Source organism: Stutzerimonas sp. LR2 (assembly GCF_055755175.1).
Map to the genome: position 1 here is coordinate 662,310 of NZ_JBVTRR010000002.1, position 111,841 is coordinate 774,150.

The 111,841-nt window shown below is 61.1% G+C and carries 105 protein-coding genes, 3 tRNA genes and 2 pseudogenes (2 of these 110 only partly in view); 48 read left to right on the plus strand and 62 right to left on the minus strand.

The genetic code is table 11. The features are described 5' to 3' along the window. The 5 genes in view from ACVRRC_RS09645 to ACVRRC_RS09665 are tightly spaced (each overlapping or abutting the next) and all read right to left on the minus strand, a layout consistent with a single transcriptional unit that may run on beyond the window. Nucleotides 1-1,059 carry the 5' portion of a VWA domain-containing protein gene (locus tag ACVRRC_RS09645; RefSeq protein WP_472996914.1) on the minus strand. The gene continues 651 nt to the left of window position 1, outside the view, so 1,059 of the gene's 1,710 nt are visible here — the first part of the coding sequence; its start codon is at nt 1,057-1,059; the stop codon falls past the left edge of the window. Continuing rightward, entirely contained in the window at nt 1,056-2,075 is a 1,020-nt protein-coding gene (locus ACVRRC_RS09650) for a vWA domain-containing protein (protein WP_011913512.1), read from the minus strand. Before ACVRRC_RS09650 ends, ACVRRC_RS09645 begins: the two co-directional genes overlap by 4 nt. Beyond that, nucleotides 2,068-2,562, minus strand: coding sequence for a DUF4381 domain-containing protein (locus ACVRRC_RS09655; RefSeq protein WP_017245194.1), 495 nt, complete (start codon nt 2,560-2,562; stop codon nt 2,068-2,070). The genes ACVRRC_RS09650 and ACVRRC_RS09655 overlap by 8 nt, the downstream gene beginning before the upstream one ends. Further along, nucleotides 2,559-3,521 carry a DUF58 domain-containing protein gene (locus ACVRRC_RS09660; protein ID WP_013983017.1) on the minus strand — a complete coding sequence of 321 codons (963 nt, stop codon included), beginning with the start codon at nt 3,519-3,521 and terminating at the stop codon, nt 2,559-2,561. The genes ACVRRC_RS09655 and ACVRRC_RS09660 overlap by 4 nt, the downstream gene beginning before the upstream one ends. Beyond that, nucleotides 3,521-4,480, minus strand: coding sequence for an AAA family ATPase (locus ACVRRC_RS09665; RefSeq protein ID WP_013983016.1), 960 nt, complete (start codon nt 4,478-4,480; stop codon nt 3,521-3,523). Before ACVRRC_RS09665 ends, ACVRRC_RS09660 begins: the two co-directional genes overlap by 1 nt. 211 nt (nt 4,481-4,691) lie before the next feature. Here ACVRRC_RS09665 and ACVRRC_RS09670 point away from each other — a divergent pair, with 211 nt between their 5' ends. Further along, the gene (locus tag ACVRRC_RS09670) at nt 4,692-9,542 is read left to right on the plus strand and encodes an NAD-glutamate dehydrogenase (protein ID WP_472996915.1); all 4,851 of its coding nucleotides are present in this window, start codon (nt 4,692-4,694) and stop codon (nt 9,540-9,542) included. Between the two features lie 123 nt (nt 9,543-9,665). On the opposite strand, the gene ACVRRC_RS09675 is transcribed toward ACVRRC_RS09670, so the two are convergent. After that, entirely contained in the window at nt 9,666-10,580 is a 915-nt protein-coding gene (locus ACVRRC_RS09675) for a DUF6685 family protein (RefSeq protein ID WP_017245192.1), read from the minus strand. 158 nt (nt 10,581-10,738) lie between these two features. On the opposite strand from ACVRRC_RS09675, the gene ACVRRC_RS09680 reads away from it, so the two are divergent. Together ACVRRC_RS09680 and ACVRRC_RS09685 are read left to right on the plus strand one after the other, a co-directional pair. Further along, nucleotides 10,739-10,960, plus strand: a complete 222-nt coding sequence (locus tag ACVRRC_RS09680; protein ID WP_011913506.1) for a DUF2835 domain-containing protein — start codon at nt 10,739-10,741, stop codon at nt 10,958-10,960. A gap of 111 nt (nt 10,961-11,071) precedes the next feature. Continuing rightward, nucleotides 11,072-12,103, plus strand: coding sequence for a quinone-dependent dihydroorotate dehydrogenase (locus tag ACVRRC_RS09685; protein ID WP_011913505.1), 1,032 nt, complete (start codon nt 11,072-11,074; stop codon nt 12,101-12,103). 91 nt (nt 12,104-12,194) lie between these two features. On the opposite strand, the gene rmf is transcribed toward ACVRRC_RS09685, so the two are convergent. Continuing rightward, nucleotides 12,195-12,410, minus strand: a complete 216-nt coding sequence (rmf, locus tag ACVRRC_RS09690; protein WP_011913504.1) for a ribosome modulation factor — start codon at nt 12,408-12,410, stop codon at nt 12,195-12,197. A gap of 359 nt (nt 12,411-12,769) precedes the next feature. Here rmf and rlmKL point away from each other — a divergent pair, with 359 nt between their 5' ends. After that, a complete protein-coding gene (gene rlmKL, locus ACVRRC_RS09695) occupies nt 12,770-14,947 on the plus strand; it encodes a bifunctional 23S rRNA (guanine(2069)-N(7))-methyltransferase RlmK/23S rRNA (guanine(2445)-N(2))-methyltransferase RlmL (protein ID WP_472996916.1) in 2,178 nt (725 codons plus the stop codon). Nucleotides 14,948-14,994: 47 nt separating this feature from the next. Here rlmKL and dacB read toward each other — a convergent pair whose 3' ends face one another. After that, nucleotides 14,995-16,452, minus strand: coding sequence for a D-alanyl-D-alanine carboxypeptidase/D-alanyl-D-alanine endopeptidase (dacB, locus tag ACVRRC_RS09700; RefSeq protein ID WP_472996917.1), 1,458 nt, complete (start codon nt 16,450-16,452; stop codon nt 14,995-14,997). 264 nt (nt 16,453-16,716) lie between these two features. On the opposite strand from dacB, the gene ACVRRC_RS09705 reads away from it, so the two are divergent. Then, a complete protein-coding gene (locus tag ACVRRC_RS09705; protein WP_407042868.1) occupies nt 16,717-17,061 on the plus strand; it encodes a YggL family protein in 345 nt (114 codons plus the stop codon). Here ACVRRC_RS09705 and ACVRRC_RS09710 read toward each other — a convergent pair. The 6 genes from ACVRRC_RS09710 to ACVRRC_RS09735 form a co-directional block, all read right to left on the minus strand. Further along, the gene (locus ACVRRC_RS09710) at nt 17,045-18,139 is read right to left on the minus strand and encodes an FUSC family protein (protein ID WP_472996918.1); all 1,095 of its coding nucleotides are present in this window, start codon (nt 18,137-18,139) and stop codon (nt 17,045-17,047) included. The genes ACVRRC_RS09705 and ACVRRC_RS09710 overlap by 17 nt on opposite strands. A gap of 4 nt (nt 18,140-18,143) precedes the next feature. After that, entirely contained in the window at nt 18,144-19,475 is a 1,332-nt protein-coding gene (locus ACVRRC_RS09715) for a deoxyguanosinetriphosphate triphosphohydrolase (protein ID WP_053527231.1), read from the minus strand. Nucleotides 19,476-19,632: 157 nt separating this feature from the next. Then, on the minus strand, nt 19,633-19,953 hold the full coding sequence (locus ACVRRC_RS09720; protein WP_011913498.1) for a hypothetical protein: 321 nt from the start codon (nt 19,951-19,953) through the stop codon (nt 19,633-19,635). Further along, on the minus strand, nt 19,950-20,330 hold the full coding sequence (locus tag ACVRRC_RS09725; protein ID WP_011913497.1) for a phage holin family protein: 381 nt from the start codon (nt 20,328-20,330) through the stop codon (nt 19,950-19,952). Before ACVRRC_RS09725 ends, ACVRRC_RS09720 begins: the two co-directional genes overlap by 4 nt. 14 nt (nt 20,331-20,344) lie before the next feature. Continuing rightward, on the minus strand, nt 20,345-20,746 hold the full coding sequence (locus ACVRRC_RS09730; protein ID WP_017245188.1) for an ElaB/YgaM/YqjD family protein: 402 nt from the start codon (nt 20,744-20,746) through the stop codon (nt 20,345-20,347). Between the two features lie 225 nt (nt 20,747-20,971). Beyond that, entirely contained in the window at nt 20,972-22,243 is a 1,272-nt protein-coding gene (locus ACVRRC_RS09735; protein ID WP_019406062.1) for an OprD family porin, read from the minus strand. Nucleotides 22,244-22,663: 420 nt separating this feature from the next. On the opposite strand from ACVRRC_RS09735, the gene ACVRRC_RS09740 reads away from it, so the two are divergent. Continuing rightward, entirely contained in the window at nt 22,664-22,912 is a 249-nt protein-coding gene (locus tag ACVRRC_RS09740) for a glutaredoxin family protein (RefSeq protein WP_192476432.1), read from the plus strand. 80 nt (nt 22,913-22,992) lie between these two features. On the opposite strand, the gene ACVRRC_RS09745 is transcribed toward ACVRRC_RS09740, so the two are convergent. From ACVRRC_RS09745 to mobA, 3 genes are all read right to left on the minus strand, one after another. After that, nucleotides 22,993-23,069 (minus strand) — tRNA-Pro (locus tag ACVRRC_RS09745). A gap of 142 nt (nt 23,070-23,211) precedes the next feature. Then, complete coding sequence (locus tag ACVRRC_RS09750; protein WP_019406061.1) at nt 23,212-23,433, minus strand: YgdI/YgdR family lipoprotein; 222 nt, start codon at nt 23,431-23,433, stop codon at nt 23,212-23,214. 46 nt (nt 23,434-23,479) lie between these two features. Further along, a complete protein-coding gene (mobA, locus tag ACVRRC_RS09755) occupies nt 23,480-24,088 on the minus strand; it encodes a molybdenum cofactor guanylyltransferase MobA (protein WP_019406060.1) in 609 nt (202 codons plus the stop codon). Nucleotides 24,089-24,289: 201 nt separating this feature from the next. Between mobA and ACVRRC_RS09760 the strand changes: the two genes are divergently transcribed. Then, on the plus strand, nt 24,290-25,318 hold the full coding sequence (locus ACVRRC_RS09760) for an acyltransferase family protein (RefSeq protein ID WP_011913491.1): 1,029 nt from the start codon (nt 24,290-24,292) through the stop codon (nt 25,316-25,318). A gap of 70 nt (nt 25,319-25,388) precedes the next feature. Here the strand turns inward: ACVRRC_RS09760 and ACVRRC_RS09765 are convergent, their stop codons facing one another. Then, complete coding sequence (locus ACVRRC_RS09765) at nt 25,389-25,706, minus strand: I78 family peptidase inhibitor (protein ID WP_020308694.1); 318 nt, start codon at nt 25,704-25,706, stop codon at nt 25,389-25,391. A 204-nt stretch (nt 25,707-25,910) separates the two neighbouring features. Between ACVRRC_RS09765 and ACVRRC_RS09770 the strand changes: the two genes are divergently transcribed. Beyond that, the gene (locus ACVRRC_RS09770) at nt 25,911-26,312 is read left to right on the plus strand and encodes a PA2779 family protein (RefSeq protein ID WP_011913489.1); all 402 of its coding nucleotides are present in this window, start codon (nt 25,911-25,913) and stop codon (nt 26,310-26,312) included. Then, nucleotides 26,309-27,265, plus strand: coding sequence for a PA2778 family cysteine peptidase (locus ACVRRC_RS09775; RefSeq protein WP_019406059.1), 957 nt, complete (start codon nt 26,309-26,311; stop codon nt 27,263-27,265). Before ACVRRC_RS09770 ends, ACVRRC_RS09775 begins: the two co-directional genes overlap by 4 nt. On the opposite strand, the gene ACVRRC_RS09780 is transcribed toward ACVRRC_RS09775, so the two are convergent. Then, nucleotides 27,262-28,545, minus strand: coding sequence for an NAD(P)/FAD-dependent oxidoreductase (locus tag ACVRRC_RS09780; RefSeq protein WP_019406058.1), 1,284 nt, complete (start codon nt 28,543-28,545; stop codon nt 27,262-27,264). The genes ACVRRC_RS09775 and ACVRRC_RS09780 overlap by 4 nt on opposite strands. Before the next feature lie 168 nt (nt 28,546-28,713). On the opposite strand from ACVRRC_RS09780, the gene ACVRRC_RS09785 reads away from it, so the two are divergent. From ACVRRC_RS09785 to ACVRRC_RS09830, 10 genes are all read left to right on the plus strand, one after another. Continuing rightward, a tRNA-Val gene (locus ACVRRC_RS09785) sits at nt 28,714-28,790 on the plus strand. A gap of 226 nt (nt 28,791-29,016) precedes the next feature. Further along, a complete protein-coding gene (gene thrS / locus ACVRRC_RS09790; protein WP_019406057.1) occupies nt 29,017-30,939 on the plus strand; it encodes a threonine--tRNA ligase in 1,923 nt (640 codons plus the stop codon). Continuing rightward, nucleotides 30,939-31,490 carry a translation initiation factor IF-3 gene (gene infC, locus ACVRRC_RS09795; protein ID WP_169918131.1) on the plus strand — a complete coding sequence of 184 codons (552 nt, stop codon included), beginning with the start codon at nt 30,939-30,941 and terminating at the stop codon, nt 31,488-31,490. Before thrS ends, infC begins: the two co-directional genes overlap by 1 nt. A gap of 59 nt (nt 31,491-31,549) precedes the next feature. Then, nucleotides 31,550-31,744 carry a 50S ribosomal protein L35 gene (rpmI, locus tag ACVRRC_RS09800; RefSeq protein ID WP_003298367.1) on the plus strand — a complete coding sequence of 65 codons (195 nt, stop codon included), beginning with the start codon at nt 31,550-31,552 and terminating at the stop codon, nt 31,742-31,744. A 27-nt stretch (nt 31,745-31,771) separates the two neighbouring features. Further along, nucleotides 31,772-32,128 carry a 50S ribosomal protein L20 gene (gene rplT, locus ACVRRC_RS09805; RefSeq protein WP_003282569.1) on the plus strand — a complete coding sequence of 119 codons (357 nt, stop codon included), beginning with the start codon at nt 31,772-31,774 and terminating at the stop codon, nt 32,126-32,128. 174 nt (nt 32,129-32,302) lie between these two features. Continuing rightward, complete coding sequence (gene pheS, locus ACVRRC_RS09810; RefSeq protein WP_045158272.1) at nt 32,303-33,319, plus strand: phenylalanine--tRNA ligase subunit alpha; 1,017 nt, start codon at nt 32,303-32,305, stop codon at nt 33,317-33,319. Between the two features lie 36 nt (nt 33,320-33,355). Further along, on the plus strand, nt 33,356-35,734 hold the full coding sequence (pheT, locus tag ACVRRC_RS09815) for a phenylalanine--tRNA ligase subunit beta (RefSeq protein ID WP_472996919.1): 2,379 nt from the start codon (nt 33,356-33,358) through the stop codon (nt 35,732-35,734). Between the two features lie 3 nt (nt 35,735-35,737). Next, a complete protein-coding gene (gene ihfA, locus ACVRRC_RS09820; RefSeq protein ID WP_011913482.1) occupies nt 35,738-36,040 on the plus strand; it encodes an integration host factor subunit alpha in 303 nt (100 codons plus the stop codon). Then, entirely contained in the window at nt 36,021-36,377 is a 357-nt protein-coding gene (locus tag ACVRRC_RS09825; protein WP_011913481.1) for a MerR family transcriptional regulator, read from the plus strand. The genes ihfA and ACVRRC_RS09825 overlap by 20 nt, the downstream gene beginning before the upstream one ends. A gap of 85 nt (nt 36,378-36,462) precedes the next feature. Continuing rightward, nucleotides 36,463-36,539: transfer RNA gene (locus ACVRRC_RS09830), tRNA-Pro, on the plus strand. A gap of 93 nt (nt 36,540-36,632) precedes the next feature. Here the strand turns inward: ACVRRC_RS09830 and ACVRRC_RS09835 are convergent. After that, on the minus strand, nt 36,633-37,832 hold the full coding sequence (locus ACVRRC_RS09835; RefSeq protein WP_170800226.1) for a tyrosine-type recombinase/integrase: 1,200 nt from the start codon (nt 37,830-37,832) through the stop codon (nt 36,633-36,635). 633 nt (nt 37,833-38,465) lie between these two features. Here ACVRRC_RS09835 and ACVRRC_RS09840 point away from each other — a divergent pair. From ACVRRC_RS09840 to ACVRRC_RS09850, 3 genes are all read left to right on the plus strand, one after another. Continuing rightward, a complete protein-coding gene (locus ACVRRC_RS09840; RefSeq protein ID WP_472996920.1) occupies nt 38,466-39,515 on the plus strand; it encodes a hypothetical protein in 1,050 nt (349 codons plus the stop codon). A gap of 180 nt (nt 39,516-39,695) precedes the next feature. After that, on the plus strand, nt 39,696-41,012 hold the full coding sequence (locus ACVRRC_RS09845) for a type II toxin-antitoxin system HipA family toxin (protein ID WP_472996921.1): 1,317 nt from the start codon (nt 39,696-39,698) through the stop codon (nt 41,010-41,012). Beyond that, nucleotides 41,009-41,416 carry a helix-turn-helix domain-containing protein gene (locus ACVRRC_RS09850; protein ID WP_258188788.1) on the plus strand — a complete coding sequence of 136 codons (408 nt, stop codon included), beginning with the start codon at nt 41,009-41,011 and terminating at the stop codon, nt 41,414-41,416. The genes ACVRRC_RS09845 and ACVRRC_RS09850 overlap by 4 nt, the downstream gene beginning before the upstream one ends. Nucleotides 41,417-41,471: 55 nt before the next feature. Here the strand turns inward: ACVRRC_RS09850 and ACVRRC_RS09855 are convergent, their stop codons facing one another. From ACVRRC_RS09855 to ACVRRC_RS09910, 12 genes are read right to left on the minus strand one after another with little or no spacing between them, the layout of a single operon-like run. Next, a complete protein-coding gene (locus ACVRRC_RS09855) occupies nt 41,472-42,677 on the minus strand; it encodes a TraB/TrbI/VirB10 family type IV secretion system protein (RefSeq protein ID WP_181121489.1) in 1,206 nt (401 codons plus the stop codon). Further along, nucleotides 42,674-43,657 carry a P-type conjugative transfer protein TrbG gene (gene trbG / locus ACVRRC_RS09860; protein WP_472996922.1) on the minus strand — a complete coding sequence of 328 codons (984 nt, stop codon included), beginning with the start codon at nt 43,655-43,657 and terminating at the stop codon, nt 42,674-42,676. Before trbG ends, ACVRRC_RS09855 begins: the two co-directional genes overlap by 4 nt. Before the next feature lie 11 nt (nt 43,658-43,668). Continuing rightward, nucleotides 43,669-44,361, minus strand: coding sequence for a conjugal transfer protein TrbF (gene trbF, locus ACVRRC_RS09865; RefSeq protein WP_472996923.1), 693 nt, complete (start codon nt 44,359-44,361; stop codon nt 43,669-43,671). Between the two features lie 14 nt (nt 44,362-44,375). Continuing rightward, nucleotides 44,376-45,533: a P-type conjugative transfer protein TrbL gene (gene trbL / locus ACVRRC_RS09870; RefSeq protein WP_472996924.1), complete on the minus strand. Its 1,158-nt coding sequence runs from the start codon at nt 45,531-45,533 to the stop codon at nt 44,376-44,378. Beyond that, a complete protein-coding gene (locus tag ACVRRC_RS09875; protein WP_472996925.1) occupies nt 45,530-45,742 on the minus strand; it encodes a hypothetical protein in 213 nt (70 codons plus the stop codon). Before ACVRRC_RS09875 ends, trbL begins: the two co-directional genes overlap by 4 nt. Continuing rightward, nucleotides 45,739-46,464, minus strand: a complete 726-nt coding sequence (gene trbJ / locus ACVRRC_RS09880) for a P-type conjugative transfer protein TrbJ (RefSeq protein WP_472996999.1) — start codon at nt 46,462-46,464, stop codon at nt 45,739-45,741. The genes ACVRRC_RS09875 and trbJ overlap by 4 nt, the downstream gene beginning before the upstream one ends. A 2-nt stretch (nt 46,465-46,466) precedes the next feature. Then, complete coding sequence (gene trbE, locus ACVRRC_RS09885) at nt 46,467-48,887, minus strand: conjugal transfer protein TrbE (RefSeq protein ID WP_472996926.1); 2,421 nt, start codon at nt 48,885-48,887, stop codon at nt 46,467-46,469. 7 nt (nt 48,888-48,894) lie between these two features. Next, nucleotides 48,895-49,167: a VirB3 family type IV secretion system protein gene (locus ACVRRC_RS09890; protein WP_472996927.1), complete on the minus strand. Its 273-nt coding sequence runs from the start codon at nt 49,165-49,167 to the stop codon at nt 48,895-48,897. Then, nucleotides 49,164-49,487: a TrbC/VirB2 family type IV secretion system protein gene (locus tag ACVRRC_RS09895; protein WP_170800351.1), complete on the minus strand. Its 324-nt coding sequence runs from the start codon at nt 49,485-49,487 to the stop codon at nt 49,164-49,166. The genes ACVRRC_RS09890 and ACVRRC_RS09895 overlap by 4 nt, the downstream gene beginning before the upstream one ends. Before the next feature lie 14 nt (nt 49,488-49,501). Further along, a complete protein-coding gene (gene trbB, locus ACVRRC_RS09900) occupies nt 49,502-50,452 on the minus strand; it encodes a P-type conjugative transfer ATPase TrbB (RefSeq protein ID WP_472997000.1) in 951 nt (316 codons plus the stop codon). 38 nt (nt 50,453-50,490) lie between these two features. Further along, nucleotides 50,491-50,943, minus strand: coding sequence for a CopG family transcriptional regulator (locus ACVRRC_RS09905; RefSeq protein ID WP_240153938.1), 453 nt, complete (start codon nt 50,941-50,943; stop codon nt 50,491-50,493). After that, on the minus strand, nt 50,940-52,910 hold the full coding sequence (locus ACVRRC_RS09910; RefSeq protein ID WP_472996928.1) for a conjugal transfer protein TraG: 1,971 nt from the start codon (nt 52,908-52,910) through the stop codon (nt 50,940-50,942). The genes ACVRRC_RS09905 and ACVRRC_RS09910 overlap by 4 nt, the downstream gene beginning before the upstream one ends. Before the next feature lie 505 nt (nt 52,911-53,415). On the opposite strand from ACVRRC_RS09910, the gene rfbD reads away from it, so the two are divergent. From rfbD to ACVRRC_RS09940, 6 genes are all read left to right on the plus strand, one after another. After that, a complete protein-coding gene (gene rfbD / locus ACVRRC_RS09915; protein ID WP_041755618.1) occupies nt 53,416-54,324 on the plus strand; it encodes a dTDP-4-dehydrorhamnose reductase in 909 nt (302 codons plus the stop codon). Nucleotides 54,325-54,587: 263 nt separating this feature from the next. Further along, the gene (locus ACVRRC_RS09920) at nt 54,588-56,126 is read left to right on the plus strand and encodes an MBOAT family O-acyltransferase (RefSeq protein WP_045158258.1); all 1,539 of its coding nucleotides are present in this window, start codon (nt 54,588-54,590) and stop codon (nt 56,124-56,126) included. A gap of 20 nt (nt 56,127-56,146) precedes the next feature. Further along, on the plus strand, nt 56,147-58,048 hold the full coding sequence (locus ACVRRC_RS09925) for an HAD-IIIC family phosphatase (RefSeq protein WP_170800208.1): 1,902 nt from the start codon (nt 56,147-56,149) through the stop codon (nt 58,046-58,048). Next, on the plus strand, nt 58,045-58,293 hold the full coding sequence (locus ACVRRC_RS09930) for an acyl carrier protein (protein ID WP_472996929.1): 249 nt from the start codon (nt 58,045-58,047) through the stop codon (nt 58,291-58,293). Before ACVRRC_RS09925 ends, ACVRRC_RS09930 begins: the two co-directional genes overlap by 4 nt. A 3-nt stretch (nt 58,294-58,296) precedes the next feature. Beyond that, nucleotides 58,297-59,358 carry a hypothetical protein gene (locus tag ACVRRC_RS09935; RefSeq protein ID WP_472996930.1) on the plus strand — a complete coding sequence of 354 codons (1,062 nt, stop codon included), beginning with the start codon at nt 58,297-58,299 and terminating at the stop codon, nt 59,356-59,358. A gap of 379 nt (nt 59,359-59,737) precedes the next feature. Next, nucleotides 59,738-61,225, plus strand: a complete 1,488-nt coding sequence (locus ACVRRC_RS09940) for a SulP family inorganic anion transporter (RefSeq protein WP_045158255.1) — start codon at nt 59,738-59,740, stop codon at nt 61,223-61,225. 466 nt (nt 61,226-61,691) lie between these two features. On the opposite strand, the gene hemP is transcribed toward ACVRRC_RS09940, so the two are convergent. The 13 genes from hemP to hemA form a co-directional block, all read right to left on the minus strand. Beyond that, a complete protein-coding gene (gene hemP / locus ACVRRC_RS09945; protein WP_045158254.1) occupies nt 61,692-61,895 on the minus strand; it encodes a hemin uptake protein HemP in 204 nt (67 codons plus the stop codon). Continuing rightward, nucleotides 61,892-62,209, minus strand: a complete 318-nt coding sequence (locus ACVRRC_RS09950; protein ID WP_196758008.1) for a DUF2149 domain-containing protein — start codon at nt 62,207-62,209, stop codon at nt 61,892-61,894. The genes hemP and ACVRRC_RS09950 overlap by 4 nt, the downstream gene beginning before the upstream one ends. Before the next feature lie 5 nt (nt 62,210-62,214). Further along, entirely contained in the window at nt 62,215-62,748 is a 534-nt protein-coding gene (locus tag ACVRRC_RS09955) for a MotA/TolQ/ExbB proton channel family protein (RefSeq protein ID WP_052671879.1), read from the minus strand. 14 nt (nt 62,749-62,762) lie between these two features. After that, nucleotides 62,763-66,713, minus strand: coding sequence for a cobaltochelatase subunit CobN (cobN, locus tag ACVRRC_RS09960; protein WP_472996931.1), 3,951 nt, complete (start codon nt 66,711-66,713; stop codon nt 62,763-62,765). Then, nucleotides 66,713-68,608: a TonB-dependent receptor plug domain-containing protein gene (locus ACVRRC_RS09965; protein ID WP_061373274.1), complete on the minus strand. Its 1,896-nt coding sequence runs from the start codon at nt 68,606-68,608 to the stop codon at nt 66,713-66,715. The genes cobN and ACVRRC_RS09965 overlap by 1 nt, the downstream gene beginning before the upstream one ends. 322 nt (nt 68,609-68,930) lie before the next feature. Then, nucleotides 68,931-69,398, minus strand: coding sequence for an RES family NAD+ phosphorylase (locus ACVRRC_RS09970; protein WP_045158249.1), 468 nt, complete (start codon nt 69,396-69,398; stop codon nt 68,931-68,933). Beyond that, a complete protein-coding gene (gene parS / locus ACVRRC_RS09975) occupies nt 69,398-69,862 on the minus strand; it encodes a type II RES/Xre toxin-antitoxin system antitoxin (protein WP_045158248.1) in 465 nt (154 codons plus the stop codon). Before parS ends, ACVRRC_RS09970 begins: the two co-directional genes overlap by 1 nt. A 125-nt stretch (nt 69,863-69,987) precedes the next feature. Then, nucleotides 69,988-70,935 (minus strand): LysR family transcriptional regulator, encoded by a 948-nt coding sequence (locus tag ACVRRC_RS09980; protein WP_045158247.1) that lies wholly within the window; start codon nt 70,933-70,935, stop codon nt 69,988-69,990. A gap of 30 nt (nt 70,936-70,965) precedes the next feature. Continuing rightward, nucleotides 70,966-72,162 (minus strand): MFS transporter, encoded by a 1,197-nt coding sequence (locus ACVRRC_RS09985; RefSeq protein ID WP_192476690.1) that lies wholly within the window; start codon nt 72,160-72,162, stop codon nt 70,966-70,968. 61 nt (nt 72,163-72,223) lie between these two features. Then, nucleotides 72,224-74,077 (minus strand): asparagine synthase (glutamine-hydrolyzing), encoded by a 1,854-nt coding sequence (asnB, locus tag ACVRRC_RS09990; RefSeq protein ID WP_472996932.1) that lies wholly within the window; start codon nt 74,075-74,077, stop codon nt 72,224-72,226. A 13-nt stretch (nt 74,078-74,090) separates the two neighbouring features. Next, a complete protein-coding gene (locus ACVRRC_RS09995) occupies nt 74,091-75,164 on the minus strand; it encodes a Gfo/Idh/MocA family oxidoreductase (protein WP_038659337.1) in 1,074 nt (357 codons plus the stop codon). Beyond that, on the minus strand, nt 75,161-75,664 hold the full coding sequence (locus tag ACVRRC_RS10000) for a GNAT family N-acetyltransferase (protein WP_038659339.1): 504 nt from the start codon (nt 75,662-75,664) through the stop codon (nt 75,161-75,163). Before ACVRRC_RS10000 ends, ACVRRC_RS09995 begins: the two co-directional genes overlap by 4 nt. Then, a complete protein-coding gene (gene hemA, locus ACVRRC_RS10005) occupies nt 75,664-76,896 on the minus strand; it encodes a 5-aminolevulinate synthase (RefSeq protein ID WP_048328948.1) in 1,233 nt (410 codons plus the stop codon). The genes ACVRRC_RS10000 and hemA overlap by 1 nt, the downstream gene beginning before the upstream one ends. 140 nt (nt 76,897-77,036) lie before the next feature. Here hemA and ACVRRC_RS10010 point away from each other — a divergent pair, with 140 nt between their 5' ends. Together ACVRRC_RS10010 and ACVRRC_RS10015 are read left to right on the plus strand one after the other, a co-directional pair. Then, a complete protein-coding gene (locus ACVRRC_RS10010) occupies nt 77,037-77,915 on the plus strand; it encodes a helix-turn-helix transcriptional regulator (RefSeq protein WP_038659345.1) in 879 nt (292 codons plus the stop codon). Between the two features lie 295 nt (nt 77,916-78,210). Continuing rightward, nucleotides 78,211-78,510, plus strand: coding sequence for a hypothetical protein (locus ACVRRC_RS10015; protein WP_080586075.1), 300 nt, complete (start codon nt 78,211-78,213; stop codon nt 78,508-78,510). 209 nt (nt 78,511-78,719) lie between these two features. On the opposite strand, the gene ACVRRC_RS10020 is transcribed toward ACVRRC_RS10015, so the two are convergent. From ACVRRC_RS10020 to ACVRRC_RS10030, 3 genes are all read right to left on the minus strand, one after another. Next, nucleotides 78,720-79,049, minus strand: coding sequence for a four-helix bundle copper-binding protein (locus tag ACVRRC_RS10020; RefSeq protein ID WP_080586036.1), 330 nt, complete (start codon nt 79,047-79,049; stop codon nt 78,720-78,722). Nucleotides 79,050-79,212: 163 nt separating this feature from the next. Continuing rightward, a complete protein-coding gene (locus tag ACVRRC_RS10025; protein WP_038659348.1) occupies nt 79,213-80,598 on the minus strand; it encodes a heavy metal sensor histidine kinase in 1,386 nt (461 codons plus the stop codon). Next, nucleotides 80,595-81,272: a heavy metal response regulator transcription factor gene (locus ACVRRC_RS10030; protein WP_014853010.1), complete on the minus strand. Its 678-nt coding sequence runs from the start codon at nt 81,270-81,272 to the stop codon at nt 80,595-80,597. The genes ACVRRC_RS10025 and ACVRRC_RS10030 overlap by 4 nt, the downstream gene beginning before the upstream one ends. Nucleotides 81,273-81,636: 364 nt before the next feature. Here ACVRRC_RS10030 and ACVRRC_RS10035 point away from each other — a divergent pair, with 364 nt between their 5' ends. Further along, on the plus strand, nt 81,637-82,170 hold the full coding sequence (locus ACVRRC_RS10035; protein WP_038659352.1) for a cupredoxin domain-containing protein: 534 nt from the start codon (nt 81,637-81,639) through the stop codon (nt 82,168-82,170). Nucleotides 82,171-82,244: 74 nt separating this feature from the next. On the opposite strand, the gene ACVRRC_RS10040 is transcribed toward ACVRRC_RS10035, so the two are convergent. Continuing rightward, nucleotides 82,245-82,520, minus strand: coding sequence for a hypothetical protein (locus ACVRRC_RS10040; RefSeq protein ID WP_155416518.1), 276 nt, complete (start codon nt 82,518-82,520; stop codon nt 82,245-82,247). Between ACVRRC_RS10040 and ACVRRC_RS10045 the strand changes: the two genes are divergently transcribed. The 8 genes from ACVRRC_RS10045 (at nt 82,515) to ACVRRC_RS10080 (ending at nt 92,359) form a co-directional block, all read left to right on the plus strand. Then, on the plus strand, nt 82,515-84,869 hold the full coding sequence (locus tag ACVRRC_RS10045) for a heavy metal translocating P-type ATPase (protein WP_177331117.1): 2,355 nt from the start codon (nt 82,515-82,517) through the stop codon (nt 84,867-84,869). The genes ACVRRC_RS10040 and ACVRRC_RS10045 overlap by 6 nt on opposite strands. 73 nt (nt 84,870-84,942) lie before the next feature. Beyond that, nucleotides 84,943-85,215, plus strand: coding sequence for a heavy-metal-associated domain-containing protein (locus ACVRRC_RS10050; RefSeq protein WP_003292143.1), 273 nt, complete (start codon nt 84,943-84,945; stop codon nt 85,213-85,215). A 26-nt stretch (nt 85,216-85,241) separates the two neighbouring features. Further along, nucleotides 85,242-85,682 (plus strand): DUF411 domain-containing protein, encoded by a 441-nt coding sequence (locus tag ACVRRC_RS10055; protein ID WP_014597615.1) that lies wholly within the window; start codon nt 85,242-85,244, stop codon nt 85,680-85,682. A 182-nt stretch (nt 85,683-85,864) separates the two neighbouring features. After that, nucleotides 85,865-87,628, plus strand: a complete 1,764-nt coding sequence (locus tag ACVRRC_RS10060; protein ID WP_048328950.1) for a protein-disulfide reductase DsbD — start codon at nt 85,865-85,867, stop codon at nt 87,626-87,628. Nucleotides 87,629-88,273: 645 nt separating this feature from the next. Further along, entirely contained in the window at nt 88,274-90,064 is a 1,791-nt protein-coding gene (locus tag ACVRRC_RS10065) for a copper resistance system multicopper oxidase (protein WP_472996933.1), read from the plus strand. Between the two features lie 12 nt (nt 90,065-90,076). Further along, on the plus strand, nt 90,077-90,388 hold the full coding sequence (locus ACVRRC_RS10070) for a hypothetical protein (RefSeq protein ID WP_192476698.1): 312 nt from the start codon (nt 90,077-90,079) through the stop codon (nt 90,386-90,388). Next, nucleotides 90,378-91,538 carry a copper resistance protein B gene (locus ACVRRC_RS10075; protein ID WP_003292138.1) on the plus strand — a complete coding sequence of 387 codons (1,161 nt, stop codon included), beginning with the start codon at nt 90,378-90,380 and terminating at the stop codon, nt 91,536-91,538. Before ACVRRC_RS10070 ends, ACVRRC_RS10075 begins: the two co-directional genes overlap by 11 nt. Nucleotides 91,539-91,546: 8 nt before the next feature. Beyond that, nucleotides 91,547-92,359, plus strand: a complete 813-nt coding sequence (locus ACVRRC_RS10080) for a c-type cytochrome (RefSeq protein ID WP_014853004.1) — start codon at nt 91,547-91,549, stop codon at nt 92,357-92,359. 202 nt (nt 92,360-92,561) lie between these two features. On the opposite strand, the gene ACVRRC_RS10085 is transcribed toward ACVRRC_RS10080, so the two are convergent. Further along, nucleotides 92,562-93,017, minus strand: a complete 456-nt coding sequence (locus tag ACVRRC_RS10085; protein WP_014853003.1) for a DUF305 domain-containing protein — start codon at nt 93,015-93,017, stop codon at nt 92,562-92,564. Nucleotides 93,018-93,362: 345 nt separating this feature from the next. Here ACVRRC_RS10085 and ACVRRC_RS10090 point away from each other — a divergent pair. Beyond that, a pseudogene (locus ACVRRC_RS10090) lies at nt 93,363-93,833 on the plus strand (transposase). Between the two features lie 168 nt (nt 93,834-94,001). Here the strand turns inward: ACVRRC_RS10090 and ACVRRC_RS10095 are convergent. Next, the gene (locus tag ACVRRC_RS10095) at nt 94,002-94,331 is read right to left on the minus strand and encodes a DUF2790 domain-containing protein (protein WP_038659364.1); all 330 of its coding nucleotides are present in this window, start codon (nt 94,329-94,331) and stop codon (nt 94,002-94,004) included. 585 nt (nt 94,332-94,916) lie between these two features. Between ACVRRC_RS10095 and ACVRRC_RS10100 the strand changes: the two genes are divergently transcribed. The 4 genes and pseudogenes from ACVRRC_RS10100 to ACVRRC_RS10115 form a co-directional block, all read left to right on the plus strand. Then, nucleotides 94,917-96,203 carry a TolC family protein gene (locus tag ACVRRC_RS10100; RefSeq protein WP_122075782.1) on the plus strand — a complete coding sequence of 429 codons (1,287 nt, stop codon included), beginning with the start codon at nt 94,917-94,919 and terminating at the stop codon, nt 96,201-96,203. Beyond that, complete coding sequence (locus ACVRRC_RS10105) at nt 96,200-97,831, plus strand: efflux RND transporter periplasmic adaptor subunit (protein ID WP_014852997.1); 1,632 nt, start codon at nt 96,200-96,202, stop codon at nt 97,829-97,831. The genes ACVRRC_RS10100 and ACVRRC_RS10105 overlap by 4 nt, the downstream gene beginning before the upstream one ends. Nucleotides 97,832-97,833: 2 nt before the next feature. Then, nucleotides 97,834-100,956, plus strand: a complete 3,123-nt coding sequence (locus tag ACVRRC_RS10110) for an efflux RND transporter permease subunit (protein ID WP_014852996.1) — start codon at nt 97,834-97,836, stop codon at nt 100,954-100,956. Between the two features lie 78 nt (nt 100,957-101,034). After that, nucleotides 101,035-101,199: pseudogene (locus ACVRRC_RS10115) on the plus strand (helix-turn-helix transcriptional regulator); the annotation flags it as partial. Here the strand turns inward: ACVRRC_RS10115 and ACVRRC_RS10120 are convergent. The 6 genes from ACVRRC_RS10120 to ACVRRC_RS10145 all read right to left on the minus strand — a co-directional run bounded on the left by ACVRRC_RS10120 (nt 101,192) and on the right by ACVRRC_RS10145 (nt 106,139). Beyond that, a complete protein-coding gene (locus tag ACVRRC_RS10120) occupies nt 101,192-103,132 on the minus strand; it encodes a relaxase/mobilization nuclease and DUF3363 domain-containing protein (protein ID WP_038659375.1) in 1,941 nt (646 codons plus the stop codon). The pseudogene ACVRRC_RS10115 and the gene ACVRRC_RS10120 sit on opposite strands and share 8 nt — an antisense overlap. 204 nt (nt 103,133-103,336) lie before the next feature. Next, nucleotides 103,337-103,843 (minus strand): S26 family signal peptidase, encoded by a 507-nt coding sequence (locus tag ACVRRC_RS10125; protein WP_181092244.1) that lies wholly within the window; start codon nt 103,841-103,843, stop codon nt 103,337-103,339. Next, entirely contained in the window at nt 103,840-104,082 is a 243-nt protein-coding gene (locus ACVRRC_RS10130) for a ribbon-helix-helix protein (protein ID WP_038665601.1), read from the minus strand. The genes ACVRRC_RS10125 and ACVRRC_RS10130 overlap by 4 nt, the downstream gene beginning before the upstream one ends. Then, nucleotides 104,079-104,717 (minus strand): ParA family partition ATPase, encoded by a 639-nt coding sequence (gene parA, locus ACVRRC_RS10135; RefSeq protein ID WP_048328954.1) that lies wholly within the window; start codon nt 104,715-104,717, stop codon nt 104,079-104,081. Before parA ends, ACVRRC_RS10130 begins: the two co-directional genes overlap by 4 nt. A 244-nt stretch (nt 104,718-104,961) precedes the next feature. Next, nucleotides 104,962-105,786: a replication initiator protein A gene (locus tag ACVRRC_RS10140; RefSeq protein ID WP_061373281.1), complete on the minus strand. Its 825-nt coding sequence runs from the start codon at nt 105,784-105,786 to the stop codon at nt 104,962-104,964. A gap of 14 nt (nt 105,787-105,800) precedes the next feature. Further along, entirely contained in the window at nt 105,801-106,139 is a 339-nt protein-coding gene (locus ACVRRC_RS10145) for a helix-turn-helix transcriptional regulator (RefSeq protein ID WP_472996934.1), read from the minus strand. 452 nt (nt 106,140-106,591) lie between these two features. On the opposite strand from ACVRRC_RS10145, the gene ACVRRC_RS10150 reads away from it, so the two are divergent. After that, a complete protein-coding gene (locus ACVRRC_RS10150; protein ID WP_045158234.1) occupies nt 106,592-106,942 on the plus strand; it encodes a histone-like nucleoid-structuring protein, MvaT/MvaU family in 351 nt (116 codons plus the stop codon). A 13-nt stretch (nt 106,943-106,955) separates the two neighbouring features. On the opposite strand, the gene ACVRRC_RS10155 is transcribed toward ACVRRC_RS10150, so the two are convergent. The 4 genes from ACVRRC_RS10155 to ACVRRC_RS10170 all read right to left on the minus strand — a co-directional run bounded on the left by ACVRRC_RS10155 (nt 106,956) and on the right by ACVRRC_RS10170 (nt 110,021). Further along, nucleotides 106,956-107,633, minus strand: a complete 678-nt coding sequence (locus tag ACVRRC_RS10155) for a DUF47 family protein (protein ID WP_053069154.1) — start codon at nt 107,631-107,633, stop codon at nt 106,956-106,958. A gap of 136 nt (nt 107,634-107,769) precedes the next feature. After that, nucleotides 107,770-108,282, minus strand: coding sequence for an antirestriction protein ArdA (locus ACVRRC_RS10160; RefSeq protein ID WP_472996935.1), 513 nt, complete (start codon nt 108,280-108,282; stop codon nt 107,770-107,772). A 291-nt stretch (nt 108,283-108,573) separates the two neighbouring features. After that, nucleotides 108,574-109,770 (minus strand): type II toxin-antitoxin system HipA family toxin, encoded by a 1,197-nt coding sequence (locus ACVRRC_RS10165; RefSeq protein ID WP_048328958.1) that lies wholly within the window; start codon nt 109,768-109,770, stop codon nt 108,574-108,576. Next, on the minus strand, nt 109,770-110,021 hold the full coding sequence (locus ACVRRC_RS10170; RefSeq protein ID WP_038665611.1) for a helix-turn-helix transcriptional regulator: 252 nt from the start codon (nt 110,019-110,021) through the stop codon (nt 109,770-109,772). The genes ACVRRC_RS10165 and ACVRRC_RS10170 overlap by 1 nt, the downstream gene beginning before the upstream one ends. Nucleotides 110,022-110,393: 372 nt before the next feature. Between ACVRRC_RS10170 and ACVRRC_RS10175 the strand changes: the two genes are divergently transcribed. Continuing rightward, nucleotides 110,394-110,642: a carbon storage regulator gene (locus ACVRRC_RS10175; protein ID WP_170800177.1), complete on the plus strand. Its 249-nt coding sequence runs from the start codon at nt 110,394-110,396 to the stop codon at nt 110,640-110,642. Next, nucleotides 110,643-111,125: a hypothetical protein gene (locus tag ACVRRC_RS10180; RefSeq protein ID WP_472996936.1), complete on the plus strand. Its 483-nt coding sequence runs from the start codon at nt 110,643-110,645 to the stop codon at nt 111,123-111,125. A 23-nt stretch (nt 111,126-111,148) separates the two neighbouring features. Here ACVRRC_RS10180 and ACVRRC_RS10185 read toward each other — a convergent pair whose 3' ends face one another. Then, nucleotides 111,149-111,430, minus strand: coding sequence for a DUF1652 domain-containing protein (locus tag ACVRRC_RS10185; protein ID WP_472996937.1), 282 nt, complete (start codon nt 111,428-111,430; stop codon nt 111,149-111,151). Between the two features lie 214 nt (nt 111,431-111,644). Between ACVRRC_RS10185 and ACVRRC_RS10190 the strand changes: the two genes are divergently transcribed. Continuing rightward, on the plus strand, nt 111,645-111,841 hold the 5' end (the start) of the coding sequence (locus tag ACVRRC_RS10190) for a GGDEF domain-containing protein (RefSeq protein WP_472996938.1). It continues 820 nt past the right edge of the window; only the first 197 of its 1,017 coding nucleotides appear in the window; the start codon lies at nt 111,645-111,647; its stop codon lies beyond the right edge, outside the window.

A 111,841-nucleotide genomic window follows, 5' to 3' on the forward strand; every position in this document is an offset into this window, starting at 1 on the left:
GCGCAGCCAGAGGTCTTCGAATTCGAATGCGCTGGCCGGTTGTGGCTGCAACAGCAGCAATGGCAGACAGAACAGCCAGCCGCGACGGCCAGCCAGCGCGGCCAGCAGGAGCAAGGGCAGCAGCAGCCAATAGCCCTGGTCGAGCCAGGCCTCCAGGCGGGTCACTTCGTCGTCGCGCTGCAGTGTGCCGGCTTGGTCCAGCAGCCCCAGCGCCGCGAGGTCTTCATCGCCGAGGCGTGCCTGAAGGTAGCGCCCGCCGAGCTCGGTTGCGAAGCGCTGCAGCCCGGCGTTGTCCAGCCGCGGGATCAGGATCGCGCCGTTCGTATCCTTGAGGAAGCTGCCGTTCTCGCCGGCAATCGGGGCACCCTGTTCGGTCCCCACGCCAAGCATCAGCAGCCGCTCGCCTTGCCCTTGCAGCAGCGTGGCAATGGCGCTGCGCTCGTGCTGGTCCAGACTGCTGCCGATCAGCAGCAGCCGCCCGCGACCGAGGCCCGCTTGACGCAACAGTTCGATCCCCCTGGCAACGGCCAGGTCTGCACGTTGGCCGGGCTCGGGCATCAGTGCCGGGTGTACGGCCGCCAGCAGGTTGCGGGTGGTCGCCAGATCGTCGGACAGCGGCACCAGGGTATGTGCGCTGCCGGCGAACACCACTACGGCGGTCTGCACGTCCTGGCGCCGCTCCAGCAGGTCCAGCAGCTTGCGTTTGGCCTGTTCGAGGCGGGTGGGGGCGACGTCGGCCGCCAGCATCGAAGGCGTGACTTCCAGCAGGACCACCAGTGGGTCGCTGCGCTTGATGCTGGGCTGCTCGAAGCGCTGCCAACTCGGGCCGAGCAGCGCGATGACCGCCAGCAGCCAGGCGAGCCCCAGCACCAGCCAGGGCAGGCGACTGTGGCGCAGCCGGCCGCGGGTCAGCAAGGCCGCGTGAAAGGCTTCCGGCAGCAGCCGCTGCCACCGGCCGACCTGCAGTTGCCGATGCCAGAGGCGCCAGAGCAGCAAGGCCAGCAGCGGCACGATGGCCAGCCACCAGGGGCGAAGCAGGTGGGGCAGCAGCTCGCTCATCGCCGCTGCTCCCGTCGCCATGCCAGGCGTTGCAGCTGCGCGCTCCAGAGACTGGCCGCGACCATCAGCAGGCTGATCAGTAGCGCAGCGCTGAGGGGCCAGATGTAAAGCGCTTCGGCCAGGCGTGCCTGGGTCGGCTGCTGCGCGGCAGGCTCGAGGCGGTCCAGCGCTGCGCCGATGGCCTTGAGCTCGGCGCTGGACGCGGCGCGGAAGTATTCGCCGCCGGTCTGCTCGGCAATGGCGCGCAGCGTCGGTTCGTCCAGATCCAGCCCCGGGTTGAAGCCGAAACGGCTGAGCACGCCCCCTTCTTCCGGGACCGCGCCAATGCCGATGGTGTGGATGCGCACGCTCTCTTCTGCGGCAAGTGTCGCGGCCAGCAGTGGATCGAGTTCGCCGCCGTTGTTCGCGCCATCGGTAATCAAGACCAGCACGCGGCTGTTGGTCGGGCGCTCGCGCAGGCGCTTGACGGCAAGGCCGATGGCATCGCCGATGGCGGTATTGCTGCCCGCGATGCCGACCCGCGCCTCGTCCAGCCAGACACGCACGGTACGTCGGTCGAAGGTCAGCGGCGCCTGCAGGTAGGCCTTGCTGCCGAAGAGGATCAGACCGACCCGATCGCCGTGGCGCTGCTCGATGAAGTCGCCGAGCAGCACCTTGACCAGCTCCAGTCGGGTGAGCTCCTCGCCTTGCCACTGCATGTCCGGGTAATCCATCGAGCCGGAGACATCCACTGCGAGCAGCAGGTCGCGGCCACTGGTGGGCAATGGCAGCGGCTCGCCCAGCCATTGTGGGCGCGCTGCGGCGAACAGCAGCAACAGCCAGACCGTGAGATAGGGCAGTTGCTGGCGCCAGGCGGGCAACGCGACCCGCGCACGACGGCCGGCCAGCTGCTGCAGTTCATCGAGGAAACTGACCTTGAGGGCGGCCTCGCCGCTATCGGCTGGCGGCAGCAATGCGCGCAGCAGCCAGGGCAGCGGCAACAGCAGGAAGACCCAGGGCCAGGCCAACTCAAACATGTTTGCGAATCCAGATGTCGACGGATTGCTCGAGGCCGTCGATGGCCTTGTCGTCGAGGCGGCATTCGGCCCGATAGGCGCCTTCGACGAGGACCATCCAGCGCGTCAGACCGGCCGCCGGGCAGCGACTGTCGAGAAATGCCAGCCAGGCCCGCCCGCTGAGCGTGTGCGGATGGTCAGCAGGGTAGCGTATGCGGCAGAGGCGCTTGAGCAGGGCGTTCAGCTGCTGCAGCCACTGGCTGGCGGGCTGGCCGCCATAGGGTTTGTGCAGGCGGGCCAGTTCCGCCAGCGCCTCCTGGCGTTGCGGGTCCAGTACCGGCTCGGGGGGCACGCGCGGCTTGCGTTTGACGAGTCGATGGCGAAACCGCCAGAGCGCAGCGAGTCCGAGCAGCAACGCCAGCCCAAGCAGCCACCAGCCAGGTGCCGGCGGCCACCAGGAGATGGGCTCCGGATCGATCAGGGGAGCGAGCTGGTCGAGCGGGTTCATGGCCGCGCGCTCGGGTGACGAACGCTCAGGTGTTCGCGCAGCTGCTCGACCAGGTCATGCTGGGTATCGAGCGGCATCAGCGGCACCCGCAGGCGATCGGCCAGGCGCTGCCAACGCGCGCTGCGCGCCTCGCCCAGCTCGCGGTAGCGTTGGCGCAGGGTAGCGTCGTGGGTGTCGAGCTCCAGCCGTGCGTTGCCCTGGCTGAAGCGCAGCAGCCCGGCTGCGGGCAATGCACGATCGAGGGGGTCGAACACTGGCAGCAGCAACAGATCGACATGGCGCGCCAGCAGACTGAGCTGCTGTTCGGCGGCGTCGCTCAGGGTGCGTTCGTCGCAGAGGATCACCGACAGGCTACCGGGCCGCAGCACTTCGCGTACGCGGCGTAGCGCCAGGCTGAAGGCCTCCGGGTCGAGTGGGCTGTCCGGCCGCAGCTGCCGGTTGGCGCGGGTGATGCGATCGAGCAGCTGCAGCAGGCTCTGCTTGCTGCGGCGCGGCTTGATCTCCTGCTGCTCGCTGCCGAACACCAGTCCGCCGACGCGATCGTTGTGGCTGAGCGCGGCCCAGCCGATCAATCCGGCTGCCTGGGCCGCCAGTACCGATTTGAATTGCCGGCCGCTACCGAAGAACAGGCGCGGGCTCTGTTCGACGACGATGTAGATGGGCCGTTCGCGTTCTTCGTGGAACAGCTTGGTGTGCGGCTCCTGGGTGCGGGCGGTCACCCGCCAGTCGATGGTGCGCACGTCATCGCCGGCCTGGTAGACGCGCACCTGATCGAAATCCACGCCGCGGCCGCGCAGCTTGGAATGATGCAGCCCCACCAGCGGGCTGCGCCGGTGTGGCGTGGAGAACAGCGGGACCTCGCGCACACGGTGACGAATGTCGATGAGTTCGGACAGGCTCACCCGGACACCGATGTCCTGTTCGGGCGGCTGCCCGGTGCCCGACGCCTGCGGTTGCATCAGGCCACCGCGACCACGTCCAGGATGCGCTGGATGACCCGATCCTGATCGATGCCGGCCGCCTCCGCCTCGAAGGACAGGATGAGGCGATGGCGCAGCACATCGAAGAGCATCGCCTGAATGTCCTCGGGGCTGACGAAGTCGCGACCGGCTAGCCAGGCATGGGCGCGGGCGCAGCGGTCCAGCGCGATCGAGCCGCGGGGGCTGGCGCCGTAGGCGATCCACTCGGCCAGCTCGGCATCGAACTTGGCCGGCGTGCGGGTCGCCATCACCAACTGCACCAGGTATTCCTCCACCGCATCGGCCATGTACAGACCGAGGATGTCCTTGCGTGCGGCGAAGATTGCCTGCTGGCTGACCCGATGCTCCGGCGCCGCCTCGCCATTGATGGCTTCGCCGCGGGCCTGTTGCAGGATGCGGCGTTCCACCGAGGCATCGGGAAAGCCGATTTTCACATGCAGCAGGAAGCGATCCAGCTGCGCCTCGGGCAACGGGTAGGTGCCTTCCTGCTCGATGGGGTTCTGCGTCGCCATCACCAGGAACAGCGGCGGCAGATCGTAAGTGCTGCGGCCCACGCTGACCTGGCGCTCTGCCATGGCCTCGAGCAGTGCCGATTGCACCTTGGCCGGCGCACGGTTGATCTCGTCGGCCAGCACCAGGTTGTGGAAGATCGGCCCTTGCTGGAAAACGAAGCTGCCGGTTTCCGGACGATAGATCTCGGTGCCGGTGATGTCGGCGGGGAGCAGGTCGGGGGTGAACTGGATGCGATGAAACTCCGCTTCCAGTCCTTCGGCGAGCTCCTTGATCGCCCGCGTCTTGGCCAGCCCCGGCGCCCCTTCGACAAGCATGTGGCCGTCGGCGAGCAGGGCGATCAGCAGGCGTTCGATGAGCCGTTCCTGGCCCAGGATCTGTGTGGACAGGAACTGCCGCAGCGCGACTATCGATTCACGGTGGTCCATCGTTTCGGTTCTTCCTGGTGGGCGGCCGGCCCCGGCTGTTGACGCCGATGCCAGCGTGGCCGTCATCGGCTGCTACAGACGGTCGCAGAGGGCCGCAAGGGATGCGCCACTTTACTGCATTAACCCTCGTCTAGACTAACCTTGAACCTTCGTCCTGTGCCGTCAGTCACTACCGACGAGCCTTTCCCCAGCAAGCCAAGCGGAGCCATACATGGCGTTCTTTTCAGCGGCCAGCAAGGCCGACTTTCAGCAGCAATTGCAGACAGCGTTGGCCCAACACGTAGACCCGAAAATCCCGCCCCAACTGAATCTGTTCGCCGAACAGTTCTTCGGCATCGTCGCCTTGCCCGAGCTGACCGAGCGGCGCATGAGCGACCTGGTTGGCTCGACGCTGGCCAGCTGGCGGTTGCTCGAGCGCTTCGACCCCGCCGTGCCGGAAGTGCAGGTCTTCAATCCCGATTATGAAAAGCATGGCTGGCAATCCACCCACAGCGTGGTCGAGGTGCTGCATCCGGACATGCCGTTCCTGGTCGACTCGGTGCGCATGGAGCTGACCCGCCGCGGTTACAGCATCCACACCCTGCAAACCAGTGTCCTGCAGGTGCGCCGCGCAGCCGACGGCACATTGCTGGAGCTGCTGCCGAAGGACGAGCGCGCCCCGGACAGCCACGCCGAATCGCTCATCTTCGTCGAGATCGACCGTTGCGCCAGCGCTTCGGCCCTGCGCGAGCTGGAGCAGTCGCTGCTCGGTGTGCTGGCCGACGTGCGTCAGGTGGTAGGTGACTTCGCGGCCATGAAAGGCAAGGTAGGCGACCTGCAGGCGCGGCTGGAGCAGGTCAACCTGCGCATTGATGCCGATGAGCTGGACGAGATCCGTGACTTCTTGCGCTGGTTGGCCGATGACCACTTCACCTTCCTCGGTTACGAGGAGTTCTCCGTGCTGGAGCAGGGCGACGGCGGTCAGATCGTCTATGACGAGAATTCGCTGCTGGGGCTCTCGCGCAGCATGCGCACCGGGCTGTCGCAGGAGGAGCAATCGCTTACCGGCCAGTCGGTCAGCTATCTGCGCGAGCCGCTTCTGCTGTCGTTCGCCAAGGCGGCGATGCCCAGCCGTGTGCACCGCCCGGCTTATCCGGACTTCGTCTCGGTGCGCGAATTCGACGAGCAGGGCCGAGTGGTGCGCGAGTGCCGCTTCCTCGGTTTGTTCACCTCGTCGGTCTACACCCAGAGCGTGCGGCGCATCCCCTTCATCCGGCGCAAGGTCGAGACGGTGGTACAGCGCGCCAACTTCGGCAACTCGGCGCACCTGGCCAAGGAGCTGGTGCAGGTTCTGGAAGTGCTGCCGCGCGACGAGCTGTTCCAGGCGCCCATCGACGAACTGTTCGAAAATGCCATCGCCATCGTGCAGATCCAGGAGCGCAATCGCCTGCGGCTGTTCCTGCGCTTCGATCCGTACCGACGCTTCTGCTACTGCCTGGTCTACGTACCGCGCGACAGCTATTCCACCGAGACGCGACTGAAGATCCAGCAGGTTCTGCAGGAGCGGCTCGAGGCGAGCGACTGCGAGTTCTCCACCTATTTCTCCGAATCCGTACTGACCCGGGTGCAGTTCATTCTGCGCCTGGATCCCAGCCGAGCGCTGCAGGTCGATCCGGCGCGTCTCGAGCAGGAAGTGCTGCAGGCCTGCCGTACCTGGCAGGACGATTACCAGGGCCTGGTGGTCGAGCGCTTCGGCGAAGCGAAGGGCACGCACCTGCTCAGCCAGTTTCCCAAGGGCTTCCCGGCCGGCTATCGCGAGCGCTTCTCGCCGCAATCGGCCACCGTCGACATGCAGCATGTGCTCGATCTGAGCGAAGAGCGTCCGCTGGTGATGAGTTTCTACCAGCCGATCACCGCGGAAGAGAACCGCCTGCATTGCAAGCTTTACCACCTGGATACGCCGCTGCCGCTGTCGGACATCCTGCCGATCATGGAGAACCTGGGCCTGCGCGTGCTCGGTGAGTTTCCGTTCCAGCTGCGCGACAGCAGCGGCCGCGACTACTGGATCCATGATTTCGCCTTCACCTATTCCGAAGGCCTGGAAATCGATCTGCTGGAGATCAACGAGGCACTGCAGGACGCCTTCATCCACATCTATGGCGGTTTCGCCGAGAACGATGCCTTCAACCGCTTGGTCCTGACGGCGGGGCTGGCCTGGCGGGAGGTCGCGCTGCTGCGGGCCTATGCGCGCTACCTCAAGCAGATCCGCATGGGCTTCGATCTGGGCTATATCGCCAGCGCGCTGCTCAACCACACCGACATCGCGCGTGAGCTGGTTCGACTGTTCAAGATGCGCTTCTACCTGGCGCGCAAGTTGGGTGACGAAGACCTGGCCGACAAGCAGCAACGCCTGGAGCAGGCGATCCTCAGCGCCCTGGATGACGTGGCGGTACTCAACGAGGACCGAATTCTGCGGCGCTACCTGGCCCTGATTCAGGCAACGCTGCGTACCAACTTCTATCAGCCGGACGCCAGCGGCAAACCCAAGCCGTATTTCAGCTTCAAGCTCGATCCCCGGGCCATTCCGGAAATGCCGCGGCCGGCACCGATGTACGAGATCTTCGTCTATTCACCGCGGGTCGAGGGCGTACACCTGCGCGGTGGCAAGGTGGCCCGTGGCGGGTTGCGCTGGTCGGATCGCGAGGAGGACTACCGCACCGAGGTGCTCGGCCTGGTCAAGGCTCAGCAGGTAAAGAACGCGGTCATCGTCCCGGGTGGGGCCAAGGGTGGCTTCGTGCCGCGGCGGCTGCCGACCACCGGCTCGCGTGACGATATTCAGGCCGAAGCCATCGCCTGCTATCGCATCTTCATCAGCGGGCTGCTGGATATCACCGACAACCTGCGCGACGGCCAGGTGGTTCCACCCGCCAACGTGCTGCGTTACGACGGCGATGATCCCTATCTGGTGGTTGCCGCGGACAAGGGTACGGCGAGTTTTTCCGACATTGCCAACGGCATTGCCGCCGAGTACGACTTCTGGCTTGGCGATGCCTTCGCCTCGGGCGGCTCGGCGGGTTACGACCACAAGAAGATGGGCATCACGGCCCGTGGTGCCTGGGTATCGGTGCAGCGTCATTTCCGTGAGCGCGGCATCAACGTGCAGACCGATGTGATCAGCGTGATCGGCATTGGCGACATGGCTGGCGACGTGTTCGGCAATGGTCTGTTGATGTCCGAAACCCTGCAACTGGTGGCAGCCTTCAACCATCTGCATATCTTCATCGACCCGAATCCCGACCCCGCACGCAGCTTTGCCGAGCGCAAACGCCTGTTCGACTTGCCGCGGTCATCCTGGACCGATTACGACGCTTCGCTGATCTCCGAGGGCGGCGGCATTTTCCCGCGTTCGGCCAAGCGGGTGCAGATCACCGCACAGATGAAGGAGCGTTTCGCCATCGAGGCGGATCAGCTGACGCCGGCCGAACTGATTCACGCCCTGCTCAAGGCGCCGGTGGATCTGCTCTGGAACGGGGGCATCGGCACCTATGTGAAGAGCAGCGGCGAAAGCCACGCCGAGGTCGGCGACAAGGCCAACGATGCGGTGCGGGTCAACGGCGCCGATCTGCGCGCCAAGGTGGTGGGTGAGGGTGGCAACCTCGGCATGACCCAGCTGGGACGCGTCGAGTACGCGCTGCATGGTGGCTCGAGCAACACCGACTTCATCGACAATGCCGGTGGGGTCGACTGCTCCGACCATGAGGTGAATATCAAGATCCTGCTAAATGAGGTTGTCAGCGCGGGAGACATGACCGCCAAGCAGCGCAACCAGTTGCTGTTCGATATGACCGATGCGGTGGCGGATCTAGTGCTGCAGAACAACTACAAGCAGACCCAGGCACTGTCCCAGGCGCAGCATCGCTCCCGTGAGCGGGCCTCCGAGTACGTGCGGCTGATCAATGCGCTGGAGGCTTCCGGACAGCTCGATCGCGCGCTGGAGTTCCTGCCTTCTGACGAGGCGCTCGCCGAGCGCGCCAATATCGGTAAGGGACTGACCCGTCCGGAGCTGTCGGTGCTGATCTCCTACAGCAAGATCGAGCTCAAGAAGGCGCTGTTGGATTCCCGTGTGCCGGACGATGACTACCTCGCGCGGGAGATGGAAACCGCATTCCCGCAGCAGCTGGTCGAACGCTTCCGTGGTGCCATGTTGCAGCACCGCCTCAAGCGCGAGATCGTCAGTACCCAGATCGCCAACGATCTGGTCAACAACATGGGCATCACCTTCGTTCAGCGGCTGCACGAGGCGACGGGCATGAGCGCTGCCAATGTGGCCGGAGCCTATGTCATCGTGCGCGACATCTTCCATCTGCCGCACTGGTTCCGCCAGATCGAGGCGCTGGACCACAAGGTGCCTGCCGAGCTGCAGCTCAGCCTGATGGATGAGCTGATGCGTCTCGGTCGGCGTGCGACGCGCTGGTTCCTGCGTAACCGGCGCAGCGAACTGGATGCCGCGCGGGATGTAGCGCATTTCGGTCCGCGGGTTGCAGCCTTGGGATTGAAGCTGGACGAGCTGTTGCAAGGCTCGACCCGCGACCATTGGCAGGAGCGCTATCGGCGTTACACCGAAGCTGGCGTGCCCGAGCTGCTGGCGCGCATGGTTGCCGGCACGAACCATCTGTACACGCTGCTGCCGATCCTCGAGGCCGCCGACGAAACCGGGCAGGTTCCGGCGCACGTGGCCGCGGCGTATTTCGCCGTCGGCGGGGCGTTGGAGCTGCCGTGGTATCTGCACCAGCTGACCAACATGCCGGTGTCCAACAACTGGCAGGCGATGGCCCGCGAAGGCTTCCGCGACGACCTCGATTCGCAGCAGCGCAGCATCACGGTGTCTGTGCTGCAGATGGACAACGGACCGGAGTCGATCGGCGAGCGAGTCGATAGCTGGCTGGCCCTGCGGCCGGCTCCGCTGGAGCGGTGGCGATCAATGCTTGCCGAGTTGCGCAGCGCCAGCGGCAATGACTATGCGATCTATGCCGTTGCCAGTCGGGAGCTGCAGGGGCTGGCGCAATCGGTAGGGCATGGCTGAACCGCTGCGCCCCCTGCGCACAGGTCGCAGGGGGCGTACATTTGGTCAAACACAAAAAAAGCGCACCGCGACAGCGGTGCGCTTTTTTGTTTGAGCTGCGTTCGAATCGCACCGTGGTGCGGTTCAGTCCTGCGACGGCTGGCCGACCTTGAAGCGGGTAATCTGCGGCAGGTCACGCAGATAACGGATCAGATCCGGCGCGCCAGCCAGCTTGAGCCCTTCGCCGATGGCGTTCGCAGTCGGGTCGCGTCTCTCCAGCAGGAGCAGCTCCGAGTTGCTGGTGTCGCGCAACAGCGTCAGCCGGGCGTAGGGGACATGGCTGTCCAGCAGCAGCGCCATGAATTCGCGATCGCTCCAGGCCTGCGCAGGCATGGTAACGGCATGGTAGTCCGCATCCAGCGCATGCAGGCCGGGACGGTCGAGTCGATATTCGGTGACGTTGGCGGGCAGTGATACTTCCAGCCCGCGCAGGCGAGCATAGGCCACGGCGGAGGCGAACGCTTCGAGGTGATGATCGCCGGCCCAGTAGAGGCGTTCGCCGAGCCAGCTGGCCTGGCGCAGCTCGATCGTCGCGCCTGTGTCGAAGCCGGGGAGGGCAGTGCCAAGGGCGCGGGCGAAGTCCTTGTAGCTGATGATGCGAACCTGCCGGCACGCCGCTGTGCTGGCGAAGGCCTCGAAGGTCGGGTAGCTGGGCTCGTTCTTGCGCTGCGCACCGAAGCCGTCGACCTGGCGCAGGTCGACCAGCGTCTGCACGCTGAGCTTGCTTACCAGCCGGGTCAGGGCAGCGTGGGCACGGGCCTTGTCTTCCTGAACCGGACCGGACAGCGCACCGCGCGGCAGCTCCAGGAGGCGTTGCAGGCACGGACCATCGTTCCAGAAGATGCTCGGTTCGGGCTCGGGCAGGTGCGCGAATGGCAACTGCAGACCGCTGGCGCGTTCCTGTACGGGAAGCGCGGACTTCGAGCGCAGCCCGAGGCGTTGCGCAAGTCTGGCGATTTGAGATGTCAATGAAGGCATGGGCTCGGGCAGGCTCATCATGATGCTTGAGCTCTCAGGGCTACGGCCGAAGTGTGGCAGACCTGTGGCATTTGCGCACGGGCTTTGCACCGCGCGTGCCGATGCCACACGCACCAGGGGCGGCCAATCATGGCGTGTCGATGTGGCAATATCGCTGGGTAGATCACTGAGGAGCCTCCATGCCAAATCTGGTGCTGGATATCGCGCTATCCGCCGAACGAATGAAAGCGGTATACCAAGGCCATGCGAATCGCATCCTGATCCGAAGCCGCGATGGCACGCGGGTCAGCCTGCCTGCGCATCATCTGCGCCCGTTTCTGACCCACGAAGGCGTATATGGTTCCTTCGAGCTCGAGTTTGCCGAACAGGGTCAGTTGCTGGGCTTGCGGCGGCTGAAATGACGCGCTCGCCGACTGCTGGCGACGCCCGTATTTCATCATCCGCCGCTGCGGCTGTACGGACCTCGGGCTGCTATACTCCGCGTCCACCTTTACCGAGACTTTAGGCTGCGTATGTATAACCTGGCCCGCCAGCTGTTGTTCAAGTTATCTCCGGAAACTTCCCACGAACTTTCCCTCGAGCTGATTGGCGCGGGCGGCCGTCTCGGGCTGAATGCGATGCTTAGCAAGCCGCCGGCCAGCCTGCCAGTGCGGGTGATGGGGCTGGACTTTCCCAACCCGGTAGGTCTGGCCGCGGGGCTGGACAAGAACGGTGAGGCCATTCGCGGGCTGTCGCAGCTGGGCTTCGGCTTTATCGAGGTCGGCACCGTGACGCCGCGTCCGCAGCCCGGCAACCCGAAGCCGCGAATCTTCCGCCTGCCGGAAGCCGAGGCGATCATCAATCGCATGGGCTTCAACAACCACGGTGTCGATGCCTTGCTGGCTCGTGTCGAAGCGGCCAGGTTCAAGGGCGTGCTGGGGATTAACATCGGCAAGAATTTCGACACCCCCGTCGAGCGCGCCGATGAGGATTATCTGCTCTGCCTGGACAAGGTCTACCACCACGCCAGCTATGTCACCGTGAACGTCAGTTCGCCCAATACTCCGGGCCTGCGCAGCCTGCAGTTCGGCGACTCGCTCAAGCAGTTGCTCGACGCGTTGCGGCTGCGTCGTGAAGATCTGGAGATCATGCATGGCAAGCGTGTACCGCTGGCCATCAAGATCGCGCCGGACATGACCGATGAAGAAACCGCGCTGGTGGGGGAGGCCGTGTTCCAGGCGGGAATGGACGCGATCATCGCCACCAATACCACCCTCGGCCGCGAAGGCGTCGCCGGCCTGGCGCATGCCGATGAGGCAGGTGGCCTGTCCGGCGCGCCGGTACGGGACAAGAGCACCCATACGGTGAAAGTACTGGCACAGACGCTGGGCGGGCGACTGCCAATCATCGCCGTAGGCGGTATCACCGAGGGTCGTCACGCGGCCGAGAAGATCGAGGCGGGTGCCAGCCTGGTCCAGTTGTACTCAGGCTTCATCTACAAGGGACCGGCACTGATCCGCGAGGCGGTGGATGCCATCGCGGCGCTGCGTTCGCAGGCGAAGTAGGTGGTGGGAAGGGGCTCCTGTTTGGAGCCCCTGGGCTTCTAGCCCGCCGCCCGGGTAGGGCGTGCCGTATCAAGTCGGGTGGATCGGTAAATCAGCCGACCGCGTGAAGTTCGTTGAGTCTATGCAGACCGGCCGTGCCGGTCAGACCATCCCAGTTGTCGCCGCGACCCTCCCGCCAGCCGTTGATCCAGGCTTGGCGAACTTGGGGATGGGAGAAGGGACAGAGGTCGCGAGATTTGCCATGTATGCCATGTTGATAACCGCGCAGAAATGCTCGTTCCATCGGATCACGCTTGAGTCTTCTCATTGGGTATTGCCCTCAGTGGTTGACTGGTGTTCCTGTGGCCTCATGGCGAGACCGGGCAGATAGACTGCCGATTGAAGCGCGCTGCCGGCGTGGCGCGCCTCGCCGACATCCTTGCGATGACGGCCTGAGGTGAGTTCTAACCCAATGCCCCTGAGGCTGGAATGATCGTTTTGTCATAAGTAGGTAACGAATCTATGGTTCTGCCCATAAGCCGGAGTCGGCGAGGCATCTGAAGTGCACGCCCGGCCGCCCCGCCTAATTGCCAGCCATCTTTTTCTTGCCATTCATTTTTTGTTTGTTGCTGCGTTTGTTCCGACGAAAGGGTCGTAGCGGCCCGCAGCACTTTTTCTGGAAACGCCATGACCGATCGCCATGAACTGATCCTGACCTGCCCCAAGGGGCTCGAAGGCCTTTTGCTTGAGGAGGCCACCGCGCTTGGTCTGGAGGAGGGGCGCGAACAGACTTCTGCCGTTCGCGGGTATGGCGCATTGGAGGTGGGCTATCGGCTTTGCCTGTGGTCACGTCTGGCCAACCGCGTACTGCTGGTGATCAGTCGCTTCCCGACGGTCGATGCCGAGACGCTCTACCAGGGCGTGCACGCCGTCGATTGGGCCGAGCACCTGCTGCCATCCGGCAGCCTGGCCGTGGAGTTCAGCGGGCGTGGTTCGGGGATCGACAACACGCATTTCGGTGCGCTCAAGGTCAAGGATGCCATCGTCGACCGGTTGCGCAGCGCATCGGGCGAGCGGCCAAGCATCGATAAGCTCGACCCCGACCTGCGGGTGCACCTGCGCCTGGACAAGGGGCAGGCCGTGCTCTCGCTCGACCTATCCGGTCACAGCCTGCATCAACGCGGCTATCGTCTGCAGCAAGGTGCTGCACCACTGAAGGAAAACCTTGCCGCCGCCATCCTGATCCGCGCCGGCTGGCCGCGCATCGCCGCCGCTGGTGGTGCGCTGACCGACCCCATGTGCGGTGTGGGTACCTTCCTGGTGGAAGGCGCGATGATGGCGGCCGATATCGCCCCCAATCTCAAGCGCGAACGCTGGGGCTTCAGCGCCTGGCTGGGGCATGTGCCGGCGCTGTGGAATCGCCTGCACGCTGACGCCCAGGCGCGCGCGGAGGCCGGTTTGGCCAGACCACCGCTGTGGATTCGTGGCTACGAAGCCGATCCGCGTCTGATCCAGCCTGGTCGCAACAACATCGAGCGCGCCGGACTGTCGAGCTGGATTCGTATCTACCAGGGTGACGTCGGGAGTTTCGAGCCGCGCCCAGACCAGAACCAGAAGGGGCTGGTCATCTGCAACCCACCTTACGGCGAACGCCTGGGTGACGAGGCCAGCCTTCTTTATCTCTACCAGAACCTGGGCGAGCGCCTGCGCCAGGCCTGCCTAGGCTGGGAGGCTGCAGTGTTCACTGCCGCACCGGACCTCGGCAAACGTATGGGTATCCGCAGCCACAAGCAGTACGCCTTCTGGAACGGCGCACTGCCGTGCAAACTGCTACTGATCAAGGTCGAGCTGGACCAGTTCGTTACCGGTCAGCGCGCTGGCTCCACCGAGCCACAGCCTCAGCAGGCTCCGGTGGAGCAGGCACGTCTGAGCGAAGGTGGGCAGATGTTCGCCAACCGCTTGCAGAAGAACCTGCGGCAGCTCGGCAAATGGGCGCGTCGCGAAGGCATCGAGTGTTATCGACTGTACGACGCCGATATGCCGGAGTACGCATTGGCGGTCGATCTGTATCGCGATTGGGTGCATGTGCAGGAATATGCTCCGCCACGCTCCATCGATCCGGACAAGGCCCAGGCTCGCCTGCTCGACGCCCTGGCGGCTATTCCGCAGGCGCTGGACATTGCGCGCGAGAAGGTGGTGGTCAAACGTCGCGAGCGCCAGAGCGGCACTCGCCAGTACGAACGCCAGGCCTCCCAGGGTGAATTTCTCGAAGTCAGCGAGGGTGGCGTCAAGCTGCTGGTCAACCTGACCGACTACCTGGATACTGGCCTGTTCCTCGACCATCGCCCGCTGCGCCTGCGCATCCAGCGCGAAGCGGCCGGCAAGCGCTTTCTCAATCTGTTCTGCTATACCGCGACGGCAACCGTGCACGCGGCCAGGGGCGGCGCGCGCAGCACTACCAGTGTCGACCTGTCGAGGACCTATCTGGACTGGGCGCGGCGCAACCTTTCGCTCAACGGCTTCTCGGACCGCCAGCGGCTGGAACAGGGAGACGTGATGGCCTGGCTGGAAGCGGATCGCGGCGAATACGACCTGATCTTCATCGACCCGCCGACCTTCTCCAACTCCAAGCGCATGGAGGGCGTGTTCGACGTGCAACGTGACCACGTTGCCCTGCTCGACCTGGCGATGGCGCGGCTGGCTACCGGCGGGACGCTGTATTTCTCCAACAACTTCCGCAAGTTCGTGCTGGACGCGAGCCTGATGGATCGTTACGCAGTAGAGGAAATCACGGCTTCAACGCTGGATGAGGACTTCCGCCGCAATCCGCGAATCCACCGTGCCTGGAAACTCCAGGCGCGGTGATGACGGTTCTGAGCGGGCCTCAGGCAGGCCCGCTCTTTCTGTAGCGATCAGCGCTGAGCGGTGCTTTCGCTGCGCTGGTTGTACAGGCTGACCAGCACCTGATCCAGGATCGACGAGGCGCCCCACGGACGCGGGTGGTTGAGGATCGCCACCACCGCCCAGACATTGCCGTCGCCGTCTCGACTGTAGCCCGCGATCGCGCGCACGGTATTCAGCGTGCCCGTCTTCACGTGTGCCTTGCCGGCGACCGGCGTGTTGCGCAGACGCTTGCGCATGGTGCCGTCCACGGCCGCCAAGGGCATCGAGGAGATGAACTCGGCCGAGTAGGGGCTGCGCCAGGCGGCCTGCAGCAAACTCGCCAGTTCACGCGCACTGACCCGCTCGGCACGGGAAAGGCCGGAACCGTTTTCGATCACCAGGTGCGGGGAAATCAGCCCCTTCTTGGCCAGCCACTGACGGATCACTCGCTGTGCCGCCTTGGCGTCATCGGCATCCGCTTCGTTGCGGAACGCAGCACCCAGGCTCAGGAACAGCTGCTTGGCCATGGTGTTGTTGCTGTACTTGTTGACGTCGCGAATGATCTCGGTGAGGTCCGGGGAGTAGGCCCTGGCCAGCAGGCGGGCGCTGCTCGGTACCTGGGCGACACGATCAGTGCCCAGGATGCTGCCGCCGAGTTCGCCCCAGATCGCCCGCACCGCGCCTGCGGCATAGCGTTCGTGGTCCAGCAGGGAAAGATAGGTCTGCGCGCTGCAACCAGCGGCGAGCTTGCCCGTGACCACCACGGTGACCCCGTCGCCGTCGGCAACGGGGTTGTACAGCACCTCTGGCCAGCCTGGGCACTTGGCTGCCGGCAAGGCCTGAACGCGGTTGTCGATGCGGACGCTGGCAATGGGCGGCTCCACCGCCACGTTCACCTTGCCCTCATCGTTGCGGACGATGAAGCGCAGCGCCTTGAGGTTGACCAGTAGCGAATCGGGCCCGACCAGGAACGGCTTGTTCTGGTCGCCGCCGTCATCGTCGAATACCGGCAGGTCGGGCTGGACGAAGTGGCTGCGATCCAGCACCAGATCGCCGGTGACCTTGCTCACACCGTTGGCGCGCAGATCACGCAGCAGCAACCAGAGCTTCTCCATGTTCAGCTTGGGATCGCCGCCACCTTTCAGATAAAGATTGCCATTGAGCACGCCATCCACCAGCGGGCCGTCGGCATAGAACTCGGTTTTCCACTGATGATTCGGCCCGAGCAGTTCGAGTGCGGCGTAGGTGGTGACCAATTTCATGGTCGAGGCGGGATTGACCGATACGTCTGCATTGACGATTGTCGGTGCCGCGTTGCCGGTAAGCGGCAGCATGACGACCGACAGCGCATCGTTGTTGATCTTGTTGGCCTTCAGCGCCTGTTCCACACGGGCTGGCAGCGTCTGGTTCACGCCGGCCGCATGGATCGGCAGCGCAATGGGCAAGGCCAGAACGGCCAGAGAGATACCACGAAGGATTCTGTTCATTTGCGAGCGCCTCTGAGCGCACACAGGGGGCTGCTGGCGATTCGATTCGGCATGCGATTTCCCACTGCACTAAGGGAACGATTGCGGGCCATTATGCCCGGCCCGTAGAGGCGCTGTGCCTCTATCCGATAAGCGTAGCTGCGTCGCAGGGGTTACTGCAAAACAAGATGGCGAGCCGTTGCGGCGGCGGTTCTCGGTCATCGCCTTGGCATCGGGTTGCTGTTAGAGTGCGCGCCGTCATCACGTTGAAAAAGGATCGATCCAATGGCTACCAATCGTTCGCGTCGCCTGCGCAAGAAACTCTGTGTCGATGAGTTCCAGGAGCTGGGCTTCGAGATCAATCTCACCTATCGCGAAGGTATCGAAAGCAAGGCCGTGGATGACTTCCTCGAAGCATTCATCAGCGAGGCGATGGAAGCCAACGAGCTTGGTTATATCGGCGGTGAAGACTACGGTTTCGTCTGCCTGGCGCGCCGTGGTTCGGTCACCGAAGAGCAGCGCGCCAAGGTGGATGCCTGGCTGAAAGGCCGCAGCGAGCTTGCTGAGTACAACCTCAGCCCGCTGATGGATGTGTGGTATCCGGAAAACCCGATCAGGACCGAGAAGTAGTCTGCTCGTCGGTTCGTTGCGCTGCTGCCAGCTGGGCTTTCCTTCGTGAGCGCCTGGCCAGCAGCAGATGCAGCAGGTGCATCAGCGTTGCGATGAGCAACGCAACGCCCACGCCAAGGCTGGCATTGATGAGGCGTATCTGCGGCAGGTTCCAATCCTGCGCCAGGGTTTCTGCCAGCAGCAGGAAGAGCAGGGTGGTCTGCAGCACGAACAGCCCGTAGTGATTCGCCTGGAAGGCCCTGCCGAGCACAACCAGCGGCAGCAGGATCATCACCATCAGCGGCGGGTCCGCCAGGCCATGTCCGATGTAGATGAGGATGGCGGCGGCGGCCAGAATTCCAAGGCTGGCCTGCAGAGCGCGAACCAGGCTGCGCTCGAGGTCCATCTGCAATGTGGTGAACACCGCCAGCGTCAGCCAGTAGCCTCTCGGCAGCTGCGCCATGTTCACGATCACACCACCCAGCGCGCCGGCCAGCATGTAGGTCAGCGCGTGTACTCGCCATTGCCGGATCGGCGTCCGTCGAGCGTGCCGCCGCAGCACCCGCAGGATGCTCAGCAATCGCGGCATGTACGGCCACATACGCAAGCCATGCATGCCGCGCAGACCGAACGCCAGCAGCGTCACCCACAGACCGCCAAGCGCGAACAGCACGGCAATCGCATAGGGGTTGTTGAAATCGGCGACGCCATGCTGGCCCTGGCCGAGGCACAGGCAGATCGCCAGGCCGATGCCGAGTTTGCCGGCTTCGCTGCCATATCGTTGCAACCAGGCCAGAAGCAAACCGTAGAAGGCGAACAGGCCGAGGCTGATCAACGGGTGGGTGGCTGACCAGAAACCCAGGCCGGCACTGCCGGCGCCCAGTGCGATAAGGAGCAGCATCCGCAGCATGCCGAAGCGATGAAGCGGATTGGCCTTGGCGGCCTGGAATGCACCTACCGTCGCCCAGAGAAAACCTGGGTGACCACTGAACAGGCCCAGCAACAGCGGCAGCGCACAGCCGAAGCCTGCGACCATCGCCGTGCCCCAGGCGGGGCGCCCGGGATGCCAGTGAATGCTTTGCCGCAACAGATGCTTCATGGGGTCAGACCGGGCTGGAGCGACCGGTCATTTCTCCGGCCATTTCCGTGGCGTAACTGTCGGTCATGCCGGCAATGAAATCGATCATTCGCAGAAACGACTGGTAGAGCGGTAGCTCGGGAGAGGGTGCGCTGCGTCCGAGCAGATCGAGGATCCGCTGGTTCTTGAATGAAGGTGTACCGCCGCGATGCTGTTCCAGCGCCGCCCCGCAGAAAGCGTTGAGCAGGATCTCCAGCGTCGTGTAGGCGCCGATCTCGTGCAGGGTCTTGCGTTTGTCCTGGAAAATCTTCTGGCGGGCCATCGCTTTCGCCTGCACCACGCAGGCCTTGGCAGGACCGTGCATATGCTCGACCAGGTCGCCCGGCAGTTCGCCGCGCAAGAGGTTATTCTGCTGTTCGACGAACGCAGCGGCAGCGGCATTGGTCAGGTGCTCGATGGCCTTGCCGCGCAGGATCGCCAGCTTGCGGCGCCTGGAGTCGCCTGGGCCGAGTTGGCGATAGGTTTCCGGAATGTCGTCGCCAACAAGCGCCAGCAGCAGTTCCTCGACTTCCGCGTACTCGAGCAGTTCCATTTCGAGGCCATCTTCGAGGTCGATCAGCCCGTAGCAGATGTCGTCCGCGGCCTCCATCAGATACACGAGGGGGTGGCGCCCCCAGCGCTGGTCGGCAACCTTCGGCAGGTTCAGCTTGTGTGCGATCTGCTCCAGCAACGACAACTCGTTCTGGTAGCAACCGAACTTGTGTTTCTTGTACCCCAGCGCCTCGGCATGGCGAGACGTCCATGGGTATTTGAGATAGGTGCCCAGCGTGGCGTAGGTAAGCCGGGTGCCTCCGTCGAACTGGTGATACTCCAGCTGCGTGAGCACTCGGAAGCCTTGGGCATTGCCCTCGAAGTTGAGGAAGTCCGCCCGCTGCGCATCCGTCATGTCGTCCAGCCAACCGCGTCCCGCAGCCTGCTGAAACCAGCAGCGAATGGCATCCTCCCCGGAGTGGCCGAACGGCGGGTTGCCGATGTCATGGGCAAGGCAGGCCGACTGGACGATCATGCCGAGGTCGGCAGGGCTGCACCACTCCGGCAAGTCATCGCGAAGGACTTCGCCGACGCGCATGCCGAGCGAGCGCCCCACGCAGCTCACTTCGAGCGAATGGGTAAGCCGGGTATGGATATGGTCGTTGCTGGAAACCGGATGGACCTGGGTCTTGCGGCCGAGGCGGCGAAACGCGCCGGAGAAAATGATACGGTCATGATCCTTGTGGAACGGGCTGCGCCCCAGCTCGTCGCTGCTATGAGCGGACTTGCCGAGTCGTTCACGGGTAAGCAGTGTGTGCCAGTCCAAGACCATCTCCATATTGCCATTAGCGGGCTGGTGCAAAGCTACCATAACCGTCCAACCGCGAATCGCTACTATCGCACTATGCGACCCGCGCGCGCAGGCAGCTTGACCCAGGTGAAGCTGGATCGAGCTGCCAGCACAACAGGTGTTGCTCCAGCGGTTAGTGCAACTTTTCGCGCAACTTCTGCTGGCCTTTGATCAGGGGGTAAACCGTCAAGGCGACACGAGCCAGCTTGCCCAGCCTGCCCATCCGGCGACCAAACAGAGCCAATACAACCGTGGCGGCAATCATCAGCGGGCCCTTGCCTGAAGAGGGGTCGGCAGATGAGCGTCGTGAGGTTACGAATCCCTTGATCTGCTGAAGCGGATGGGAAAGTGGTTGTGCGTGGTAGAGCATCTGCTGGCGATGCATTTCCATGCGAAGGCGCACCAGATCCTTGCGCATGCTCAACTCGTTCGAGGTGCTCAGGGGTCGACTCATGGCAATAGACGCTCCCGGTTACGCTCCAGCTCTTCAAGAGTCGCCTGGAACGGCGCTGCACATTTCTTGGCCAGTGAAATGGCTCGGCTGATACAGATGATCATGATCACTGCATAGATGGCGCACAACGTCAGGATTGCTGCCATTCGGTGGGTTTCCCAGAACGCGATCACGATCGCGGCCGAGAGGCCGACCAGAACCAGCAGGCCAAGAATCAGGCTGACGCCAGCCAGGAGAAAAAGCCGAAACGTCCGGGCTTTTTCTTCCTGAACCTCGATGCCCACCAGCTCCAAATGCCCTTGGAGCAGGCCGACGAACGCGCCGCCCAGCTTTTTCAGCGACGGTCTGGGAGCTTCTGAGCCGGGCTTCGCTTCCATCTGCGGCTCTCCCATCAGCGACGTGTGATCAAGCCGAGCAGGAAACCGACACCGGCGGCGATGCCAATCGACTGCCACGGGTGACTATGCACATATTCCTCGGTGCACTGGATGGCTGCCTGACCCTGATCGCGCATCGAGCTTTCGCGCTCTTTCAACATCTCACGCGCCTTGGCGATGTTCGCGTTGATCTTGCTGCGTAGCTCTTCGGTCTGGCCACCTGCAGTTTCCTGCGTGTGCTTGAGCAGGCGCTCGGTGTCGCCGATCAGGGTATGGAACTCCTCGATCAGGGCGTTCTGCGCAGCCTGCAGGTTGCGGCGATGGGCCGACGTGTCGATAAGGGGGCGGGTGCTCCCAGCGGGCCCCTCGGGGATCGGGGTGTTGTCGCTGGTGCCGAAGGTGGATTCGGTAGACATTCGCAGCTCCTTTTCTGAATCTAGCGGCGACGAAAGGTCCCGCTGCCTCAAGTTTCGAGCATGCTGCCGCTGCAAAGGTTCCCGTTTCGTTGGGGATATCCGATTGATAGAGGTTGGCCGAAGAAAGATTGGCTCGTCGCTATGGCAAATCTGGAAAATAACCAAAAGAAAACCCGCCGAAGCGGGTTTTCTTGTTCTACAGCACAATTGTGCTATAGCCGCTTATTACATCAGCGGAATGGTGTAGCTAACGATCAGACGGTTTTCGTCGACGTTGGTGCCGCGGTTGTAGTTGTTGCGAGCAGTTGCGTTACGCCATTTGACGTTCAGGTTCTTCAGCGCACCTTCCTGGAAGGTGTAGCCGATATCCATGTCACGCTCCCACTGCTTGCCTTCGGTGCCATTGGCACGCTCGAAGTTGTCGCCAGTGATGTAGCGAGTCATAAAGGTCAGACCCGGAATACCGATGGACGCGAAGTTGAAGTCGTAACGAGCCTGCCAGGACTTTTCGTCCTCGTTTGCAAAGTCGTTGATCTGGACATAGTTGACGAGGAACGGATCGGTCGCGCCACCAACATAAGCAAAGCCGGTGTCACCGCTCATCTTCTGATAGCCCAAGCCGAAACTGTGGCCGCTCAGCGAGTAAGTAACCATGGCGCCAAGGGCTTTGTTGTCGACATTGCTGCTGCCGTCGTCCTTGGAGCGGGAGTAGCGCAGGTCGGTTTTCAGCGACTGACCGTCAGCGATTGGCAGCACATGTACGAGATTATATGTGTGCTGCTTGTAGAGGTCTTCGAGGTTGCTGTAGTAGTAAGTGGCTGTTAGGTCTTTGGTGACCTGATAGCTACCGCCGAGGAAGCGGAAGTCGTCCGACTCGTTAGGCGTACCAGCGTCAACAGCAATACCGCGACGGCCGCCGGTATTCAGAGCCATTACTTGATTGTTGGTGGAGTCGCGATGGTTGATGCGGTTTGCATAACCAGCGTCCAGGGTCAGGCCCTTGATTTCTTTAGAGATGATCTGTGCGCCCTGCATGGTCTGTGGCAACAGGCGGCTATCGCTGGTGCCGATTGCAGGGTTCTTGAATTGCAGCGTGCCGACCTTCAGAACGGTTTCCGAAACCTTGGCTTTGCCGGTCAGGCCCAGCGAGGACCAGTCACCAGGCGCTTCGTTGCCGTAGGAGCTAGGCATAAGTCCGCTGCCGCCAGTGTCTTCGCTGGAGTACAGCTTCACACCCTGCAGGCCAAGAGCATCGACACCGAATCCTACGGTGCCTTCGGTGTAACCGGACTCGACACGGAGCAGAAAGCCTTGGCCCCATTCTTCTTGCTTGCTCTGACCGGGATCTTCGCGGTAATCACGGTTGAAATAGAAGTTACGCAGTTCCAGGCCAGCCTTGGTGTCTTCGATGAAGGCGGCTTGAGCCATGGTTGGGATAGCCAGTGTTGCTCCCAGAGTGGCGAGGGCCACGCCCCGGGCGATGGGGGTCTTGAGCATTTCTTATTTCTCCTCGTTGGATGATGCTCTGAAGTCGCTCTTTACGGCGCCATGCAATAAAACATTACAGAGGTTTTTCAACCTTTAGACTTTAGTCGCCAAGCCCTGCAAGTCAACGTGTTAGACGGTCGCAGCCCTGACGGCCGTTTAAGGCTGTCGGTCGGTCACGCATCGAATATTCACGTCGCATGATCTGGCGATTAAACACTAAAGGGTCTACCGGGCAATCTGCGTCGCCGCGGGTGGCAGCATCCTAGCGTTTTGCTCGGGCAGAGTCGAATGGCCTGAGCATAATCGCCTGGTGAGTGGGGCCGATTTCACATTTTTGACTGCGTGAAGGCGCATTCACGCTTCGTAACTAAGATGGCTAACCACCTCGGCCTTGCTAGAATTTCGACACGAATAATTGCGAGATCGCCAATGTTGCCTGAATGCCAGCTTTTCGGAACTCTGGGTTGCCATCTCTGCGAGCAGGCAGAAGAGGTGCTCATGCCGCTTGTAGAGCATGGGCTGTTAGTGGAATTGATGGATGTTGCCGAGCGCTCCGACTGGGTCGAACTCTACGGGCTACGAATACCGGTGCTTCGCCGCGTCGACAATGGTGCAGAATTGGATTGGCCGTTCGAGGCCGAACAAGTAGTGAGCTTTCTGCAGGCTGCCGCAACGTAGGTCAAATGACGTGCATAAAAAAAACCGGCTCGTTGGCCGGTTTTTTATGGTCTGCCATTCAATAACAGATCCGCGGGATATGGTCGGAGCGACTGGATTCGAACCAGCGACCTTCTCGTCCCGAACGAGACGCGCTACCAAGCTGCGCTACGCTCCGAAGATGGCGCGCATTCTACAGAAAAAGTTTTGTTGCACAAGACGTTACGCCGGATTTTTTTCACACACCATGCTGGCCCGGTGAGGCAGCTGAAGCTTGTCGTGCTGTCTGATCCGAATCGACAGCACGACGTTCAGACTGATCAGAGTTCGCGTACAGTGCGGACCTGATCCTTGTTCACTTTGCCCGGCTTGCCGTCGAGCTGCTCGTATTCATAGAACCCCGACTCGTCGTCGTAATCCGGACGGTCCAGGGTCTGGATCTCGCGACCGTCGTTCAGGGTGATAACGCTCGGATTGGCGCAACCGGCCAATATGCCGAAGCTCAGCGCAAGAATGAGGGCGGGTAGAGTGCGTGTTTGCATGACGCTGTTCCTTCTGCGAGTAACGATAACCATCGGACGAAGCGCACTACGATGAAGTTCCCAGCTCTGAACGGCTGGCTTTGAGAAGCTCCGGTGTGTTGAGGTTGGCCAGGCGAGGATCGTCTTTCCTGACTTGCAGTTCACGCGCGCCGAGCTTCAGCAGAATGCGTTGCGGGCTGCGCTCCCCGGCACGCCAGAAGGCGTCTATTTCTGCTCGCATGCTGGTAGGTATGACACAGAACAGCGGCTCCCATTGTTCGCCGCAGCGGAGCATCACAGGTTGGTCGGGCGTGCTGATTGCTGCCGAGTACAGCGAATGCAGCAGCGGACGATCTACAAGGGGTGTATCGCATGGCAGCAGGAGCAGCCAGCGGTGGCTCGCGGCGGCAAGTCCGGCGCGTATCCCTGCGAGCGGGCCAGGAAATCCGTCTTCGTCATCGCTGACCAGGCGGTCGGCATAGCCGGCGTAACGCGCATGGTTCCGATTGCAAGACAGTAAGAGCTCATCGGTCAGTGGGCGGGCAACTTCATGCAGCCAGGCGATCAGTGGGCGACCTCGCCACTCCAGCAGCCCCTTATCCTGACCGCCCATACGCTGCCCGCGGCCTCCGGCCAGAAGCAAAATGGAGCAGGACTGGAAAGTTGAGTCGGTCATTGGGTGGCTCCTGAAGCATGCAATCGGACCGTGCCAGCAATCCTACGCGGCTGTGGCGTCGCTGTCCGTTCGGCAGATACGGACATGCAGCCGTTGCGTCGCTAAACCATCGAGAAATCCTGTTGTCTATCTCCTCCATCCGCTTTCTACAGAGGGCGGGGTGCCGCCTGCTTATTGGCCGAAATACAAGGAGAACAGACAATGCAGGAGAGAAACGTTTGGGTTGATTATGCCAAGGCGATCGGAATCATTCTCGTTGTCTACGGGCATGTCGCGCGCGGCGTCTTCAATGCAGGGCTGCCCATGGATGAGGGTGAGTTCGTGCTTGTGGACAGCATCATCTATAGCTTCCACATGCCGTTGTTCTTCTTCCTTTCCGGCTTGTTTTTTTTCGATTCGCTGCAAAAGCGGGGTAGGGGCGGCCTGATCATCAACAAGGTGGATACGATCGTTTATCCATTCATTGTCTGGTCGTTGCTGCAAGGGCTGTTCGAAGTCGTCCTGTCTAATTACACCAATGGTCAGGTCACCTTGACTGAGGTGTTCTCGTTGCTATGGATGCCGCGTGCCCAGTTCTGGTTCCTTTACGCCCTGTTCCTGGTGTTTCTGGTCTGCACGTTCCTGTATGCGAAAGCCGATCGCCGATACTTTCTACCGTTCGTGGTGCTGTTCGGGGTCCTGTTCGTCTTCCAGCAGGAACTGACGATCAACAACATGACGCGCTTCATCCTGGGTAACACGGTGTTCTTCGCGCTGGGTGTCTGGTTCAACGAAGTGAAGGCTTTTTTCCTGGCACGCTACACGCAATTAACCGTGTTTTTCGGTGCTTTGTTCATTATCGGCCAGTATCTGTTTCATATCACATTTGGCATGAACTACACCGACGGCGGCCTGCCGGTGCTGGCTCTCGCAACGATATCCATCTTTTTTATGGTCGCGCTTTCGATGTGGCTTGGGCAATTCCGCGTCGACTGGTTTCTGTTTATCGGCGCGTCCTCGATGACGATCTATCTCATGCATATCCTGGCCGGGAGCGGCGTGCGGGTGATTCTCAGCAAGTTCCTAGGCATCGACTCGATTGCTGCACATCTCGTGGTCGGCACACTGATTGGGCTCGTTGCTCCGCTGCTGGCTCAGATCGTGATCAATCGTTTCAACCTGCACTTCCTGCTCACTCCGCCAAAGCGAATCTCCGCTTCCCATCTGCGTATGCGCAAGGCCGTGGCGTGATGCGCATCCGCTAGGTCCTCCCGACTGACCGCCAGAAGATACTGGCGGTCAGTCGGGCTCAGGTGCGGGTTCAGCCGCAGCTGACGCGTTCTATGGTCAGATTTGCGTCAGTATTGAGGTTCAGTCTCTGGGAGTTGTACTCCAGTGTAACGACGTCATCGGGCCGAAGTATTCGGGCTACATCGGCACCTGCCTTGTCCCTCGCCTGTTCCAATAATTCGGGGGTTGCGACCTTGCCGACAAGGCTGCTCACTGCCTCTGAATTGCATTTGCCGTGTTGCTGGGTATTGGCTTGCTGGGCATTGTCGTCTGGGGTTGCAGTAGTTTGGCACCCACTTGCCAATGCTGCTCCGAGTGCTATCGATGCGAGAAAGCTGATTCGGTACACGAGTTCTCCTTTTGGTCGGTTCGCCGAAGCGCAACTATTATCAGAATTGCGAGCGGGTCAGTAAGGCGATTGAGATAACTGGCAGCTGTATTCGCCTGAAGCCTAAAAAAGAGGCTATGGGCGGGAACCGAAGCGGCGTCATTTCGTCTTATTGCTTGATGGCGCTTTGCAATCCTGGCTGAAGAAAAACAAGGAGTTTCCGCTATGTTTACCTCCCCGTTACTCAAGCGTATCGCTACCGTACTGGCTGCTTTGCATATCCTGTTGGTGGCACAGATTCCCATGGCGCAGGCTGCCATGATCGGAACGCCGGAAGTGGTCGCCGAGCATCAGCAGCAAGTCGACAGACAGCAGTTGCTGACCATGCTGGAAGATCAGGACGTGCAAAAAAAGCTCGAGTCTATGGGCGTTGAGCGTGACCAAGTGGAAAAGCGTATCAACAGTCTGACCGCCGCAGAGCTGGCGCAATTCAACCAGCAGCTTGACCAAGCGCCGGCAGGCGCTGGTGTGGTTGGTGTGATCGTGCTGTTTCTGGTGATCTTCATCATCACCGACATGCTCTGCGCGACCAACATCTTCAACTTCGTCAACTGCATCAACCGTTGAGCCTGCGGTTAGCCCTGCTTGTATTGTTCGGCCTGCTCGGGGCCTGTGCTCGTACGACAGTGACGCTTGTCGACGCCTCGCACCTCCCCGTTCGGGCCGAGTTGGCTGATGTACCGTTCTATCCGCAGGAAGACTTCCAATGCGGGCCCGCTGCGCTGGCCACGATGCTGTCGCAACGGGGAATTGACGCGACGCCCGATGCATTGGTCGAGCAGGTTTACATCCCTCAGCGCAAGGGCAGTCTACAGGTGGAAATGGTGGCTGCTGCTCGCTCCGCCGGGCTGCTGGTCTACCCGCTGCGCCCTCGTTTGGAGGATGTTCTGACCGAGATCGCTTCGGGTAATCCGGTGCTTGTGTTGCAAAACCTAGCATTCGACCGATGGCCACAGTGGCATTTTGCCGTGGTGGTGGGATTCGATCTTGAGCGGCAGGAGATCATCTTGCGTTCCGGTACCACGGAACGATGGGTTGGTGGATTTCGCGAGTTCGAACGATCCTGGGCCAAAGGCGGCCGTTGGGCTGTGCTCACCCTGACACCGGATCAGATTCCAGAGACTGCGCAGGAGGCCGTTTGGCTTCGCAGCGCCAGTGATATGGAGGAGGTCGGACAACGGCGGGGTGCCCGGCAGGCATACGATGCCGCTACGGCGCGCTGGGGGTCAGCGCTGGCGTACTTCGCCTTGGCTAACAGCCAGTACGGTTCGGGTGAGATACACGCTGCGGAGGCATCGTTGCGTGCCAGCGTGCGCGTGGACCAGAGGTTCGCGATCGGTTGGTTCAATCTGTCGCAGGTAATGGCCGAGCAGGGCTGCATCTCGGAGGCCCGGCAGGCTCGAGCCTGTTCGGCCCGACTTGCACCGGGTGATGACCGTCTAAAGGCGCCTTTGCCGGCCGCAGAGCAGGCGGCTCGGCAATGCGCTCCGCCACCGTCGTGCCCGCTGCCTGTTCATTAGAACCCGATTCGGTCGCGCAGACTGTAGTACATGGCGCCGAGAGCGCTGAGCGGCGCCTGGAAGCGCTGACCGCCTGGGAACGGGTAATGCGGCAGGCTGGCGAAAGCATCGAAACGCTCGGCCTGGCCGCTCAGTGCTTCGGCGATCACTTTGCCGGCGACGTGGGTGTAGGTGACGCCGTGACCGCTGCAGCCTTGAGAGTAATAGATGTTGCTTCCCAGCCGCCCGACTTGCGGTAGGCGCGACAGCGTGAGCAGGAAGTTGCCCGTCCAGGCGTAGTCGACTTTCACATTCGCCAGCTGTGGGAATGTTCTTAGCATCTTCGGTCGGATGATCGAGGTGACATCAGCTGGATCTCGCGCACCATAAACGACCCCGCCTCCGTAGATGAGGCGCTTGTCTGCCGAGAGTCGGTAGTAGTCGAGCAGATAGTTGCAGTCCTCGACGCAGTAATCCTGGGGCAGAAGGCTGCGAGCGAGTTCCTCGTCAAGAGGCTCGGTAGCTATCACCTGGGTTCCGCAAGGCATCGATTTTGCCGCCAGTTCAGGGATCAGGCCGCCTAGGTACGCATTGCCTGCCACCACCACGAACCTAGCGCGAATACTCCCGGCAGGCGTGTGCACTACCGGCTGCTCGCCGCGCTCGACGCGGATCGCTGGCGAGTTCTCATAGATGATGCCGCCGAGAGACTCGATCGCCGTAGCTTCTCCCAGGGCCAGATTGAGCGGGTGGATATGGCCGCCTTGTTTATCGAGCATGCCGCCGGCGTAGCGATCAGACGCTACAACCTGCTGGATGTCATGCTGGTCCAGCAATTCGAGATGCTGGTAGCCGTATCGCTCCCATAGCGCTTTCTGCGCTTCGAGATGGTGCATCTGCTTCTTATTGAAAGCAGCAAACACGCCGCCGTCTTTCAGGTCGCACCTGATGTGGTAGCGGGCGACCCGATCGCGGATGATCCTTCCGCCTTCAAATGCCATTTCGCCGATCAGCTTGGCGGCAGGCTCGCTGACGCTGCGCTCAATGCTGTCGAGGTCTCGGCTGTAGCTGTTGACGATCTGCCCGCCGTTGCGACCGGATGCGCCGAAGCCAACCTTCACGGCTTCCAGAACGGTGACGCTGAAGCCCTTCTCGAGCAGGAACAGGGCAGTGGACAGACCGGTGTAACCAGCGCCAATGACGCACACGTCGACCTGATGATGATCAGCTAGCGCGGGGCGAGATACGGTTTGATTGGCGGTCGCAGCATAGTAGGAAGTTGGATAGTCCTTGTGCGGCATATTGCAATCTCTGTTCTAAATATTTTACGCATGCTAGCGCTTAACCGGCCGCCTTGCCAGGTAGGCCCAGCGATACGTGTGGATTTCCAAATTTTCCAAATATCAGTGAGTTAGCAGAAAAAACTGCTTGACTCTTTTTTTCATCCATTTAGAATGCGCCCCCATCGAAGGCACATAGCTCAGTTGGTTAGAGCACCACCTTGACATGGTGGGGGTCGTTGGTTCGAATCCAATTGTGCCTACCAATTCGAAAAAGGGTCGCGCAAGCGACCCTTTTTTTTGGCTTGCTTGCCAGCGCATCGGTGTTCTGGAAGCATCGCCAGTCGTATTTCCCAGTGACTTCGGTCCGGTCGAGAGTGAGCCTATCAGGCGCCTGCCATTGTGCGGCAGGCCTGCTCGCCGGGTCGCTTTCCTGGCTCATCCCAACCCATGTGGCCTTTGGTACGGGTCACCACTAGGAGAGGAGGCGCCATGCCCACCATTACTCTTCCCGATGGCAGTCAGCGTTCGTTCGATCATCCCGTTACCGTGGCTGAGGTTGCTCAGTCCATCGGCGCCGGCCTTGCGAAGGCGACCCTGGCTGGCAAGGTCGACGGCAAGCTGGTCGACGCCTGTGATTTGATCGAGCGCGATGCTTCGCTGCAGATCATCACGCCGAAGGATGAGGAGGGGTTGGAGATCATTCGCCACTCCTGCGCGCATCTGGTCGGTCATGCGGTAAAGCAGTTGTATCCGAACGCCAAGATGGTAATCGGTCCGGTCATTGATGAGGGTTTCTATTACGACATCGCCATCGATCGTCCCTTTACCCCGGAAGACATGGCGGCCATCGAGAAGCGTATGGCCGAGTTGATCGACAAGGACTACGACGTCATCAAGAAGATGACGCCGCGAGCTGAAGTCATCGAGGTCTTCACGTCGCGAGGTGAGGATTACAAGCTGCGCCTGGTCGAAGATATGCCCGACGAGCAGGCGATGGGTCTATATTACCACGAAGAATATGTGGACATGTGCCGCGGCCCGCACGTGCCGAATACCCGCTTCCTGAAAGCATTCAAACTGACCCGCATTTCCGGTGCGTACTGGCGTGGCGACTCGAAGAACGAACAGCTGCAGCGCATCTACGGCACTGCCTGGGCCGACAAGAAGCAGTTGGCCGCCTATATCCAGCGCATCGAGGAGGCCGAGAAGCGTGACCATCGCCGGATCGGCAAGCAACTCGACCTGTTCCATACTCAGGAAGAAGCCCCTGGTATGGTCTTCTGGCACCCGGCTGGCTGGACGCTCTACCAGAACCTCGAGCAGTACATGCGTCAGGTGCAGCGCGAGAACGGCTATCAGGAGGTGCGCACGCCGCAGGTAGTCGACCGCATCCTCTGGGAGAAGTCCGGGCATTGGTCGAACTACGCCGAGAACATGTTTACCACCTCGTCGGAAAACCGCGATTACGCAGTCAAGCCGATGAACTGCCCGTGTCATGTGCAGATCTTCAACCAGGGCCTGAAATCCTACCGCGATCTGCCGCTGCGCATGGCCGAGTTCGGCGCCTGCCACCGCAACGAGCCGTCTGGTGCGCTGCATGGCATCATGCGTGTGCGTGGCTTCACTCAGGATGACGCGCACATCTTCTGCACCGAGGAGCAGGTGAAGAAGGAAGCTGCCGACTTCATCAAGCTGACGCTCAAGGTCTATGCCGATTTCGGTTTCAGCGATATCGCGATGAAGCTTTCGACCCGTCCGGCGAAGCGTGTCGGTTCCGACGAGTTGTGGGATCGCGCCGAAAGTGCGCTGGCCGAAGCGCTCAATGAGTCAGGTCTGGCCTGGGAGTATCAGCCGGGCGAGGGAGCCTTCTATGGGCCGAAGATCGAGTTCACTTTGCGCGATTGCCTGGGTCGCAACTGGCAGTGCGGTACGCTGCAGTACGATCCGAATCTGCCCGAGCGTCTCGATGCCAGCTACGTGGCGGAGGACAACAGCCGTCAGCGTCCGGTGATGCTGCACCGTGCGATCCTTGGGTCGTTCGAGCGGTTCATCGGCATGCTCATCGAGCACTACGCCGGCGCGTTCCCTGCATGGTTGGCACCGACGCAGGCGGTGATCATGAATATCACCGACAAGCAGGCCGCATTTGCCGTAGAGGTGGAAAAAACGCTGGTCCAAAGCGGGTTCCGTGCCAAGTGTGACTTGAGAAACGAAAAGATCGGCTTTAAAATCCGCGAGCATACTTTGCTCAAGACACCCTATCTCTTGGTTATCGGGGATCGGGAAGTCGAAACACGATCCGTTGCTGTGCGCTCCCGCGAAGGCGTCGATATGGGCTCCATGCCGCTCGAACAATTCGCCCAGCTGCTTGCACAGGCGGTTTCCCGGCGTGGTCGCCAAGAATCGGAGTAATCATTATTAAGCGTGAAATGAGACAGGATAGACGAGCTCAGCCCAAGGCACCGATCAACGAAAACATCACCGCGCGCGAAGTGCGCCTGATCGGTGTCGATGGCGAGCAGATTGGCATCGTCTCTATTGATGAAGCGTTGCGGGTCGCCGAAGAGGCAAAGCTGGATCTGGTGGAGATTTCCGCTGATGCGAATCCCCCGGTCTGCCGGATCATGGATTACGGCAAGCATCTCTTCGAAAAGAAGAAGCAGGCTGCGGCTGCAAAGAAGAATCAGCACCAGCAACAAATCAAAGAAATCAAGTTTCGTCCAGGGACGGAAGAAGGGGATTACCAGGTAAAGCTACGCAACCTGGTACGTTTCCTTGAAGATGGGGACAAGGCCAAGGTTTCATTGCGATTCCGCGGCCGTGAGATGGCTCACCAGGAGCTGGGGATGGAACTGCTCAAGCGGGTCGAAGCTGACCTCATTGAGATTGGTACCGTCGAACAGCATCCGAAGCTGGAAGGACGCCAGCTGATGATGGTCATCGCTCCCAAGAAGCGTAAGTAACCTCCCGGGCACTGGCAGGCCTGATGGTTAACTGTTGTTATTGAATGCGGAGTACGAACATGCCAAAGATGAAAACCAAAAGTGGTGCTGCGAAGCGCTTCAAAAAGACTGCTAACGGCTTCAAGCACAAGCACGCTTTCAAGAGCCACATCCTGACCAAGATGACCACCAAGCGTAAGCGTCAGCTGCGCGGTTGCTCGCAAGTGCATCCGTCTGACGTTGCAAAAGTGGAGCGCATGCTGCGCGTTCGTTGATCCGGTCAAGACTCAGAGGAATAACTCATGGCTCGTGTTAAGCGTGGCGTCGTTGCCCGTCGCCGTCACAAGAAAATTCTGAAACTCGCCAAAGGCTACTACGGTGCGCGCTCGCGCGTATTCCGCGTTGCCAAGCAGGCGGTAATCAAGGCTGGCCAATACGCCTACCGTGACCGCCGTCAGCGCAAGCGTCAGTTCCGCGCTCTGTGGATCGCCCGTATCAATGCTGGTGCTCGTGTCAACGGTCTGTCCTACAGCCGTCTGATCGCCGGTCTGAAGAAGGCGGCCATCGAGATCGACCGCAAGGTTCTGGCCGATCTGGCAGTGAACGAAAAAGCAGCCTTTGCTGCGATTGTCGAGAAAGCCAAAGCTTCTCTGGCTTAAGCCCCGGCAATCACGGATCCTCGGATTCGTTGCAAGTCATCGATAGGGGAAGAGCCTTGTGCTCTTCCCCTATTTCGTATCTGGAAGGGGCTTTTGCAAAAGTGCGCTTGGCGGCGGCCTGGCATGGGTCGCTCAGTCAGTGCGGTTCTGCAAGAACCTCTGGAGGTTATGTACATGGAAAATCTGGATGCACTGGTCTCGCAAGCGCTTGAGGCCGTGCAACGAAGTGAAGACGTCGGTGCTCTTGAGCAGGTCCGGGTTCAGTACCTGGGCAAGAAGGGCGAGCTGACTCAGCTGATGCAGACGCTGGGTAAGCTGTCTGCCGAAGAGCGCCCACAGGCTGGCGCGCTGATCAATGCTGCGAAGAATCAAGTGCAGGACGTGCTCAATGCTCGCAAGGCCGACCTTGAGCAGGCTGCCTTGGGAGCGAAGCTGGCAGCCGAGCGGATCGACGTAACCCTGCCGGGGCGCGGTGAGGCGTCCGGCGGACTGCATCCAGTGACCCGCACTCTGGAGCGGGTCGAGCAGTTCTTCAGCCATATTGGCTATAGCGTCGCGGAAGGCCCTGAGGTCGAAGACGATTATCACAATTTCGAAGCACTGAATATTCCAGGGCATCATCCGGCGCGTGCGATGCACGACACGTTTTATTTCAATGCCAACATGTTGCTGCGTACGCACACTTCGCCCGTGCAAGTGCGCACCATGGAGTCGCGGCAGCCGCCGATTCGTATCGTTTGTCCCGGGCGAGTCTATCGCTGCGACTCCGATATCACTCATTCGCCGATGTTCCATCAGGTCGAGGGCCTGTTGATCGACGAGGGTGTCAGTTTCGCGGATCTCAAGGGCACCATCGAGGAGTTTCTTCGGGTGTTCTTCGAGAAACCGCTGGGCGTGCGCTTTCGTCCTTCCTTCTTCCCGTTCACCGAGCCGTCTGCGGAAGTCGACATGCAGTGCGTGATGTGCAGCGGCAAGGGCTGCCGCGTATGCAAGCAGACCGGTTGGCTGGAGGTCATGGGCTGCGGCATGGTGCATCCCAATGTATTGCGGATGTCGGGAATCGATCCGGAGCGATATTCCGGTTTCGCCTTCGGCATGGGCGTCGAACGCCTCGCCATGCTGCGTTACGGCGTCAATGACTTGCGCCTGTTCTTCGACAATGACCTGCGGTTTCTCGCGCAATTTCGCTAGTGCCGCCGCCCGTCAACGCATATTTAGGAGAGCAGGATGAAATTCAGTGAACAGTGGCTGCGGAGCTGGGTCAACCCACAAGTTTCGCGTGAGGAGCTGGTCGCCCGTCTGTCCATGGTCGGGCTTGAAGTGGATGCCGTGACACCGGTTGCCGGTAGCTTCAGCGGCGTAGTCGTCGGTGAGGTGCTGGAAACGGCGCAGCATCCTGATGCCGACAAGCTCAGGGTTTGCCAGGTGAGCAATGGCCAGGAGACTTTCCAGGTCGTTTGCGGCGCGCCGAACGTGCGTCCCGGTCTGAAGATTCCTTTCGCCATGATCGGCGCCCAGTTGCCGGGCGATTTCAAAATTAAGAAGGCCAAGCTGCGTGGCGTCGAATCCAACGGCATGCTTTGCTCGGAAACCGAGTTGCAGGTCGGAGGCGACGACAGCGGCCTGATGGAACTCGCCGCCGATGCGCCGGTTGGTACAGATCTGCGCGAGTATCTCGGGCTCGATGATGTGTCTATCGAGATCGGTCTGACACCCAATCGTGGCGATTGCCTCTCTCTAGCTGGTTTGGCTCGGGAAGTCGGTGCCATCTATGGTGCCGAAGTGCGTCCGGTGGAAGTCGGCGTGGCCAGTGTCGCCCATGAAGATGTACGCCCGGTCGAGGTGTTGGCGCCGAAGGCTTGTCCGCGCTACCTCGGGAGAGTGATCCACAATGTCGATCTGACACGCCCGACGCCACTCTGGATAGTGGAGCGCCTGCGCCGTTCCGATATTCGCAGTATCGACGCGGTTGTTGATGTCACTAACTATGTGATGCTCGAGCTGGGCCAGCCGCTGCACGCGTTTGATCTGGATGAAGTCAAGGGCGGCATCCGGGTTCGTATGGCTGAAGAAGGCGAAAAGCTGGTTCTGCTGGATGGCCAGGAAGTCTCCTTGCGCAGCGATACGCTGATCATTGCGGATCATGAGCGGCCACTCGCCATCGCCGGCGTGATGGGAGGCGAGCATAGCGGTGTCAGCGCTTCCACCCGCAGCATCTTTCTCGAGAGTGCGTTCTTCGACACGATTGCGCTGGCCGGCAAGGCACGCTCCTACGGTCTACATACGGACGCTTCGCATCGCTACGAGCGGGGTGTCGACTCGCAACTTCCGCGGCAGGCGATGGAGCGCGCGACCAGCTTGCTGCTCGATATCGTCGGCGGGAAGGCGGGTCCCATCGTCGAGGTCGTCAGCGAACGCGATCTTCCAAATATTGCACCTGTAACCCTCCGCGCCGAGCGTATTACCCAGATGCTTGGGTTGGAGCTGGACGGTACCGAAGTGGTCCGCCTGCTGACATCGCTGGGTCTTGTTGTGGTGGGCGAGGGTGAAGGGCGCTGGCAAGTCTCCGTTCCAAGTCATCGTTTCGACATCAGTCTTGAAATCGACCTGATCGAAGAGTTGGGCCGCCTATACGGCTATGATCGCTTGCCGGTGCGGTACCCGCAGGCTCGTCTCGCGCCTGAGGCGAAGCCGGAAGCGCGCGCAGAGTTGCCGTTGCTGCGTCGTTTGCTGGTGGCTCGTGGTTATCAGGAAGCGATCACTTACAGCTTCATCGACCCCAAGCTCTTTGAGCTGTTCAGCCCGGGAATGAAACCACTGGAGCTGGCCAACCCGATTTCCGCAGATATGGCGGCAATGCGCGCCTCGCTTTGGCCGGGATTGGTGAAGGCGCTGCAATACAACCTCAATCGCCAGCAGTCGCGTGTACGCCTGTTCGAAGCAGGGCTGCGCTTTGTCGGTCAGCTGCCAGCGCTCGAGCAGGAAGCCATGCTGGCAGGTGTGGTGACAGGTAGCCGCGAGCCTGAAGGCTGGGCAAACGCCCGCGAAGCGGTGGATTTCTTCGACGTCAAGGCTGATGTCGAAGCGCTGCTCGCATTCGCTGGGAACGGCGGCGCCTATCGATTCGTTCCTGGTGAACATCCCGCCTTGCATCCCGGTCAAACCGCTCGGATCGAGCGCGATGGCCGGCTGGTCGGCTTTGTTGGAAGTCTGCATCCCGAACTGGCAGGTACGCTGGGGATCGATCAGCCGGTATACCTGTTCGAGCTGAAGCTTTCCGAGATCGCAGACGGCCGCATGCCGCAGTTCTCCGAGCTGTCGCGCTTCCCTGAGGTACGGCGTGACCTGGCGGTCCTCGTCAACCGTGACGTCGCCGCGCAGTCAATCCTTGACTGCATTCGCGGTGGCGCGGGCGAGAATCTGACGGACCTCAAGCTATTTGATGTCTATCAGGGGAAAGGTATTGATCCTCTTAGCAAAAGTGTGGCAGTCGGCTTGACCTGGCAGCACCCATCGCGCACTCTAAACGACGATGAGGTGAACGACGTAATGCAGAAAATCCTCACCTCCCTGGAAGAAAGGTTCAATGCCACGTTAAGGAAATAGCGTATGGGGGCTCTGACGAAAGCTGAAATGGCGGAACGTCTTTATGAAGAGCTGGGCTTGAATAAGCGCGAGGCCAAGGAACTGGTCGAGCTGTTTTTCGAGGAAATCCGACAGGCGCTCGAGCACAACGAACAGGTCAAGCTGTCCGGCTTCGGCAACTTCGACCTGCGCGATAAACGTCAGCGCCCAGGTCGTAATCCGAAGACGGGTGAGGAAATTCCTATCACGGCGCGTCGTGTGGTGACGTTCCGTCCTGGGCAGAAACTCAAAGCGAGAGTCGAGGCCTATGCTGGAACCAAGCCATAACGACGAGCTTCCTGCCATTCCGGGCAAGCGCTACTTCACCATTGGTGAGGTCAGCGAACTCTGCGCGGTGAAACCCCATGTGCTGCGTTACTGGGAGCAGGAGTTTCCTCAGCTGAACCCGGTGAAGCGTCGTGGTAACAGGCGCTACTATCAGCGGCAAGATGTGTTGATGATCCGTCAGATTCGCGCGCTTCTCTACGATCAGGGTTTCACCATCGGAGGCGCCAGGCAGCGCATGTCCGGTGATGAAGCGCGCGACGACACCACCCAATACAAGCAGCTGATTCGGCAAATGATTTCGGAGCTGGAGGAAGTGCTGCAGGTGCTGAGGAAATAGCTTTCCTTGGCGCTAAAAAACTTTCACATTTTCAGATGCTTAATGTATAGTTCGATCCGCTTTCAGCAGTGCTGACAGCATTCGTCGGGGCGTAGCGCAGCCTGGTAGCGCACTTGCATGGGGTGCAAGGGGTCGAGTGTTCGAATCACTCCGTCCCGACCAAAATTCCCTAGAAAATCCAGTTACTTAGCGGTGACTGGATTTTTTTTGTCCGGTCCGCGCGTGGCAGTGTGGGGACTTTTGGGGGGACTTTTTTCAACCCGCCTTCCTCCTCAGTATCGTCAGCGCCGGTCCCCTCGAATCCGTCGCCGATATCTTGTTGGCCTCATCGATCAGCTTGCCCAGTTCGGCCGCCGAGTAGTGGCTGGTGATGCTGCCGTTCTTGTGGCCCAACAGGACCTTCCTGTCTTCCTCCGTCACGCCTGCGGCGCGAAGCCTGCGACCGAACGTGTGCTTCAGGTCATGCACGCGGATCGATGCAAAACCCGCCGGAGCCGTTCGCTTGAAGCGCTGCTCGTACATTGCGGCCGCCCGTTTCCTTGCCTTGCGCCACGCCGAGTCGTTCATGCGGTGCATCGGGGTGGCGTTGCCATCCTTGTCGGGCTGACCGTAGGGAAACACCCATACCGGATCCAGTCCGCGTTGGCCCTCGATGACCGATTTGGCGACCCGATTCAGCACAATCAGGCGCTCGTCGCCGTTCTTCACGCCTGCGTTTTCGTGTCGCCCGCCAAAATCGGCCGGGATAAGGAAAACGCTGGTTCCGAGCTCCGGTACCGGGATCTCCCAATCCCAGCGTAGCTTGACCACTTCCTGCTCCCGGGAGCCGCTGTTGACCTTGTAGAGCGCCATCCTCCTCAGGTGATCGGGCAGCTCTGCGAACAGCAGGCTCTGCTCCTCCCACGACAGCGGATGGGGCTGGCGCGTCGAGCGCCTGAGGTCCAACCGCGTAATCATCGGGACGGTATCGAGCCAGGGGCGTCGCGCTTCATCACGCCACTTGCGCGCGCAGAGATTCAGCACCCGTATGACTCGCTCCAATGCGATGTTTATGGTTCGAGGCGCCACGCTTCTGCCTTTTCCGGGGGATCCGCGCAGGCGACCGGCGAGCCTGTCCTTCACGTAGGGTGCGAGTGCCTCGTCGTCGATGTGGTCCACCGGTCGATCACCAATGTAGGGATCAAGCTGCTCGAGATACAACGCCGTCAGCCCTATTGATGGCTGGTCCTTGAACTCCACCAGATAGCGCGTAGCCGCTTCACGCCAGGTTCTTACCCTTCTAACGCCATAGATGTGCTGTTGCCTCAGCTGCTCCAGGCGATGTATCAGATATTGCTCCGCCTCCTTCCGGTCACCTGAGCCAGTGCTTTCTCGAATGCGCTGACCTCGGTAGATCTTGTCGATGTACCAGACGCCGTTGCGTTGGTAGAGACCGCTGATTGTTCTTTTCGCCATGGTTGTCCTCCACGGCGCCTACTGCAGGGCCGATCTTCCCCCTGCGCACCGCTCTTTTCAATGCTGGCTTTGGCGATATAGGCGTCCGCCCAGGCGTCGAGCTCGAGGCGATCGAAGCCAACGCCCTGGACCCCGATGGGAAATTCGCGAATGAAGGGACGTACGGTCCTGTTGAACTCGCTGCGACACATGCTCAGGTATGCAGGGGCCGCATTGGCTCTCAGTATTCGTGGGGGAAGGGGTGTTACCTGGGGGTTGCTGGTAGTTGCCATGACCTTTGGCACCGGTTGCTCGAACGAAAGTGTGCCGTTGGCACCATCGGCTAGATGCTGGGCGTTACGCTGTATGTGCTCAACCGGCTCGGGCATGTTGGAGCGGGCCTGGTAGGAGGTGAAGGCTGATTGGCTGGAGGTCGAGGTGAGGAACGACGAGCGGATTACTAGAGAGGCGCTGTACGAGTTGGTCTGGAGCGAACCCATGCTCAGGGTCGCCGAGCGTTACAGGGTGTCGTCCAGCTTCATGGCACGGGTTTGCCAATGCATGGGGGTACCGCGACCGCCGCGCGGTCACTGGACGAAGCTCAGTCACGGCAAACCCAGTCCACAGCCGCCGTTGCCTGCGCTGGGGCCTGGAATGCGCGAGTCGTGGCGCCGTGGCGAGAGGGTCGATATGGGCGGTCCTCGTTCACTGCCGAAGCCGCCCGCACGGTCGCGTCGGCTCAAGGCCGTGGTTCGCGATGGCCCCGGTCCCCATCCGGTGCTCGCCGGTGCGAAGGAGGTTTTCGGGCAGGGGCAAGAGATCGACCAGGGTTTTCTCAAGCCCACCAAGCGCCGTCTCGCCGATCTCGTGGTGACCCGTCCGATGCTCGACGAGGGAATTGCGCTGCTCGATGAACTGTTTCGACGGTTCGAGCAAAGAGGGCACCCAGTCAGCCTGTCACCCGGCGACCGCATCTATTGTCGGGTTGGCGTGGATGTGCGCGAGAACCCGGGCAAGACCCCCGAACATCGCTATCCCTCGCTGTGGGCGCCGTCGAAGCCAACCGTCGTCTTCATCGGGACCGTTGCCATTGGCCTGACGCTGTTCGAGCTGACAGAAACGAAGGAGGCGCGTTACATCGACGGCGAGTACCTGCCGCTTGAGCAGGCCGAGCGACACCGGCCTCGGCACGGATGGCCGCACTGGTCCTGGACGACCCAGCATGCCTTCGCGACGGGTCGGTTCTGTCTGCAGGCCTATTCTCCCTATCCGCTGGCCGACTGGTCCGAAACCTGGCGCGAGCGCAAGCCCGGCGACCTGCGAAAACGCCTCGACGCCATCGTTCGTGCCGTGCGTGCAGCGGCGCCGCTGGTGGCGCAACGGGTGGAGGAGGGCGAACTTGCCGAGCTGATCCGGCGCCGCGAGCAAGAAGCGCAATGGCAACGTCATTTGGAAGAGCGGGAGCGCCAACGGCGCGAGCAGGCCAGGCAGGACGCCCGGGACGAGCTTTTGCAGATCATTACGAGCTGGGGCGAAGCGCAGCGTATTCATTCGTTCTTTGCAGCGGCAATGGCGCAAGCGCGACAGCGAAACGATGATGCGCGTGATGTGCTTCTCGAGCGCTTGGACCGCGCTCGCTCATTGATCGGGGAGCCGGATGCTCTGGCGGCGCTGCTTGGCTGGAAAACGCCGGAAGAGCGGTAGCGTACCCGTCATCCCGCGCGATCGTTTCGCGACTGGTATCGACTGCTTCGTCGGGCAGCAACCAGTACTATAATGCCTAATATCGCCTATTTTTCCCTTTTGTAGGTATTTTAATACTGACGAACCGGGCGTTTTGCTTTAAATTCGGAACTACAGTACCGGTTATATATCAGACAGACTATGGTTGGGGAACTCACGATCCAGACCCACGTCGCGGGCCGCTGGCGAGATGCGTTGGTGCTCTCGATCACGGACATTCGTCATGTGGAAGAAGCGAGATGCACGACCGCCTACCTGCAGCCGTACCTGGTCGACTTCATTGGTGACCTGGACTCGCTTTTCGAACCGGCAATCAGTGTAAACCTGCCGGTCAACTGGAATCTGGTCGAAACCAAGGGCTATCCGGCCTTCGTCTACGACCTGATGCCAGCCGGTGCCGCGCGGAGATCGTTGGAGAAGCGCTTCGGCGGCGAGAAGCCCGAGGGCGTCGATCTAGATTTCTTTCTGCTAAGCCGCTGTACCCCGTCGTCGATCGGCCATCTGCGCGTGAAGGAGTCTTTCGAGCACGTGCACCAGACGCGCCGGGAAGCTTTTCCTCGCCGCGAAGTCGTGGATAGGACCAACGATTTTCTCGAGTACGCCTACGAGTCGGGGGCTGCGCTGGGCGGCGCCACCGGTGCACAGGGCGAGGCGCCGAAGCTGCTGATGGTCGAAGGCGTAGATGGGGCCCTGTATGCAGACGCGATGCTGTCCGACGATCTGGCCAGGCGCCACTGGCTGGTCAAGTTCGCCCGCAACCAGGTAACCGAGCGGGACAAGAACATCCTGCGCTCCGAATTCCATTACTACCGGGCGGTCTCGCACCTTGGCTTGAACACGGTCTCGACCGACGGCCTCGTGCTTGAGGAAGCCGAGAAGCCAAGCCTGTGGATGCCACGCTTCGATCGTCGAGTCGATCAAGGGACGGTCGAGAGGATCCCGGTCGAGTCGATCTACTCGGTCTGCGCGAATACCGTTCCGGGGTCAAGGATGAACCATGAGGACGTGTTGGGGCGGTTGATCGGGCTGTGGACCGCCAACAACCAGATCGACGAGCTCGAGGAGCTTGTCTTCGAGTATCTGCAGCGCGATCTGTTGAATCGGATCCTCGGCAACTCTGACAACCACGGACGCAACATGGCGATTTTCAGGTATCACGGCAGATTCGAGCTGGCGCCCATCTATGACCTCGCGCCGATGGTGCTGGACCCCGAGGGCGTCACGCGGGTGACCAAGTGGAGGCCGGAGCACATGGGGAGCCCGGACTGGCGAGCGGTCTGCAACTATTTCCACGCCATTACCGATCCGGCTGCGCTGTTCGAGCGCCTTCGCGCGGCTGCGCAGAGATTCAGAGCATTGCCCGACCTGTTGGTCGATTTACCCGCAGAGGTGCGGCAGGCCCGGACCATCCCCTTGAACAACCTGGACACACGCCTGGCGGAATGGGGGTTGAGATGAGCGCGCCCAACAGCGAGCAGCGAAAGCGGATCATTGAGGACATCATGCAGGGCCATGCGTCGGGAAGGGAAACGCTGGGGACATCTATACGCCGGTTGCGGCTCGAGGTGACCGGTTTCGACCAGGCGACCTTCGCCGCGATGTGCAACCTGTCCACCAAGGCCCTCTACCAGATAGAGACCGATAAAGGTAATCCAACCCTCGGCACCATCGAGGCGATCCTGAGGAAATTCGGGCTTCGCCTTGGGCTTGTTGCGGGCATACCCGCCTCGTCAGTTTCTTTGCGTGAGCCAACGTCCGATATGGCTCGCCCGGTCCGTGGAGCCAACCCGCGCCGCAAACACGTCGAGCGTCGAGAAGGGACGACGGCCACTCCGCCCGATAAGGGTGGAGAGCGAAGATAGGCGGACTAGCGTCTGGCAGGTCTGGAGATTGAGTCTTCGTCGTCTCGCTAGATTCTCATGGCCGGCCATGGATCGGTGCGGAAAGCGGCCGATACGGGCGCAGCGCGATATCGCGGTTGACGATGATCCGCAGGGGAAGACCGGGCCGCTGGGTGAGCGTGGGCCGTATGTCCACGTTTCGCCGTGTGATCTCCTGGCCTACCTGGTTGACCGAGTCTTGCAGGCTGTCACGACCCGCTATCACGATTCGATCCCCCTCGCGGCGGCTGGACGGGGCCGCCAGCTCGGCGCCAATGCCCAATAGGCTGGTCAGCGCCGCGCCGGCAACGACCCGATCCCAGTGCCAATCAACACCGTCCTCGAGACCGGCATAGCCTTGGGGGTCACTTGCGACCGGGTTGTCGAGTTTCAGCGACGAGGTGTCGGGGAAGATAAGCCGGTGCCAGACCACGTCGACTCGGCTCTGTCCATGGCTGATCTGGCTGTCGTAGCGGCCGAGCAGACGAGCACCCTGGGGAATGAGCACATGCGCTCCGGTCGCGGTGTCGTAGACCGGCTCGGTCACCGTGGCGATCACGTCGCCTGGCAAGTCGGACTTGATTCCGGTCACCAGCGCCGCCGCGATCACGGTCCCCGCCATGACCTGATAGGGAGACGCCGGCTTCTGCACCAATACGGATGTGCTCATTTGTGCGTTTGAGGTTTTACTGAGAAGCGCCTGATTGCCACCGCGGCTTTGAACAGAGCGGTCAGGGTGATCCGGATCAATCACGGGTTCGCCGGCTGGCCGCGTGTGGCTGGCCTGGAAGAAGAGAGGCGAGAGGCGCGCTTGCTCGTCCTCTTCCGCGTCCGCCAGTTCGGCAGGCTTCGGTTCGAGCTCACTTGGGTCCGATGGGGCATGAGCCAAAGGCTCTGTTGCCACGGTATCGGCTCTCTCGGTACGGCTATCCGGTGCCGGCAGGGGCGACGCCAATTGCGAATAGTCCTTTGCAAGTGACTCGAGTCGCTCCGGTCGCACGTTGTGATCGACGCTGAACAGTTCTCCCGCCGGATTCTCGCGTGTTTGGTCCGATGGATTCAGTCCCAGGAGCAGGGCAATGAGCGTCGCCGTCGCCAGGCTCCCGGCAATGACCAGTATCGTCCGTGCGTTAAGCCGCATGACACGACCCGGTCGGGCGCGCAATGCCAGCGTCTCGGCCGCCACCTTCGTCTGTGGCCGCACTGGGCCTTCGTCCCCGGAGACGTCGGTCGCGCTCGTCATCGATGACCACCGGAGGGGACGTCGCTGCGCTCGATCCGAACGACGACTTTCTTTTCGCCGCCCAGGCGGAGCTCGGCCGCGGCAAAGAGCCGGTCGACGACGTAGTACGGGGACCGGACGCGGTAGTTGACCAGCTCGCCATCGCCCGTGGCGCCAATGACGAAGAGTGGCGGGAGTTCGCCCTGCGCAATACCCGGCGGAAACTGGATGTAGACCTTGCGCCCATCGTCGAAAGCGCGAAGTGGCTTCCAGGGAGGGTTGTCGCCGCGAATCACATAGCGAAACTGCAGCTGTTCGAGGGCGAGGCCGGCATCCACCGGTGCCGCTTCGAGGGCCTCGGCAGCCTGCCGTTTGAGGGACAGAAGTCGATCCTGTGGGTAGTCCCAGGATACCGATGCCATCCAGGCCTGCTCGGTGGAGGTTAGTTCGACCAGATAGGTGCGCCGGTTGGTGGTGATCACCATGTTCGTCGTGATGGCGACGCGGGTCGGTTTGACGAGGATGCTGATTCGCAGGCGCTCGCCCAGCCCGCTCGATGTGTCGCCAACGATCCAGCGTGCCGTGTCGCCGGCAGCGACGGCGATGAGTTCTTCACCGGGTTCGAGGTTGATTGCGGTCACTCGGCCGGGACTGGCAAAGACCTGGTACAGGGCACCATCGGAGAAAGGCCATACCTGAACCGCATTGAGGTAGCCCTCACGGGTCGGTGCAATTCGGGCTTCATCGTTGGCGCGCGAAACGCTTGCTTCAGGCGCGACAGGTTCCGACTGGCGGACCGGCTTCGGCAGTGGCTTGAGCTGTGATGGAAGCGCCAGCGGCTGGGGTATCGCCACTACCTCCACCGGCTTCGGAGGCTCCGCCATCTGTTGCGCTGCAACCGGCTCCTCCAGCGGAATTGCCGGTGGTGGTGCGTTTCGGCTTGCGCAGCCGGTTGTTACGACGACTAGAAAAGAACAAACGTAGCGCAGGTACTGCATCATCGTGGGTCGCCTCATGGAGTGGTGTCGAGTTCGCGGCTCCAGGACAGGTTGTCGACATAGATGCCCAAGGGATTCTGGCGAAGCTTCTCTTCGCTGCGTGGTGGCTTGAGGACGACCGTTAGCACGGCGGTCCAGCGCTCGGAACCTGCCGAGCCGCCATCGACATAGCGGCGCTCCGTCCAGCGCACCTGGAAGGAGTTCTCGCTGGCGCGGACAACGCTCGTGATCTCGACGGTGATCGACTCCTTGCCGATGCGTGAGAACGGATCGCTCTCGCGAGCGAACTCGTTGAGCGTGGTGGCGCCGCGGTTCGTGGTCAGTTGGTAGGCGCCAAGCCAGTTGCTTCGCACGACGATCGGATCAATGGGCAGCGCGCGGACCAGCGTGATGAACCGGGCCAGGTGGTGGGCAATCAGCGCATCGCCCGGCTGGTAGTCGGTCGCTGCTTCACCCACCGCGCGAACCTGGCCGGCACTGTCGACCTCCACCACGTAGGGAATGACCAGCGACTGTGCAGAACGCCAGACCAGGCCGGCCGCCATCAGCAGTGCCAAACCCAGGCAGCCGAACGCCATCAGGCGCCAGTTCCGGGCCTGGGCGCGGCTGGACCCGAGGCGCTCGTCCCAGACTTGCGCCGCGGCCTGGTAGGGCGTCGCGGGTGCTGGTGCCTGCGAGTAGCGCGTGCGAGCGCGTCTAAAGCGCATCGAGGCGGCCTCCCTTACCCATCCGACGGGTCATTCAGTCGAGGTCCCTGTGCCGAGCCGCCGGCATCCCCGCCGCGCAGGGTGCGGGCGACGGTGGCTGTCGTCTGTCCAATCTGAGGACGGCGCTGAAGGCGCGTGGCCCAGGCCGGTTGTGCTGTCGCGGAGCCTGGTTGCCCATCCGGACCTTGCGCCATGTTGGCTTCAGCCAGGGAGCCGCCTGCCATGCGCGACGCGCTAGCCGCCCCTGTTGCGCCCGTCACACCGGCGGCGAGGCGCGACCCCTTGAGCGCAGATGTTGCGCCGGTTGCCAAGGCCACACCGCCGGCGGTCATGCCGGCGACCCCTAGGGCGGCTCCGGCGGCCGCACCTGCGCCCAGCTGTGGTGCGCCCGAGACAAGTCCGGTCGCGATGCCGGGGCCGAAGATGCCGAGTCCCAGCATGGCGAGCGAGGCGAGCATCGTGGCCAGCGCATGATCGAGGGTCGGCTCCTCGGGAGTTGATAGAAACTCGTCGAATAGCCCGCTGCCTATTCCGATGATCACCGCGAGCACCAGGATTTTTATCCCCGACGAAACGACGTTGCCGAGCACCTTCTCGGCGAGGAAGGCGGTCTTGTTCCAAAGCGCGAAGGGCACCAGTACGAAGCCTGCGAGCGTGGTCAGCTTGAACTCGATCAGGGTGACGAATAGCTGGATGGAAAGGATGAAAAAACTGGCGAGCACGACGAGCCATGCCAGGAACAGCACGACGATCATGTCGAGATTGGCCATCGTCTCGGTGAATCCGGTCAGGCCGCCGATGCGTTCGAGCAGGGGGCGTCCCGCCTCGATGCCGAGAGCAGCAATCCGTCCAGGCTGCAGAAACTGCTCCTGCGTCATCGAAGAGCCTGACGCCAGCAGACCGAGGCCTGCGAAGGAGGTAAAGATGATCTTGGCCAGCCAGTTGAAGTTGCCGATGATGAAGGCGAACGCGCCTACGTAGAGGGTCTTCTTGAGGAGCTTCGCAATGGCATCATCACCCCCATTGGCCCAGAGCAGGCCGGCAAGGGTGACGTCTATGACGACCAGCGTCGCCGACAGAAAGGCGATCTCCCCACCGAGCAGCCCGAAACCGGAGTCGATGTAGAGCGAGAAGGTTTCGAGAAATCGGTCGATGACCCCAACATCGTTCATGGCTCCGGCTCCTCGAAGGTCGGCGGAATGTCCGGCAATTGCTGCAGCCGTTGAAACTCACCGGGCCGTGCCCGCCCTGAGAAGAAGCGCTGTGTTGCATCCGGTTCCGCATGGCGCGCGGCATCGCTGCTCGAATCCGCCCGCTGGCAGCCGCACGCCAGTACTAGCGCAGCACCCAAAAGAGCCGGGAAGAGCATCCATTTCGTCATGGCGCAAAGACCCGGAGGGGGCGAGGCGCATAGGACGCGCCACTAGCCATGAAGCGTTTGCGCTGCTCTCGGGCCTCGTGCTCGGTGGCAACCTGACGGGCCTGACCAATGGACACGGCGCGGTTATGTGCAATGGCCAGCTGCTGGGCCTGGATAACCTGTTTGGCCTGGAGGGCCAGCAACTGGTTGGTCGCCTGCGTCGCCTGTAGCGCCCCGACTGCAGATCGGCTTTGGCTGACCAGGTCGGTGAGCGCAGCCTCATCCGAGACGAGATCGTGCGAGAGCTGGGCCTGCATGCGAAGGGCGGTGCGCACGCCTTCGCGTGCCTGGATCCAACGCTCGATCGAATGTGCGGCCATGTCGGATCTGGTGATCGAGGCGGCATACCGCTCGGGGTACAGTCGGGCAAAGACCTGGTCGAGCCTTGAAAGCTCGTACGCAAGCCCGTTCGCCTCGGCCAGCAGTTGCTCGCTTCGCCTGATCGATTGCCGCAGCCGGCTCACGACATCAAAGTCCAGCGCAGCAAGGTTGCGCGCCTGGTTCAGCAGCATCTGCGTCTCGTTGTGCAGCTGGCTGATCTGGTTGTTGGTCATCTCCAGCGTGCGCACGGCGGTGAGCGTGTTCTGGGCAAGGTTGGTCGGATCGATGACGGTTATCGCGCCCGCGTGCTCGATGGCCGAGGCGCAGAGCAGAACCACCGTGTGTAGGACCAGCCGCTGCAGTGTCACGGCTGGTGGTCCAGTGCCGATTGATGCGATGCAAGCAACCCGGCCGCCCAGTCCAGTCCACGGCACTGCAGCCAGGCCTGTGCGAAGGGCGTTCCGCTCGAGAGCACCTGGTCGATCCGGCGCTGGTCTTCGGGCGTAGCTGCGGCCGCAAAGGCGAGGGCTACCGGGCCGAGTGCCAGCTCGAATAGGCGGTTACCCTGACGGGACTGGTAGTAATACTCGCGCTTGGGTACGGCACCCGCGATCATTTCGATCTGGCGATCGTTCAGGCCAAACGCCCTATAAAGCGCGCGGACCTGTGGCTCCTGCGCTTGCGGATTGGGCAGCAGGATCCTGCTCGCGCAGCTTTCGATGACGGCCGACGCAATGCTCGAGGCGTCGATGTCGGCGAGCGATTGGGTGGCAAAGATCACCGAGACGTTCTTCTTGCGCAGTGTCTTGAGCCACTGCCTGATGCGGGCCGCGAATAGCGGCTCGTCCAGAAACAGCCAGGCTTCGTCGAGAATGAGCAGCGTCGGCGCACCATCGAATTGATCGTCGAACCGATGAAACAGGTAGCCGAGCACCGCGGCGACGCTCGCCTTGCTCGACATGAGCGCCTCCATCTCGAAGCACTGCACGGGCGCATCGGCCAGGCAGTCCTGGTTCGCATCGAGTAGATGGCCATGTGGGCCGCCGAGCAGATAGGGCTCGAGCGCTTCGCGAAGGGTGGGGTCCTGCAGCAGAAGGGTGAAACCCGTGAGGGTTCGCTGGGCCTTGGGCACGCCGGCCAGGCTGAGCAGCGCCGTCCAGATGGCCGACCGCTGCTCGGGCCCAACATGGACACCCTCTTGCAGCAGGCGGGCCTGGACCCACTCGCTTGCCCACGTGCGCTGGCGATCATCATCAACGTAGGCCAGAGGCTGGAACGCAAGCGAAGCGTCGACCCCGAGATCATGGTGGATGCCGCCGAGGCCCAGTGTCGTCGCCCTTAGCGAACGGCCCATGTCGAAGATAAGAAGGCGTGCGCCCGAATAGCGCCGAAATTGCAGAGCAAGGGTTGCAAGCAGCACGGACTTGCCCATGCCGGTCGGGCCTGCGATCAGCGTGTGGCCGACATCTCCGACATGTATGACCAGCCGAAAAGGCGTCGAAGCCTCTGTCCGGGTGATCATCAGGGGCGGGCCGTCGAGGTGCTGGTTTCGCGCGGGACCTGCCCATACGGCCGAGACGGGCATCAGGTGCGCAAGGTTGAGGGTCGAGATCAGTGGCTGGCGTACGTTGGCGTAGGCATTGCCGGGAATGGAGGAGAGCCAGGCCTCGACTGCATTGAGCTGCTCGGCAATGGTGACGAGCCCGTGGCTCTGGATGGTTCTCTCAACCAGCCGACGTTTCTCATCGGCTAGCTCGCGGGTCTCGCCAAGGACCGTCACGGTTGTCGTGACATACCCAAAGGCGGTCATGTCTGCGCCGAGCTCCTGCAGCGCAGCGTCGGCGTCGGCGGCCTGGTTGGACGCGTCGTTGTCGACCAGCGCGCTTTCCTGCTGGAAAACGGTTTCGCGCAGGAGCGTCGCAACGCTTTTGCGCTTGGAAAACCACTGTCGGCGAAGCCGCGTGAGCTCGGTGAGCGCTTCCTGCTTGTCGAGGCAGATGAAGCGGGTGGACCAGCGGTACGCGATGGCGATGTGGTTCAGGCTGTCGAGAACGCCGGGCCAGGTCGATCCCGGAAAGCCTCTGACCGAGACGACCCTCAGGTGCTGGTCGCCCAGCATGGGCGCGATTCCTGTCACGAGTGGGCGATCGGCGAGGAGGGCGTCCAGATAGAAGGGAACGGTCGGGACCGTTACCTGTTGCCGCTGCGTCGATACGGTTTGGTGCAGATAAGTCAGCGTCTGCGCGTCATCCAGCCAGGCGGTCTCGGGCATCGCGCCCTGAATCAGATCGCGGAAGCGGTCGCCGTCGCGGGCGAAATCGCCGAGCTCGCGCCTCCAGTCCGCGCCGGGAGCGGCTCGGCCGGCGTAGAGCAGGCCAGATGCCCGCGCCCGAATTTGCTCGCCTGGCAGGTAGGTAAGGGTCAGGTAGTACCGGCTCTCGAAATGGCGGCCAGCCGCTTCGAACGTTGCCCTGCGTTCCTCGTCGACGAGCCAGGACAGCGCATCGGGAAACTGGCTGGTGGGGTATGCCTCGGCAGCGTGGCGGTCAGCTTCGATATGGAGCATCCAGCCCGATCCGAGGCGACGCAGCGCATTGTTCAGCCGAGCCGTTACGGCGAGCAGCTCCGCCTCGGTCGAGCTGTCCAGATCCGGGCCGCGGTAGCGCAGGGTTCGCTGAAAGGAGCCGTCCTTGTTCAGCACTATTCCCGGCGCCACGAGACCTGCCCAGGGCAGCCAGTCGGCAAGCCTGGCGGGCAATGCCCGAAATTCGCGCAGATTCAGCATGGTCGGCCTACACGTCCAGCAAGGGTGGAAATCTGAGGTGGCGGGCAAACACCGGCAGGAATTGCGGATCCAGCCGCGTCCCCCATACCGCCAGCATGTGGCCTGTCAGCCACAGTGCGAGGCCGGCCGGCCAGAGCTGCAGGCCCAAGCCAACTACGGCGGCCATGGTGCCGTTGAGAATGGCCACGCTGCGGGGCACGCCGCCGAGCAGGATTGGCTCGCACAATGACCTGTGCAGCGGCAGTTCGAAGCCGGGCAGGTGTGGGCTCGCATCACTCATGCGATCACCGCGCCGCCGGCAAAGCTGAAGAAGCTGAGAAAGAACGAGGAGGCGGCGAAGGCAATGGACAGCCCGAAGACGATCTGGATGAGTTTGCGAAAGCCCCCACTCGTATCACCCAGGGCAAGCGCCAGCCCCGTTGCCACGATGATGATGACCGCAACGATCTTTGCGACCGGGCCCTGAACCGATTTGAGGATCATCTCCAGCGGCGCCTCCCAAGGCATCCCCGAGCCGGCTGCGAAAACCGGCGTTGCAAGACCCAACGCCAACAGCAGCTGTGCAAGACGAATGACACTGGCGGCCGGCCTTGCGCCCATCAGAAACGACTGGTTCATCGAGGCGCTCCCTGATGGCTCGTTCGTGTGTTGGCGAGCGGTGTTTCGATTGCTTTCAGTCCATAGCCCTGAAGATCGTGACCGGTAACCCAGGCCATCTCCTGGACGCGGCGCGCGCAGCCGCGGCCGGAAAGAAACAGGACGAGATTGACGGCCTCGGCTATCAGCGGCCGCGGTGCGGCGAGGGCAACCTCGAGAATCAGCTGCTCCAGACGAAGCAGCGCACCGTGACAGGAACCGGCGTGGATCGTGGCGATCCCGCCCGGATGACCGGTGCCCCATGCCTTGACGAGGTCAAGCGCCTCCGCGCCCCGCACCTCACCGACGACAATCCTGTCCGGCCGAAGCCGGAGGGTGCTGCGCACGAGGTCCTTCATCGTGACGACTCCGCGGATTGCCCGTAGGCACACGTGGTCGCGGGCCGTGCACTGCAGCTCCACCGTATCCTCGAGCACCAGGACCCGGTCGCCAGTGCGTGCAACCTCTGCGAGTAGGGCATTGGCCAGCGTGGTCTTGCCGCTGCTTGTGCCGCCGGCGATGAGGATGTTCTTGCGCTCGTTCACCGCCTCGCGCAGCACGTCACGCTGAGCAGCCGTTATGACACGGTCATCGACATAGCCGTCGAGGGTAAGGCTCTGGACGGCACGTTTTCGGATTGCAAAGGTGGGCGCGGGCGAGGCGGGTGGCAGAACGCCCTCGAAGCGTTCTCCGGTCTCGGGCAGCTCGGCACTCAGCAGAGGGCTCGCCGCATTAGTGGCCTGCCCCATGTGTGCCGCTACCAGCCTGACAACGCGCTCGGCCTCGGAGGCCGACAGGGAGCCGATCTCCTGCCGACCTCCACTTAGCCTGTCGATCCACAAGCGGCCATCGGGATTCAGCATGACTTCGGCCACATCTGCATCATCCAGGGCGTCAGCGATCAGCGGGCCCATGGCCGATCGCAACATCGCTACGCTGCGCATGAGCGCCGTGGCGGGGAGGGCGGTCATGGCCGATCTCCCGACGCTGTCATGGCGTGATCAGCTGTTTCGAAGGCCTGACCTTCACGCTCGATGTCGTCTATAAGACGTCGGCCCTTTTGCCAGCGTCTGCCCAACTGCTCGACGAATTGGGTAAAGCGCAAGCGACCTTGGGCTCTCGCGGCTTCCTGGTGCGCTTCGGGCACCGGCGCGCTAACGGTCAGGTAGTAGCGCACGTACAGGGCAACGGTCTCGATGAGGATGTTCTGGTCACGCTCCAACCGCTCGAACTGCCTCGACAGGCGATCCAGCCGTTTGCCCATGGCAACCTCTCGTTGTTCACCTGAAGCGGGTGACAACCAGCTGGCCAGTGCTGCGGCGACGAGGGATGACTTCGATACCCCTTTTTTGGTTGCGAGCTCATCGAGACGCCTGGCGTGCTCGGGCTCGATGAACAGGTTCAGCCGCGCCCGTCTCATGGGGAAACTCCACCGTCAGGACCGATCGCCACCGATAGCCGAAGTGGAGTTCCGGCTGACTCGAGACCGGCATCGTCGTCCAGCAGCGCAAGGTCATTGGCCAGCGGTCGAAGGTCTGGTGTCGGTACTGCCTCGTTCCATGCCCCGTCCAGAGCGCTGTGCTCGAGGCCTCCGGCATCGTCCCCTGGGTTGCTGAACGGCTGACAGGGCTTGGCTGGAGCAACAAGGCCGGACCAGTCGTGAGGTGCTACGGCTGGCGCATCCAGGTAGGGACCCGGGCAAAGAAACGGAGCGGTGCAGAGTCGTCGCATGAAGTTGCGATCCTCGTAGTAGCGCAGCTTCTTGGCGCGGATGGGCGGCACGCCGGAGAGCATCACGATGGCCTCGTCGACCGGTAGCTGCATCACCTCGCCGGGCGTCAACAGCGGTCGCGCCGTCTCCTGGCGAGAGACCATGAGGTGCCCCAGCCAGGGTGCAAGCCGGTGGCCCGCGTAGTTGCGTTGCGCGCGCAGGTGAGTCGCCGTGCCCAGGGTCTCGGAGATACGCTTGGCCGTACGCTCGTCGTTGGTTGCAAAGGTGATACGGACATGGCAGTTGTCCAGGATCGAGTGGTTCGGCCCGTATGCCTTGTCGATCTGATTAAGCGACTGGGAGATCAGGAACGCCCGCAGGCCATAACCTGCCATGAACGCCAGCGCCGATTCGAAGAAGTCCAGCCGTCCCAACGCGGGGAACTCGTCGAGCATCAGCAATAGCTGGTGCCTGCGCTTGAGACCATCTGCGCCGTCGAGCGACTCGGTCAGGCGCCGCCCGATCTGGTTCAGGATCAGTCGAATGAGCGGTTTGGTGCGACTGATGTCCGACGGCGGAACGACCAGGTAGAGCGACACCGGATGCGCAGCGGCAACCAGATCCGCAATGCGCCAATCGCATCGGGAGGTCACCTGGGCCACCGTCGGGTCACGGTAAAGGCCGAGGAAGGACATGGCCGTCGAGAGCACGCCCGAGCGTTCGTTCTCGCTTTTGTTCAACACCTCGCGTGCCGCGGATGCGACGACCGGATGGGGGCCCTCCGGCAGATGGGAGGTAACCATCATGCGATGGAGCGTCAGCTCGAAGGTGCAGGCCGGATCTGAAAGAAAATTGGCAACGCCTCGCAGTGTCTTGTCCGCGACGGCGTACAGGACGTGAAGGATGGCGCCTACCAGCAGAGAATGGCTGGTCTTCTCCCAGTGATTGCGCCGCTCCATCGCGCCTTCGGGATCGACGAGGATATCCGCGATGTTCTGGACGTCCCGGACCTCATGATTCCCCCGGCGAACCTCGAGTAGGGGGTTATATGCTGCGGAAACCGGATCGGTCGGGTTGAACAGCAGGCAGTGCGAGAAGCGCGAGCGCCAGCCCGCTGTCAGGTTCCAGTTCTCGCCCTTGATATCGTGGATGATGGCCGAACCTGTCCAAGACAGCAGGGTCGGCACGACCAGCCCGACGCCCTTCCCAGAGCGGGTGGGGGCGAACGCAAGGACATGCTCGGGGCCTGCGTGGCGCAGATAGCGGCCCCGGTAAAGGCCCAGGCAGACACCCGCGTCCTTTGTCAGCCCCGCCGCACGTACCTCCCTGAGCATGGCCCAGCGCGCGGATCCGTGGGTAGTGGCTGTACTGGACTGGCGCGCCCGCCAGATGGACATGCCGAATGCGAGCAACACGGCAGTTGCGCTGCCGCCGCTTGCGATCAAACCCGCCCTGTCGAAGGTAGATGGGGACGCATTGCCAAACCGAAACCACCAGCCGAACAAACGCCAGGGCTGATACACGGGATAGCCCCGCAGTTCGAACCAGGGGCGGCCAAGCTGCTGATCAAAGCCCAGTGACGACGCAGCCGACTGCGTCGCGATCCAGACGCTGGCGAGCACGACCGAGACTGTCGTCACCACCTGCCCGTACAGCACGTTCGATGCCTGGTTCACCGCCGTTGCGCTCCTTATCCATGCGGCACCTTGGCGTGCCGTATGGATAAGGTTCGGTAATCAGGTCACGGACATCAAAGACCGAATGAGCAAGGACCATGTCTCTTTGCGCATGCATCCTCGCTTAGGCCTTCTCACAAGATTGGCTTCACCTACGGTAGTTCGATCTGGCGTATGGAGCATGGAACCAGGCATGTAGAACGAAAGTCTTACAGCCCATGCGCCGGCGCCTCGAGGCCAATTCCGAGCGTCGGTACGGAGCTGCGTTTCGCGAATACATGGAGGTGAATCGTGAACCAGACCAGTTGCCCGGCTCCCAACGGTGCAGCCTCGAATATCGCTACAGGTCGATCCCATCGATTGGGTTCGCGCTGCCACACGGCATCGTGGTCCAGTCGTTTCTACGCTGGAAAATGGCCAATTCCCTTGAATCACTGTTCCGCGATTGTTCGTCGGGATGAATCGCCCATGCTCGCTAGACGCCGACTCGCTTAAGGATATGGCTATGAAGATTTTAATTACAGGAAGTAAAGGTCAGGTCGGGCGCAGTTTGGTCGAGGAGGGGGCCAAGAGGGGATTGCACGTAATAGGCCTCGGTAAAGCGGAACTTGATGTCAGTTGTCCTCGATCCGTTGCGAATGCAGTGCAATTGGCGAATCCGGACCTGATCATCAACGCCGCCGCGTACACCGCCGTAGATGCCGCGGAGGAACAGGTCGAGGCGGCATATCGCGTAAACCGAGACGGTGCCCATCAGTTGGCCAAGGAAGCGCAGCGCCACGGTATTCCACTCTTTCATCTTTCGACAGACTACGTTTTCGACGGAGCACTGGCGCGACCCTATGTCGAGAGCGATCAAACGAACCCTATTAGCGTTTATGGTGCGAGCAAACGGGCCGGGGAACTCCAGGTTCAGCAGTTTGAAAAGCACTTGATCTTAAGAACCAGCTGGGTGTTCGGCAGGCATGGAAGCAACTTCGTGAAAACGATGCTGCGCCTGGCAGGTGAAACGGAACTACGCGTCGTCGACGATCAGGTTGGCTGTCCGACCAGTGCGGATCGGATCGCGTCGGTTTTGCTCGACCTCGCATTGCGTTATCAGGCAGACGGCAAGCTTCCGTGGGGGCTTTATCACTACAGCAGCCAGCCTGCCTGCTCATGGTTCGAATTTGCCCAGGCCATTTTTGAGCAAGCGGTCCGCGCGGGGATCGTCCGGCACCCACCTCGATTGACGCCTATCGCTACCGAAGCCTATCCAACCCCAGCGAAACGTCCGGCTTGGTCCGTGCTGGATTGCAGTCGTTTTACGGAGGCTTTCGGCATCCCCCCTGCGCTGTGGTCCGTGGATCTGGAGGCAGTCATCGACGCTTTGAAAAGCCCGTGTGGCCTGTTCGATGAGGCAGTTTCGGCATAGTGAGTGACCGCTCAGATCGCGCCGCTGAACGGTCATGATTTCCTGAAACTTTTTCTTACACGTTCAAGTCGGACTCATAAGGAGCTCATGGGGAACGGGTAATGCCGTCGCCGGGCGAGCATCCGCTGATGGACCGAGGATGCCGCGACACCTGATGGATGCTGGTGCCGCGACCGAAGTGCACGGACCCTTGGCGATGATCCGCCTCCGCCGAATGGCGGCCTGAGCAGCGATGCACGAACGCTGAGCAGGGAGTAGGGACGATGCTTTTCAATTCAATGGAATTCATTGCCGGTTTTCTTCCGGTGGTGCTGCTCGGATTCTTCTTGCTGACCGGATCGGGCCGACAACGGTTGGCGGTGACCTGGCTAACGGTCGTCTCGCTGGTGTTCTACGGCTGGTGGAATCCGGTCTACGTCCCGCTGCTGGTCGGCAGCATGCTGTTCAACTACCTCCTCGGCGGCTACCTGCGCCGGCACCCGTCGCGCCGTATCCTGGCATTGGCAGTGGCTGCCAATGCGCTGCTGCTTGTCTATTACAAGTACACCGGCTTTCTCTTCAGCACCCTGGATGCCGCGCTGGAACTGGGCTGGCGCGTCGAGGACATCATCCTGCCGCTGGCCATTTCGTTCTTCACCTTCCAGCAGATTGCCTACCTGGTCGACGCCCATGATGGCGTAGTGGAAGAACACGACTTCGCCAACTATTGCCTATTCATCAGCTTCTTCCCGCAGCTGATCGCCGGACCGATCACCCACCACGGTGAGATGCTTGCGCAGTTCAACGACCGCGACAGCTTCCGCGCGCGCATCGACAACCTGTCGCTGGGCGCCACGGTGTTTTTGCTCGGCCTGTTCAAGAAGGTGGTGATCGCCGATACCCTCGCGCTGAAAGCCACGCCGGTCTTCAGCCTGGCCGCCGACGGCACCGTCCCGGCGTTCTACGACGCATGGACCGGCGCGCTGACCTACACGCTGCAGATCTATTTCGACTTCTCTGGCTACAGCGACATGGCCATCGGGCTTGCGCTGCTGTTCGGCATCAGCCTGCCGGCCAACTTCAACAGCCCGTTCAAGGCGCGCAACGTCATCGACTACTGGTCGCGCTGGCATATGACGCTGACGCGCTTTCTCACCGCCTACATCTACAACCCCGTCGTGCTGCGCGTGACCCGTGCCCGTATGGCAGCCGGCAAGCCGCAGCCGCGCCGCGGCAAGATGACACTTGGCACCTTCCTCGCGCTGGTCGCCTATCCGACAGTATTCACCATGTTCATCTCCGGCATCTGGCACGGCGCCGGCTGGCAATTCGTGGTGTTCGGCCTGCTACATGGCTTCTACCTGGTGGTCGCCCATGGCTGGCGCGCCTGGAAAGTACGCCAGGGCTGGAAGCTGGACAGCGAGGTCTGGTGGCATCAGGCGCTGGCCGTGCTGGTGACCTTCCAGTGCGTGGTGGTGGCGATGGTGTTCTTCCGCGCCGCCGACGTGCCGGCCGCGCTGGCGGTCCTCCAAGGCATGCTCGGTTTGAGCCCGGACAGCGTGCACATGGACCGATCGGACTTCGCCTATATCGCCGCGCTGCTGGCGTTCGTCTGGGGCATGCCCAACGTGCAGCAGTGGATGGGCCACTTCCGCACAGCACTCAACTATCAGGCCCAGCTTCATTGGACTGAACGGCTGCTGCCAGTCAGCGCCTGGCGTCCATCGGCAATCCACGGCATGGCGGTAGGTGTGCTCGGTTTCTTCGCCCTGGCGATCGCCTTTTCCATGGCGCCGACCGAATTTCTCTACTTCCAGTTCTGACCACGACAAGGAGTCCCGGCATGCAACAACTCTCCTGGCTACCGCCGCACCCTGACCTGGCCAGCGCAATCGGCCAGGCCAAGCGCATCGACGACCCACTGCAGCGGCTAAACGAAGCCGCTCGGCTGGCGGCATACCAGCGTGACTTCACGCTGACCGCACGGCTGGACAAGCTGGCCACCGCCGGCATCGAGCAGCATGCAGCGGCGGCACGACTGACGCCGCTGCGCGTGGCGCTGCTCGCTTCGCATACGGTGGACCACCTGCTGCCGACCATTCGCATGGCCGGCCTGCAGCGGCGCCTGGCGCTGTCGCTGCACGTTGCGCCTTACGGCATGTACCGCCAGGCGCTGCTGGCCGATGACCCGGCGCTGAACGCCTTCTCCCCCCAACTGCTGGTACTGGCGCTGGACGCCCATGACGCGCCGCTGCAACTGCCCTTGCACGCAGGCCAGGCGGAGGTGGATGCCGCCGTCGCAGAGCGCGTCGACGAGCTGCGCCTCCTTTGGCGCCGGGCCCGCGAGCGCTACGCCGCGCAGGTGGTGCAGCAAACCCTGGTGCCGGTCGCGCCGCCATTGTTCGGCTCTTACGAAGCACTGGTGCCGGCTTCGCCGCGGGCAGTCATCGAACGCTTGAATGCGGCTATCCGCGGCGCTGCCCGCGAGGATGGCGTGCTGCTGCTCGATTTGGCGTGGCACGCAGCCGCTTATGGCGACGGCCTGGCCGACCCGGTGCGCTGGCACCAGGCCAAGCAGCTGGTCAGCCCGGCCTTGGCCCCGCTTTACGGCGATCATCTGGCACGGATAGCGGCGGCCACGGCGGGGCTGTCGCACAAGTGCCTCGTGCTCGATCTGGACAACACCCTGTGGGGCGGTGTGATCGGTGATGACGGTATCGACGGTATCCAGCTCGGCCAAGGCAGCCCCAGCGGCGAGGCGTTTCTCGCCTTCCAGCGCTACGCCGCGCAGCTGGCACGCCGTGGGGTGATCCTCGCGGTATGCAGCAAGAACGACCTGCACATCGCCGAGGCGGCGTTCGCGCATCCGGAGATGGCATTGAAGCGCAGCGATGTCGCAGCTTTCGTCGCCAACTGGGAAGACAAGGCCGGCAACCTGCGGCGCATCGCGAGCATGCTGGATATCGGCCTGGACAGCCTGGTATTCGTCGACGACAACCCCGCCGAACGCGACATCGTGCGCCGCGAGCTGCCGGAAGTCGCTGTGCCGGAACTGCCCGACGACGTTGCCGATTACCCCGCGCGGATAGCCGCCGCGGGCTATTTCGAAGCTGTGTCCTTTACCTCCGACGACGCCGAGCGTGGCCGCAGCTATGCGCTTAATGCCGAACGCAAGGCCGCGCAGAGCCAGGCCACGGACATGGACGGCTACCTGCGCGGGTTGCAGATGGTGCTGCGCGTCAGCCGCATCGGCAGTGCAGAGCTGGCCCGCGCCACGCAGCTGATCAACAAGACCAACCAGTTCAATCTCACCACCCGCCGTTATACCGAAGCCGAAGTCGAGCGCATGGCCAGCGATCGGCAAGCCATTGCGCTGGCTCTGCGGCTGGAGGACAAGTTCGGCGATAGCGGCCTGATCAGCGTAGTGCTGGCGCGACCGGATGCAGCCATCGAGGCTGACGAACTGCTGATCGACAGCTGGCTGATGAGCTGTCGCGTGCTGGGCCGCCAAGTCGAGTCGGCGGTGCTGGACGTGCTGGCCGATGCAGCCGCGGCTGCCGGCTGGCGTGCCCTGGTTGGCGAATACCGCCCCACCGAACGCAACGGCATGGTCGCCGAGCACTATCCGCGACTGGGCTTCGAGCAGCGCTCAGCTCCCGATAACGCAACCCCCGATGCCAGTTTCTGGCGCTGCGAGCTGGCGTCACGCCTATCCATAAACCACCACATCCAGGTGCAAGCATGAACGAAAAGGAAATTCTCCAGGCGCTGACCCAGGTTTTTCACGACGTGTTCGACGATGACGACATCGTCCTCACGGCCGAAACCACGGCCGACGACATCGATGGCTGGGACAGCCAGGCCCATGTCCTGCTGATCGTGGCCGCCGAGCAACGCTTCGGCATCAAGTTCCGCACTGCTGAGCTGGAGTCGCTGAAGAACGTCGGCCATTTCGTGCAACTGATCCAGAGCAAGCTCGGGGTGCGTTGAGCCATGAGCGCAACTGTCGATAGCGGCCGGGGCGGCGCCGCCCGGACCGGAGCTGAACGGCAACAGGTGCGAGCCAGCTATCTGCTGGGGGTGTTCGCTGGGCTGTTCGGAATGCTCGGCGCCTTTGCCGCACTGCTCGCATGGCTGCACCACAGTGACAACCTGCCACCGCCGGCTTTCTCCAACAGCCTGTGCGTGGATGAAAAGCTGCGTTTCCTCCGGCACAACCCGATCGATCAGCCCAACCTGCTGGTCATCGGTTCATCAGTCGCCTGGCGTCATGTCGACGGTGACGTGCTCAGGTCGAGCGCCCCGGAGCTGCGTCCGTTCAACGGCGCCTTCTGTGGCTTGCATGCAAACCAGTCTGCCTATGTCGCCGACTGGTTGCTGGATCGCCAACCGAGCATTCGTCAGGTGGTGATGATCGTCGACCCGCTGGACTTCGCCGGCTGCTGGAAGGTGCCGGACGCGGTCTTCGACCGGGAAGATGCCGACCACTATGTCTATCAGCAGGCCTCGCGCTGGGGCTATTACATGCGCTATTTCTCGCCGCGTTCGCTGTTGCGCAACGCCCGGACAATCAAGGCTCAACGCGCCAACGAGATCGAATGGGACCCGCTGGTATTCACGCGACACGGCGACGGTCCATTGGAGCCGCGCGCCGATCGAGGCCTTTTCTATGGCGACCCCGACCCGCTGGACAATAGCTGCTTCGCAGCGCTTGGACGGCTGTCCGAGCGGCTTCGACAGGAGCAGCGGCAGCTGCTGGTGGTGTCCACGCCGCTGCATCCGCAGTGGAAGGTCAAGTTCGATGCCGACGGCCACTTCCTCGCCCGTTTCGATGCCAAACTGAGCGCGGCCATTGCCGGACACGGTGGCGCAAAGTACTGGAATGCCGATCGAGAGTGGCTAGCGCCGCCCGGTGCGTTCGTCGATGCGATTCACCTTCGCTGGTCCGCCGTTCATGACTTTTCCGAGGCATTGGCCGACCAGCTGCGCGAAGCCGAACAGGCACGGCTTGGCGAGTCGGTACTGGCTGGCAGCGGCGTGCACGGTGCGCCCTGAGCAAACCTCGGCAAACGTCGCGAGGTCGGAGATGAGTAACGGAACGAGTCCGGCCAGTTGCTCGTCCTGCCGTATGTGGCACGGAGCCGCCGGTCGTCAGGTCGCATCGGGCGTGCGTGCTGTGGTATGGTCCGCGCCCTTTGCAATTCCGACCGACGTACCGACCGTATGAACGTTCCGACCCGCTCTGCCTGGCTGCCTACGCCGCCATAGCGCAACGCCCCACCATTCGATTCGGCCCATCGCGGCTGACTCGCCTCGCTGCTGCAGCGATCCGACCGCGCCCGTGCGGGCGTCAGTCATGCCTATATCTCGAACACGACGCGTTCTGAACGCCACTTTGCATGGTGCGGTTGCGTCCCTTGCCTTGGATTTACCAATGTTGCAATCGATCAAACACAACTGGCTCTCAAATATACGTGGTGACGTGCTGTCTGGTCTCGTCGTTGCGTTGGCCCTGATTCCGGAAGCCATTGCCTTCTCCATCATCGCAGGCGTGGACCCGAAGGTCGGGCTGTACGCGTCCTTCTGCATCGCCGTGGTAATAGCCTTTGTCGGCGGCCGCCCAGGCATGATTTCAGCAGCCACCGGGGCGATGGCCCTGCTGATGGTCACGCTGGTAAAGAACCACGGTCTGGAATACCTCCTGGCCGCCACGCTGTTGTGCGGGGTGCTGCAGATCATCGCCGGCTACCTGCGGCTCGGCTCGCTGATGCGCTTCGTCTCGCGCTCGGTGGTGACCGGCTTCGTCAATGCGCTGGCGATCCTTATCTTCATGGCCCAGCTACCGGAGCTGACGAACGTCACCTGGCACGTTTACGCCATGACGGCCGCGGGCCTGGCCATCATCTACCTGTTCCCGCACGTGCCAAAGCTCGGAAAGGTCATTCCGTCGCCGCTGGTGTGCATCCTCAGCATGACGGCGGTAGCCATGTACTTCGGCCTGGACATCCGCACCGTCGCCGACATGGGCGAGCTGCCCGATACGCTGCCGGTTTTCCTCTGGCCGGACGTGCCGCTCAACCTCGAAACGCTGGCCATCATCTTCCCTTACTCAGCGGCGCTGGCCGTGGTCGGCCTGCTGGAGTCGCTGATGACCGCGACCATCGTCGATGACCTGACCGATACCACCAGCGACAAGAATCGCGAGTGCAAGGGGCAGGGCGTCGCCAACATCGCAGCGGGCATGCTGGGCGGCATGGCTGGCTGCGCCATGATCGGACAGTCGGTGATCAACGTGAAGTCGGGTGGGCGCACGCGTCTGTCCACGCTGGTCGCCGGTGTTGTGCTGCTGTTGCTGGTTGTCTTCCTGAGCGATTGGGTCGGGCAGATCCCCATGGCCGCGCTGGTGGCGGTGATGATCATGGTATCCATCGGCACCTTCAGCTGGGACTCGGTGCGCAACCTGCGTCGGTATCCGCTGTCGACCAATATCGTGATGGTCGCCACGGTGGTCGTGGTTGTGTTCACTCATAACCTGGCCTATGGCGTTCTGGTTGGCGTGTTACTGGCCGCGTTGTTTTTCGCCAACAAGGTTGGCCACTACCTCTCGGTGAGTTCTGAATTGAATGAAGCGGCGGATCACCGTACGTATACCGTTGCCGGCCAGATGTTCTTCAGTTCGGCGGACAAATTCATCAACGCGTTCGATTTCAAGGAGGCGATCGCCAAGGTCACGATCGACTTGCGCCGCGCGCATTTCTGGGACATCACCGCGGTCGCTGCACTGGACAAAGTGGTGATCAAGCTGCGCCGGGAAGGCACCGAAGTGGACGTGCTGGGTCTTAACGAAGCCAGCGCCACCATCGTCGACAGATTCGGCGTGCACGACAAACCCCACGGCGCCGACGAGTTGATAGGTCACTGATCTGAGTAATGTCGCGATCGCGCAGCGAGAGCCGCCAAGTGCCATTTCGGTACTCGACTATCCAAATTTCTCGATCGTGGTTATTCGGGGCTAGCACTGTGTTCCGTTTCATTGGCAAGGACGGGCACAAGCGCCAGGGCAGAGACTCGGGACAGCGCCGTAGATCGAACTAGGGGCGACCTGCTACTGGTCATAGGCTCGCGACGAGGCGGTCGGGTGCGCCGCGTTCCAGACGCTGGCGAGCACGACCGAGACCATCGTCACCACCCGCCCGTACAGCACGTTCGATGCCTGGTTCACCGCCGTTGCGCTCCTTATCCATGCGGCACCTTGGCGTGCCGTATGGAAAAGGTTCGGTAATCAGGCCTCTGACTTCAAAGACCGATTGGGCAACGATTATGTCGGTCGGCGGCGTCATGATCGGAATGGTTGGGTCCGCGAGTGTCGTCCGTCGAAGGTCTGCGGACTACTTGGTTAGGATCAGCTTATTCTGTCGGGTGACGCGCAGGATGTACTCGCAACCGTCATGAAGGATGACCATCTCGCGAGCGCCCTGCAGCAGGTGCTCGCTCGCAGCCCTCCGGCGCGGATTAGCCGAGCCGTTCGACTCGCCTATGTGTTTGCCCACCGGCTCTGCAAACGGACGCTTGGGTGCTCGAATGACCGTCACTTCGATCCCTCCGGCACGTAGACCATTGACCCATCCTCGAGGCGGTACGCAACGCCTGCCTTGGCGCCTTGCCCTTGGCCGATGTCACCAGTGGACTTGTAATGCTCCATGGTCTTGCCCTCCTTGATAAGAATTTCCATGTTCGGTTTGCCGGCATTCTTGATAACCGTGACGTCATCCTCACTGGTAAACGGGTTGACTGGGTTGTTCGCCACCGCGATCAGGAGTGCAGCGATGATCACCAGGAACACATCGATCAGATTGACGACCGAAAGGATCGGATCATCGGCTTCCGCCTCCTCAAGCAAGCGCACGCTCATCAGCTCATCTCCACTGTCATCTCGTGGGCGGCCTCGGCCGCAGCACCGGTACCGCTTCGCTGTTCTTGCTCGATCTGTACGAGCTCCTCGGCATACCAGCGGCGACGTACATTCACGACCCAGTAGGTGAGGGAGGCCGCGAGCAGCGAGAGAATCACTGCGGAGAAGGCAACTGTCAGGTTGTCGCTAACCTGATCGAGCTGGCCGTTGGACAGGCCCTTGAGTGCGGGCCCCATTGGAATCATCGTCGCCACCAGACCCAGCATCGGAGTCACTCGCGTGACGATGCGCGGCGTCTCGAGGCGTTTGAACGCCAGTGTCTCGAGCTCGGTTGCGCTCATGGACGCCGCGAGGCGCCAGCTCTCGAGCAGGTCGTACCCACGGGGATCGCCCCGGCGCCGCTGACGCGCCTGCGTGAGGAACTGGCCCACTGCAAAGAACGAATAGATGAACATGACAATCACGGCCAGCAGTACGGGCAGCATGAAAAACTGGCTGGCGCTGTACAGCGCGGATTCGATGAACAGTTGCATGGTGTCTCCCTGAGTCATGCACGGGCCTGCAGGCGCCAGCCCTGGTTGTAAATACCGGCCATCAGTGCCGCTGCGATCGTCAGCAGTACCGCTAGCGGTGCCCAGTCGAACGGCTGCGGTTGGGCCTGTTGACGCTCCAGCTTCTGGCCCGTGACGGGCTGGGTATCCACAGCTTTGCTTGCGGCTGAGGCTTGCGCGTCGGGGCGCGCATCGCTCGGCGCGGCGAGCCCGAACCCCGTAGCTGCCTGTTCGACGTAGGCACCGAACTTGGCATTGTCACTGACCGCGTTGTGGCGCTCGGCAAGGTCCTGCCAACGCTGCGCCAACTGCTGAAGTGTTTGCGCGTCCGCCTGCCAGTACTCCTTTCGAGCCGCTTCCAGTAGCCGTTCGATCATCTGCGCCTGGGCTTGCGGATGGTTCTGCTCGAACCATTCGTTGATGCCCAGTCCAAGCTTGTCGTCGACATACACCGCCTTGAACTCGTCCCATTGGTCGGTGCGAACGGTTTCCGGTGCGGTGACTTGCCAACCCCAGAGGTTGTTGGCTGCGCCCAAGACCTCCAGAGTGCCGCTATAGCCCTCCTGCTGTATCGCCTTGATCCAGCCGGGATGGAAGTAGCGTGTGCGCAGGTCGCGTGCGAGGAAGCCGGCCGCCGTCTCGCTGCGCGGATTGTCCGCGTCGCGCAAGTTGCTGATGTAAAGCTCGGGCGACTTGCCATCCAGGTGCCTTACGGCAAGGCCGAGGCCACCCAGGTATTGGAAGGGGTCATCCGTGGTGAGCATTCCGTACAGATTGGACGAACGGGACAGCACTGCACCCTCCACGCCGCGTAGCTGCTCTGCGTAGAGGTTCACGTCCAGCTTTTCTCCCCAGCGTTCCGGATCCGGCCCATAGGCGAACTGCATACGATCGAGATAGAGGCTGGCCAGTTTTTGCTCGCCAGCGATGCGGTCCTGGTCACCATTGGGCGCCTCGCCGAAGCTGTCGCTGGCCAGGGTGGCGTCCTCCAGGCCGGTGCTGTAGGCGCCCGACTCGGAAGAGAAAATCCGCGTTCGCGCTGCCAGCGATGCATCCTCCGGTGACAACCCAATCTCGCGCAATCTACGTTCGATCCGCCGGCTGTTGGCAGCTATAGCGTTGTTCGGCTCGTCCAACGCGCTGGCCTGGTCAGCCGCCTGGGCGAGCCACTGCATGACCTGCGGGAACTGGTCGCGATAGAGGCCGGTCGCCGAAACGACCACGTCGATGCGCGGCCGCTGGAGTTCTTCGGCCGGGACGACCTCAATGCCGGTGACCCGACCTGCGCTGTCCCAGACCGGGCGGAAACCCATCATCGCCAGCACCTGGGCTTCGAGCATGCCGAAGTGGCGCATGGTTTCAACCGACCATAGCGTAAAGGCCATCTTGCTGGGGTATTGACCATGCTTCTCGCGATGCTGCTCGAGCAGTCGTGTTGCGGCCAGTTGGCCGGCTTCCCATGCCTCGGGCGTTGGAATGCGCGACGGATCGAAGCCATACAAGTTGCGGCCAGTTGGCAGGCTGTCCGGGTTCTTGATGGGATCGCCGCCGTAGCTCGTAGGCACGTGGCGCCCCTGCAGCGCGGCGAAATAACCGTCCAGTTCGCTGACGTTGCCAAGGCTTCGCCAGTAGCTGCGGCCGCGCTCGAGCAGCGCTCCGACTTGCGGATCGCCGGTCCAGGGTTGCTCCTGGCGTACGTGTCGGTCCAGCAACTGCCACACCGGGGTTGCCTGGATGCTCTCATAGTCCACCAGCAACAACTCCTCCGGATCGTCCGGGGCGATGGCCTGGAGAAGCGGCTTGCCGAGCATCTGTTGCACGGTCAGCAGGCGCACGTTTTCATCGGCCGGCATCCCGAAGCGTGCGAGCCCCAACGGCTGCTGTTCCAGCGCAATGTCGTGCAGCTGCACATGCAGGAAGTCGATAAAGGCAGCGAAATCACTTTCGATGGCTGCGGTATCGATCGCTGCGTCTCGGTCGAGCTTCAACCGTTCGGTCAGCTCGCGGATCCGGTTGGCGGTAGCAGTCCGCACCTCGCCTTCGGTCATGCTCAGCCATTGGTGGAGTAAGTCGTGCAGCTCATTGAGCTCGCCATGCAGCCCCGCCGGGCCGAACGCCGGCGTGTTATGGCTGATCGTGACCGCTCGGCCCCGGCGCTTGGTTTGCATCGCCTCGCCAATATTGTCCACGATGTAGGGGTAGATCACGGGAAGATCGCCCAGCACGAGGTAGGGCGCCTCGACCACGTCGAGCCCCCGCTCCTTGCCCGGTTGCCATTCGGCGGAACCATGTGTCCCGAAATGCACAAGCGCGTCGGCGGCGAACTCGTTGCGCAACCAGAGATAGACCGCGAGATAGCTGTGCGAAGGGGGAGACTTCGTGTCGTGATATAGCACCTTCTCGCGATCGTCCAGCCGCTCGCCCCGCGGCGGCTGCGGCATGATCACCTGCTTGCCAAGCTGAAGGCGCGGAATGACAAAGACGTTGCGTGCCGGTAAGAACAAGCTGGCATCTTCTGGCGATCCCCAACGCTCAAGGATCGGCTGGCGAACCCTCTCGGGCAGATTGTCGAACCAGGACTGGTAAGCTGCGAGCGACAACGGCGCGCCGCGGTCATCGATCAGCAGACCCTCAAGCGCATCGGCGCGATAGAAGGGGGCAAGCAAGCGGGCCAGCTCGTGGATTAGCTGTTGCTCATCGAGCTCCTGCACGCGATAGCCGCGCTGGGCGTAGGCGGTGAGCAACGTTTCGAGGCTGCGTGGCACATTGAGGAACGACGCGCCAAGGTTTGTTTCGCCCGGTGGGTAGTTGTAGAACATGATCGCTGTTCGCACCTCTTGGGCTGGCAGCCGCTGCAAGTGCGCGAGCCGCAGCGCCTTGTCGACTATCGCCTGCAGTTGGCGGTCGATGGGCACGATGTCGCCATCGGCCTTGCGCGTTGCGGCAGCGAACAGCGGGTCGATGAGGCCGGCATACTCCGGTTGGGCGAGATAGAATGGGATGTCCTGGGCCTCCAACCCGACTGCATCGGCCTCCCAGTCGGCCTGCTCGCCACCGCGATAGGGCATGGCCTGTAGGACCGGAATGCCGAGTCGTTCGAATTCCGCCTTGCGCCCCGAGCCGTTAAGCATGATCTGCATGTTGATCAGCACATCCGCGCGGGGCGTGCCGGATGTGCCGAGCAGCGAGGTGATCTCATCGTTGCCCATCGCCGTGGTATAGAGCGGTACCGCCAGCGCACCGGCCGCTTCGATGCGCCGGACCGTGTCGTCGACGAAGCCTGTGAGCCCGGAGTCCATATACGCCTTGTGGAAGAGAACTCCGATTACCGGTACTTCGGTCCGTAGCTCAACACCTTTCCATTCGAGGTAGCCGTCCAGCCTGGTGAAGATCCTTCCGTTGCCCTGGGGATGGTAGATGCCTGCCGGCGGATGAATTTCCGGAGACGGGCAGGGTGACGCTTTTCTAGAGAAATGAGCGTCGAGACGGCAGAAGAAACCGTTGAAGTTCGCTACGCCGCCGTTTGTGTAATAGAGGTCGAGCTCCTCGATCAGCGCGGGCGGAAGGTCGCTGCCGCGGCTGCCATCCCGGCGCAGCCAGATCCAGGGCGTCGCAAGGCCGTCGAGCGCCGACCCAAGCCCCATTTGCACTGCTCCCAGGGCAGCGCCGTAGGGCGCGTCGATTGCAACCAGGTCGAAGCTGTCGAGCTGTGCGAGGTTGGGATTGCCATCTACGCCGTCGATCATCCGATACTCGAGGCTAAAGCCTGCATCACGGGCGATGGGTTTCAGGCGCTCGAATTTGCCCGCCTGGACTGGCGCCGCCGCCACGAACAGCAAACGTTTGGCCTGCACGGTCTCGGCCTGGACCCGCATCGACAGGCTCAGCGCCAGGAGGCCGAAGACGAGCATCACGGTTGTTCTAGTCAGCAGTAGTACGCCGCGCATCAAAACCCGGCCTCCACCGCCAGCCAACCCGTGCGACCCTGTTCGGCATAGCCAAACAGCTCGGATTTGTCCTCCAGTCGCACGTTGCCGATATTAAGCACGCCGCCACGTAGCGTCAGGTTGTCGTGCAGCCTGTACCCGAGGCTTGCGTTGACCACGCTGTAGCCGGGTGCGCGCTCCTGTCCGTTCGAGCCTTCCAGATACTGCTTGCCGATATATTCCCACTGCACCAGCGCGTTCCACTTCGCCATGGTCCATTCCAGCGAAGGCGTAGCTGTGAACTCTGGCCGTCCGTTGAGCTTGGCGTCGGTCCGAGCGTCGCGCGGGTCCATCCAGTTGACCGTCGCGCCCAATGCAATGCCGTATCCCAACTCGCGGCGCCCGGTGAGCTCCAAGCCCTCGATTCGAGCTTGTTCGATGTTGTCGTACTGATAGATCGTGCGCGGCGGTATGCCGGGCTCGGTGCGCAGGCGCCGGTAATAGATCAGATCGTCGATCTCGTTGCGGTAAAGGTTCGCGGTATAGGCGCCTCGCTCGTCATGCCAATCGACGCCCAGCTCGAACGAGCGACTGGTTTCCGGCTTGATATCGGCGTTTCCGAGAAACGTATGTGGCCCCTCGGCCCCAACGTAGTTCGGAGAGATCTGTTTGAGCGTCGGTGCGCGGAAGGCCTCGCCGTATCCTGCCTTGAACGTCAATTCCGGGGTGGCACGCCAGACGAGCCATGCGCGGGGGCTGGTCTCGCGCCCAAAAATTTCGTGATCGTCGAGGCGCGCGCCCAGAGTCAATGCCCAACCCGTCGCCAATGCAATCTCATCCTGGATGAACACCGCTTGGTGTGTTGCGGAGTCCGAGCCGCCGATCAGGCCGGCGTTCTCCAAGCGTTCGTCCCGATGCTCTCCGCCTACGGTGAGGGCATGGTCTTCGCCGATGTGAAAATTGAGGCTGCCGTCCCATACGTCGTCGCGGATCGACTGGGGGCGTGTTGGGGCCAGGTTATGCGTACGCTTGTTGGTGACGTCGAATTCTGAGCGGGTAAAGCGCAGTTGCGACTGCAGGTCGCCCCAGTCGGCGTTCCAGGCCAGCGAGTTTTGGCGTCGCTCAAGCTCGTAGGTATCGAGGTAGATCGGACGTGCGTAATAGGCGTACTGCTGGTCACGATCACGGGTTTCATCGCTGCGAAGCAGGTCCAGCTTAAGCGTCTGTCCTTCAAACGGCCGGTAACTGATCGCAAGGCTTCCCGTCTGGCGATCCTGCCCCTCCATTTCCGACACTCGCCGATCCTGCTCCCAAGGTGTCGATTCGCGGCGCACCTCTTCGACGGCCATAGCGACATCCAAGCTTTCGGCCAGTGGGCCTGACGCCCGCGCGGCCAGGCGATGGCCATTGCCCGTGTCGCCTTGACCCACATCCCCTCGCAGGGTTACCCCGCCGCTCCATTCGCGTTGGGCCTGGCGCGTAATGATATTGATCACCCCGCCAATCGCTTCGGAGCCGTAAAGGGCGGACATAGGGCCGCGCACGACCTCGATGCGTTCGATCTGCTCGATACCGACCCACCCGTACTGGTAGTCGGAGTGGCCAATGGTGTCATCGGTTGAGGAAATGCGTCGGCCATCGATCAGCACGAGCGTGTGGCGATCTTCGGCGCCGCGAATGCTCAAGGTCTTGCGACCTCCAACCTGGCGCCCATTGAGGGTGATGCCGGGTGTCCCACGGAGCGCCTCAAGCAGGTTGGTCGCACCTCGCGCGCGGATCTGCTCGGCGGTAATAACGGTCATCGCAGCTGGTGCGTCTGCCAAAGAGACGGAGCTGCGAGTGGCCGTAACCACCATCGGATTGAGCTCGGTCGTCTCGGCGGCTGCCCCCGCTCCGGAAACCATGATGCATGCCATTGCCAGCGCGTGCCTGCGCATATTCACCCCCTAAGAAAGAATGAGATGGCTGGCTGGGGACTGTCCCTGGCTGGCTAGAACGTATCGGCTTACATGAAGCGGTGGATGGTAATAAGAACTATTATCGAATGCAAACAATGCAAGAAACCGTCTGGCTATCGATAACCGGAACTCTAATCGGGGTATGCCCGGACCCTTGGCTGTGATGGCCGAGCACGGGCGATTCGAGCGGGCAAAGGGAGGATGACGATTAGTCGCAGGCCATCGCGCGTAATTCTATCGGTCAGTTCATGCACGAGGACGGACTTGTAGCTGTTTTCTCCTACGAACGAATTGCGAAAAGCCTATCGTCGTACGTGAAGTCCATTATCCGGCTGATCTTCACGCGTGAAATGGCCGGGTGTCTTGGGTTAAGCACGATGTTTCGCTCGAGGGGCAGAACGGCAGAGGGCACGATTAGCCCTAGATGGGAGCCGCGATTCAACCAGTCCGTGCCGAAGGACATGCTGGGCTTGTCGGCGGGCAATGCTGCCCAGCCCACCGGTAGTTCCTTTTCACTGGGTTCAAGATAAAGCTCGGCATCTTCCGGCAACTCGAACTCGGTGATCTTCATGGGAATAACGGGCCGCTGGGTCTGATGCACGAAGGTCTCTAAGCAGCAGATGGCGGGAGACAGTCCCAGGTAGACGGCCGCTGCCTCGGCCTCGTTCCAGCGTCCACCTTCTATCGCTGCACCCAGGCCGGACAGGTCCGCTGCACGTTTGGCTTTGGATATGCGCCATGCACGCATCAGACAACACCGCCCCATTCAATCGCGTGCAGGACTCGCCGAACCTGGCGTGCGCCGAGTTCTGTTTCGCAAAGCGAGAGCGGGGTTCGCCCTCCGAGAGAGTCGTTCGGCGTTGCCATCCACTTGCTGGCGGCGTCCGATTTCTCGAAAACATCCTCCGCTAGCACCGCGACTTGAGCCAATCGATCGATGCGCTCCGATGCCACGGCATCAAGGGCATCTGTACTTCTTAATCTGCGTTCCACAGTCGATACCGACACGTTTGCGATGCCTGCGATCATCGGAATGGTTAGCCCGAATGCTGCCTTGGTTGCGAGCAGCCAGTAGGGCTCGAAGCCGGCGCGAATTCGCTCAAGCCGTTCGTACTCGGTGTATTTCGACAACTCGTGCGCCATGCTCCAGAAACTAGGCTTTTCCGGAGCACTGGAGGACCGTTTGAGCGATTGCTTCGCTGTGGCAGTCATAGCGAAAACCTCAAATGACGAACTTGGATACGTCATATGATAGCACCATTCAACGAGCCATATCGCTGCACAATGCAGTGTGGCGTGAAAGGCGACCCACGCTGAGTGTCATCTGGTTCTGGCCCCTATATCCCAACCTGAGTAGTTGGGGTCGAAGATTCGTCCGTACAGGCAGCGAGTCCTAGCTCATTGTCGGCCTTCACGACCCGATTGATGAAACGGCTCAGTTGCTCGCTGGGTTCGACGTCACGGCGAACCAGATATGTGGTGATCATGGTCGTGTCACCGGCCAATGGCCGTGTCGTCACATCTGGGTTGTTGAGTTCGGTAATGCGAGCAAGGCTCGAGAAGCCAAGGCCGTAACCCGCGGCGACGAGCGCGATCAGGAGGTCAAGCGTGGGTACACGCTCGGCAATTGTCATCTGCGTTTCAATTGGCTTGAGTACGGGTTGAAGTTGCTGCCAGAAGCCTTCGCAGACTTCCGGCTGGCATAGCACCAACGGATGCCGGGCTATTTCGTCGAGTGGAATCTGCCGGTGTGCAAGCAACTGGTGCCGGGCAGGCAGGACGACGACAAGCGGGTCCTGCCACACAGGCTCGGCCAAGAGTCCGTCACGTTCGTTGGCGACGGTCTGTGCAAATCCGACGTCAAAGAGGTCCTCGCGCAGGCCGTTGGCCTGCACCGAGGACGGGACCTCCCGAAGAAAGATCTCGACGTCCGGATCTTCCTCTCGACATTGGGCCAGTAGTGCAGCGAGCCGGGACTGCGGTACGCCATCGGACAGCGCGACCCGAAGCTTGCCGCGAAAGCCTGCGGCGGCGCCCTTGACGCTTGCCTTGGCCTGTTCGACCACGGCGAAAATCCGGCGGGCTTCTTCGAGCAATACGCTGCCCGCCCAGGTCAGGCGGGTTCGTCGGGTAGTGCGCTCGAACAGCTGTACACCAAGCCTGTACTCCAGGTCCTTGATGATGCGTGATAGGGGCGACTGCTCGATATGCAACCGTGCGGCCGCCCGAGCGAAGTGCAGTTCTTCGGCAACGACGACGAAGCAGCGAAGGTGGCGAAGCTCCACGGCTATTACCTCCCGACGGGGTATCTGCGGTTATTGGGTACGTCCTGCGGCAAGCCAGGCCGGCTGGCGGCGCAGGTTTAGCGTCTGCAGCAGCGCGCCGGCCAGAGCGACCGCGCCGGCGCTGGCCGCAAGCGACCAGATGGGCAGCTGAAGTAGAAGCACGAACCCACCTGCGGCGGCACCGATCGCACTGCCCAGGTACAGCGCGGACTCGTTGAGCGCGATGGCGAGATTGCCGTCGCCCTGTGCCTGGCGCGCCAGGATCAGTTCGTTGTTCTGCGGCACCTGCAGTGCCCAGCCCACGGCTCCCCACAGCACGATGGGTAGCATGGCGAGCCACGCACTGAACGTGGCAACCATGGGTAGCAGGAACAGCGATACGCCCAGGATAAGCATGATGGCCAGGACCAGCACCGGCCCCCTCACGCGATCCACGACCGGTCCGATCAGGAAGCTACCGAGTACGCCGCCGATCCCCCACGCCCAGAGGAAAGGGGTAACCGAGCGGACGCCGCCAAACTCGGGGTCGCGCAGCAGTGGTGCGATAAAGGTGTACATGCCGAGGCTGGCGATGGCAGCGAGCAGCGAAACGAGCAGGATGGTGACTACGTGCCCATCGGCGAGGATGGCGAGTTTCTCGCGAAGGGAGCTGGCTGGTGCGGCGGGCAGTGCCGGCAGCAGCAGTAGGAGCCCGACGAAGGCCAGAAGCCCGAGCAGCGTGACCAGCCAGAGCGCGGCCTGCCAACCCATGTGGTCGGCGATCATGAGGCTAAGCGGTACGCCCAGAACCACGCCGCTGGCCATTCCGCCCATGATGATCGCGATGGACTTGCCGCGTCGCTCGGCAGTCGAAAGGGCAGCCGATGCGCCGATGCCCATCGCCAGGTAAACGCCCGCGCCAATTCCAGCAACGGCGCGCCAGGCCAGCAGTGCATTGAAGTTGGTGGAAAGCGCGCTGGCCGCGTTTGCGATGACGAACAGGGCCAGTGCGGCAAGCAGGCCACTGCGCTGGCGGTCTGGTGGTGTCAGTGCCACGAAGATGGGCGAGCCTAGGCCATAGGCCAGGGTGAAGGCGGTAACCAGCTGCGCGGCTACGGCAACTGAAACCGTGAAGGCGTCTTCGATCAAGGGTATCAGCCCGGCCGTCACGTAGGACGCCATGCCGAGTGCGAAGGCGCCGAGCGCGATCAGGTAGATGGAAAGTGGATTGGTTGAGGGGGTGCTCATGACGGATGAGGGCTCCACGTCGTGACAGGGCAGTGCGGCCCGTCGGGCCACGCCCGAAGAGTTAAAGATCCAGTGTTACGTCAAGGTCCGTCAGCCAGGTGTTGAGTCCGACGGCGAGTTCCATGCCCATCCGGTCATACATGGGCGAGACGTCGCCCAGCGGCCGGTTAAGCGTTTCCTGGACGTGCATGGTGTCCAGCAGCGGTCGGACGGGGGCATCCTGGCTTTGCATGATCGCGGCCAGCGACTGGCGCAGCGCGTGTTCGTACGCTGGGTCCTGCGTAGAGGGGTAGGGGCTCTTGACGCGGTCGGTGATCGATGGCGGCAACAGGTCGCGTGTCGCTGCGCGCAGGATGCTCTTTTCGCGGCCATCGAAGGCCTTAAGCGACCATGGGATGTTGAAGGCATACTCGACCAGTTGGTGGTCGCAGAATGGAACCCGGACCTCCAGTCCGACCGCCATGCTCATGCGGTCCTTGCGATCGAGCAGCGTTTGCACGAAGCGAGTGAGGTTCAGGTAGCTGAGCTCTCGCATGCGCTGCTCGACCGGACTCTCGCCGACAAGCATGGGTGTTTCGGCAATCGCCTGGCGGTAGCTGTCGGCAAGGAATGCAGGCATGTCGAGCTGGCGCAGCAGCCCACGGTCGAACAGCGTCTTGCCGTCGAAGTACTTGCCGGTGACGGACGTCAGCCACGGAAAGGTATCTGCCTCGATTGCCTCGGGGTCATGGAACCACCGATAGCCGCCAAACACCTCGTCCGCGCTCTCGCCAGAAAGCGCCACGGTCGAATGCTTGCGCACCTCTTCGAACAGGCGATACAGCGACGGCCACATGTCGCCCCAATACGCCGGTGGAAGGTCCAGTGCGTGCACGACCTGTCGGCGCAGGGTCGGGTCGGCAAGCTCGGCACTGTCCAGGATGATCTCGCCATGCGTGCTATGGATTCGCGCAACCAGTTCGCGAACGAAGGGCGCATCCGGCGTTCCCCGAACCGCGTCGCCGGCGAAGCCCTGGCCGTGATCTCGAAAGTCCACCGAGAAGGAACGAATGTTCGGTTTGCCCGCCTCGAGTAGTTTCTTTGAAGCCAGCGCAGTGATCACGGACGAGTCCAGACCGCCTGATAGTAGGCTGCACAGGGGAACGTCCGCGACGATCTGACGCTCGACGATATCTTCCAGCAGATCACGCGTATGCCGGACGGTTTGCTCTAGCGAATCGGCGTGCTCGCGCGCCTCGAGGCGCCAGTATCGCCGCCGCGTCAGCCCTCGGCGATCGACTCGAACGACTTCGCCGGGCAGAACCTCGTACATGCAATGGAAGACGGCATGGCCGGGGGTTTTGACCATCTCCAGTATTTCTCGAAGACCGTCCGCACGGACGCGGCGTGGCACGCTCGGGTTGGCCAAGAGGGCCTTCGGCTCGGAACCGAAAATGACACCGTCCGCGGTGGGGTAGTAGTACAGGGGCTTGACGCCCATGCGGTCGCGGACGAGAAGCAGGCTTTCCTGACGTCGGTCCCAGATGGCAAAGGCATACATGCCGTTGAGACGGTCGACGAAGTTTTCCCCCCATTCGAGATACGCGCGAAGGACCACTTCGGTATCGCTGCGGTTTTCGAAACGATGCCCGCGCAACTGCAGTTCTGCACGCAGTTCGCGGAAGTTGTAGATCTCGCCGCTATAGGTAATGGCCGCTGCCTGTTTGCCATCCGCCTGGCGAGCCAACATCGGCTGCTTGCCGCCCTCCAGATCGATAATCGAAAGGCGGCGATGGCCGAGGCCGATTGGGCCGTCGATCCAGATTCCCTGCGCATCCGGGCCCCGACGGGCCATCGAGTCGGTCATGCGTTGCAGGGTGTTTTCTTGTGCCTGCATTTGCTGGCTGTAGGACAGCCATCCTGTAATTCCACACATAGTCGTCTCCTGATTAGCCAAGGCTTTCGAGGTCGCTGTCTTCGGCGAGCAGGACCCGGTCCAGGGCGCGGTTGTAGTGCGCGGGAACAGCGATTGCCTTGGCGCGTGTCTCAAGCGTGTTGAGCAGGCGCTGCAGTTCGATGGCGGTGTTCAGGTCGGCGAAGGGCAGGTCGGGCTCGCGTCGGCTTGCTATCCAGAGCACGGCGTCCCGGCACAAGCGCGAGAGCTTGTGGAGCGTTTCCAGACCCGGCTTGCTGGGCGCCTCACTTGTTTCGTGCAGCGTCAACGGCGTTCCGTCGCTATCGCGCATCCAGATCCTCAGGTGATCGTGGTCCCAGCAGGGCGTATCGAAGGTCAGCCGTGCGTGGATGACATGCGCCTGGTCATCCACGAACGACCAGTCGACGGTGCGCTGGCGTACGACATGGACGAAACTGCTGTAGCCGGTGACGGGGGCCTCGCCGAGCGTTGCGCCGACCATCACCGTGTCGAGCACGGCGGGGCCGGATATCGAGAAGTCCGATCGAACGCCGATCACCTCGTCGACTGACCACGGACCTTCGATGGGGCAAATCCAGTTCACGAGGTCTAGTGCATGGATCACTTCACTTGTAACGCCGCAGGTCGGGCGATAATCGTTGATACGGTCCTTGCCCCAGTTGAAGTGGGCCCGCACCAGGCGCCACCGATGTCGAGCGACCCACTCGCGAAGCGTCTGGCTCGCAGCCGAGTAGCGCTCGACCAGGTTGAGCGCGAAGCCATTGAGCGAAGCGAGGGCGGTGTCGATGGATCTAAGGTCGTCAGCCGGTGTGACCAGCGGTTTTTCGCAAATGACGAATCCGTGATAGCCGCGCAGTTGGCCAAGCACCGAGGCATGGCTCACGTCATTGACGCTGACCACGATCAGATCGGGTCCAAACGCCTCGAGCGCTTGCTCGATGGTCCCGATTCGCTCTAGCGTGCTCGGCCTTTCTCGGCGATCCAGATAGGCGATCGACATCCCGACACCGCATGTGCGACCGACGTATTCGAGTGCGTGCTGCCATCGCAGTCCGGCATAACCCAGGCCGATAATGAGCACCTTCATGTCGGCGTCTCCTGGCGGACCAGCAAGCGCTCGCCGCTGGGCTGGAAGCCTAGCGACGAGTAAAGCTGCGCCCCGTCTTCTGTGGTTTGCAGCACGACGGTGCGCACCTCGCGGTTGTCGAACCAACGCAGCAAAGTGGTCATGAGCTCGCGGGCTATGCCTCTGGCACGGAACTGCGGTGCTACCACGACCGACTGCACCCACCCTGACAACCCGTTCGGGTTCGCGGCGGTGGGGGCCCTCGCGTCGATGATGCCGGTCGCGCACCCAATCACCTGGCCGGAGTCGCGATGCTCGACGGCAAGCACACGGACATTGTCGTTCGCGCCGAGGATGCTGCTCAGCCAAGTCCGGTACGCCGCTCGCCAGCGAGCGCACGCTTCTGGCGTGCGGCTTGAGTAGCTGGCGTCGGTGCCGTCGAGCAGTACGCCGCGCAGCTCGATCAGCATCGGGATGTCGAGCGCGGTCGCGCTGCGCACGTTGAATAACGAATCGCCCATCACGCCACCTCCGTCTTGAAGGCACGCGAAGCCCTGGGGATGTCGAAGTGCGCGAATGTCTCGTCCAGCGCTGCGGCGAGCTGCGCGATCTGCGCTTCGCTGTGGTTGGGCGTGGCGTTGATGCGAAAGCGCTCCGTGCCCACGCGTACCGACGGATAGTTGATTGGCTGGAGGTACACGCGGTGGGTATGGAGCAGGCGCTGGGCGGCAGCCTTGCACCGTTCGGCCTCGCCAACGAGAACGGGCAACACGTGCGTCTGCGAGCAGGGCATGACCGGGATGTCGTACTGCTTGAGCCGTTCACGAAGAAGCGCGGTCTTGGCGTGCAGCTGGGTGCGTTCGTCGTCGTGAGCCTTGAGGTATTCGACGCTTGCAAGGCAGCCGGCCGTAACCGCCGGTGGCAGCGAAGTGGTGAAGATGAAGCCGGTTGCGAAGGAACGCACGGCATCGACGATGACCTGGCTCGAGGCGATGTACCCGCCAATGACCCCGATGGCCTTGGCCATCGTGCCCTGGATGATGTCGATCTCGCCGGCCAGTCCGAGCTGCGCGGCAATGCCGGCACCGCGCGGACCGTACATGCCCACCGCATGAACCTCGTCCAGGTACGTCAGCGCGTTGTGGCGCTTGGCAACCTCGACGATACGTTCGATTGGCGCGATGTCGCCGTCCATTGAGTAAATCGACTCGAACACCACGAGCTTTGGCTGCCCGAGTGGGTAGCCAGCCAGGATCTCATCGAGATGACGGGCATCGTTGTGCCTGAATACCTTGCGCTCGTTGGGTGTTGCCCGAATGCCATTGACGATCGAGGCGTGGTTCATGGCGTCGCTCGCCACCAAACAGTCTGGAATCTGGCGCAGCAGGCATTGCAGGGTCGCATCGTTCGAGCCGAAGCCGGTTGGAAAGACCAGCGCGGCCTCCTTGCCATGCCACTCGGCAAGGCTGGCTTCCAGGCGGGCATACAGCTCATGGGATCCGCCGATATTGCGCGAGCCGCCGGAGCCGGCGCCGTAGGTCTCGAGTGCGACGTGCATCTGCTGGCGCACCGCCGGGTGCTGGGACATTCCCAGGTAGTCGTTGCTGCACCAGACAACGACCGGCTCCCGGTCGCTGCCGTGGAGCTTGGCTAGTGGGTACTGGCCACAGATGCGGCTGAGCGTTGTGAACGTGCGGTACTGGTTGGAGGACTTCAATGACTCCAGCTGTTCGCGAAGCAATGATTGGTACATCCGTATCTCTCCTAGCGATCTGGCCGCCTTGCCCCTACGGACTGCTCTGCAATGGGGTTTTGCGCGACGAGGCGCTATTCTTAGTACCGATGCCAGGGGGTTACAATTTGACTAGTTATGCTGTTACTGGAGGTAATTGGATGAGCGCACCGCGAAGCTTCGAACGAAACCGCACCGAGCTTGCCGACTTCCTGCGCAGCCGCCGTGAACGCATTACGCCGGAGGAGGTTGGCCTGCCATCGGGCGTCAGGCGCCGTACGCCGGGCCTTCGACGAGAGGAGGTGGCCGCGCTCGCTGGGGTGGGGTTGTCCTGGTACACCTGGCTGGAGCAGGGCAGGGATATCGGCGTATCGGCGACATTTCTCGAGAACCTGGCGCGCACGCTCAAGCTCGATGCGACAGAACGTCGCCATCTGTTCCTGCTGGCCCATCAGCGCTTGCCGCCAGAGCCGGGCAAGACGTGGTGCGTGGTTCCGCCCCTCGTGCACCGGCTGATGGCCGATCTGCCGTTGCGCCCGGCGTATGTGTTGAACCTGCGTTGGGACGTGCTGGCCTGGAATGCTGCGGCCGATCGGCTGTTTGGCTTCTCGAGCTTTCCGGCCGAGCGCCGCAACCTGCTCTGGCTGCTGTTTACCGCCCCCTCGATGCGCACCCTGTTCGATCCCTGGCAGGATCAGGCGCTGCAAATCCTGTCGAGCTTTCGCCGCGACTTCGTCCGCGCCCCGCAGGACCCGGATATCGGGAGCCTGGTCAGGGGCCTGGAAAAGGTCGATCCCGACTTCCGGACGTGGTGGCGGCAGCAGGACATCCACGGTCCCTGCCAGGGCATTCGTCATTTCCAGGTGGCCGATATCGGGCCCGTCGTATTCGACCATACCTCGCTGTCCATCGATGTGGATCGCGACCTGCGGCTTGTCTATTACGCGGCCAGGGAAGGGCAGGCGCAGAGTCGCTCGTTCGAGCAGTGGCTCCAGACCGAGCGCGAGCAGGCGGCACGCGATGCAGACGTTCTCAACTGATGGCGGGACCGCGTGAGCGACCGATCTGCCAAGGCACTTGGGCGGGATTGCGCGAGCGCGACTCATGTACTCGCTTCATTGGTACGGAGTCAAACTTAGGCTAGTAGATTCGCTGGATAAGCCAAGTTTCTAGAATACTTGCTCCGCGAGAGCATTTACTGAGTTAGGACTAGTTCGCTGCTTTAGTACGTTTTAGAAACATGCTCCGCATTGCAATATTGTAATGCAAGGAACATCTTTGCGTAAGGTTGGCAACTTTAAGCTATCTAGCATCAACTACCAAGAGGTGTTACCGATGAAAAATATTGCAGCTGTTTTTGCTGTTGTTATAGCCATCACTTCTTCCTTCGCAATGGCTGAAGTGGATCGAAATTCCACGATGCAGCATGACTATTCGACCGCCGAGGGCAGGCAGGCTCTAAAAGTCCTTCTTGAAAGCGGTGATGTTCTAAGTGTGTCTCCAATGGGTGGCAAGAGTGTTGTAGGCAGGTCAAGTGGTCGCGTGCAGCCATACGAAATCAAAATTCGTACTCCTGATGGACTCGTTCACTCAGTTGAGTTCCGTAGCGTGCCGGTTGGAATAAATAACGGTTAATGATTTAAAAAGTCGTTATAAGCCAGTCGCATGATCGTTGCGATTGGCTTATCACTTATTTTTAAAGTGGCCGATTTCTCTGCATAAGAGTGGCAGTAGTAAAGCCAAGCGCGTTGGTTTGGGTATAAGAAGTAGGTGTTCCGCTGCTGAATAACAGCGCCATCCTGCCAAGACCATAAACACTATCTTGGCAGGAGGCGGCTTGCTGGTTATACAGCCATACGCTCACATTCTTCAGCACAATTCATACAGGCTTTCGCGCATTCTTGGCAGTGATCCATCTGATGCTTGGCACACTCTTCACCGCAGGCCCGGCAAATTTTTGCACACAATGCACAAAACTCTTTAGCCAACTCGCTCTGGCGACTCATGAGTCTGGCTGCCAGAGCACACATGTCAGCACAATCCCTGTCGAGCTCAATGCAACGAGCCATCGCTTGTACGTTTTCTTCGCGTAAACAGGCAGATGCGCATGCTTCGCACACTAGTGCGCAGTTTGAACAAGCTTGAATGCAGCTATTGAACATTGTATTAGTCATGACTTCCTCCAAAGTTCGTATTTAAGCGTTCAGCCTTGAGCCGGCCCGAGGCATTCCTCAGGTAGCACATAAATCCGACACGTGTAGAGTTCGTCCGTTTCAATAGTTGAAATTACAATCTTGTAAGGTTGCTCATGAGTGCTATGCGGCTGATTTTGAAATGTTATTTATTTAGACGGGGAAGCTCTATGTGAAAGCCCGTCACGCCGTCTACTGAGGTACACCAGATTCTGCCTTTATGGGCCTCAACGATGGATCTGGTGATTGCCAGGCCAAGGCCAGCGTTGCTTGGGCTACCCTCGCGTCGGGCAGGATCGACCCGGTAGAAGCGATAGAAAAGCTTGTCCAGGTGCTCGGGCTTGATCGTCCCTCCGGGATTCTCGACGCTGAGGGTGACCGTCCTTTCCGTCTCGTGAATGGTTACAGAAATAGTTTCCCCAACCGGGGTGTAACGCAGCGCGTTGGATAACAAATTGGAGACCGCTCTATCGAGCATCAATTTATCTCCAAGCACATTGCCTGCGCCTGAGACTGAGAGACGGATATCGCGTTCGTCGGCTAGTAAGTGATAGTACTCAAGCAGCTTAACAACGACATCAGCGAGTTCGGTAGGCGCTTGTTCGGGGATAATCAAGCCATTGTCGGATTTGGCCAAAAAGAGCATGTCGTCAATCATGCGTGACATACGCTTCAATTCCTCTAGATTGGAGTACAGATTCTCCTCATAAGCATCAATATCCCGCTTTTTGGTCAGCACTACCTCAGTGTGGGTCATGAGATTGCTGACAGGGGTTCGCAATTCATGAGCAATGTCCGCAGAGAAATTCGAGAGCCGGGCGAAGGCATCTTCTAGGCGACCCAACATCGCGTTGAAGGATAGAACCAGTTGCTGCAGCTCTAACGGTACTGGCTCAAGGGGTATTCGTTCCTGTAACGACCTAGCTGACATCGATGCGGCGAGATGGGTAACTTGCCTCAGCGGCCTGAGGCCACTTCGAACAACCACCCAGCCAAGCGCAGCACTAATCAGGGCGCTGATGATCAATCCAACGCCGAACCAACGCTGCAAAGTCTGAAAGAAATGCGCGTGGTTAGTGACATCGAGAATCAGCAGTGCTGTAAGCGGTTCGGGCTGGTCTGCTACCGAGATTCGGGCAGTCATCCCTCTATACAGGTGTCCGGCATATTTCCATTCCCACATGCTCTGCTGTTCTGCGTGCCTGAAGCTTTCCGGGACGTCGACTGCCTTGGGATCAGAAAAGAGCACTCTGCCATCTCCGCTCAAGATGGTCGCCGCTAAATCATGATGAGCACCGAGCAGGGCTCGCAACTGCGGTAGCTCCTCTGCAAGGTTCGCGCTGCTGCGTGCGTTATTGAGAATGTGTTTGGTCGATTCGAGCTTCTCAACCAGGGCCTGCCGATCTAACACTTCGAAGTGATGCTGGCTGAGCAAATTGAAGCTCAGCCCCGCTATGGTGAGAACTACAACCACCACAGACATGAACATGAGACTCATGCGGGCGGTCAGCGAAAGGTGGCGCAGGCTCACTCTGGTGCATCCATCATATAGCCCATGCCACGCACGGTATGGATCAGTTTGTGATCGAAGTCGTCGTCGACTTTTGCGCGCAGGCGGCGTACCGCGACCTCGATAACGTTGGTGTCGCTGTCGAAGTTCATATCCCATACCTGAGAGGCAATCAGGGACTTCGGAAGCACCTCGCCGCGCCGGCGCATCAACAACTCCAACAATGAAAATTCCTTCGCCGTCAGATCAATCCGCTTCCCAGCACGAACGGCGCGGCGCTTTAGCAGGTCCACTTCGAGATCTGAAATTTTCACGGTGGTTTGGGTGGGGGAGCCGCTGCCCCTGCGAAGCAACGTCCGAACCCTTGCCAGAAGTTCGGAGAACGCGAACGGCTTAATCAGGTAGTCGTCCGCGCCCAGCTCCAGGCCTTTGACGCGGTCTTCTACGCCATCACGTGCGGTCAAGAACAATACGGGTACGTCTTTCCCTGCTGCTCTGACCATGCGCAGCACCTCCCATCCCTCAAGCCCCGGCATCATCACGTCCAGGATCAAAAGGTCATAGACCTCACTCAGCGCGTATTGGAGCGCATCTGTACCAGTCATGACGCGGTCGACGGTAAATCCGGCCTCGGTAAGTCCTTGTTGCAGGTACGCCCCGGTTTTGGGTTCGTCTTCAGCTACCAGTAATTTCATGCGGGCAGATTCCGAGAGTCGATTGGCTCAGTTTGGAGGCAAACGAGGCCGCCAACTAGAAGCTTACGAAAATGTAACGTCCGGTTCAGCTCACTGACAGAAGGAGGCGCCTAGTGTTCGCATAGTCGAGATCTCTGCTCGAGCAAATACGAGCAGAAGATTGTGAGAGTACCAGCAGCGGAATTTTCCAGGCCTTCCACATTGCTCCCTTGGCCTAACGGCGCCTCACTGGCGCCTTTTTTTTGTTGATCTGGTCATGGCTGTTGAGCCTTACAGAAATGTAATCCCAGTGTAAGCCTGTCGGCAGCCTGGCCTGAATAACCTTAAGTCATTCCTTCGACGACTTGAATGAGGACCCCAACCAATGAAAATCAAGTTCGTTTCTTTTTTTTCCGCAATGGGTTTGATCTTCAGCGCTACTGCCGCAATGGCCGGCCCCGACCATGGCCATGCTTACGATTTCGGCCAGCCGGGTGATCCGCAGGCTGTAGACCGCACTATCGAGTTACGGATGGGCGATAACTTTTTCGATCTTGGGGCGATTGAAGTTAAAGCCGGTGAGACCATCCGTTTCGTACTGCATAACGACGGCGCCCTGCTACATGAATTCAATCTGGGCGACGCGGCGACTCATGCTGCACACCGGGAAGAAATGACTGCAATGTTCCAGACCGGCGCGCTTACCCCGACTGGTGCCCACGATATGAGCAATATTGGGCATGACATGGGCAATAAGAGTGCCGTTATGGAGCACGACGATCCGAATAGCGTGCTGATCGAGCCTGGGGCACGCGAAGAACTGATTTGGGCTTTCTCGAAAGCCACGGGGCTGGAGTTCGCCTGCAATATTCCAGGGCACTATCAAGCTGGAATGGTCGGCAAGGTGGAGATACGTTAATCCCCCCTTTGGTTGGGGTCACGTCCACCGGGAGGAGCGACTCATTCTGACCCAGCGGATCAAACAGTAACCAGTCACCCGAGGTCACTGCCGTGAATCACACCCATCTTCACCGCGCTACTGAACTGCCATTTTGGCAGAGCAAGACCGGCATAGCCCTGATCATGCTGGCCGTAATCGGAACCTTTCATACGGCACGTGAGCATCACCGTCATCTCTCCAAGGGCCGTCGTACCTGATCCGGTTGCTATAGCAATGATCCATTTGTTTGGCCACAACCATGGTGGCCATTCCATTTCCAGCGGTACCGGTGTCTCCAAGGACGAAGATAGGACATAGATCGCATGCACAGTTCTTCCTGCAACCACGACCGGCATCAGGCCAACCATTCGCACGATCAAAACGGCAAACAGTACGACCCGGTGTGTGGAATGGCGGTTAAGCCTGATAGTTCTTATCACGAGACCTACGAAGGGAAGACTTATCGCTTTTGCAGCGCAAGGTGTCAGGAGAAATTCCAGGCTGCCCCTCAGCGGTTCGCAAGCGGCCGGCCGCATGAGCAGCATCAAGATGTAGCTCAAGCGCCGTCCGGACCTAGCACCGAATACATCTGTCCGATGCATCCGGAGATTCGCCAGGCAGGACCAGGAAGCTGCCCAATCTGCGGTATGGCATTGGAGCCTGTCATTCCGGAACTAGACGAAGAAGAGAACCCGGAGCTTAAGGACTTCTCTCGGCGCTTCTGGTGGACCCTGCCGTTGACGGTGATCGTCACCGTGCTGGCCATGGGTGGGCATTCCCTGAACCTGTTCCACGGCACCACGCAGAACTGGGTCGAGCTCGTACTGACCACTCCGGTAGTGCTTTGGGCTGGCTGGCCATTCTTCGAGCGCTGCGTACGCTCGTTCGTGCTGCGCAGTCCGAACATGTGGACGCTGATCGGCCTCGGCACCGCCGCCGCCTACCTGTACAGCGTCGTTGCCACTCTGGCGCCAGGCGTGTTTCCTGCCGACTTTGTACAAGACGGGCGCATCGGCGTGTACTTCGAGGCGGCGGCGGTGATCATCTCACTGACTCTGCTCGGCCAGCTCCTCGAGCTGAAGGCACGCTCGCAGACCTCGGCGGCGATCAAGTCACTACTCGGCCTGGCGCCGAAGACCGCGCGACGCATCAATCCCGACGGTACAGAGGACGACATTCCGCTCACCCATGTTCATGCGGGCGATAGGCTACGCGTACGCCCTGGAGAGAAGGTGCCAGTCGACGGTCTGGTGCTGGAAGGCGAAAGCGCGGTGGACGAGTCAATGCTGACAGGCGAGCCGGTGCCGATCATGAAGCACGTCGGTGACAGTCTCATCGGTGCCACCCTTAACGCCCACGGCAGTCTGGTGATGCAGGCGCAGAAGGTCGGCAGCTCGACCATGCTTGCGCAGATCGTGCAGATGGTTGCCCAGGCGCAGCGCTCCAAAGCACCGATGCAGCGACTGGCTGATGTTATTGCTGGTTACTTTGTGATGGTGGTGATCGCTATCGCCATACTAACCTTCCTTGTCTGGGGGCTTTGGGGTCCGGAGCCGAGCTGGGTCTTCGGTTTGATCAACGCGGTGGCGGTGCTGATCATTGCCTGCCCGTGCGCCCTGGGCCTGGCCACGCCAATGTCGGTAATGGTCGCGACCGGCAAGGCGGCCGGCAGCGGCGTACTGTTCCGCGATGCGGGCGCCATCGAAAATTTGCGCAAGATTGACACGCTGATCGTCGACAAGACGGGCACCCTGACTGAAGGTCGCCCGGCCTTTCACAGTGTAGAGGCGGCGCCTGGTTTCACTCCGGATGAGGTGCTGCGCCTGGCAGCGAGCCTCGATCAGGGCAGCGAACATCCCCTGGCCCACGCCATCGTCGACCATGCCCGCGCGCACGGCCTGGCACTGAGCACGGCCGAGACATTCGAATCAGCCTCCGGCATCGGCGTACGTGGCCAGGTTGATGACCACCACCTGCAACTGGGCAACACCGCGCTGATGAATGATGCCGGCGTGGATGCCAGCTCCCTCAGTGCGCGGGCCGAACAGTTGCGCGGCGAAGGCGTGAGCATCATGTTCCTGGCGGTGGACGGCGTCCTGGCTGGTCTGCTGGCAGTGGCTGATCCGATCAAACCGACGTCGAAACTGGCGGTAGAGCGCCTGCAGGCAGACGGCGTGCGGGTGATCATGGCCACCGGTGATGGCCTGACTACTGCTCGCGCAGTGGCCCGCGAGCTAGGCATCGAAGAGGTGCACGGCGAGGTCAAACCACAGGACAAGGAACGCTTGGCCGCCGCCCTGCAACAAGAAGGGCACCGCGTGGCCATGGCCGGCGACGGCATCAACGACGCCCCAGCCCTGGCGCGCGCCGATATCGGCATTGCCATGGGCACCGGCACCGACGTGGCGATGAACAGCGCTCAAGTCACGCTGGTCAAGGGCGACCTGCTGGGCATCTTGCGCGCAAGGAGCCTGTCAGTGGCCACCGTGCGCAATATGCACCAGAACCTGACCTTTGCTTTTCTCTATAACGCTCTGGGCATCCCGCTGGCCGCAGGCCTGCTCTACCCGCTGACCGGCCTGCTGCTGTCGCCGATTATCGCCGCGCTGGCGATGAGCCTGAGTTCGGCCTCAGTGGTGTTTAACGCGTTGAGGCTGCGCAAGGTATCGATCGATTGAAACGCTTGACCTTGCCGCTCTGGCAAGGTTGAACATCTGCTCAACCATTACGGTGACTTCCCAGGAGATTCTCATGAGCACCATTGAACTGAACGTCGAAGGCATGAGCTGCGGCTCGTGCGTCAAGCATGTCACCGAGGCGCTCAACACTGTCGAGGGCGTCACCAAGGTGGATGTCGATTTGCAAGCCGCCAGGGTGCGGGTTAGCGGCCAGAGCGACAGCCAAGTGCTGATTGCTTCCCTGACTGATGCGGGATATCCCGCGCAGCTGGCCAGTCCGGCAGCCGGGACGAACAACATGAAAAAGACGGGTTGCGGTGGCAGCGGTGGCTGCGGCTGCAACTGAAAACGAGAGGCAAACAAGGTTCTTATATGTCTAGAAAACTGCGTATATCAGCCCTTGCGGCGCTGCTGGTAAGTGGGGCGATCCATGCCGCTGAACCCTTGATCATCGATGTACACCGAGACGCCAACTGTGGTTGCTGCAAGGACTGGATCTCCTATCTGGAGGACAACGGCTTTGCGGTCCGCGACCATGTTGAACGCAACATGCGTTCGGTGAAGCAAGACCTAGGAGTGGAGCCGCGTCTGGCGTCCTGTCACACCGGTGTGATCAACGGCAAGTTCGTTGAAGGCCACGTGCCGGTGGCGCAGATACTCGAATTGCGCAAGCGTTCCGACCTGCTAGGTATTGCCGTGCCCGGCATGCCGGCTGGATCGCCCGGTATGGAGCACGGTGATGCCAAACATGCCTACGAGGTAATCGGGCTTACCCGTTCAGGGCAGGATGAGGTCCTCGCCAAGTACCCGTAAATTCAGGCTCCGTGCCGCTGACCGGCTTTCCCAGGCGGGTGGCAGCAAAGAGAACGCGGGGGTGATCACTGGATGATCGCAGCGATCACCCCGTCCGGCTCGCTTGCTCAGGACAGTTTCCTGACTTGCGAGGCGGAATTATGTCCGGAGCCTTTCGTTAACTCTTGTTCCGCGAGATACCCATGTTCCGCCTTTTGCTGTGCCTGCTTTTACTGATCCCACTGCCGGTCAGTGCTGGGATTTTTGATCTGCCTCGCTCACAGCCGGCCCTGTTCAACGCCCCCCTGAATAACAGCCAGGACTTCCTGCCGGTGGATCTGGCCTTTGGCCTTGATCTGATAGAAGCCGACACCGACAGTATTCGCCTGCGGTTCATAAATGCCGATGGCTATTACCTCTACAAACATCGTTTCGCCTTCAACAGCGACCATCCGCAAGTAACAATCGGCACCCCGCAATGGCCTGCAGCCGAACCGAAAACCGATGAGTATTTCGGCGATGTCGAGGTGTTCTACGGCATTACGGACTTAGAACTACCGATTGATAACCCTCAGAACAGGCCGTTCACCCTGCAGGTGAGCTACCAGGGCTGCGCCGATCTGGGACTTTGCTACCCACCTGAAATGCGCACTTTTCAGATCGGTAACTCGCCCCCGGTATCGCCTGCGCAACCGGAAACGACCTTGGACTGGGGAAGTCTGGCACTGTTCTTTCTGGCCGGTTTGGGGCTGACTTTCACTCCCTGCGTGCTGCCGATGCTGCCCATCCTTTCCGGCGTAGTGCTGCGTGGACAACTCGGTGGGCTACGAGGTTTTCGCCTGTCGCTTGCCTACGTACTTCCCATGGCTGCCTGCTTCGCACTGCTCGGAGCGCTGATGGGCATGTTCGGAGCTGGCCTCAACCTGCAGGCGCGCCTGCAGTCACCGTGGCTACTGGTACCCTTTGCGCTGTTCTTTTCGGTATTTGCCCTGGCCATGTTCGGGGTGTTCGAGTTGCGTATGCCGCGCTTTATTACCGAACGAATGGATCGCCTGGCCAGCCGAACCCGCGGGGGTTCAATGATAGGGGCCGCAACGCTAGGCGTGCTGTCAAGCCTGCTTGTATCACCCTGCGTGACAGCACCACTGGTCGGTGCGCTGCTGTACATCAGCGCCACCGGCGATGCCCTGGGCGGCGGGCTGAAGCTGTTTTCGCTGGGTCTGGGCATGGGGGCGCCGTTGGTGTTGTTCGCCACTGGTGGCGCCGCCTTGTTGCCCAAGTCCGGGACCTGGATGGTCGGCGTACGCAAGGTTTTCGGTCTGATGTTGCTGGGTGTCTCTGTATGGCTGCTGGAGCGTGTGTTACCAGCTCCCGTGACGCTGGCCTTGTGGGGCCTGTTGGCGGTTGGCACTGCGTTGTGGCTGGGCGCCCTGGAATTTATTCCTAAGCCCGGCAAGCAGAAGCTTGCCCAGTTGCTTGGTGTGGCCTTGCTGGTTTACGGCATCAGCAGTTGGGTGGGCGCTTTGCAAGGTCAAACCGACCCGCTGCGCCCACTGGGTCGCCCGGACGCCCAAGGCTTGCCTCAAATCGGCGCAACCGTCGGCTGGCAGACCCTGGACACCCCAGCAGCCCTGGATGCGGCACTGTTGTCAGCGAAAACTGCCGGCCAACCTTTGCTGCTGGACTGGTACGCCGACTGGTGCATCAGTTGCAAAGTAATCGAACGAGAAGTACTCGAAGTGTCCTCTGTGCGCGAACAGCTGGCTGATTACCGGCTGGTGCGCTTCGATATGACGCGTAGCGATGCCGAGCAACGCGCGCTGCTTGATCGCTACCAGCTGTTTGGCCCGCCGGCACTGCAATTGTTTGCCCCCAGTGGTGATGAGTGGCAGGACCTTCGCACGGTTGGTGAAACCGACGCCGAGAGTTTTCTGGAACGACTGCGTCAAGCCGACGACCGAATGTAAAGCATGCAACCTGGTCGCTCCCGGAAGTCGACGTCAGCTGGCAGATCGCAGCCCGCCGCAGCATGTACTTGCGGCGGCTGAAAGCTAAGACGTGGGCAGATGACTTGATCGTTTTTACCGATGCTCCACTTTCAAAATCCGTGACGGCTGAAGTCAGCCATTTGTTGAACAGCCACACCGGAACTTAACAGTCAGAAAAACTAGAACCTGACAGAACTGTAATGTTTCGCTAAGGCCTGTGACAGGATGCCGCGGTTAAGTTGGCGTCGTGCCTGAAGAACAAAGCACTCCGTTCAAACGGAAACCGAATTAACGGGTATTTCGAGGGGGATCGAACAATGCCCCTGTTTTCATGCGTTGCCGAGTACTCCGACTTGGCAGGGGCGAATGTGTCAGTTGGCATATGGGGCACCTGAGTGGCGGTTTGAGAATCTGTCGCCTCCAAGCAGCATAAGCCGAGGCGCCTGTTGCAAATTGCGACGCCAAATAAGCTGAGCTTACCAACTGCTGAAGAGGCGCTGCTCGCTGGAACGAGTTCACACAACAGTGGGAAAGGTTGAAGGTGGAATCTCGATAGTGGGGCAGTCAACGAACCCGAGACCGGATTGCTCACCACCGGCTCATCTGATTAATGGACATAACGGGATGCAAAGCAAAACCACAAGGCGCACTTTCATCAAGGGGCTAGCCGCCACCAGTATTCTCGGCGGCTTAGGCATGTGGCGTATGCCGGTCTGGGCCGTGACCAGTCCCGGTCAGGCCAACGTGCTGGCCGGTACCGATTTTGATCTGTTCATCGGTGAAACCCCGGTAAATATTACTGGCGCGGCTCGTACCGCGATGACCATCAATGGCTCACTTCCGGGGCCGACCCTGCGGTGGCGGGAAGGCGATACCGTGACTCTGCGCGTTCGTAATCGTCTGCAGGAAGATACCTCGATTCACTGGCACGGCATCATCCTGCCGGCGAACATGGATGGCGTACCTGGCCTGAGTTTCCACGGCATCGCCCCCGATGGCATGTATGAGTACAAATTCAAGGTTAACCAGAACGGCACCTATTGGTACCACAGTCACTCGGGACTGCAGGAGCAGGCTGGCGTCTATGGTGCTCTGGTGATCGATGCCAAAGAGCCGGAGCCGTTCAGCTACGACCGTGACTACGTCGTGCTACTAAGTGACTGGACTGACGAAGATCCGGAACGGGTTCTGGCCAAGCTCAAAAAGCAATCGGATTACTACAACTTCCACAAACGTACTGTCGGCGACTTCGTCGATGACGTGAGCGAGATGGGGTGGTCCGCAGCGATCGCTGATCGGAAGATGTGGGCCGAGATGAAAATGAGCCCGACTGATCTTGCCGATGTCAGTGGCTATACCTACACCTACTTGATGAATGGCCAGGCGCCGGATAACAACTGGACTGGTATTTTCAAGCCGGGTGAGAAAATCCGTCTGCGCTTCATCAATGCATCGGCCATGACCTATTTCGATGTCCGCATCCCCGGTCTAAAGATGACGGTGGTGGCGGCCGATGGGCAGTACGTCAAACCTGTTAGCGTCGATGAGTTCCGTATTACTGCGGCCGAAACCTTCGATGTAATAGTCGAGCCCGATAGCGAGCAGGCCTACACCATCTTCGCGCAGTCCATGGACCGCACTGGCTATTCACGCGGCACCCTGGCCGTTCGCGAAGGGCTGAGCGCGCCTGTTCCTGAAGTTGATCCTCGCCCGTTGATCTCCATGAGCGATATGGGAATGGATCACGGCAGCATGGAGGGAATGGATCATGGCTCCATGCAGGGCGACATGGCAGGAATGGCAGGCATGGATCATAGCAAGATGGCAGGTATGGACCACGACAGCATGGCTGGCATGGATTATTCAGCGATGGCAGGCATGGGTGGAGCGATGCAGTCCCATCCGGCCTCCGAAACCAATAACCCTCTGGTCGACATGCAGACCATGACGCCAACTCCCAAGCTGAATGACCCGGGAATCGGGCTTCGCAACAACGGTCGCCGTGTGCTGACTTACTCAGATCTGCACAGCACCTTCCTCGATCCGGATGGGCGCGAGCCGAGCCGTACCATCGAGTTGCACCTCACAGGTCACATGGAGAAATTCTCTTGGTCATTCGATGGCATTGAGTTCTCTGATGCGGAACCGTTGCGATTGAAGTATGGCGAGCGTGTTCGTATCACCTTAGTCAACGACACCATGATGACCCACCCCATCCACCTTCATGGCATGTGGAGCGATCTGGAGGATGAGAACGGCAACTTCCTAGTTCGCAAACACACCATTGATGTACCACCAGGCTCGAAGCGCAGCTATCGCGTAACCGCAGATGCGCTAGGGCGCTGGGCCTATCACTGCCACCTGCTGCTCCACATGGAAATGGGCATGTTCCGTGAAGTTCGTGTGGATGAGTAAAGGAGATATCTAATGAGCAATTCCCCGAAACGAAACCACCTGTTCTGCAGTGCCGCAATGTTGAGCCTTTTGGCTGCCCTGTATATCCCAGTGTCGCTGGCCGAAGAAAATCACAGCGATCACGGACGGCACGCCGTTGACTCTTCCAAAGCTGCAAGTGAGAAGCAGCCTCCTCAGGTGCGAGGCCAGGGCCCCGCCAATCAGCAAATGGATCACGGCTCGATGAATCGTGGCTCGATGGACCATGACGGCATGGACCACCAAAAAATGACCGGTGAGCATGGCAGCGACCATGCCGAGGCAGATTCGAACCATGACCATTAAGCTTTCACGTCCATCGCTCATTGCGCTGGCGGTGTCAATGAGCGCACTGAGTAGCGGCTTTACCTTTGCCGCAGAAGAGATGGATCACTCGACTATGGACCACGGCTCCATGCCGATGGACCATAGCAAGATGAACCACGGGGCTGCTCAGGTGCAGATGGGGGGCATGGATCATAGCCAGATGCCCGAGGGCCAGAATTCGCAGGATGGGACTCCTGCTATGGACCACAGCAAGATGAATCATGAGGCCATGCAAGGCCAGATGGGCAGTATGGATCACTCCCAGATGAACCATGGCCAAAATCAGAGTAAAGCTGCGGCTATGGACCATAGCAAGATGGGCCACGGCGCCATGCAAGAGCAAATGAAAGGGATGGATCACAGCAACATGGATCACTCCCAAATGAACCATAGCTCCGCTGATACCCCGAGAACCACCAGTCGTACACCGATCCCCGTCCTCACGGATGCTGATCGCCAAGCGGCCTTCGCGCCTCTGCCTGGACACACAGTGCACGATAGCGGCATCAACAGCTTCTTCCTGCTCGATCAGCTTGAATATCAGGACGCTGATGAGGGCAGCACCCTGGCCTGGGATGCCTCAGGCTGGGTGGGAGGCGATATCAATCGGGTCTGGTTTCGTTCCGAGGGAGAGCGTACTAACGGCGTAACCGAGGATGCCGAGCTGCAGCTGTTGTATGGGCGCTCGGTCGGCCCCTGGTGGGACGTCGTTGCTGGCGTTCGCCAAGACTTCAAACCCGAGTCTCCACAGACCTGGGCTGCCTTTGGTGTGCAAGGCATGGCGCTTTACGCTTTTGAAGCCGAGGCCACAGCCTTCGTCGGCGAAAACGGCCAGACTGCGGCGCGTCTTGAGGGCGACTATGACATCTTGCTTACCAATCGGCTGATCCTCCAGCCAACTGCGGAAGCCAATTTCTACGGTAAGAATGATTCTGAAAGAGGAGTGGGCTCGGGCCTGGCGAATACCGAACTGGGTTTGCGCCTGCGCTACGAAATCGTTCGCGAGTTTGCGCCCTACATCGGGATTTCTTGGAGTCGCTCATACGGTAATACCGCAGACATGCTGCGCGACGAAGGAGAAGATGTTGAAGAGGCGCGCTTTGTCGCCGGCATTCGAATGTGGTTTTAGAGCCTGATATGAAAAAAACAATTACAACCCTGGTGGTAGCAGGCGCTGTCGGTAGTGCAGCAATATTAGCCGGAGCCTATTCCGGCTTGATCAACGTTGGTGCTGACGATCCTCATTACCCAGCCGTGCATGCGTTCCTTTCAATGGCGCGTGATCGCTCTATCGAAGCGCGGTCCAAGGACATTGAGATTCCCAATCTAGATGACGAGGCTCTCATTCGTGGCGGGGCCGGGAACTACAACGCCATGTGCGTTGGGTGCCATCTGGCGCCCGGTGTCGAACAAACAGAGCTGAGTCAGGCGCTGTATCCAGCCCCGCCTAACCTGGCCAAGATCGGCATTGACGCAGGCCCTGCATCCGCCTTCTGGGTCATTAAGCATGGAATCAAAGCAACAGGCATGCCGGCCTGGGGTAAGAGTATGGGCGACGAATATATCTGGGGCATGGTTGCCTTCATCAGCCAGTTGCCCAAGATCGACGCTACGCAATACCAAGCGCTCGTCGCTGCGAGTGGCGGTCACCAGCATGGTGGCGGTGAGAGCCAGACGCACAATCATGAAAGCTTGGATGGCAGCAATTCTGACCATCATGGCAATGCTGCCGCTGGAGGAGAGTCTGGACGTCGCGGTATAGCGGCTGCAGACCACCACGGCGGCTCAGCTCCAGAGGCCGATCACCATTCTTCGAGCAGTAACGGCGATGATCACCATGGTGGAAGTAACTCCAGCACGAAAGGCAGTAGCGCCAGCGACCATCATGCCGAGCCGGCGTCCAACGCTCACACTCATGCGGATGGCAAAGAGCACGTACATGACAGCTAAAAGCAACGGGGCACGTTTGGTGGTCAAGCAGTAGTTGAGCTTTTACCGCGACGAGCGTCTTGCTACACCGCCGTCATCGCGGGTTAGTTCGTGTGCTGGCCGCTCAGGTCAGCGAACTCAATAAGCGCAATGACCTCGTCGGGATCGCGTGACGCTTGAAGGAAAAACGGGCCGGGGCGAGAAAGCTGCTCGATACGTTTTTTCAGTTAGCCCTCTCTAGATCATTGATCAGGAACTTCATCTCAGAGATCTCTCGGCGCTGAGCCTCAATGATTTGATCTGCCAGCTTGCGAACGCGCGGGTCTGAAATCTGAGCGCGCTCACTTGTCATGATAGCTATGGAATGGTGAGGAATCATGGCCTTCATATAGTCCGTATCGTCGACAGTTGCCTGGCTACGAACAAGCCACAGGGCAATAGCAAAGGAAGCTGCTCCGCCGGCGAATATCGCTATGTTCATGGGCTTTTTCTTGTACATATTGAGCATGAAGGCGAGCATGACTATCGCCATGACAGCTCCCATTACTAACGCCATCCAAGCACGGGTCTCACTCCATAGAACATGCTCAAAAGCGTAAGTATTCAAATACATAACGCCGTACATGATGACGGTTGATGTGGCCACCATCGCAGCGAAACGCCAATAAGACATTTGCATATCAACTCCTCTTGGTGATGTGCTGCCACTGAACTGCGCTTACTAAAATCTGCGTATTTTTGCGCGATCATGCCGGGCAGCTGCGTTACGAATGCCGTCAGAGCCCAGATCTGAAATGAGCTGCGGTGTTACTTAGAAACGGACAAGCCGAGAGGCTATGAGGTTTCGACTATTTAAAAATCTTACAAAAATGTAATCTTCACCAAGCTTAACTCGTCCACAGTTTTGCTCTGTTTTGCCAGTCGAACTAAATGTGCCGCATGCCATCGAGGGTTGGTCTGAAAAAGGGAGCCGGCTCTGTTGATATACGCCGGTCCCGTTGCCTCGAGTTTTCCGGCGAAGAAAATGACCTTCGCCGACGCCGAGTATGCTGACAAGTGCAAGCAGACCCGCACGGATCGGTTCCTGATCGAGATGAATCAGGCTGAATCGTGGAGGGGTTTGATTGCCCCATTATCCCAAGGGTGAAGGTGATCGCTAGCCTATTCGCCGATGGTGATGCTTCGGGTTCATCTGATGCAGAACTGGTTTGGCTACAGCGACCCGGCGTACGAATTGGCTGCTGAGGTCCAGGCCTTCAGTCATCCGGCAGATCGCGGCCCGCCGCAGCATGTACAAGAAGCTGAGTAAGCGCAGCGCACTGCACAAAGCCAAGCGCAAGTGCGCGCTAGGTCGAGCACCCGTTACGGGTCAAATACCAGTTCGGTTATGTGAAGACGCGCTTCCGCAGCCTGGAGAAGAGCACGGCGCCATCCACACTGTTCGTCCTGTCGAACCCTGTGGATAGCGCGCCGATATCTAGTGACGAATGCGTGAGAGCTGCGTCTGTAATGTGGGAAGTGGTCGCTGCGAGGTTATCGCGGCGGTTAAAACGCAGAAATGAGCGGGCGACTTGATCCTTCTTATATCATGTCGCCGCTTTTAAACGGGAAGGACCGAAGTGGGCCGGAAATAAGGGATGGGGCATCCCTAGGGGCCATATGTCTATCTCCGACAATTCGTTCCGGCGACCCGGTACTCGAGGATATTCAGATCGCCATTGGAGTCCTCGTAAGTCATCTGGGCTGGCATCACTTCATTGCAGGTCATGTCAGTCCGCGTGGTACGAATAACTTTGGCAATGTCCAGCTTCATTCCATAGCGGTAATGGACTACTTCGGGACGGTTCTTTCCGATGGAAACGGCGTATTCCTGTATGGCCTTTTCGTTCGCGCGAATCATTTTTCCATAGACACGATCTGAATTGCCTTCCGCCATGGCAAACGAAGCTGCGGTCATAAATGATACTGCGGCCATGATTTTTAACGTGTTCATATCCGGCTCCTATTTAAAAATGTTACCGGAATTATAAATATTACGAACTGTTAGTCGGATGACATCGAAATTACATAGACGTAATCAAGCGGATTACCTTTAGGTAATAGCCCTCCATAATAACAAGTACAGGCCATTCAATGGTTCTGAACCCTCGCTATTTGCGCATGACGGCTGGGGGATGTATTCCTTTTCCTATTGGCGCTTTCGTCAGCCGATGCCATTCGATGACGCTGGTGGCGACTACTTGGCACAAGATGACATCAGCGATCTTTGTCTAAGAAGCTGACATGAATGTAATGCTGAGGTCATCTACCCGACAGGCCTGATCTGCAATAAAGCCAAACAATAAATTATGAACTATTCGAGGCTCGATCATGAACGGGTCCATGCATTCCCCTTGTGCCGACATTTGCGTGCTTCGGAGCTAAACATGATGAATGTCTTGAACAAATACCGTGCCTGGTTGGCATACCTGTTTCCGCTCTCCGCTCAGGACTGGCGTGGTGCCGTAGCCGAAGTACGCGAAGACTCTAATTGTCGTTGCTGCAATCAAAGGGGCCGGCACAGCAGCAAGGGGATTCTATGAACTGGATCGTTCAGCCGCTGCCCTGTCGCAGTTGGGGGCTGCTAGCACCCGTCATCCTAGGCCTTGCTCTGAGCAGCGGCGCGCAGGCCTCGCCAGGGTCAGCCGAGCTCGGCGCCTCGTTGCCTCCGCTGCTAGACCTGCTCGAACGGCAGAGCCCAGAGCTGCGGGCCGTCGGGCATGAGAGGCAGGCTGCCTGGGAGCGGCCCGATGTAGCCGGTGCGCTCCCGGATCCGATGCTCACTTTCGAGGAAATGGGCATCGCCCGCGACGACCCGACCCTATCGCCCAGCGGCGTCGGCAGCACACGCTACGCGTTCCGTCAGACATTCCCTATTGGCGGCAAGCGAGGGCTTGCCCGCGAGATCGCAGAGGCGGGTGCCGAGCAGGCGGTGGCCCGGGAGCGCCTGAGTCGAGTCGAGCTCAGGAGTCTCGTCAAGCTTGCCTTCAACGAATATCAATACGCCCACGCGGCCATCCAGGTCACCGAGGAACTGCAGGCTCTGGTGGATGAGCTTGAGAGCATTGCCCAGGCTCGCTACCGAGTGGGGCTTGTGCCGCAACAGGACGTGATCAAGGCTCAGACAGAGCACACCAGTCTGCAGAGCGAGCTGTTGACTCTGGAGCGTGACCGGCGCGGCGCGGCGGCGCGGCTGAACGGCATCTTAGCTCGCCCAGCGAACTCGCCGCTGGCGGAGCCCGCCGGTTGGCCTGCTCTGCCTGCATCGGTGCCGACCTTGGCTGAGCTGCAGGCGCGTATCTTCGGTGGCAATCCTCAATTGGCTGAGCTCAGTGCACGAGTTCAAGAGGCCCAGCGTGCCGAGGCGCTTGCCAGCCGAAACTGGATTCCGGATATCACCGTCGGCACTGCCGTCGTCCAGACGGGCAACCGGGCCGAAGAGTTCGAGTTGATGCTGGAGATGAACATCCCGCTGTGGGGCAAACGCCGCAACGCAGAGCAGCGCGAGGCCGTTTCCTTGCGCTACGCCGCCGAGGCTCGACGCGAGGCAGTCAGCAGCCGTCTCGCGGGCAGCGTAGGTGAAGCGTGGTCGGCGTTGGAGACAGCCTTTCGACAGCACGAACTGACCGACAGAACGCTCCTGCCGCAGGCGGAGCTCACCTATCAATCGGCGCTCGCCAGCTATCAGACCGGCAACGTCGACTTCGCGACCTTGCTCGATGCCCAGCGACAGATTCGCCAGCTGCGGCTGTCGCTGCTCTCGCTGGCACTGGAGCAACGAGTGCAAGTGGTGGAATTGGAACGTCTTGTCGGAGCAGAACTATGAAACGCAGCATGATTTTCGGCGCAGGCACGCTTGCCCTCGTTGCGGCAATCGCCGGCTTCGGTGGCGGCTACATGGCAGCGCAGAAGACAAGTTCCTCGGAGGCGGCTGGCAGCACTGCCCCACAAGAGCGCAAGGTTCTCTACTACCGCAACCCCATGGGCCTGCCCGATACCTCGCCAGTGCCCAAGAAGGATCCGATGGGGATGGACTACATCCCGGTCTACGCCGACAAGGCGCATGCTGCCGCGCAGGGCGAGCGCAAGATCCGTTACTACCGCAATCCCATGGGTCTGCCGGACACCTCCCCGGTGCCGAAGAAGGACTCCATGGGTATGGACTACATCCCCGTTTATGAGGGTGATGAATCGGGTAACACCGTTGTCATCAGCCCTGAGAAGGTGCAGTTGCTGGGTGTACTGTCTTCGCCAGTCGAGCGCCGCGTGCTCACCCGTACAGTGCGCGCCGTCGGTACGGTGCAGGTCGACGAGCGTGGCCAATACACCTTGGCGCCCAAGTTCGAGGGCTGGATCGAAAGGCTCCACGTCAACACGACCGGTGAGCCGGTTCGCAAAGGCCAGCCACTTATGGAGGTCTACAGCCCCGAGCTGGTGTCGGCGCAGCAGGAGTTCCTGATCGCCAATGCCGGACGGCAAAGCCTTGCCGGTGGCAGCGCGGTCGCGCGGAAGGGGCTCGCCTCGCTCTCCGATTCTGCTCTAGAGCGGCTACGCAACTGGGATATCGGAGAAGCACAGCTTGAGCGGCTGCGCCGTACCGGCAAGGCCACTCGCACTCTGACGATCGCCGCGCCTGTGAGCGGCGTGGTGCTGGAGAAGCCCTCGGTGGAAGGTATGCGCTTTCAGCCAGGGGATATTCTTTATCGAATTGCTGACCTCGATACCGTCTGGCTCATCGCTGAGGTTTTCGAGCAGGATCTGGCGCTGGTTCGGCCTGGGCAGGAGGCGCAGCTCTCGGTCAGCGCCTATCCCGATAGGACCTTCCAGGGTGAGGTGATCTTCATCTATCCCGGCCTGTCGCCGGAGACTCGTACCGCCAAGGTTCGTATCGAGCTGCCCAATCCCGACGGCCTGCTCAAGCCGGCCATGTTCGGTACCGCCCACCTCGCAGCAGGTGAACAGGTGCCTGTGCTCGCCGTGCCCGACTCAGCGGTGATCGACAGCGGTACTCGTCGGATTGCACTGGTTGCCCTGGGCGAAGGTCGCTTTGAGCCGCGCGAACTGCGCACAGGCAGGCGTGCCGACGGCTACCTCGAAGTGCTGGAAGGGTTGAGGGAGGGCGAGTCAGTGGTCACACGCGCCAACTTCCTGATCGATGCCGAGAGCAACCTCAAGGCAGCGCTGAGCGGCATGAGCGCGAAGCCGGCTGCGCAGGCGGCTGCACAGGCGGCTCTGGCGACGGATACCCATGCTCATGGCGATACTGTCGCGCCAGGCGATGCCGACGCACATGATCGTCATGCTGGACACGACGCTCACAGTGATAGCGGCAGTTACGAAAAAAACGAGCGTACGCCGGATGTGGATGCGGGCTACGGTAGTCGCGCTGAGTCTGAGACTCACTCCGGTCATGTGATGCCGGACGGCAGCGGCCATTCCCATGGAGGGCATTGAGCATGCTTGCCAAAATCATTGAATGGTCGGTGCGCAACGTCTTCCTTGTTTTGCTCGCCACGCTGATCATTATCGGCGCCGGCATCTACGCGGTAATCAAAACCCCACTGGACGCACTGCCGGACCTGTCCGACGTGCAGGTGATTGTCTACACCGAATATCCTGGGCAGGCCCCGCAGGTGGTAGAGGATCAGGTGACCTATCCGCTAACCACAGCGCTGCTATCGGTGCCCAACTCCAAGGTGGTGCGAGGCTTCTCATTCTTCGGTGCCTCCTTCGTCTATGTGATCTTCGAGGACGGCACCGATATCTACTGGGCCCGCTCGCGGGTTTTGGAGTACCTCAACTTCGCTTCGAAGAGCCTGCCAGCCGGGGTGACACCCGCGTTAGGGCCAGATGCCACCGGTGTGGGCTGGGTCTACCAATACGCCCTGACCAGCACGCGTCATACCCTTGCTGAGCTGCGCACCCTGCAAGATTGGTTCGTACGCTATCAGCTCACCAAGGCCGAGGGCATATCCGAGATTGCAAGCATCGGCGGCTTTGTCCAGCAGTATCAGGTCACCGTTGACCCGCAAAAGCTGCAAGCCTACGACATCCCGTTGAGCCGGATATCTGAAGTCATCCGTACCAGCAATGCCGACGTCGGTGGCCGCATCGTAGAGATGAGCGAGACCGAGTACATGGTGCGCGGTCGCGGCTACCTGCGCGGTGCAGAGGACATCGAGAAACTGGTGCTGAAAGCTTCACGCGGAATTCCGGTTCTGCTGCGTGATGTAGCTCGCGTCGAACTCGGCCCGGACGAGCGACGTGGCGTCGTTGAGCTCGATGGAGAGGGGGAGGTGGTCGGCGGCATCGCCGTTGCCCGCTACGGCGAGAATGCTATGTCCGTGATCGACAATCTTGAGGCCAAAATAGAGGAGATCCGTCCCGGCCTGCCGGAAGGAGTGAATATCGAGACGGTGTACGACCGCTCGGATCTTATCCAGCGCGCTGTCGACAATCTCAAGTTCACCCTTCTTGAGGAGTCGATCATCGTTGCGCTGGTGTGCATTGTTTTTCTTCTGCACGTGCGCAGTGCGCTGGTGGCCATCCTCATGCTGCCGATTGGCATCCTGATGTCTTTCATCGTCATGCGTTGGCTTGGGCTCAACTCCAACATTATGAGTTTGGGCGGCATCGCGATCGCCATCGGCGCGATGGTGGACGCCGCTATTGTGATGATCGAGAACGCCCACAAGCACCTGGAGCGAGCGCCGCCGGAGAAGCCACGTGTTCAGATCATAATCGAGGCCTGTCGGGAGGTAGGCCCGGCGCTGTTCTTCTCGCTGCTGATCATCACCGTCTCCTTCCTGCCAGTGTTCACGCTGGAGTCGCAGGAGGGGAGGATGTTCTCGCCGCTGGCGTTCACCAAGACCTTCGCTATGGGTGCGGCGGCGCTGCTATCAGTGACCCTGGTGCCGGTGCTGATGCTGCTGTTCGTGCGTGGGCGGATAATCCCCGAGTACAAGAACCCGGTGAACCGCTTTCTGATCTGGGTCTACCGCCCGATCATCCAAGGTGTGCTGCGTTGGAAGGTAATCACCATCTTTGTGGCGCTGGTGGTTTTGGTCGTTAGCATTTTGCCGGCGCGGCAGCTCGGTAGCGAGTTCATGCCGCGACTCAACGAGGGCACGCTGCTGTATATGCCAGCCTCGCTTCCTGGCATGTCTATTACCAAGGCCGCTGAGCTCATGCAAACGCAGGACCGGATCATCAAGAGCTTCCCAGAGGTGGCCTCGGTGTTTGGCAAGGCGGGCCGCGCAGCCACGGCCACCGACCCGGCACCGGTGGAGATGTTCGAGACCGTGGTTAACCTCAAGCCGGAGAAAGAGTGGCGGCCAGGGATGACGGTGGACAAGCTCATCGCCGAGATGAACGAGGCGCTGAAATTTCCCGGCGTGGCCAACAGCTGGACTATGCCCATTCAAGGGCGCCTGGATATGCTCTCCACCGGCATCCGAACGCCCATTGGCATCAAGGTATTCGGCATGGATCTCGCGGGAATCGAGCGGCTGGCAACGCAGATTGAAGCAGTGGTGCAGGCGGTGCCCGGCACAACCAGCGCGTTTGCCGAGCGCATAACAGGCGGCTTCTACCTCGACATCGCGCCTGATTACGACGCCCTGGCCCGCTACGGCCTTACGGTGGGAGAGGTGCAGGTGGTGATCGGCACCGCTCTCGGCGGAGAGCTTGTGACCACCACTGTCGAAGGGCGGGAACGGTTCGGCGTTAATGTGCGCTACCCGCGCGAGCTGCGCTCCGATCCGCAGCGGATTGCTACCGAGGTGCTAGTGCCAACGCCGAGCGGTGCACACATACCGCTCGGTCAGCTCACCGCGATCAGCATCAGTAAGGGTGCCCCAAGCATTCGTACCGAGAATGCGTTGCTATCGGCGTACATCTATGTGGACATTCGAGACCGGGATATCGGCAGCTACGTGCGCGAGGCGCAGCAGGCTGTACAGGAGCAGGTGAGCTTTCCGCCCGGTTACTACGTCACCTGGAGTGGCCAGTTCGAGTACATGGAAAGGGCTGCCGAGCGGCTGAAGATCGTGGTGCCGTTGACGCTGGTGGTGATCTTCCTGCTGTTGTACCTGAACTTCCGCCGGCTTACCGAGACGCTGATCGTCATGCTCTCAGTGCCATTTTCGTTGGTAGGCGGCGTTTGGCTGATGTGGGCGCTGGGCTACAACTTCTCTGTTGCAGTAGCGGTGGGCTTTATCGCACTGGCTGGCGTAGCCGCCGAGACCGGCGTGATCATGCTGATCTACCTCGACCACGCGCTCGATGAGCGCCGAGCCGAGCGGGAGGCTGCCGGTGAGAAGTTGACAGTGGATGACCTCTACCAGGCGGTGATGACTGGCGCGGTGGATCGAGTGCGGCCGAAGATAATGACTGTGGTTGCCATCATGGCCGGTCTGCTGCCGATCATGTGGGGCACCGGTACAGGATCGGAGGTAATGAGGCGCATCGCCGCGCCGATGGTGGGCGGGATGGTTTCTTCGACGATTCTTACGCTGATCGTCATTCCAGCGATCTACACGCTGGTGAAACAGCGTGGTCTGGCCCGTTCGGCTCGCTAAATGATGCAGCGGATTCGGGCACCTAGGTGCTCGAATTCGCCCGCCAGAGACCAGAAGGGAGAGCACTATTCGGCCATCGGCCCGGTCGTGTTCGACCATACCTCGTTGTCCATCGATGTGGATCGCGACCTGCGGCTGGTCTATTACGCCGCCAGGGAAGGGCAGGCGCAGAGTCGCGCGTTCGAGCAGTGGCTCCAGGCCGAGCGGGAGCAGGCGGCACGCGATGCCGACGTCCTCAACTGATGGCGGGACCGCGTGAGCGACCGATCTGCCAGGTGACATGGGCGCCCTGGACCCTTGCCGTCAGCCGTTGCCCCAGCCTGGGTTCGATCACGGGCCTCCAGGGCACCAGGCTGAATCCCAGGCCGTCGTCGAGCAGGGCATAGCGCCCGCTGGCCAGCTCGATGCGGCGACGATAGATGCCGCTGGCGGGCTTGCCGTCGACCAGCGGGCGGTGCTGCAGGCCCGTCCGGGCCTCGATGTCGCGGGCCGTGGCCGCCAGTTCCCGCTCGCGCAAGGTGGCCAGCAGGTTGCGGGCGAACAGCGTGCGTGCCCCTCGGCGCTCCGCCAGGCGTTGTTCCACCAGCCAGTCCGTGCGCCGATGCAGAGCGGCCCGGACCTCGGCCCCGAACCCCCGGTCACTGATGGCCTGGCCACCGGCAATCAGCTGCGTGTCCAGCCAGGTGGCCCCGTTGGCGCCGATCTGCCGTTCGATCGACAGCGGGCTGCGCACCGCGACCGACAGGCCGCCTGTGCGTCGGGCATCGTACTGTTGCCCCCGTTCGACCAGGTCGGCGGGGACGCGCCATGGACCCTCACCCGTTCGCTCGACGATACCCGCCCGACGCAAGGCTTCCAGCCGTCGCTCATGGGCGTTCAGCAGGCCCTGGGACTCACCGCTCAATCCATCCTCTCGAGCCAGGAGCGTCCGATGGTGCTCGCGGTGATAGAGCCCCTCTACCGCGAGCGAGACGACTCGTCGGTCCACCGCGCTCGGCGCTTGCGAGGCCCGCGCCTCGATCACGGCATCCGTTGGGTAGTCGGCCGGATCGGCACCGGCCGGTAGGCGCAGGTGATGGGCCTTGCCGTCGACGCCGTCGATCACCAGATAGACCCGGTCATGCGCCTCGCCGGCCAGGCCCTTGGCAGCCAGCCGGCCCACCACGACCTGATCGGAGCCGGGCTCGAGGATGCTGAGCTCTCGCTGCATGCCGGACATGGCGCGCTGCATCGTCCGCACGATGTCGCCCCGTTCGCCCATGGCACGCAGTGTCCGCTCGGCGCGATCGTCGATATGCCAGTGCCCGGGTCGCAGCTCCCGCGCCAGGCCAAGCCGCTGCAGATTCTGCAGCCGACCGATCAGCGGCTGGCGACGGGGATGCTGGGCGAGCCTTTGCAACCGTATCCCATCTGCCTGACGCTGACGCAGCAGCTCGCGGTCAAGGCCGGTCCATCGATCCTGCCCGACCTCGCGCTGCAGTCCCTGTCGGATCTCCCGTTCGGTACGCGGCCCCAGCCATTCGGTGGCCAGCTCGCAGGCCCGGTGGCGCATGCCCTGCGCGATATAGTCGCGTGCGATGATCAGGTCCCGCCCGGTTTCGTCCTTTCCACGCAGGACGACGTGGGTATGGGGGTTGTCGGTGTTCCAGTGGTCCACGGCCACCCAGTCCAGGCGCGTGCCCAGGTCGCCGGCCACGCGTTCCATCAGGTGCCGGGTGAAGGTGCGCAGCTCCTCCAGCGAGCCGGCGTCCTCGGGGGACACGATGAGGCGGAACTGGTGGCGATCCTCCCGGCCCCGGGCCTCGAATGCCTCGAGATCGGCGCGATCCGTCATCGGATCGTATGCCTGGCCGGGTTCGCCCTCGCGTCCGACGCCCTCGCGCTCGATGTAGCGAAGGTGCGTCGAGACCGACCGCCTGCCGGCCTGACGCAGGTTCACCAGCCGGGTCTTGATCGTCACCCGGCGACTGCGTGGCGAGCGGCCGGCGACGAATCGCGCGGCGACATGGCCGCGGCCGAGGCCGGCGCCGGGTCGGTACGCGCCTGGGCGCCGACGGCCACCGGCCTTGCCGGCCTGGCGCAGGACCTGCGTCACCAGTGATTGGCCGCGGTGTCCGGGTGGCCCCGCCTCGGGCTGAAACCGCTCCTCGAGCGACCGATCTCGCGTGTCATTCATGTTGCGCTCCCGTGTCGGCGCAGTAGCGCGTGGTGCACCCGGGCGTATCACGGGCGGCGCGCCTTTTGACATGATCCCGGCACGTATCGTGGCGCAGCCGTGCCGCTCCCACCCCCACGTGCAGACTGGCTCCAGGCGTCACTCGTGCCGCCTCCTTTTATCTTGCCCTCCGCTTTTCATGCCTCTCAGCTCCGCCATTCGCCACTAATCGGCAAACAAACGATGTGCCGTGCCCAGCACGGTATGCGTGCTGACGGGACCGAAATAGCGGCTGTCGAACGAGTCGTCATGGCGCGGGGAAAGCAGCAGGAGTTCGTCATCCACCAGAGGGCGGCATCCTCGCCACTGCGGCATGGGGCGGCCGCGGCGGTCGTATGCACGCGCCTCTACTGCCGTAGCGCCGTCCACCAGTAGACGCGAGCCGATCGCACAGGCGCGCTGTGGCGGCGCTGCGAAAACCGGCTTGAGCATCGGTATCTCAATCGGAAGGTATCCACGGCGAGATGCAAGCTGGGCCGCGTCGCTTGGCAGGCGTACCAGGACCAGGTCCCCGACCCTTGGCAGCGCGTCCGGGTCGATGCGGTACCAGCCGGGTGGCACGCTGTCCGAAGCGTTGTAGACGACCCTCACCGGTAGCTCGAACAGGCCCGACGACGCCACCCATGCAGTGCCCACGATCGCCAGCAGGAGGACTGCCTTGCGGTGCCTCATGCCTCGCGCTCCGGAAAACGCGCCTCGAGCAACTCGCGCAGCATCTGGGCCACCGTAATGCCTTCCTGAAACGCGGCCACCTTGATTCGAGCTCGCAGGTCGGGGGTGATGTCGAGCGTAAGGCGCGCCGTGTAAATGCTGCCCTTTGCAGGGAGCTGTACCGACGCTTGACGGATCCATGCCCGGGCCTGGGCATCGGCCATGGGCCGCGCGCCTATGTCGACGCGCTTCGCGCTCATGGCGCCCACCCGAGCAGTTCGTCGACCAGCGAGCTGATCTCACGGGCCGCTGCGCCGTCGGGGATGAGTTCGTGCACCAGGCGGCCGGCTGCCGCACTGTCGGCAAATACGATTCGCTGGCGCACTTCGGCGCGAAGCGCCGGTAGCGGCTGGTCGGCCAGTGCCTCCCTGGCCTCGCGCCCGATCACCGTGGTGCTGACACGCCTGTTGATTGCGAACGCCGCGCGCAGCGCGGGACGAAAGACCTGTGCCTCGCGGATCAGGTCGACCATCTCGGCGCTGGCCCAGAAGTCGAAGGGGCTGGGCTGGACCGGTACCAGTACCCGGTCGGCTGCCATCAACGTCGATCGGGCCAGGGCAGCGATGCGCGGCGGTCCGTCGATGATCAGGTGGTCGGCACGTCGGGCCAGCTCAGGTGCCTCCTGATGCAGTGTCTCGCGTGGTAGACCGACTGCGCCGAACAGCCTGGCCAAGCCTTGCTGAGCGCGCCGTTGCACCCAGTCCAGCGCGGAACCTTGCGGGTCGGCGTCGAGCAGGATCACGGTCTTGCCGCGCCGTGCCAGCTCGCCGGCGATATGGGTGGCCAGGGTTGTCTTGCCAACCCCGCCTTTCTGGTTGAGCAGGGCGAGGATCATGACCCGGCCTCCACACGTGCATGCCGGCGGGCATGGATCGCCTGGATAGCCTCGAACCTACAACAACAAGTTAGAGATCTTGAGTTAGTTAAGTTAAGGCACGCCGCAGGCCCCGAGTTCACTGGCCTGCGTCCAATTCGGTGCGCCTGATAGCACGATAGCGCTGCGCCTGATGGCACGAGTGCATTTGCGCCTGATAGCACGACGGGTTTCACAGCTTGTCCCCGGCTTATCCCCGTGCCGCCTACGGCACGGGCCTGAACGCTAGCAGCTCGGTGGAGGGCTCCATTCGCACGATGTCCAGCTGGTAGCCGGGCAGGGACTGGCGGGCGACCAGTGCACGAAGATCGAGGGCAAAGTCCGAGTAGCGGGCAGCACTGCCAGACTTTCGGTGCAGGTGCCGGAAGTCGAATTGCCAACCCTCCGGTTGGTGCCCGCCGTGCTTGCGCACGAGGCGATAGAGCCAGCGCTCGATCCCGCCGGTCAGCCGGAAATACGCCCGGTCGATGGTCAACACGAGGGCGCGATCCAGCACGCCGGCATAGAACCAGTCGGGCAGGATCAGTTCGATCCCCAATGGTCTGCCATCGCCCGCGGCAAGCTCTTTCCACTCGTTGATCCAAGAAAAACGGTGCAGCCGGCGACCGCTGGTCTCGCGTATCGAGGTCGCAACGCTCGTGGTCTGGAGACGGTCCAGGGCTGCCTTCAGCCGCTGGTAGTCGCGTCGGGAGGTGCCACGCCCGATGAACCGCAGGATCTCGTAGGGCGTGGCCCTGATCAGACGGGACGTCGCAATCCCCGCATCGCGCGCCTCGACAATCTGGCTGGCGGCCCAGATCAGGATGTCCGCATCCCATATCGTCGCGATGCCATGCTCGTGCGTGCCCTCCACGCGTACCGTCACGCTTCCGGAGCGAAAGTCGATCGGCAGCGTGCGGCGCGATTTGCCGAGCGAGAAGAAGGGGTGCGCCATCAGGTCCTGGGCATCGCGCGGCGCCATATCGCCGGGCAGGGCACGAAACGGGGGTAGGGGCGCTTCCTGGCCAGGCGGCTCGGACCGTACGTCCATTGGTATCGAGCGTCTCACCGTTCATGGCGCGCACCTCCGCAGTGATGCTCCAGGTACTCGGGGTCGAAGGTGGTCTCGAAGCTGCGCGCGTCGGCCCATGCCTGCAGATCGGCCAAGGCATACATGACGCGCCGTCCGAACTTGCGAAAGCGCGGGCCGCCCCCGATGACACGCTGCTTCTCCAGCGTTCGCGGTGAAAGCCGCAGGAAGAGCGCCGCCTCGGCATTGTTGAGGTAGGTTGGGTGATCGTGCGCCGAAGCACCGTGCGATCTGGGCGCTACCGGTTGGCCAGAAAGGGTTTGCCGGTCGTGGCCGGTAGAAGAGGGCGCAGCGTAGTGAGGTAGGAGGGACATGGGCAGGTCTCCTGTAGATGGAGGCCTACCCTGTGCCGATCAGCCCGTGTCGATCATGCCGGAGTGGGTCTCTGGCCAGACGGCAACGCGGCACAAATCCAATTGCAGCGTGCCCGGTCCGATTGCTGCGCCACAACGCCAATCGAGCAGTGCCATCGATCGGCGCTACTCAGACGCGGTGCAACCTGATGCGACGCATGCAGTTTTAACAGAAGCGAGGATGCACATTTCAGTAGAACTGCAATTACTGAAATGCGTATGCGTACAAACCCGTAACCGTGCGTTCCCGTATTGTGCCGCTAATAGTAAATACGTCTTTACATTTTCGTCTGAATACGGGGCAGAAGTTGATTTACCGTGGCGCCTTCTGGTTATCCACTAGTGGCCGTGTTAGTTTGCGCAGCGGCATATCGCCGGGCCAATTATGTCTTATGGCTTTGAAGAGGAATATGATGAGCAAGATCGCCGAGTACAAACGCCTTGAAGCCCAACTTGCCGAGCAACTTGCGGCGCTGGACAAGCTCAAGACCGATGACCAGCTGAAACGGGAAATGGAGTTTGAAGACAAGCTCAAGGCCCTGATCAACGAGTACGGTTTCAATGCCCGCACCGTCCTGCAGATCCTCGCCCCAGCGTCGGCCGAGGATGTAGCGCCCGCCGGCCGCCGTCGCGCCCGTGAAACCAAGACCTATACCAATCCGCACACCGGTGAGGTGGTCGAAACCAAGGGCGGTAACCATAACGTCCTGAATGCCTGGAAAAAGCAGTACGGTGCCGAGGCGGTGAAGTCCTGGGTGGCGTGAACGCAAGTTCCCGCTAGTTTGCCAGTAGTTGCTCCAGACGCAGGCCAACTTGCTTGGCCTGCGCCGCCATGCCGGCGATAAATTCGATTAGCCTATCGAGAGTCATCAGTTCAGTGGCCGGCAGTTGGTCCTTCATTCCGAGCAACTTGATGGTTGCCTCGTCCCGACGCTGTCGCGACGAGTACTCGATGTTTATCAGCTCATTGATCATCGTCTGCACCAGAACGGCCTCGTGGCCGCGGAAACGACTTTCGAGCAACTCGTCGAGCTTCTCCACGACAGCCATGACGTGCGCGACCGTATCGACCGCCCGCAGCAGATGGATCCTGATTTCATCCTGCATCGCCGGATGAAGGCGCATCCTGCCCAACGCGACAAGACGGGCGATTTCACTGGCGCAGTGGGCCAGGCTGTCCTGCGCCCGCAGCAGATCGAGTACATCGCTGCGCGGGATCGGCATGAAAAGCGTGCTCGGCAAATGCAGACAGACATCCCGCGACACCCGCTCGCTTTCCTGGCTGAGTTCCCGGACCTGCTGTTCGATCAGCTGTACGCGCTGCCAGTCCTCGTCGAGCGCGCTGCGCAGCAGGGGAAGCAGCAACTGGACCGCACCATGCACCTGCTCGAATTGGCTGCGCAGCTGCTTGAAGGGGGAGCGGGCTACCAGTCCGCACAGGGCTTTCTCGGGCATGCTGTTCTCGTCGATTGGCAATGGCGATGTATTGAAGGCCGCGGCTCGTTTCAATTGGATGACGCCGCCGTCGTATGAGGCCGCGGCGCCAGGAGGAGAGGTTGCGCACGTTCGTGAGCAGTCTGCCGCTAGCGAGCTAGTACGTGCGGAAAACGTGCACCTGCTCGAAGCCCGTTTCGATAGTGAACACGTCGCCTCCAAACTCCATGTCTCGCGCTATGGCCTGGTAGTCGATATACGGCGCGAGATGCGCAGGGATATCGGTTGTTTGCTCGGTCACGTCCTGAGCGTAGTCAGCGAGGGAGGTATAGCAGCCACAGTAGTTGTCTTCGATGGCAGCGCGTACGGCTTCCACCTCGCCGAAGTAGGCCAGCAGAGCCCCGGCCAGCCAAGGATGCGCTTCGATCAGGCAGGCCATCTCGTGTATGACTTGGAGCGACTCGTATTCCCCCGGGCGGTAACCGTCGAACCCCTCATGGTCGTGAATCGCGTATTCCTCGGCGCCACGGACCGGGGATGCTCGAAGCATCGACTCGATCTGCATCTGAATCTCATGCAGGGGTTGGGTCGCCTCAACCCACACGCCGTGTAGATGCCCGGCATTGTAGGCAGCGAGATCGGCCAGGTAGATCCGGATGGGCTTGCTCATGCTTGCGCTCCTTGTCTGGAAGGTTCTGCGCGTTTCGCCGCGCATGAACCCCTGCCGACTAGGGCGACTAAGGCCGTCGTGAAAAAATCAGGAAAAATCGCGGAGGCTCCGCCCAGCGAAGCGGCCGGGTGGAAACCGTCTATTTTTCTTGATTTTGAGGGGGCAAGAACCCCTGCCTTTGGCGTTTGAACTGTGCGCTCAATGCTCCAGCGTACGCCTTCGCATGGGCAGTCACCCTTTGAGCGTCAACCGCCTCGCTCGGTCGCCGATGGGCTACGCGTCCTCGATGCGCTATCCAAACGTGGTGATAAATGGAGCAGCACATTGCCTGATGGACGCCACTACGTTGGGCGCCCGTTCTCCCAATTCGGTAAACCGTGCCAGCACCCGCTCCAGGGCCTGTAACTGGCTCCGAATTACGTCTTCTGGCTTCGCCACATCGCAAACCCGGGCGAAATCCAGTAGTCCTTGCCGCGATGCAAACAGTGACTTGCTACCCGCCAGTTCCAGCGCGAGTACATCCTCGGGAATGTAGGCGGTGGTGTTGACGATATCGTAGGCCGGCGCCAATCGTGCATCGCGTTGGGTGGGGTCGGAGTACAGCAAGCCGAAGTTCTTCAGATGGGCATCACCGTTACCGACGATGCAGCTCAAGGAGACGATAGCGAAGAGCTGCGCCAGCGAGCCCTGCACCTGCTCAGGCGGGCAGAACAGGCGGATAGCCTTGGCAATTGACGAGTAGCTCTTGCTGTACTTGTCCTCTGCGGCCAGCCCCATCAGGGCTGCCATGTCCTCGAACCCAACCGGATTGAGCTGCTCGTCCCGGTCGAAACGGCGCATGACGAACAGTTTGGCGTTTTCGGATAGGTAGAACTCCGGCACCGCAATGCCAGCCTCCTTCGCCACTGACATGCAGATGAACTCATTGATCGCTAACCCTGGAAACTCGTCCCGGCCGCTCTTGATGATCAGGTCTGAGGTTTTCGAGGTGAAGCGCTGCGGTGCGCTGTCGCGCTGCTCCGGAACCAGTACCTTTGGCTGCACGCCGGAGATGCCGGCGCGCAGGATGTAACGATCCACCAGGCCGGCAAAAATGTCTTCGGCGCCATCCCAGGCGAGGATCTCCTCCAGCTTTTCCCCTGGGAAATGCTGCCGGTTGAGCAGCGCATCTACCTGCGCCGAGCTCACCATGACGCGACCAATGGGGGCGCTGCTACCGGAAAGCGCCAGAAGCAACATGGGGTCGACATTCACAAGTTTGGCAAGGCGGTTGCGCAGTTGCTCCAGGACATAGCCTTCCGGCAGATTCATCTGGAAAATCGGGTGCAGGTCCCGATGACGGTATTCTTCAATCCGCACAGGCATGAGCAAACTGATCGCCGCCTGCGCCGGGGCGCTTTCGTGATAGCGAAATAGATAGTCGCCACCACGGCTAAAGATCCTCCCGCTGCCGCCTTCTGGCGTCGACACTTGAAGCACGGCTGTCATCAATCAAACACTCCCTGGATCTCATCGAGTGTGGGCATCGCGGCTGGCGTTACCGCGAACTCGCAATCCAACGCGCCCAGTACTCGCGCATAAGCCGCGATGCCTACCGACAAATCGCCTCTCTCGACGGCGATAACCTTCTGGCGGGTGATGCCCGCCAAGGACGCAAGCTTCGCCTGGGTCAGGCCGAGGTTCAGTCGACGCTGCCTGACCTGCTGGCCAAGGCGAGCTGTAATGAAGGCATGGTCCATGTCTTGTTTACGTGACATAAAATGAGAGATGTAACGTATACGGAACAGTACAAAAGAGCAACTCACAACTACTGCGTGAACGTTGCGCGGCGGCGTGACCGCCCGTAGGAGGCGCTCGGAGCCGCTGGCAGCCTAAAGACAACACCTGCTTTTTGTGGCCCACGGGCTACAAAAACGGACGGTGCGGCGTACTTTGAGTCCTGCGGGCTACGCGTCAGCAGCTCAAAAGAAATTGCACGACATCTTTCCTCTCGCTCTCGAGCACCGGTAATGCGACTGTGAACGGCTGCCTAAACCTGGGCACTCGTTTTAGATTCCGTCGCGCAATGCGCTACTGTCGAACTCGACGGACGACCCAAGCAAGGAGCGCATATGGGCAGGTTGGTATTGAGCAGGCGAGCCGGTGAACAGATAAGGCTGACGTTGAAACCAGGTGCCTCGATCGACGACTTTCTGGATGAGCTGGAGCAGGTCGGCATCTGGATTACGGTCGTCCAGACCGATAGAGGCCGGGCCTGCCTGGCCATCGAGGCGCCCGAGCAGATGCTGGTCCTTCGCGATGAGCTGATTCCAGGCCACGAGTCGTTCGTGGAACTCACGGCTGGATTCGAGCGTTCCTAGATGCTTGCCAAAACCATCACCGCTGGGCTGACCATCGTCGTCTTCGGGCTGCTGGGCGGCAACGCCTGGTCCGACTCGCTGGCCTCGTTCGGCCTGCACACGAAGGATAAGAACCCCTGTCGCTTGACGGACGGCAGAGGCTTCGAGGCGCCGACCATCGTCCTGATGACAGGCGCCTACGACAAGCTGTCCAAGGATAAGGTCGTCGTGCTTAAAGTCATCGATACGGCCATCAACGCCGGCTGCGACATCGACGAGCCCGATGAGTTGGGCTTTTCGCCCTTGAACGCCGCGATCCTCTACAACGAGCCCGCTCTGGTCGAGCGCTTCCTGCAGGCCGGCGCCGATCCCTATAGGACGATTGTCAGTTCAAGGGCGAGCATTGACGGACTGGACGCGTTCGAGTTCCTTCAGATGCTCATGAACAAGGCGCCCAGCCAGGAGCGCGCGGCACTTCGCACGGTTCTGGACCAGTATCGGTAGCGCCTAGAGCCCGTCGTTGGCGATCAACGTCCTGTGCTCGTCTCCTGGTGTGTCAGGAGCCAGTCGAGCATGTCAGGTTTGGTTAGCCGTAGTCGCGCCTCGATCTGACCGATTAGGGCGAAAAGCTCCGAGCGGTCCAGGGTCGGCCCACAGGCGATGTCATCTATGGTGGCACGCTCGGCTCGCGGGTCGATCAACGTCAGGGAAACAGTCGAGGGCGAGGTCGTTATCGCTTCGAGGCGCAGCGGGAGAAAATACTGACTCAATTCTGCAAGCGCCTCGGGAAGCCTGATTCGGGAAGGCATTTCGTTTTTGCTCTTGGATCGATGATACAAACTCGACTTTAGCGGATACCGATATGAAATGCTGGATAGCCTGCTTCGGCTTTAAACCGAAGACCTGAGGGCGGCTTAGTCAATCGTGGAAAAGGGGCGCTTGCAGCAGCCTGGCTCTTGAGGATGTATGGCGACCGCAGGGATTCTACTGTTAGGTTCAGACCATCCCTTTCTCGGTGACGCAATGCTCAAAGCACCACTGCACCCCGATGAATCGCTGAGGCAGTACACGCTCGATAGCCTGAATCTGCTGGATACGGCCGCCGATGTGCATCTGGATACCCTGGTTCGCGTGGCCCAGACCGCCTTTGGTGTCGAAACGGTACTCATCAGTCTCATCGATCGGGACCGTCAGTGGTTCAAGGCCAAGCAGGGAATGGA

Excerpts from the sequence above, each read along its gene's own strand:
- ACVRRC_RS10120 (WP_038659375.1), bottom strand. The coding sequence starts at position 103,132 with ATGAATGACACGCGAGATCGGTCGCTCGAGGAGCGGTTTCAGCCCGAG.
- ACVRRC_RS10100 (WP_122075782.1), top strand. The coding sequence starts at position 94,917 with ATGAACTGGATCGTTCAGCCGCTGCCCTGTCGCAGTTGGGGGCTGCTA.
- ACVRRC_RS09680 (WP_011913506.1), top strand. The coding sequence starts at position 10,739 with ATGCCAAATCTGGTGCTGGATATCGCGCTATCCGCCGAACGAATGAAA.
- ACVRRC_RS10030 (WP_014853010.1), bottom strand. The coding sequence starts at position 81,272 with ATGAAATTACTGGTAGCTGAAGACGAACCCAAAACCGGGGCGTACCTG.
- ACVRRC_RS10145 (WP_472996934.1), bottom strand. The coding sequence starts at position 106,139 with ATGTCCCTCCTACCTCACTACGCTGCGCCCTCTTCTACCGGCCACGAC.
- ACVRRC_RS09955 (WP_052671879.1), bottom strand. The coding sequence starts at position 62,748 with ATGCAACTGTTCATCGAATCCGCGCTGTACAGCGCCAGCCAGTTTTTC.
- ACVRRC_RS10125 (WP_181092244.1), bottom strand. The coding sequence starts at position 103,843 with ATGAGGCACCGCAAGGCAGTCCTCCTGCTGGCGATCGTGGGCACTGCA.
- ACVRRC_RS10160 (WP_472996935.1), bottom strand. The coding sequence starts at position 108,282 with ATGAGCAAGCCCATCCGGATCTACCTGGCCGATCTCGCTGCCTACAAT.
- pheS (WP_045158272.1), top strand. The coding sequence starts at position 32,303 with ATGGAAAATCTGGATGCACTGGTCTCGCAAGCGCTTGAGGCCGTGCAA.
- ACVRRC_RS09675 (WP_017245192.1), bottom strand. The coding sequence starts at position 10,580 with ATGATGAGCCTGCCCGAGCCCATGCCTTCATTGACATCTCAAATCGCC.
- rplT (WP_003282569.1), top strand. The coding sequence starts at position 31,772 with ATGGCTCGTGTTAAGCGTGGCGTCGTTGCCCGTCGCCGTCACAAGAAA.
- ACVRRC_RS09920 (WP_045158258.1), top strand. The coding sequence starts at position 54,588 with ATGCTTTTCAATTCAATGGAATTCATTGCCGGTTTTCTTCCGGTGGTG.
- ACVRRC_RS10050 (WP_003292143.1), top strand. The coding sequence starts at position 84,943 with ATGAGCACCATTGAACTGAACGTCGAAGGCATGAGCTGCGGCTCGTGC.
- ACVRRC_RS10140 (WP_061373281.1), bottom strand. The coding sequence starts at position 105,786 with ATGGACGTACGGTCCGAGCCGCCTGGCCAGGAAGCGCCCCTACCCCCG.
- ACVRRC_RS09895 (WP_170800351.1), bottom strand. The coding sequence starts at position 49,487 with ATGGGCGCAAGGCCGGCCGCCAGTGTCATTCGTCTTGCACAGCTGCTG.
- rmf (WP_011913504.1), bottom strand. The coding sequence starts at position 12,410 with ATGAGAAGACTCAAGCGTGATCCGATGGAACGAGCATTTCTGCGCGGT.
- ACVRRC_RS09940 (WP_045158255.1), top strand. The coding sequence starts at position 59,738 with ATGTTGCAATCGATCAAACACAACTGGCTCTCAAATATACGTGGTGAC.
- ACVRRC_RS10085 (WP_014853003.1), bottom strand. The coding sequence starts at position 93,017 with ATGCAAATGTCTTATTGGCGTTTCGCTGCGATGGTGGCCACATCAACC.
- asnB (WP_472996932.1), bottom strand. The coding sequence starts at position 74,077 with ATGTGTGGAATTACAGGATGGCTGTCCTACAGCCAGCAAATGCAGGCA.
- ACVRRC_RS10035 (WP_038659352.1), top strand. The coding sequence starts at position 81,637 with ATGAAAATCAAGTTCGTTTCTTTTTTTTCCGCAATGGGTTTGATCTTC.
- ACVRRC_RS10130 (WP_038665601.1), bottom strand. The coding sequence starts at position 104,082 with ATGAGCGCGAAGCGCGTCGACATAGGCGCGCGGCCCATGGCCGATGCC.
- trbF (WP_472996923.1), bottom strand. The coding sequence starts at position 44,361 with ATGCGCTTTAGACGCGCTCGCACGCGCTACTCGCAGGCACCAGCACCC.
- ACVRRC_RS09970 (WP_045158249.1), bottom strand. The coding sequence starts at position 69,398 with ATGCGTGCATGGCGCATATCCAAAGCCAAACGTGCAGCGGACCTGTCC.
- ACVRRC_RS09710 (WP_472996918.1), bottom strand. The coding sequence starts at position 18,139 with ATGAAGCATCTGTTGCGGCAAAGCATTCACTGGCATCCCGGGCGCCCC.
- ACVRRC_RS10105 (WP_014852997.1), top strand. The coding sequence starts at position 96,200 with ATGAAACGCAGCATGATTTTCGGCGCAGGCACGCTTGCCCTCGTTGCG.
- cobN (WP_472996931.1), bottom strand. The coding sequence starts at position 66,713 with ATGCGCGGCGTACTACTGCTGACTAGAACAACCGTGATGCTCGTCTTC.
- ACVRRC_RS09985 (WP_192476690.1), bottom strand. The coding sequence starts at position 72,162 with ATGAGCACCCCCTCAACCAATCCACTTTCCATCTACCTGATCGCGCTC.
- rpmI (WP_003298367.1), top strand. The coding sequence starts at position 31,550 with ATGCCAAAGATGAAAACCAAAAGTGGTGCTGCGAAGCGCTTCAAAAAG.
- ACVRRC_RS10015 (WP_080586075.1), top strand. The coding sequence starts at position 78,211 with ATGAAAAATATTGCAGCTGTTTTTGCTGTTGTTATAGCCATCACTTCT.
- ACVRRC_RS09845 (WP_472996921.1), top strand. The coding sequence starts at position 39,696 with ATGGTTGGGGAACTCACGATCCAGACCCACGTCGCGGGCCGCTGGCGA.
- ACVRRC_RS10065 (WP_472996933.1), top strand. The coding sequence starts at position 88,274 with ATGCAAAGCAAAACCACAAGGCGCACTTTCATCAAGGGGCTAGCCGCC.
- ACVRRC_RS10165 (WP_048328958.1), bottom strand. The coding sequence starts at position 109,770 with ATGACAGCCGTGCTTCAAGTGTCGACGCCAGAAGGCGGCAGCGGGAGG.
- rlmKL (WP_472996916.1), top strand. The coding sequence starts at position 12,770 with ATGACCGATCGCCATGAACTGATCCTGACCTGCCCCAAGGGGCTCGAA.
- ACVRRC_RS10185 (WP_472996937.1), bottom strand. The coding sequence starts at position 111,430 with ATGCCTTCCCGAATCAGGCTTCCCGAGGCGCTTGCAGAATTGAGTCAG.
- ACVRRC_RS09850 (WP_258188788.1), top strand. The coding sequence starts at position 41,009 with ATGAGCGCGCCCAACAGCGAGCAGCGAAAGCGGATCATTGAGGACATC.
- rfbD (WP_041755618.1), top strand. The coding sequence starts at position 53,416 with ATGAAGATTTTAATTACAGGAAGTAAAGGTCAGGTCGGGCGCAGTTTG.
- ACVRRC_RS09740 (WP_192476432.1), top strand. The coding sequence starts at position 22,664 with ATGTTGCCTGAATGCCAGCTTTTCGGAACTCTGGGTTGCCATCTCTGC.
- ACVRRC_RS09875 (WP_472996925.1), bottom strand. The coding sequence starts at position 45,742 with ATGACGAAATGGATGCTCTTCCCGGCTCTTTTGGGTGCTGCGCTAGTA.
- ACVRRC_RS09835 (WP_170800226.1), bottom strand. The coding sequence starts at position 37,832 with ATGGCGAAAAGAACAATCAGCGGTCTCTACCAACGCAACGGCGTCTGG.
- ACVRRC_RS09935 (WP_472996930.1), top strand. The coding sequence starts at position 58,297 with ATGAGCGCAACTGTCGATAGCGGCCGGGGCGGCGCCGCCCGGACCGGA.
- ihfA (WP_011913482.1), top strand. The coding sequence starts at position 35,738 with ATGGGGGCTCTGACGAAAGCTGAAATGGCGGAACGTCTTTATGAAGAG.
- ACVRRC_RS10150 (WP_045158234.1), top strand. The coding sequence starts at position 106,592 with ATGAGCAAGATCGCCGAGTACAAACGCCTTGAAGCCCAACTTGCCGAG.
- ACVRRC_RS10075 (WP_003292138.1), top strand. The coding sequence starts at position 90,378 with ATGACCATTAAGCTTTCACGTCCATCGCTCATTGCGCTGGCGGTGTCA.
- ACVRRC_RS10060 (WP_048328950.1), top strand. The coding sequence starts at position 85,865 with ATGTTCCGCCTTTTGCTGTGCCTGCTTTTACTGATCCCACTGCCGGTC.
- parA (WP_048328954.1), bottom strand. The coding sequence starts at position 104,717 with ATGATCCTCGCCCTGCTCAACCAGAAAGGCGGGGTTGGCAAGACAACC.
- ACVRRC_RS09770 (WP_011913489.1), top strand. The coding sequence starts at position 25,911 with ATGTTTACCTCCCCGTTACTCAAGCGTATCGCTACCGTACTGGCTGCT.
- ACVRRC_RS09840 (WP_472996920.1), top strand. The coding sequence starts at position 38,466 with ATGCGCGAGTCGTGGCGCCGTGGCGAGAGGGTCGATATGGGCGGTCCT.
- ACVRRC_RS09660 (WP_013983017.1), bottom strand. The coding sequence starts at position 3,521 with ATGCAACCGCAGGCGTCGGGCACCGGGCAGCCGCCCGAACAGGACATC.
- ACVRRC_RS09725 (WP_011913497.1), bottom strand. The coding sequence starts at position 20,330 with ATGGAAGCGAAGCCCGGCTCAGAAGCTCCCAGACCGTCGCTGAAAAAG.
- parS (WP_045158248.1), bottom strand. The coding sequence starts at position 69,862 with ATGACTGCCACAGCGAAGCAATCGCTCAAACGGTCCTCCAGTGCTCCG.
- ACVRRC_RS10095 (WP_038659364.1), bottom strand. The coding sequence starts at position 94,331 with ATGAACACGTTAAAAATCATGGCCGCAGTATCATTTATGACCGCAGCT.
- ACVRRC_RS09825 (WP_011913481.1), top strand. The coding sequence starts at position 36,021 with ATGCTGGAACCAAGCCATAACGACGAGCTTCCTGCCATTCCGGGCAAG.
- ACVRRC_RS09670 (WP_472996915.1), top strand. The coding sequence starts at position 4,692 with ATGGCGTTCTTTTCAGCGGCCAGCAAGGCCGACTTTCAGCAGCAATTG.
- ACVRRC_RS10170 (WP_038665611.1), bottom strand. The coding sequence starts at position 110,021 with ATGGACCATGCCTTCATTACAGCTCGCCTTGGCCAGCAGGTCAGGCAG.
- hemA (WP_048328948.1), bottom strand. The coding sequence starts at position 76,896 with ATGTACCAATCATTGCTTCGCGAACAGCTGGAGTCATTGAAGTCCTCC.
- thrS (WP_019406057.1), top strand. The coding sequence starts at position 29,017 with ATGCCCACCATTACTCTTCCCGATGGCAGTCAGCGTTCGTTCGATCAT.
- ACVRRC_RS09650 (WP_011913512.1), bottom strand. The coding sequence starts at position 2,075 with ATGTTTGAGTTGGCCTGGCCCTGGGTCTTCCTGCTGTTGCCGCTGCCC.
- trbE (WP_472996926.1), bottom strand. The coding sequence starts at position 48,887 with ATGCTGAATCTGCGCGAATTTCGGGCATTGCCCGCCAGGCTTGCCGAC.
- ACVRRC_RS10045 (WP_177331117.1), top strand. The coding sequence starts at position 82,515 with ATGCACAGTTCTTCCTGCAACCACGACCGGCATCAGGCCAACCATTCG.
- ACVRRC_RS10010 (WP_038659345.1), top strand. The coding sequence starts at position 77,037 with ATGAGCGCACCGCGAAGCTTCGAACGAAACCGCACCGAGCTTGCCGAC.
- ACVRRC_RS09665 (WP_013983016.1), bottom strand. The coding sequence starts at position 4,480 with ATGGACCACCGTGAATCGATAGTCGCGCTGCGGCAGTTCCTGTCCACA.
- ACVRRC_RS10180 (WP_472996936.1), top strand. The coding sequence starts at position 110,643 with ATGCTTGCCAAAACCATCACCGCTGGGCTGACCATCGTCGTCTTCGGG.
- ACVRRC_RS10175 (WP_170800177.1), top strand. The coding sequence starts at position 110,394 with ATGGGCAGGTTGGTATTGAGCAGGCGAGCCGGTGAACAGATAAGGCTG.
- pheT (WP_472996919.1), top strand. The coding sequence starts at position 33,356 with ATGAAATTCAGTGAACAGTGGCTGCGGAGCTGGGTCAACCCACAAGTT.
- mobA (WP_019406060.1), bottom strand. The coding sequence starts at position 24,088 with ATGACCGACTCAACTTTCCAGTCCTGCTCCATTTTGCTTCTGGCCGGA.
- ACVRRC_RS09995 (WP_038659337.1), bottom strand. The coding sequence starts at position 75,164 with ATGAAGGTGCTCATTATCGGCCTGGGTTATGCCGGACTGCGATGGCAG.
- ACVRRC_RS10020 (WP_080586036.1), bottom strand. The coding sequence starts at position 79,049 with ATGACTAATACAATGTTCAATAGCTGCATTCAAGCTTGTTCAAACTGC.
- ACVRRC_RS10055 (WP_014597615.1), top strand. The coding sequence starts at position 85,242 with ATGTCTAGAAAACTGCGTATATCAGCCCTTGCGGCGCTGCTGGTAAGT.
- ACVRRC_RS09730 (WP_017245188.1), bottom strand. The coding sequence starts at position 20,746 with ATGTCTACCGAATCCACCTTCGGCACCAGCGACAACACCCCGATCCCC.
- ACVRRC_RS09905 (WP_240153938.1), bottom strand. The coding sequence starts at position 50,943 with ATGAGACGGGCGCGGCTGAACCTGTTCATCGAGCCCGAGCACGCCAGG.
- ACVRRC_RS09930 (WP_472996929.1), top strand. The coding sequence starts at position 58,045 with ATGAACGAAAAGGAAATTCTCCAGGCGCTGACCCAGGTTTTTCACGAC.
- ACVRRC_RS09720 (WP_011913498.1), bottom strand. The coding sequence starts at position 19,953 with ATGAGTCGACCCCTGAGCACCTCGAACGAGTTGAGCATGCGCAAGGAT.
- ACVRRC_RS09655 (WP_017245194.1), bottom strand. The coding sequence starts at position 2,562 with ATGAACCCGCTCGACCAGCTCGCTCCCCTGATCGATCCGGAGCCCATC.
- ACVRRC_RS10080 (WP_014853004.1), top strand. The coding sequence starts at position 91,547 with ATGAAAAAAACAATTACAACCCTGGTGGTAGCAGGCGCTGTCGGTAGT.
- ACVRRC_RS09705 (WP_407042868.1), top strand. The coding sequence starts at position 16,717 with ATGGCTACCAATCGTTCGCGTCGCCTGCGCAAGAAACTCTGTGTCGAT.
- ACVRRC_RS09925 (WP_170800208.1), top strand. The coding sequence starts at position 56,147 with ATGCAACAACTCTCCTGGCTACCGCCGCACCCTGACCTGGCCAGCGCA.
- trbG (WP_472996922.1), bottom strand. The coding sequence starts at position 43,657 with ATGATGCAGTACCTGCGCTACGTTTGTTCTTTTCTAGTCGTCGTAACA.
- trbB (WP_472997000.1), bottom strand. The coding sequence starts at position 50,452 with ATGTTGCGATCGGCCATGGGCCCGCTGATCGCTGACGCCCTGGATGAT.
- ACVRRC_RS09735 (WP_019406062.1), bottom strand. The coding sequence starts at position 22,243 with ATGCTCAAGACCCCCATCGCCCGGGGCGTGGCCCTCGCCACTCTGGGA.
- ACVRRC_RS09750 (WP_019406061.1), bottom strand. The coding sequence starts at position 23,433 with ATGCAAACACGCACTCTACCCGCCCTCATTCTTGCGCTGAGCTTCGGC.
- ACVRRC_RS09890 (WP_472996927.1), bottom strand. The coding sequence starts at position 49,167 with ATGAGTGATGCGAGCCCACACCTGCCCGGCTTCGAACTGCCGCTGCAC.
- ACVRRC_RS10070 (WP_192476698.1), top strand. The coding sequence starts at position 90,077 with ATGAGCAATTCCCCGAAACGAAACCACCTGTTCTGCAGTGCCGCAATG.
- ACVRRC_RS10000 (WP_038659339.1), bottom strand. The coding sequence starts at position 75,664 with ATGGGCGATTCGTTATTCAACGTGCGCAGCGCGACCGCGCTCGACATC.
- ACVRRC_RS09780 (WP_019406058.1), bottom strand. The coding sequence starts at position 28,545 with ATGCCGCACAAGGACTATCCAACTTCCTACTATGCTGCGACCGCCAAT.
- ACVRRC_RS09855 (WP_181121489.1), bottom strand. The coding sequence starts at position 42,677 with ATGACGAGCGCGACCGACGTCTCCGGGGACGAAGGCCCAGTGCGGCCA.
- ACVRRC_RS10155 (WP_053069154.1), bottom strand. The coding sequence starts at position 107,633 with ATGCCCGAGAAAGCCCTGTGCGGACTGGTAGCCCGCTCCCCCTTCAAG.
- ACVRRC_RS10110 (WP_014852996.1), top strand. The coding sequence starts at position 97,834 with ATGCTTGCCAAAATCATTGAATGGTCGGTGCGCAACGTCTTCCTTGTT.
- trbL (WP_472996924.1), bottom strand. The coding sequence starts at position 45,533 with ATGAACGATGTTGGGGTCATCGACCGATTTCTCGAAACCTTCTCGCTC.
- dacB (WP_472996917.1), bottom strand. The coding sequence starts at position 16,452 with ATGAACAGAATCCTTCGTGGTATCTCTCTGGCCGTTCTGGCCTTGCCC.
- ACVRRC_RS09685 (WP_011913505.1), top strand. The coding sequence starts at position 11,072 with ATGTATAACCTGGCCCGCCAGCTGTTGTTCAAGTTATCTCCGGAAACT.
- ACVRRC_RS09760 (WP_011913491.1), top strand. The coding sequence starts at position 24,290 with ATGCAGGAGAGAAACGTTTGGGTTGATTATGCCAAGGCGATCGGAATC.
- ACVRRC_RS09965 (WP_061373274.1), bottom strand. The coding sequence starts at position 68,608 with ATGGCATGCATCATGGTTTCCGGAGCGGGGGCAGCCGCCGAGACGACC.